Below are 113,489 nucleotides of genomic sequence, written 5' to 3' on the forward strand. Positions count from 1 at the left end.
ACACTCGGTGACGCCCTCATCGACGGCACACACCTCGAACAACACTTCGCCCTGTCGATCGCCGAACACACCAACCGCGTGTGACCGCACTACGGCAACGAGCATCAGCTGGGGATCGAGCCTACGGCCACTCGGGGCGTACGTCGGGGATCAGCTGCTCGACGTCCAGTGCCTGCAAGGGCAGCACGCTCGCCCCCTTGGGGGTGATGGTGCGAACCGAGCCGACGTACGCCGTGGTGCCGCGGACGACGACCGCACGGGCCTCGGCCGGGATCGGCACCGTCGTGGTGGTTCCCGGCGTGAGCCGCACGGTCTCTGGGTCGCGATCCTGCCCCGGGAACTCGACCCGCGCCTGGCCCGCCTTGTCGGTCGGGGTCAGGGTCAGGACGCTGCCGGCGCCGCCGGGCAGCGCCGTGGCACTGTCTCCGGTGAGCTCCTCGACGGCGGGCAGATGGACCAGGTCACCAGAGACGACCGCGCGCAAGGAGCCGCTGACCGGCACGGTCGAGGTGATCCGGAGTGAAGCGTTCTCCTCGGCCAGCTGCTTGACCAGCTTCGGCGGCAGGTCGGCGACGACGACCTCGCCCGATCCGACGCTGATCTCCTTGAGCCCGCTCGGCGTGAACGTGCTCCGTTCGCCGACGACCTGCAGGGTGACCCGGCCGGCATCAGCGCCGGGGTTCGCCAGCACGAGCTTCGGCTCGTCCATCGTCCGCGGAAGGCCGGGCACCAGCTGGGTGGTGGCGGGTGCCGCGGTCGGCGGGAGCCACTCGGAGACCGGGTCTCCCTCGAGCGGGGTGTAGTCGTCGGAGACCGAGGCTGCGACCCGTCCGCGGGAGACGGTGACCTGCACGGCCAGCTCGTCGCGGTTCGGGGCCAGCTCGGCGAGGTCGATGACCGTGCTGCCGTGACCGGGCACCGTCAGCCCGCGGGAGGCCACGTCGATCAGCTCACCGGTCGTGCTCCACAGGCTGAGGTCGGCCACCGCCGGTCCGGTGTCGGGGTTGGCCAGGAGCAGCTTCGACTCGTGCAGCCCCCCGGCGGCGCCCACGCCCACGAACCAACGCTCGCCCGAGGGCTCGGCGCACTGGCCCGCAGCCGGACGGCCGGGCCCGCCGAAGCGGGCACCGAAGAGTCCGGGGGCTCGGGTTCCGGTGCCGGTCACCACGACCGCGTCACGGCTTGCGTCGACGGGTCCGGCTCCACCCGGCGCCAGGTCGAGGTCCTCTGACTTGTCGCCCTCGGCCGCGCGGCTGACCAGGGTGCCGTCATCGGCCGTGCCACCCTCGACGCCCTGACCGATCACGAGGTCGGGACTCCCCTGCACCGCGGCCGGGCACAGGATGCTCAAGCTGGTCAGGGGTCGGGTGGCCGGGGCGACGACGGCGCGCTGCTCGGGGTCCTCGGTCGGCTGCTGGATCGCGAGTGCCCCGGCGGAGGCCAGGATCGCGACGAGGGCAACCACCAGGGTCGGCGGCACCCCTCCCTTGCGTACGGCCTGCTGTGTCGCGACGCGACGGCCCTTGCTCGGTGTGTTGGTCATGACCTGTCCCTCCGAGCCGGGCCGCAGAGCACACCGACCACGAGAATGGCGACGCCTTGCAGGACCAGCACCCACGGATGCCACCAGGGTCCGTCGCCGTCGATGGCATCGGCCTCCGCAGGCTCGTCGAACTGCCAGGCCCGCGTGCTCCGGTCGGAGCTGCTGGCCTGGGTGAGCCCGGTGGCGGCATCGAGCGTCGCGGCCACCTGGCTGTCGGCCGGGGCCGGCATCACGATGTAGTCGACGCCGCGCGCCGGCAGGCCGGCGACCAGGTCGGCATCGGGCTCGGAGACCAGCTGCCGGATCTCGGAGTCGAAGCCGGCGTCGGGGCCGGTGAGGGCAAGGATCTCGTCCTGGCCGAGCGTGACCCCGTCGCCGCGGTGCACGCGCCAGGTGAGACCCGACTCGGCCGACCCGTGCAGCATGAGCACGCCGTGGCCGGCGCCCTCCTGGGCCGCCTGTGCCATGTACGCCGGCACCTCGGACTCCCCCGGTCGCTCGAGCTGGTTGTCGCCGCCGGCGATCCACCACAGGAGCCCACCGAGAGGCACCAGCACGGCGACCACGGCCATCAGGCCGGCCAGCGGCTGCTGCCAGCCGAAGCTGGCCCCGGTGAAGGTCTGGCGCAGCCCGTGGCCGGCCACCATCACCGCAACGATGAGCGCAGCCTGGATGACCAGGAGGAGGAAGCCGGTGCCCGGACGTGCGGAACCGGCGGGCAGCTCGATAGAGACGTGGCTGAGCAGGGCGGCGAGCACCGCCCCGAGGGCGACGAGCACCCAGCAGGCGGCCACCGCGACGCGCGTGCGGGGCCGGAGCACGGCCAGCACCGCGGGAACGAGGAGGGCCAGACCGATCCAGTGAGGTGCCGACACGTCGCCGAAGCGCCCGGCCGCGAGGTCTCCGGCAGCCGGTTGGGCGACGACCCGACCGGCCTCGAGGAACAACGCGGAGACGTCGTGGCCGAGGATCCCGATCGCGCCGGGGAGCAGGAGCACCGGCGGCGTCAGCACCAGGGCCAGCAGCGGGCCCCACACGGAGCGCTCCGTGATCAGGTCGCGGGCGACCACCATGAGCAGGGCCGCGCCGACCACCACGAGCACGACCACGAAGAGCCAGGCCGAGGGCGTGAAGGCGGTGAGCAGGGCGAGCAGGAGGCTCGAGCGCCAGCCTGCGCGCCAGCGGCGGTCGGCCGACGGGTCGGCCAGCCCCAGGGCCGCGTGGGCCAGCCACGGCAGCAGTGCGGCCGAGGCCAGCACGCCGAACCGCCCCTGCCCCCAGGCCCCGCTGGCCACGGGTACGGCGGCGTAGGCCAGCGCGGCCCAGCCGACGATCCAGCGTGAGGCGGGCTGCCCCGAGCCGAGTTCAGCGACGACGGTGCCGAAGCGCCAGGCGCCCCAGGCGGCCATCGGGACGGCAGCAAGGAAGAGCAGCGAGACGGCGGCGGTCGCACTGCCGAGGAGGATGCTCCCGACCAGCGCCATCGGCAGGAGGTACGCCGGGGTCGGCGCATCGGTGCCCTGTCCGATCTGGTGCCAGCCCTCGGTGACCAGACGCCACCAGTCACCGGCGCCTTCCGGGGCCGGGGAGAGTGCTCCACCGCTGATGCCGTGCAGCGCCTCGCGGGCACCCCACAGGCTGAGCAGCAACAGGACGGCGGTGAGGATCGCGACCGGGCTGGTGACGAAACGGACCAACAGCCCGCTGTCGTCGGCGAGCTCGTCCTCACCGTCGTCCGGTCGGCGCATGGGTACGTGGCCCGAGGACTCGAGCCGGGCGGCCCTACGCCGGTCGGCGGCGTCTCGCCCCTGGTTGGCGACGGCCGAGGCCACGTCGCCGGCGAAGTCGATGCCGTGCCTGTAGGGCAGCCACCACGGGGCGAGCAGCCGCTTGAGGCGGTCGCTGCGCGGGTCGCCGAGGCCACGCCGGGCGGCACGTCCGGCGCGGATCCGGCCCGGCCTGCCGAGTACGGCGAACAGCGCGCCGAACTCGTCGCGTGCCATGCCCGGTGACCGGGACAGCAGGAAGCCGAGGGCACGCAGGCACGTGCCGAGGACGAGGCGTACGACCTTGACGGGCACTGCCCTTCCGGCGCAGTTGACCAGCAACGTGTAGAGCGCGGCGATGCGCTCAGCCTGGTGCGGACGTCGTCCGGTGGCCGGCGTGGTGCGCAGTCCCCGGGTGGCGGCCTCGGCGTGGAACACCACGGCCCCGGGCGCGACCACGGTCTTGTGCCCGGCGCGGGCGGCACGCCAGCCGAAGTCGATGTCGTTGCCGAAGACCGGGAGCTCGGGGTCGAAGCCGCGCAGTTCCTCGAGAAGGGAGCGACGGACCAGCATGCCGGCGGTGTTGACCGCGAGCACCTCGCGGACCTTCTCGTGCTGGCCCTGGTCGTACTCACCGCGTTCGAGGCCGGTCTCACGTCGACCGGCACCGGAGATGGTGACGCCGATCTCGAGCAGGCGTCGCAGGGAGGGCCACTCGCGGAGCTTGGGCCCGACGATGTCGGCGCCATGGGCGGAGGCAGCCTCGAGCAGCTCGCCGAGCGCCTCCGGCTCGGGACGCGCGTCGTCGTGCAGCAGCCAGACCCACTCGGTGTCGATGCGGGGCAGTGCCGCCGCAACCGCGTCCGGGAAGGAGCCCGGTTGCACTGTCACCGCGTCGGGGCCGAACGCCGCGGTGATCAGGTCCAGGGAGTCGTCGGTACTTCCGGTGTCGACGGCGAGCACGTGGTCCGGGCGGCGCTGCTGGTCGTCGAGACCAGCCAGCACCGCCGGCAACCAACGCGCGCCGTCATGGCTGACCAGCAGAGCAGTGACCGTCACGGCGGACAACCCTAGTCGCCGCCGCGCAATATCCGGCCATCTGCCCTGCGGGTGGTCAGACCGCCCGCTTCTTGAGCTTGCGGCGCTCGCGCTCGGACAAGCCGCCCCAGATGCCGAAGCGTTCGTCGTTCATGAGCGCGTACTCGAGGCAGTCGCCTCGGACGTCGCAGGTCAGACAGACCTTCTTGGCTTCTCTGGTGGACCCACCCTTTTCAGGAAAGAACGCCTCCGGATCGGTCTGGGCACAGAGTGCCCGTTCCTGCCAACCGAACTCTTCCGCGTCGTCCCCGTCAAGGAGAAAAAGCTCTCGCATTGCATTCCCCTTTCGACCCTGGCTTTGCGTGAAGAACACTACTGGAATTACATGCCTGTCGTACAAGGAAGTCAAGCCCGGATCTGCTATAAACCCCCGGCGGGACGAACTTGTGCCCGATCGGGCAAGGTAGGCACATGTCTTCGATCACTGTGCTCTCCGGCGGCATGGGCGGCGCCCGGTTCCTCCAGGGCCTCCTGCACGGCATCGCCACCGGAAGTGTGCCACTGCCCCCTGAGTCCACCGTCACGGTGGTCGCCAACACCGCCGACGACCTCTGGATCCACGGCCTCAAGGTCTGTCCCGACCTCGACACCGTGATGTACACGCTCGGGGACGGCATCGACCTCGAGCGCGGCTGGGGCCGGCGCGAGGAGACCTGGAGCGTCAAGGAGGAGCTCGCGACGTACGGCGTCGAGCCGACGTGGTTCGGCCTCGGCGACCGCGACATCGCGACCCACCTCGTGCGCACCCAGATGCTCGAGGCCGGCTACCCGCTCTCCGCGGTCACCCGGGCGCTGTGCGAGCGCTGGCAACCGGGTGTGACGTTGATCCCGATGACCGACGACCGTGTCGAGACCCACGTCGCGATCGCCGACGACGAGGCTCCCTCGGGCAAGCGGGTGGTGCACTTCCAGGAGTACTGGGTGCGGTTGCGCGCCGAGGTCCCCGCCGAGCAGCTGGTCTTCGTCGGGCTCGAGGACTCCTCCCCCGCGCCCGGCGTCGTCGAGGCGATCACCGGCGCCGACCTGGTGATCGTGCCGCCGTCGAACCCGGTCGTCTCGGTCGGCACGATCCTCGGCGTGCCCGGCATCCGCGAGGCCCTGCTCGAGACCACCGCGCCGGTCGTGGGTCTCTCCCCCATCGTCGGCGACACGCACGTGCGCGGGATGGCCGAGCAGGTCCTCACCGCGATCGGCGTCGAGGTCAGTGCCGCCGGCGTGGCCGGCCACTACGGGGCACGCAGCCGCGGCGGAGTCCTCGACGGCTGGCTGGTCGACGAACGCGACACAGACCAGGTCGAGCGGATCCGGGCACTCGGCCTCGCCTGCGCCGCCGTACCCCTGATGATGACCTCGCCCGAGGCGACCGCCGCGATGGCCGCGTCCGCGATCGACCTGGTGCGGTGAGCACCCCACTGGTCGTCACCGCACCCGAGGGCGTCGGTGAGGTGGTCGAGGGAGACGACCTGGCCGAGCTGGTCCTCGCATCGTGCGACCTCGTCGACGGCGACGTCGTCACCATCACCAGCAAGGTGGTCAGCAAGGCCGAGGGACGACGACGCACCGGGGACCGGGAGGAGGCCCTGGCCGGCGAGACCGTGCGCGTGGTCGCCCGGCGTACGCCGACCACGATCGTGCGCAACCATCTCGGCCTGACCATGGCCGCCGCCGGGATCGACGCGTCCAACGTCACGGCCGGCGACTACCTGCTGCTCCCCGAGGACCCGGACCGCACCGCCCGCCAGGTGCGCGAGGCGATCGCGGAGCGTCGCGGCGTCAACGTGGCCGTGCTGGTCACCGACACGGCCGGACGGGCCTGGCGCAACGGCCAGAGCGACATCGCCATCGGCGCCGCCGGACTCCTCGTGCTCGAGGACTTCGCCGGGCGGACCGACTCCTACGGCAACCCGCTGGCCGTCACCGCGCCCGCGGTCGCGGACGAGCTCGCCGGCGCCGCGGAGCTCGCCGGCGGCAAGCTCGCGGCCCGTCCCTTCGCAGTGGTCCGCGGACGCGCCGACCTGGTGCTCGCGGCGGGCGACCACGGCACCGGGGCAAGCGCGCTGATCCGCGAGGACGGCACCGACCTCTTCGGTTACGGGTCCCGCGAAGCCGTCGTCCGTGCCCTGGCCGGCACCGGCGCCGAGGTGTTCGGCAGCCCTGCCCCGGCAGTGGACCTGGCCTCCGCGGTTGCCGAGGTGCTCGGCCACACGGTGGACGTCGAGGTCGGCCCCGGCACCGTCTCGACCGGGCTCAGCGCGCCGTACGACGACGAGCTCGCGCGGCTGCAGACCCTGGCGTTCGCGTTCGGCTGGTCGGTCACGACCACGCCCGTCGACGCCGGGGCGACCGTCGACATCACCTTTCAACCGGACTGTCCGTAGACTCTGCCGACGTACTCCCCACACGACCGTGAGAGAAGCCTGATTCGTGGCCAATTCCAAGAAGGTCAGCCGACGCGAAGTCGCCGACCAGCTCCGCAACCAGCAGAAGCGCGCCGACAAGCGCCAGGGCCTGGTGATCGTCGGCGTCTGCGTGCTCATCGCGGTCGTGATCATCGGACTGGCCGCCTACCGGCCGATCAAGAACTGGTGGGACCTGCGGGAGTTCAAGAACGTCGACATCTCCGGCATCGGTGCGCCTGCCAGCTCGTGCCAGGACATCATCACCAAGAAGGCGACCGGTGAGCAGGAGCACGTCCCGGCGGGCACCGACATCGACTACAAGGACGCGCCCCCGGCCTTCGGCAAGCACGAGGAGGTCCCGGACACCCCGGACCGCAAGCTCTACACCAAGGACGACCGTCCCCGGGTCGAGATGCTCGTGCACAACCTCGAGCACGGCTACACGATCATCTGGTACGACGAGACGATCGCCGACGACGACGAGCAGATGACCGAGCTCCAGGCCATCGCGCGCAAGCTCAAGGGCACCAACAACCAGCGGCTGAAGTTCAAGGCGGTGCCCTGGCTGAAGTCCGACGGCAAGGCGTTCCCCGACGGCACGCACGTCTCGATCACGCACTGGTCGAAGGGCGGCGCGGACGCCGACGGGTCCAAGCAGGTCGGCGTCTGGCAGTACTGCCCCAAGGTCTCGGGTGAGGCGCTCTACGACTTCATGACCGAGTACGACTACTTCGACTCCCCGGAGCCGAACGGCATGTGATGCCAGTCGAACGACGAGCCGGGCCCGAACTGATGATCAGTTCGGGCCCGGCTCGTTCGTGGTGTGTGGACCTGTGGTGTGTGGGCCGTGCTCAGCCCTCGCGTGCCTCACCGCAGTCGACGCGTTCCCCGGCGGGCAGGGTGACCGAGGCACCGATGGTGGCGTCGTCGCCGAGGGTGGCCTCCGTGAGCACGGCCTTCTCGCCCACGACCGCCCCCGGGCCGACCACCGAGTCCGTGATGCGCGCACCCGCGCCGATCCTGGCCCCGGTCATGAGCACGCTGCCGCTGATCTCCGCGGCGTCCTCGATGACGACGTCGGCCATCACGACGGAGCCGCCGCCGACGGTCGCCGTGCCCGCGACCGACGCCGACGGGTCGACCCGGGCGCCGGACTCCACGGCGTCGACGGCGGGCGTGGGGGCGGTGCCGAGCACGACGTCGCGCGAGGCCGCGACCAGGGCCGCCGGCGTGCCGACGTCACGCCAGTAGGCGGTCTCGACGAAGCCGACCACCAGGCGACCGTCCGCGACCAGGCCGGGGAAGGTCTCCCTCTCGACCGAGACGACGGTGTCGGGCGCGATGGTGTCGATGATGTCGCGGCGGAAGATGTAGCAGCCGGCGTTGACCTGGTTGGTCACCGGATGGTCGGACTTCTCGACGAAGTCGAGCACCCGGCCCTCCTCGTCGGTCGGCACGCAGCCGAACGCGCGCGCGTCCTCCACCTCGACGAGGTGGAGCGAGACGTCGACCCGGCGACCGTTGCGGCCGGCCCGGAAGTCGGCCAGCTGACCGGCAAGGTCGTGCCCCGAGAGGACGTCGCCGTTGAGGATGATGACCGCGCCGTTCGGGTCGTCGGTGAGCGCGCCGGCGACGTTGCGGATCGCGCCGCCGGTGCCGAGCGGCTCCTCCTCGAGCACGTAGTCGAGCCGCACGCCCCACCGGCTGCCGTCGCCGAGCACCGGCGCGAACATGTCGGCCTGGTACGACGTGGCCAGCACGATGTGCTCGACCCCCGCCTCGGCGAGACGGGCGATCTGGTGCTCGAGGAACGGGACCCCGCCCACGTCGAGCAGGTGCTTGGGGCGCCGTGCGGTGAGAGGCAGCAGCCGGGTGCCGAACCCGCCGGCGACGATCACGGCCTCGGGAGGGGGAAGCTCAGTCATGGGAACAGCCTAAGGTGGCGCCTCCTAGGCTGTGCGCATGGCCGCCACCTTCCCCGCCCTGCTCGCCGACCTGCTCCGGGCCGACCCCGGCCGGCCTCTGGTGACGTTCTACGACGACGCGACCGGCGAGCGGGTGGAGCTGTCGGTGGCGACGTACGCCAACTGGGTGGCGAAGACCTCCAGCCTGTTCGTCGAGGAGTTCGACCTCGAGCGCGGGGACACCGTGCTCGTCGACCTGCCGACGCACTGGCTGGCACCGGTCTTCGTCGGTGCGGCCTGGAACGCGGGCCTGGTCGTGTCGTTCGACCCTGAGCAGCCGGCCGACCTCACGGTCTGCGGACCCGACGGGCTCGAGAGGTACGCCGACTCCGGCACCGTCCTCGCCTCGGCCCTGCTGCCGCTGGGTGTCCGATTCCGCGACCCGTTGCCCGAGGGCGTCCACGACTTCGGCGCCGAGGTGTGGTCGCAGCCGGACTCGTTCATCCCGTGGGACCCGCCCACCCCCGACGACCCGGCCCTGGCCGGACGGACCCAGCAGGACGTGCTGACGCCCGCCGGCGACGAAGTCCCTGACTACGTCGCCGGCGGGCGCCTGCTGACCACGGCGAACCCCGCTTCCCCACGGGGACTCGCCGGTCTCCTGGCGCCACTTGTCAGTGGCGGCTCAGGAATCTGGATCCGCAACCCCGACCCCGACCGGATCGAACGTCGGGTTGCGGACGAACGCGCGACGGCGCGCTGGGTGGTCTGACCCGGTCCTGCCCTCACTCAGCCCGCCAGGTCGAAGCCCTTCATGCCCTCGGCCAGGAACTTCGGCGTTCCGAAGCCACCCGGGCGGCCCGACAGGACCCACAGGGTCGCGTCGGACTTGCGGCGGACCACGAGGTCGGGCCGACCGTCCCGGTCGATGTCACCGGGGCTGATCACCCAGTCGTACGGCGTGAGGCTGACGGTGTTCAGCGTCACCGGCGAACCGGAGAGCCCGCCCGGACCGTTGCCGGTGTACTTGACGATCTTGCTGCCGACCCGGAACAGGTTGTCCGGCGCTCCGTCGGCATCCCAGCGGCCGATGCCGACCTGGCGCAACGCGCTGATCGCCCCGCGGGCGACGTAGCTGCGCCGGAATCCCTTGCCGGCACCCGGGTAGATCCGCATGGCGGCACCCGAGGGCTGGCCCATGAGGTCCGGGAACCCGTCGCCGGTGGTGTCGCCGACTGCCGAGAGCAGGCCCACCCTGGACCAGCCCGTGCCGATCACGACGGGCTCGGCGAACCTGTTGCCACCCAGTCCGCGGATCAGCTCCAGCTTCGCGGTGGAGGCGTTGCGGATCACCATGTCGCCATGGCCGTCACGGTCCCAGTCGCCCACGTTGAGCAAGGCGTTGGCGGCGGCGAAACCCTTGACCGTCGTACGCACCAGGCCGCTGGTGTTCTGGGTGCCGTTGTGGGGGATCACCTTGAGGGTGTCGCCGCTGAGCGCGAGCACGTCGGGCGACTTGGTGCCGATCACGTCCGCGGCTCCGGCCGGCGTCATGGTGCCGATCCGGCCGAACGGGCCGAGCCAGTGGCCGAAGGTGCCGTTGCCCCTGCCCGGGAAGACGTAGGCGAGATGGCTGCTCTTGCTGCGCGCGTAGAGGTCGCCGATGCCGTCGCCGGTGAAGTCGCCGGTGCCGGTGACCAGGTCGAACCCGGCCCAGGCTCCGGCCATCCGCACGGGCGCCTTGAACGACTTCGTGCCGGTGCCGGCGTGGAACCACAGGACACCCGCCTTGTCGATGCTGTAGACATCGGCGAACCCGTCGCGGTTGGTGTCGCCGGCGCCGATCGTCTTGACGTAGTTGCCCCATGACGTGCTCGCCACGACCCGGCTGAAGGTGTGCTTCGAGGTGCCGCGGTAGAGGTGCAGGTAGCCGGTCTTCGGGTCACGGGCCACGAAGTCGTTGAAGCCGTTGCGGTGGACGTCGCCGACCGCGGTGATCTGGTCCATCGAACCGACCGTCGACATCGACCCGGTCGCGGCGCCGAAGCCTCCCTTGCCGTCACCCGGACGGATCGAGGTGACCCTGGTCGTGCCGTTGCGCACGATCACGTCGGACAGGCCGTCACCGGTCACGTCCGGCGTGGCCACCACGGCGTCGTACCGGGACCAGCCGGTGGAGGACGTGACGGCGGCCTTCCAGCGCAGGTAGCCCTGTGTCGGCAGGGCGAATCCCACCTTGTCCGAAGCCCTGCGGAGGAGGATGTCGGGATAGGCCGTGCTCACCACGTTGGTGACCAGGTTCCGGCCGCTCCAGTCGGCCTGGTACTGCGCGGCCTTGGTCCTGATCGCCGGGATCTGGGCGTAGAGGTACCTGCCGGGGCACGCCGTCGAGCCGGCGTCGCGGTGGCCGTTGATCGCCTTGAAAGTGCTCGAGCCGACCCGCTGGCTGGTGCTGGACGCGTCGATGCCGTGCAGCGACAGCTTCCACGCGAAGAGGCGCGCGTAGGCGTCGATCATCACGGCCGGCGGACGGGCGATGTCGAAGTTGCCGATCGCCGACATCGCGAACGAGTAGTCGTTGTAGCCGAGGGTGTGGGCGCCGACGACGGGGCGGTCGACGCCGCCGTACCGGCCTTCCCAGATGCGACCGAACTTGTCGACCAGGAAGTTGTAGCCCACGTCGCTCCAGCCGCGGCTCTGCGTGTGGTACGCGTAGATGCTGCGGATGATGCCCGGCACCTGCTCACGCGTGTAGTTGTTGGCGTTCACCGTGTGGTGGACGAAGCCGGCGTGCACCTCGTAGTAGCGCAGCGAACTGGCGTCACGCATCCGCTCGTTGGCGCCCCACTGGGCCCGGGAGTAGATCTTGGGCTTGCGCGTGTACGTCGTCGCCTGCATGGCGAGCTTGCCCTCGCTCGAGTCGAACTCCGCGCCGTCCCCGCCGTTGCCGGGCTCGCTGGCCTCGGACTCGCCCTGCCCGAGCTTGGCGGTGTCGATCGCGGGCTGCTCCACCTCGGTGGTGCCGGTGCCCGGCGCGATGACGGCGAGCTTCATGTCGGCCGGGGCGGAGACGCCGTCGGCCAGCACGGCCCTGGCCTGGACCTCGTCGACCTCGCCGACCAGCATCGCGTCGGTGCCGGGACGCTCCTTGGTGGCCTCGGGGCTGCTCGCCTCGGGCGCGTGGTCGTCGTGGTAGTCGATGGGGATCCACGCCGACCAGACGCCGTCGGTGCGGGTGCGCACCGAGACAGCGATCTGGTCCTCGTCGACCTGTTCGCCATTGCCCCACGTGACACCGACCGCGCCGTACCCGGTGACCTCCTCGATGTCGCTGAGGATCTCGGTCGGACCAGCGGTGGCCGCCTTGCGGGGGGCCACCGAGCGCTCGGGTGCCTGCGTCTTCGGTGCACCCGCCTCGGGCTGGTCCGCCTCGGGCTGGTCCGCCTCGGGCTGCTCTGCCTCGGGCTGGTCCGCCTCGGGCTCCGTCGTCGCGGCGGCCATCTCGAACTCGTTGACGACGGGCTCGACCGGCGCGGTCTCGACCTCCGCCTCCTCCTCGTCGGCACCGGCCCCGCCCTCGTCGGCGGCCCGGGCCGGCTGGGCGTTGCCACCCGGCAGGGCCGTCGAGGGCGCCTCTGCGGCCACCTCGGGAGCCTCCTGCGCCTGGGTGCCCGGACGGGTCCCGACGACGTCGAGGGAGATGACATTGGCGGCGGGAGCCAGGACGGCGACTACCGCACCGAGAGCCAGGATCTGCTGGCAGGCGGTGACGAAACGAGCCTTGTTGGGGCGCATATTTGGGTACTCCAGTGCGGGGGAAGATTCACACGAGTACCAAGTTTCACACCAGTCACATGGGTCACCGCAAGGGTTTCTGAGTAACTACAAACGTGTAATTTCCAGTCGACACGCCGATGACTTGAAGAAATGTCAAGTCGAGAGGGGCTTCACGCCCTCGAACTCAGACGTCGGAGCCCAGCTCGTCGTCGGTCTGCTCGTCCTCGGGCAGGCCCTCGTCGGAGGAGTCGTACTTCAGGTAGCGGATGCCCTGGACGACGTCGCCGTCGAAGCCGACGCGACCGTTCTCGAGCACGATCACCCGGTCACACATCTTGCGGACCGAGCCGGGCGCGTGGCTCACGTAGAACATCGTGCGGCCCTCGGCGCGGATCTCCTGCATCTTCTCGATGCACTTCTTCTTGAACGGCTTGTCCCCCACCGCGAGCACCTCGTCCACGAGGAAGATGTCGGAGTCGACGTGCACAGCCACCGCGAACCCGAGCCGGGCGAACATGCCCGAGCTGTAGTGGCCCACCTCGGTGTCGAGGAACTTGCCGACCTGGGCGAACTCGACGATGTCGTCGAACTTGCGCTTGGTCTCGGCCTCGCTCATGCCCAGCACCGCTGCGTTGAGGTAGATGTTCTCGCGCCCGGAGAGCTGCGGGTGGAACCCGGCTCCGGTGGCGATCAGGCCGGCGATGCGGCCACGGGTGAGCACCGAGCCCGAGTCGGGTCGCATGATGCCGTTGACCAGCTTGAGCAGCGTGCTCTTGCCCGAGCCGTTGAGGCCCATCAGCCCGATGGACTCTCCCTGCTCGACGGTGAAGGACACCTTGTCGAGCGCGAGGAACTGCTCGCGGAGGTCCTGGCCCTTGGTCATGGCCACGGCCATCTGCTTCATCGTGCGGTGGTACTGCATGGTGAAGGACTTGCTGACCTCGTCGACGACGATGGCTTCGGACATCAGAGGCGCTCCGGGATCTTGTTCTCGAGGCGGGAGAAGACCCACTGGGCGATGGCCAGCAGCACGAGGCAGACGCCCACACTGATGAGCCCCCGGGTGAACAGGTGGTCGGGCATGTGCTCGACGATCGTCTTGTCCGGGTCGTCGGTCGTGCCCACCCAGAACGCGCGCTGCATGAGCAGCACGGCCTGGGCGATGGGGTTGGCCAGGTAGATCTCCGTGTGCCCGTGGAACCGCTCGTGGACCATGCTGTAGGGGTAGATCATCGGCACGCCGAAGCGCACGAAGTTGGTCAGGATGGTGACCAACTGGCCGAAGTCGCGGAAGAACACGTTGGCCGCGCTGAACAGCAGCGCCAGGGCGGTGCCCAGGATGGCGATGACCAGCAGGGCGAGGACCAGTGCGCACATGCCCAGCACGGTCGGCGTCCACCCGTAGAGCAGGCAGACCCCCAGCAGGATCACCAGCTGTGGCAGGACATGGAAGCCGGAGACCAGCATCGAGGCGACCGGGAACATCTCGCGTGGCATGGCCATCTTCTTGACCAAGGCCTTGTTGCGCACGATCGAGCGCGTGCCGGCGTTGAACGTCTCGGTGAAGAAGTGCACCACGATGATGCCGGTGAACATGTGGATCGCGAAGTTCTGGACGTCCTTGTGCAGGCCCATCACCAGGCCGATCACGAACCAGTAGATGAAGAACTGGGACAACGGGTTGATGTAGGACCACAGGAACCCCAGGAACGACCCCTGGTAGCGCGCGCTGATCTCCCGGCGTACGAGGAGCCGCAGCAGGTAGCGGCGCCGGAAGACCTCGCCGAGCCCCTGGCCGCCGGACGGCGGAACGAGTGGGGCGTCGACAGTGCGGGTGGCGCTCACCTGTCGTCCTCGGGAGCGATCCCGAAGGTCTGCTCCCAGGTCTCGGGCGAGGTGATCTCCTTGAGGGCGTCGCGGTACTGCGCCGCCAGCTGGGGCCACTCGTTGTGGAAGCGACGGTGGATCGCGATCGTGCGCTTGAGGAGGTCGCGGTACTTCTCGGGGTCACGCTTGTAGAGCGCCACCGAGGTCCCGTCGTTCATGGAGACCACGGCCGAGTCGTACTTGACGAGGTTGTACCAGGCCGAGTCCATGGCGGTCAGCTCGGTCTCGGGGAAGTCCTTCGACATCTCGCGCACCGGCCGCAGCTGACGGATCGGGGCCAGCCCGGCCGTGATCAGCGTGCTCAACCGGCCGGGGATGTCCATGTCGGACTTCCCCTTCTTCGGCGGCTTCTTGCGTCGCACCGGAGGCAGCGCGTCACGGTCGGCATGCAGCTGTGCGTCGCTGAACTGCTTGCGGAAGGCGTTGACGTCGCCCAGCTTCGTGGCCAGCTCACCGTGCAGCGCATGCGGCCCCGCGAGGACGTCCTCCATGGCCAGGTGGCGCAGCTCGGCGGTGGAGTACTGCAACGACGCGAGGTGCTTGACCTGGTGGTTGAAGCTCTCACGGACCATGCGCCCGCCCCGCTCGTACGGCGAGTGCAGGAGCGCCGCGATGATGCGGTTGCGGTGGTGGAAGTAGGACTGCCAGTCGACGCCGTCGTTCTTGTCGCTCCACGGCACGTGCCACACGGCGGCACCCGGGAACGAGACCGTCGGGAAGCCGGCGTCCTTGGCCCGCAGGCCGAACTCGGAGTCGTCCCACTTGATGAAGATCGGCAGGGACAGCCCGATCTCCTCCAGGACCACCCGCGGGATCAGGCACATGAACCAGCCGTTGAAGTCGACGTCGGCACGCTTGTGCAACCAGCGGGCCGAGCGCAGGTTGCGGGCCCCGAAGTCCCACTGGGCGTAGCCGTCGAGCCGGGTCTGCCACCAGAACCGCCACGGCTGCACGATCTCGCCGAACGAGTGCAGCTGGGTGCGGTTGTAGATGTTGAACATGTGGCCACCGACGATGGTCGGGGTCTTGGCGAGGTCGCCGAACGTGACGGCGCGGATCACGCCCTCGGGCTCGCACACGACGTCGTCGTCCATCATCAGGGCGTACGTCGCGGTGCCCTTGCGCAGGCTCTCGAGCTGGCCGCGAGCGTAGCCGCCGGAGCCGCCCAGGTTGCCCTGGACGATGACCCGGAGCCGCTCCCCCAGCGCCTTCTCGGCGTCGACGAAGAACTCGGACTCGGTGACCGGCTGGGTGCCCTGCTCCATCACCATGACGGTGTCGAGGTAGGGCGCCAGCGCGGGGTCCTCGCCGATCTGGGTGAGCAGCTTGGCGCAGAAGTCGGGCCGGTTCATCGTGGTGATGCAGATGTCGGCGGTGCCGTGGTCGGCGCGGTCGTCGGGGACCTCGGCGGTCCACTCGGCACTGTCGACCGTGCAGCCGTCGTCACCGGCGACGACGTCGTACCAGTACCAGCCGCCGTCGACGAAGGGCTTGAGGGTCAGGTCGAACGTGAACGTGCCGGAATCGCCCTCGACGGTGGCCGTGTCGACCCGCTGCGAGTGACCCTTGGCCATCGACTTGTGGACGATCACCGTTGAGTCCCGGCCGGACACCTTCACGGTGAGCGTGACGTCGGTGACGACCGTGTGGCGGCGCCAGTAGGCAGCCGGGAACGCGTTGAAGTAGGTCCCGAACGAGAGCACCTGGGTCGGCTCGACCCGCAGGGCCGTGCGCGACTCGATCTGGTCGGGGTGCAGCTTGCGCCCGGTGGAGGTCGACTGCCGGATCGCGGCGTTGTTGAGGTCCTTGGCCGCCCGGTTGCCGCCCACGTCGTGGCGGTCTGCGTCGAGGACGGCCTCCTCGAGGTCGACGTACAGGGGGAAGACGTCGGTGTCGCGGTCGATCGGGAGGATCTGGCGTTGCAGCAGGCGGGTGACGGTCATTCGTCGACTCCTCCGCTCGTGAGCGCGACACCCTCGGCGAAGTGCGGCTTGAGCTTGTTCTCGAACATCGACAGCGCGGACCCGATCGCCATGTGCATGTCGAGGTACTTGTAGGTGCCGAGGCGGCCACCGAACAGCACCATCGGCTCCTTCTTCGCGAGCTCGCGGTACTTCAGCAGCTTCTCGCGGTCCTCCGCGGTGTTGATCGGGTAGTACGGCTCGTCGTCGTCCTCAGCGAAGCGGCTGTACTCGTGGACGATCACCGTCTTGCCCGAGATGTAGGTGCGCTCGGGGTGGAAGTGCTTGAACTCGTGGATGCGGGTCCAGGGCACGTCCTGGTCGTTGTAGTTCATCACCGCGCAGCCCTGGAAGTCGTCGACCTCCTTGACCTCGGCCTCGAGGTCGACGGTGCGCCACGAGAGGCGGCCCTCGGAGTTGTCGAAGTACTCGTCGACGGGGCCGGTGTAGACGATCGGCACCTTGCCCTTGAACTCGTCGGCGACCGCGAAGAAGTCCGTCTCGAGCCGGACCTCGATGTTGGGGTGCTCGGCCATCTTGGTCAGCCAGGCGGTGTAGCCGTCGACCGGCAGGCCTTCGTACTTGTCGTTGAACCAGCGGTTGTCGAAGTTGTAGCGCACCGGGAGCCTGGTGATGATGTCCGCGCTCAGCTTGGTGGGGTCGGTCTGCCACTGCTTGGCGGTGTAGCCCTTGATGAACGCCTCGTAGAGCGGGCGCCCGATCAGCGAGATCGCCTTCTCCTCGAAGTTGCCGGCCTCGGCGGTGTCGAACTCGCTGGCCTGCTCGGCGATCAGCGCGCGCGCCTCGTCGGGAGTGTGCATCTTGCCGAAGAACGAGTTGATCAGCGCCAGGTTCATCGGCAGCGAGTAGACCTGGCCGTCGTACTGGCCGAACACGCGGTGCTGGTAGTTCGTGAAGCTGGTGAACCGGTTGACGTACTCCCAGACCTTCTCGTTGGAGGTGTGGAAGAGGTGCGCGCCGTAGACGTGCATCTCGATACCGGTCTCGGGGTCGGCCTCCGAGTAGGCGTTGCCGCCCAGGTGGTGCCGTCGCTCGAGCACGAGCACCTTGAGGCCCAGCTCGTTGGCGCAGCGTTCGGCGATGGTCAGCCCGAAGAATCCGGAACCGACGACGACGAGGTCGGGGTCAGACAAGGGGGTCTCCTCAGCAATTGGTGCGGCGGTCAGTCTAGCGAGCGGGCGGTACGGCCCCGGGTGGCTGCCGCATGTGGCGCGCCGACCGGATGGCCTTGATCACGTTGGCAGCCTCCGCACGGCCACCGCGGAGCGGGCTGAGCAGCAGCACGGCGATCACGATCAGCCACGGCTTGAGTCGCACGAGCGCGTTCTCGCCGTACCGGAAGTGGACGACGAAGAGGTTGCGGAACATGTAGAACCCCTTCCACGTGTCCAGGGCGTGCTGCTGGTTGAAGTCGAGCTGGCGCACGAGCACGGCGTCGCGCAGCGCGAGGATCGTGAACCCGGCCCGCCGGGCGCGGATCGCGAAGTCGGCGTCGTCGTAGAAGATGAAGTACGACGGGTCGGGCAGGCCGATCTCGTCGATCACCCGACGGTGCACCATGAAGCCCTCGAAGGCGACCACCTCGATCGGCACCTCCGCCGGCAGGTCGGCCCGCGAGGCGTAGGCCTGGTCGACGCTGGCCGTCTTCGGCCGGATCCGCAAAGGGTTCCTCAGGTCGAAGTGCATCGCCGACTTCTCGACGAGGTTGCCGGCGAGGTCCTCGCGCACTGCCATCAGGCACGGGCCCTCGTGGGCGGCCAGGACGGCCAGGCAGTCGGGCGCGGGCACGACGTCGTCGTCCATCAGCCAGATGCGGTCGAACCCGGCGTCGTACGCCTGCTTGACGCCGAGGTGGAAGCCGCCGGCTCCGCCGAGGTTGTCGTCGCTGTGGGTGACCTGCAGCGGGAGGTCGTCGCGGTCGAGCACCTGGCGGGTGTGGTCGGCGCTGGCGTTGTCGATCACGAAGACCGCGTCGGGCGCCCGGGTCTGGGCGGCCAGCCCGTCGAGCATGCCGCCCAGCAGGTCGGCCCGGTTGTAGGTGACGATCACGACCGCGATGCGCTCACTCATGCCAGGAACCTCCCGTGGCCGGTGAAGTCGTTGCGCAGCCCGGCGCCGATGCCCCGGGCGCTCAGCGCGAGCCGCTTCGGGGAGGGGCGGGTGAAGGCGTAGAACCACACGGTCTTCACGATGAAGGCGAGCACGTGCGGCAGGCCGCGGTAGGTGCGCAGGTTGACCACGTTGTTGCGGGCCATGCAGTAGTGCTTCAGGTCGGACGGCGAGTGGTTGTACGTCGTGCGGCCGAACATCATCGGCGTACCGAGACTGCCGACCGAGGGGTGACGCACCGTGGCGTCCACGACCGTGGCGATGCGGGCGCCGGCCTTCTCGGCGCGCAGGCGGTACTCGTGGTCGTCGCCCCAGATGAAGAACTCGGCACGCGGCAGGCCGATCCGCTCGGCCAGGTCACGGGTGACCAGCACGCCGTTGAACGGGATGACGATGTCGTCGATGCGCCCGTCAGTGGCCGCGGCGCGTACGTCGGCCAGGTCGTGCACCACCGTGGTGCCCCCGGGCAGGCGGATCGGGAAGACGAGCCGTTCGGCGTCGTCCTGGTCGACCACCACCGGCCCCCAGAAGTCGAGGGTGCCGTCGTGCTCGAGGAGCAGGGCCAGGCAGTCGTCGTCAGGCATGCCGTCGTCGTCCATCAGCCAGAGCAGGTCGGCGTCACGCTCGAGGCCGATCCGCATGCCCTCGTGGAACCCGCCCGCACCGCCGCGGTTGTCGCCCAGCGTGACCGCCCGCAAGGGGACGGCACCGTCGGCGTCCTGGCCGGCCAGCCACTCACCCGTACCGTCGGTCGACGCGTTGTCGACGACGACGATCTCGGTGACGTCCGGCGTACGACGCAGGCGCTCGAGGAGTCCCTGGAGCAGCGACAACCGGTTGAACGTCACGACGACCGCAACGATGCGTCGGGCGTGGGATGGGGTCGGCACGGCGACCACCCTAGAGGGGGAAGTCGGATTAGCAGGCAGCGGCGAGGTCCTCGGAGGCGTTGGCGGCGTAGCCCTCGTCGCGGGTGCCGATCGCGGCGCCGTTGGTGGAGGCGTTCTTCCTGGCCTTGCCCGGCTTGCCGGCCTTGCCCTCGGCCTTGTCGATGCCCTTCTTGACCATCGCCTTGATCTTGGCCAGGTCGGGGTCGGCCGTATTGATCGCCGGCGGGACGATCGAGACCGACGAGATCTTCTGGTCCTTGGCCTTGAGTGCGAGGTCGATGAACGTCGCGAACTCGCTGCGCGGAAGGTTGGTCTCGATCATCGAGCCGCCCGCCTCGGCGATCTCGCCGAAGTTGCTGACCACCTTCTGCGGACTGACCTGGGTGGCCATCGCGTTCATCATGCACTTCTGGCGGGCCATGCGTGAGTAGTCGTCCGAGCCCTCGCGGGAGCGGGCGTACCAGAGCGCGTCGTGGCCGTTGAGCTTGCGGGTGCCGGGCTCGATGTAGCCGGTGACGTCGCTGCCGAGGCCGCCGACCGGGATTCGGTCGCGGACCGTCACGGTCACGCCACCGACCGCGTCGACGAGGTCCTTGAAGCCCTGGAGGTTCACCATCGCCCAGTAGTTGATCTTGAGGTCGGTGATGCCCTCGACCGCCATGATCGTGGCGTCGATGCCCGGAGACTTCGACTTGCCGAACAGGTCGGTGTGGTCGCCGGCCCAGGTGCTGACGCCGTTGAGGTAGCAGCCCTCGCAGTCGAAGCCGTCGGGGAACTGCTCGTCCATCACCGACCCCTTCTTGAACTTGAAGTTCTCGAGGTTGCGCGGAAGACCGATCAGCACGGTGCGGCCGGTCTCCTCGTCGATGCTGGCGATCGTCATGGAGTCGGGGCGCAGGCCCCAGCGCCCGGCGCCGGAGTCGCCACCCATCAGGAGCACGTTGTAGCGGCCGTGCTCGGCGTCGCTGACCTTCCCGTTGGCGAACATCGCCGCGAAGTCCCGCTGGACGGTGACCAGGTGGGCACCGAAGAGCAGGGTGCCGGCGACGGTGAAGCAGAGCACGCCGTTGACGCCGACCACCATGAGCCGCTGGTTCTTGACCAGGGTCAGTGGCTGGCCGAGGCGCCAGGCGTCGACGAACAGGGCGGCCCAGCCGATCGCGATGCCCATCATGAGCAGTCGGACCAGGTCGAGGGCGCCGAGGTTGAAGGCCATCTTGAAGGCGAACTTGTGCCAGACCAGGGTGATCAGGAACAGCAGGACGCTGGTGGCGATGAGGCCCATCCAGATGCGGATCGCGATCCGGCCGATGCGCTTGTTGCCGGCCACGAGCTGCGCGGAGCCGGGCACGACCAGGGTCATCACCATCAAGGTGATGGCGCGCCGGAAGCGCACCTTCGCTGCACGGTCCGCCTCTCTGGCGTTACCGCTCTGGCGATCGTGCAACCCGGGGGAAGATGCGGGTGGCATCGACTGAGCCTCTCTGATCGGGGAAGTAATCAGTGACGTCAGCCAGTATCACCAGTCACACCAGTCACATCGTGGTGCGACGCGCCGAATCGTTCCTTCCGGACTCGATCTCCTGCTTCTTGGCCAGGCGGTGCGCGCGACGGATCTCGGCCTCGCGGAGTCGCCGTACCTCGTCGGGAGTGGTGGGCTCGATGCTCGGAACGGTGCGCGGGTGGCCGGCCTCGTCGATGGCCACGAAGACGAAGTACGCCGAGGCGACGTGCAGCGGGTGTCCGGACGCGTCGGACCACGGCTCCGCCTCGATCCGCACGCCGATCTCCATCGACGAACGGCCCGCCCAGTTGACCTGCGCCGTCGTACGCACGATGTCGCCCACGTGCACGGGCTCGAGGAAGGCCATCTCGTCCAGGGCGGCCGTGACCGCCGGGCCTCCGCTGTGCCGTTGGGCCGCCGCGCCCGCCGTCGAGTCGGCCAGCTTCATGATGTCGCCGCCGTGCACGTTGCCGAGCAGGTTGGCGGAGGTTCCGTGCATCATCTCGGCCAGCGACACCCTGGAATACGTCGGCGGCCGACTGGCTGGCTGGTCGGGCAGGGGAACGGTCATGGCGAGCAGATTAGCGGTGACCGACGCCCTGCCCGGTAGCGTCTGCCTCATGGTTGACCGCCCCCAAGGGCCCGAACCGGGCACCCCTGAGTACGAATGGCTCTACGGCAAGAGCCGTCCGCAGTCAGACGACGACGCCACCCAGATCATCCCGCAAGGACAGGTCCCGCCCACTGCGAACCTTCCCGACCCAGGCCCGGAGCACACGCAGGTCATGCCCTCAGCAGAGCCGTACCGCACACCCCCGCCGCCCGGCCAGCAGCCGAACACGGCGCAGCCCAACCGGCCCCTGGCACCGCCACCGGGCCAGCAGCCGCCCTCGGGAGGCGGTCGCGGGTTCGGCGTACGCCGACCGCGGTTCCGCCCGCTGCGCTGGCTGATGCTGTTGCTGCTGCTGTGGCTGGCCTTCCTGATCGCGACGCCGATCTTCGCGTTCAACAAGATCTCGACCGTCGACGCCTTCCCGAGCGGTGACCGCCCCGACGACCAGGACGGTACGACGTACCTCGTGGTCGGCAGCGACTCCCGCGCGGACCTCTCCAAGGAGGAGCGCAAGAAGCTCGGCACCGGCGGCGACGTCGGCCAGCGCACCGACACGATCATGCTGCTGCACACCGGCAAGGGCCCGAACCTGCTGATGTCGATCCCGCGCGACTCCCTCGTGGAGATCCCCGGCCACGGCACGGCGAAGATCAACGGCACCACGAACCCCGACGCCTACAAGGGCGGCGGACCGAAACTGCTGATCAAGACCATCGAGCACAACACCGGCATCAAGATCGACCACTACGTCGAGATCGGCTTCGGCGGGTTCGTCGACGTGGTCGACGCGGTCGGTGGCATCGAGATCTGTCCCACGAAGGACATGACGGACAAGCAGGCCAACCTCAAGATCGAGAAGGGCTGCCAGGAGGCCGACGGCGTCACCGCCCTCGGCTACGCGCGCTCCCGCAAGACCGACCCGCAGTTCGGCGACATCACCCGTGCCAAGCACCAGCGCGAGGTGGTCTCCGCGGTCGGGTCGAAAGCCGTCTCGCCGTGGTCGGTGATCAACCCGATCCGCTACTGGAAGCTCAACATGGCGGCCGCCCGCACGGTCAAGGTCAGTGAGGGCACCGGCCCCATCGACCTGGGTCGTTTCGCGTGGGCGATGACCCGGGTCGACGGCGACAACGGCCTGACCTGCGGCGTCCCGATCTCCGACCTCGCCGTCCACTGGGACGCCGAGCGCTCGAAGGAGATGTTCGAGCACATCAAGGACGACGACACCGAGGGCATCTCCAACGACCTCTGCACCGAGACCGGCCTCAAGGACTGAGCCCCGTTCAGGACGGGTCCGGCGGCCCCCCACGGACCGCCGGCCCCGAACTGAGCGACCGGGCTGCGTGCACGGCCGAGGTGTAGCGCCACCGATGCCCGGACTCCCCTGTCACCCGGGGTCGTGGCGCCACCGAACGCGCGTCCACCCCGGCGCGCGACGAAGGTGACTCCCCGGCGACCGGACCTACCGGTCGCGACTCGGGGCGAACCACTGCGTAAGTGTCCATCCGAACCACCTGGGCGAGCCGATGCGAGGGCCGCCGGGGTCTGGGACGGTTGCGCCGAGTGACGCAGGTCACATGCAAGCACCAATCCGGGGCGCTCGGCAATAGGAATGGCCCGAATTGGGTACAGGACAAGGGATTGAGAGACCCTCCCAGCCACAGGAGGTATCACGTGCCGCACGACCACACGTCGTTCCTGAACACCCTCACCGAGTTCAGCAGTCGACTGCTGGCGTCGTACGACGTCGACAGCATTCTCGCCGAGCTGGCCGAGCGCCTGACCCAGCTCTTCGGCCTGGCCGGGAGTGGTGTCATGGTCGCCGCGCCTGACGGGCGACTCGAGTTCGTGGCCGCGGTCCCGGAGGAGTTCGCCATCCTGGAGCGCCAGCAGGCGGGCTCGCAGGACGGTCCGTGCGCCACGGCCTACCGCAGCGGACGGACCGTGGTCGTACCCGACCTCGCCGCCGAGCCGCACCGCTGGCCGACGTACGTCGCCCTGGCCGGCACGATCGGCGTGCGTGCGGTTGCCGGCCTGCCGATGTGCCTCGCCGGACGGTCGGTCGGCGCGGTCAACCTCTACTCAGCCGCGCCGAGACAGTGGTCGGAGAGTGACCTGGTCGCCGCCCGCGTGCTGGCCAACCTGGCCACGTCGTTCCTCATCAACGCGTCACTGTTCGACGAGCAGCGCCGCCTCACCGACCAGCTCCAGGCCGCGCTCGAGTCGAGGATCGTGATCGAGCAGGCCAAGGGCGTGCTCTCCGCCGACCACGGCATCTCGGTCGACGAGGCGTTCGAGCGGATCCGCTCCCACGCCCGCTCCCGCGGTCAGCGGATCCGCGACGTCGCGGCGGCAATCGTGGGCGCGGGCAGCCGACTCGGGTGACGGGTCAGAGGTTCGACTGGATGCCGGCGAGCAGCTGGCGGGCCATCACGATGCGCTGCACCTGGTTGGTGCCTTCGTAGATCTGGGTGATCTTGGCGTCGCGCATCATCCGCTCGACCGGGTAGTCGCGGGTGTAGCCGTAGCCGCCGAGCACCTGGACGGCGTCGGTGGTCACCTGCATGGCGACGTCGGAGGCGAAGCACTTGGCCGCGGCACCGAAGAACGTGAGGTCCTTGTCACCGCGCTCGGAGCGGCCGGCGGCGGCGTACGTCATCTGACGGGCGGCCTCGACCTTCATGCCCATGTCGGCGAGCAGGAACTGGAGTCCCTGCTGGTCGGCGATCGGCTTGCCGAACTGGATCCGCTCCTTGGCGTAGTCCAGCGCGTAGTCGAGGGCGCCCTGGGCGACACCGACGGCCTGGGCCGCGATGGTGATGCGGGTGTGGTCGAGCGTCTTCATGGCGATCTCGAAGCCCTGGCCCTCCTCACCGATGATGCGGTCGGCCGGGATGCGCACGTTGTCGAAGTAGACCTCGGTCGTCGGCGAGCCCTTGATGCCGAGCTTCTTCTCCGGCGCGCCGAACGAGACTCCCTCGTCGGACTTCTCGACGACGAACGCCGTGATGCCCTTGGTGCGCTTGTCGGGGTCGGTCACGGCGAGCACCGTGTAGTACTCCGAGACACCGGCGTTGGAGATCCAGCGCTTCACGCCGTTGAGCACCCAGTGGTCGCCGTCGCGCACCGCGCGGGTCTTCTGGTTGGCCGCGTCGGACCCGGCGTCGGGCTCGGAGAGGCAGTAGGAGAAGCCACCCTCCCCGGCGGCCAGCTTGCCGAGGTACTTCGCCTTGAGCTCCTCGGAACCGCCGATCTGCACCGGCAGCGAGCCGAGCTTGTTGACCGCCGGGATCAGCGAGGACGACACGCAGGCGCGGGCCACCTCCTCGATGATCAGGACCGTGGCCAGAGCGTCGGCGCCGGCGCCGCCGTACTGCTCGGGGACGTGCGCGGCGTGGAAGTCGGCGGCCAGCAGCGCGTCGGCCGCCTCCTGCGGGAAGCGGGCGTTCTCGTCGACCTCCGCGGCGTACGGCGCGACCTTGGCGTCACAGACCGCGCGGACGGCCTCGCGGATCGCCTGGTGTTCCTCGGACAGGGCAAACATGGGGTGCTCGGACATCGAAGGGGTCTCCTGAGAACGTTGCGGTACGACGTACCGTACTAATGGTACTACGTACCGCGCAACGTAAGATGGCTCGCATGCCGACCTCCACCCGTGCCCGCCTCGTCGACGCGGCGTTCGCGCTCTTCGAGGAGCGCGGCTTCCACGAGACCACCGTCGAGGAGATCACCGCCCGGGCCGGCACCGGCCGCACCACGTTCTTCCGCCACTTCCGCGGCAAGGAGGACGTCGTCTTCCCCGACCACGAGCAGCTCCTCCCCCGGGTCGCGGCGCGACTCGGCACCGCCACCGGCACCACTCGTGAGGTGGCGCTGCGCGAGGCGGCCCGCATCGTGCTCGACCACTACCTCGACGAAGGGACCACCGCCCGGGCCCGCTACCGGCTGACCCGCACGGTCCCGGCGCTGCGGGACCGCGAGAGCGCCAGCGCCCAGCGCTACCTGCGGCTCTTCCGGGAGCACATCGCCACCTGGACCGCCGACGAGCCCGACGGGGAGCTGCGCGCTGAACTGCTCGCGGCCGCGGTCATCACGGCGCACAACCACGTGCTGCGCCGCTGGCTGCGGGAGGAGACCGACGCTGTCGACGCGGAGTTCGACGCCGCCCTGACCCGCGCGCTGGCCACCGCCGACCCGTCCGCCGGCGCCAGCGCCACGGTCGTCGTGCACACCAGCTCGACCGACGTCGACCAAGTGCTCCGTGACGTGCGCGACGCGCTGACCCGCGGTGGTTAGGCTGACCGGCATGGACACGTGGCAGGACCAGAAGGCGATCGACTTCATGCTCGACGAGTGTGAGACGTGGGCCGTGGTCGGACTCAGTGACAATCCCGAGCGCACCGCCTACCCGATCTCGGCGTTGTTGAAGGCCCGCGGCAAGCGCATCGTGCCGATCCACCCCGACGCGCCCGTGGTCCACGGCGAGCAGGGTTACGCGACGCTGGCGGAGGTGCCGTTCCCGATCGACGTGGTCGACGTCTTCCGTCGTTCCGAGGCTGCCGGACAGTACGCCGACGAAGCGGTCGCGGTCGGCGCGAAGGGCGTCTGGTTCCAGCTCGGCGTGATCGACGAGGCCGCCTTCGAGCGCACCCGCGCCGCCGGCGTACTGATGGTGATGGACACCTGCCCGGCCATCCAGTGGGGCAAGCGCGGCTCATGAACCAGCCCGGCGAGGACCTCGTCGTCGGGGCCGGACCCGGACTGCCCGACGGGCTGGTCGTCCCCGCGGCCGAGCTCACCGAACGCTTCTCGCGCTCCCCCGGTCCCGGCGGTCAGTCGGTCAACACCTCCGACTCACGCGTCGAGCTCGACTACGACGTGGCGCAGTCGACAGTGCTCAGCGACGCACAACGGGCCCGCGCGATGCGGCACCTGGCCGCGCGCCTGGTCGACGGGCGGGTCATCATCGCGGCCTCCGAACACCGCTCCCAGTTCCGCAACCGGGCCGCGGCGCGGGAACGGCTGGCCGTCCTGCTGCGCGAGGCCCTGGCCCCGCCCTCACCGCCCCGCCGACCGACCAAGCCGACGCGCGGGTCCCAGCGCCGACGGCTCGAGGCGAAGAAGCAGCGCGGACAGACGAAGTCGCTGCGCGGTCGCGTCACCGAGTGAACCACCGTGCGTGAGTGTCCCTGCGGTCTGTTCTTGGCGGCACCGGGCACACTGACACGATGGAGAATGAGCCGCCGGGGGACGCGTCCGAACAGGCAGACACCCCACCGCCCTCACGCTGGCGACGGGCCCGTTCCGGGTGGACCGCGTTCCGCCGCAAGCACACCAAGGCGCTGATCGCGTCGGTGGCCGTCCTGGCGCTCGTGGTGGGCGCGTGCGGCTACTACCTCTACTCGCTCAACGCCAAGCTCGACAACATCGACCGCTTCTCCACCGACAAGCTCGACGACGAGAACCGCCCCGACCCCAACAAGGGCGACGCGGTGAACATCCTGCTCCTGGGCTCCGACGCCGGGAAGAAGATCGCCGGCGAGAGCGCCGACACCTCACTCGCCAAGGACGTCGACGCCGAGGAGTGGCCGAACGGCAAGTACCGCAGCGACACGATCATGGTCGTGCACATCTCGGCCAACCGGAAGCACGTGTACGTCGTCTCGATCCCCCGTGACACCTTCACGATGATCTACGACGACAACGGCGAGCCCACCCACAAGAACAAGATCAACGCGGCCTTCTCGGCGTACGGCCCGGTCGGCACCCTGTCCACGGTCGAGCACCTCACCGACGTACGCCTCGACCACGTCGCGATCATCGACTGGGCCGGGTTCAAGGACCTGTCGACCGCCGTGGGCGGCGTGCCGGTGACCATCCCCGAGACGTTCTACGACGAGAAGCAGGACGTCACGTGGAAGGCCGGCAAGTACAACCTCAAGGGCGAGAAGGCGCTGCAGTACGTCCGCACCCGGCACGGCCTGCTGCGTGGCGACTTCGACCGCATCGACCGGCAGCAGAACTTCCTCCGGTCGCTGATGACGAAGGTGCTCGAGGCCGGCACCCTCACCAAGCCGCGCCAGTTCTCCGACACCCTGTCGGCGATCACCGACCACCTCACGGTCGACATGGACTGGGAGAACGGCGACCTCCGTGGTCTGGCCCTGTCCCTGCGCGGCACCAAGGCCGAGGACGTGAAGTTCATGACCGTGCCGATCGCGGCGACTCCGACGATCGACAAGTACGGCTCCATCGTCGAGCTCAAGGAGGACCAGACCGCCGAGCTGTTCGGCCTGCTCCGCAAGGGGCAGATGGAGACCTACGTGAAGAAGTACCCCGACGAGCTGCTCGGCGACGAGGACGACATCGACTGATCCGGGTCCGGCAGTGACTCAGAAGCCGGTCTTGCGAGGCTTCTGTGCGTCGCGGACGACCTTGCCCTTGGCGCGGGCCATCTCGGAGAGCGACTCCTGGTAGGCGACCAGCTTCTGCTGCAGGTCGTCGTCGGCGGTGGCCAGGATGCGCGCGGCCAGGATGCCGGCGTTCTTGGCGTTGCCGATCGCCACTGTTGCCACCGGGATGCCGCCCGGCATCTGCACGATCGAGAGCAGCGAGTCCATGCCGTCGAGGTACTTCAGCGGCACGGGTACGCCGATCACCGGGAGCGGCGTGACCGAGGCGAGCATGCCCGGCAGGTGTGCCGCGCCGCCGGCACCGGCGACGATCACCTTGATGCCGCGGCCGGCCGCCTCCTTGCCCCAGGCGATCATCTCCTCGGGCATCCGGTGTGCGGAGACGACGTCGGCCTCCCAGGCCACCCCGAACTCGTCCAGGATCTCCCCGGCGGCGCGCATCACCGGCCAGTCGGAGTCGGAGCCCATCACGATGCCCACGCGGGCAGCAGAGTCGGTCATGTCACTCACTCTCCCTGAAGTTCATTCGGACTCGTTGCCCAGGTCGCCACGGAACCATGCCGCGGCGTGCCGGGCCCGTTCGAGGCAGTCGTCGAGGTCGGCGCCGTACGCGTTCACGTGGCCGACCTTGCGGCCCGGGCGCCACTCCTTGCCGTAGAGGTGCACGCGCAGGAAGGGGTCACGCGCCATCGCGTGCGGGAACCCGTCGTACAGGCGTCCGGCGGCGACGTCGCCGCCGAGGATGTTGACCATCACGGTCCACTTCGCTCGGGTCGCCGGCGACCCGAGCGGCAGGTCCATCACTGCGCGCAGGTGGTTCTCGAACTGGCTGGTCACCGCGCCGTCCTGGCTCCAGTGGCCCGTGTTGTGCGGGCGCATGGCGAGCTCGTTGACCAGCACCCGACCGTCGGTGGTCTCGAAGAGCTCGACCGCCAGGACACCGGTGACCTCGAGCTCCTTGGCGATGGTGAGGGCGATCTGCTGCGCCTGCGCGGACAGCTCGGGAGACAGGTCGGGTGCCGGGGCGATCACCTCGAGGCAGATGCCGTCCTTCTGGGTCGAGGCCACGACCGGGTAGGCCGCGGCCTGGCCGCTGGGCGACCGGGCGACCAGGGCCGAGAGCTCACGGCGGAAGTCGACCAGCTCCTCGGCCAGCAGCCGTACGCCGGAGGCGGCCGCGGTCTCGAACGCATCGGCGCAGTCGGCTGCCGAACGCACCACCCACACGCCCTTGCCGTCGTACCCGCCGCGCGTGGTCTTGAGCACCGCCGGGAAGCCGAACGCCTCGACCTCGGAGAGCTCCGAGACCAGTGCGTGGCGCGGGCACGGGATGCCCAGCGCGGTCAGGCGCCATCGCATCACGCCCTTGTCCTGGGCGTGCACGAGGGCCCCGGGTCCGGGGCGTACGGCGACGCCGGCCTCCTCGAGCGCGTGAAGGTGGTCGGTCGGGACGTGCTCGTGGTCGAACGTGACGACCGCGCAGCCGTCGGTCACCGCGCGCAGGGTGTCGAGGTCGCGGTAGTCGCCGACGGTGTGGTCGACGATCACCTGGGCCGCGGAGACGCCCTCGGCCTCGGCGAGCAGGCGGAGCGGTAGGCCCAGCGCGATGGCCGGCTGGGCCATCATGCGGGCGAGCTGTCCGCCGCCGATCACGGCAAGCGTCGGGGCCAGTTCAGGAGCGTGGGACACGCCCGAACCCTAACGCTGTCAGCGCTGGCGGACCGAGATGGGTTCGACCAGGCCGAAGCCACGCAGCGGGCGTGCCGGGAGGCGGCGGGTCTCGAACCTGTCGGCGGGCAGCCTGGCCGCCGTGGCCTCGTCGATGATCATGCGGTTGCGCCGGGCCACCGCGGTCAGTCGTGCGGCGAGGTTGACCGGCGGGCCGAAGACGTCGCCCATGCGCATCACCACGCCGCCACTGGCCAGTCCCACGCGTACGTCGGGCATGCGGCTGTCGCGGCCGATCACGGTGATGATGCCGTCGGCGATGTCCAGCGCCTTGACCGGGTCGTCACAGATGAAGAGCACCGAGTCGCCGAGGCTCTTGATCACGCGGCCGTGGTTCGTGGAGACGACGTCGTGGCAGCGCGTCTCGAAGACCTCCACGAGGTCGCCGACGCGCTCCTCGCCGATCTCGTTGGACAGTGCGCTGAACGCGACGATGTCGGCGAAGCCCACCGTGACGTCGGAGGTCTTGAGCTCTTCGTCGTCGGGGCCCAGCGACTCGATGCGGGACGCCGCGGCCGCGAGGTGCCGGCGCCAGGCGTAGACGAGCAGCTGCTCGAAGGGTTCGCCGACCTTCTCCAGCATGTGCAGGGCCGCGGCCATCCTGTTGTCGCGAGCCCCCTCCCCGGTGGGCAGCTGGGGCACCAGGGTGGCGACCTCCCAGTCGGCCAGCCTGGCCATCGTCGTACCGACGGCGCGGGTGAGGTTCAGGGCGGTGTCGAAGTCGATGAGCCCGGAGTCGACGGTCTGCTGGAGCAGGGTCAGGGCGGCCATGTCGTGGGAGGTGAAGGCGACCTCGTCCTCGGCGTACTCCGGGAAGCCGAGGGCGCGCCACAGGCGACGGGTGACCTCGACCTCGACGGAGGCCTCGACCGCGATCTGCTCGGCGGTGAATTCGGCGCTGGTGCCGAGGATGCCCGCTACCAGGTCATCGCGGCTCAGCGGCTGGTCGGGCTCAGGTGCCATCGTCGTTGCGCTGCTCCGACAGGCGGTGCAGCTCGTCGGCCACCCGGAGCTGGATCTGCTCGACCCGCGGGATGTCGTGGAGCTCGACCCGGCCCTGCTCGCTGGCGTCGGAGACCACGAGGGTGCCGCAGCCGAAGATGCGGTCGATCACGCCGATCTCGAAGTCGACGCCGCTGATCCGGTTGAGCGGGATCGTGCGGCCCTCCTTGGCGATGAAGCCGGAGCGGGCGAGGAAGCGCCGGTTCGTGAACGTGTAGGACGTGGTCAGCCAGGTGAGGAACGGCCGCACCACCCACCACACGAAGACGATTGCGGCGACGACCCAGACGACGATGTCGATCACCTTGCCGGTCGTGCCGTCACCCAGCCCGCTGAGGTAGACAGCGGCAGCCAGGGTCACCAGCAGCACGAGGATCGGCAGGAACAGCGCCTTGACGTGCGTGCGGGTGGTGACGACGACGTGTTCCCCGTCGTTGAGGAGGTTCTTTGAGATGGCCACCCTCAGATCATGTCAAACAATCGGTCACCGCACATGGATGACGTCGCCGGCGCCCACGGATACCTGCCCGGAGGACGACTCCACCACCAGCTGGCCGCCCGGGTCGATGCCGGTCGCGCGTCCGGTCAGCGGCTCCCCGGCAGGCACCTCGACCCGCACGTCCTTGCCCACAGTCACGCACGCGGCGGCGTACGACGTACGCACCGACTCGAGGTCCGTGGACAGTGCGGCAAGGGTGGACTCAAGAGAGGAGAGCAGGCCGTTCAGCAAGTCCGTGCGGTCGGGAGCCTCCCCCGACTCGAGGGCCAGTGAGGTGGCCGTCTCGACCGGCAGCTCGTCGCGCGTGGTGGAGACGTTGAGCCCGATGCCGATCACGGCCGCCGGGCCGTCCGGTGTCTCGATGCGCTCGACGAGGATGCCCGCCAGCTTGCGGCCGTCGACCAGCACGTCGTTGGGCCACTTCAGGCCGAGGCCGGGCACCGTGCCGGAGAGCGCGGTGTGGATGGCGAGTCCGGTGGCCAGCGGGATCCACGGCCACACGACTGGTGGGAGGTCGGGCCGCTTGAGCAGCGAGAAGGTCAGCGCGGAACGGGCCGGCGTCTCCCACACCCGGTCGAGACGACCGCGGCCCGCGGTCTGGTGCTCGGTGACCACCACCGTGCCGTCAGCGGCACCGTCGCGGGCCCGACTTCCCAGCTCGGCATTGGTGGAGCCGACGGCAGGGAGGATCTCGACGCTGGCGGGCAGGCGGTCGCGGTCAAGGGGTGGGCGCGGGTCGGTTGCGGAAGTCATGGGCACTACATTGGCCCACGGACATCCGAGGAGGCCAGCACCAACATGACCACAGCCGAGAACGAGCCGCAGCTCGACATCCACACGACCGCCGGAAAGCTCCAGGAGCTCGAACGGCGCCTCGACGAGGCCGTGCACGCCGGTAGCGAGAAGGCGATCGAGAAGCAGCACGCCAAGGGACGCAAGACCGCTCGCGAGCGGATCGCGCTGCTGTTCGACGAGGGTTCCTTCGTCGAGCTCGACGAGCTTGCCCGTCACCGCTCCGTGGCCTTCGGGCTGGAGAAGAACCGTCCCTACGGCGACGGCGTCGTCACCGGCTACGGCACGGTCGACGGTCGTCAGGTCTGCGTCTTCTCGCAGGACTTCACCGTCTTCGGCGGCTCGCTGGGCGAGGTCTACGGCGAGAAGATCACCAAGGTGATGGACCTCGCGATCAAGACCGGCTCGCCGATCATCGGCATCAACGAAGGTGCCGGTGCCCGCATCCAGGAGGGCGTCGTCTCGCTCGGCCTCTACGGCGAGATCTTCAAGCGCAACGTGCACGCCTCCGGTGTGATCCCGCAGATCTCGATGATCATGGGCAACTGCGCCGGCGGGCACGTCTACTCCCCCGCGGTCACCGACTTCACGGTCATGGTCGACGGCACCTCGGCGATGTTCATCACCGGTCCCGACGTGATCAAGACCGTCACCGGCGAGGAGGTGACCATGGAAGAGCTCGGCGGCGCGCGCACCCACAACACCAAGTCGGGCAACGCGCACTACATGGCCTCCGACGAGGAGGACGCGTTCGAGTACGTCAAGGCGCTGCTGTCCTACCTGCCGCAGAACAACCTCGACGAGGCCCCGTCGTACGACGAGGAGGCCGACCTCGAGATCAGCGACCTCGACCGGACCCTCGACACGCTGATCCCGGACTCCCCGAACCAGCCCTACGACATGCACACCGTGATCGAGAGCGTGCTCGACGACGAGGAGTTCCTCGAGGTCCAGTCGATGTTCGCGCCGAACATCATCATCGGCTACGGCCGCATGGAGGGCCGCCCGGTCGGCGTGGTCGCGAACCAGCCGATGCAGTTCGCCGGCTGCCTCGACATCGACGCGTCCGAGAAGGCCGCTCGCTTCGTGCGCACCTGCGACGCGTTCAACATCCCGGTCCTCACGTTCGTCGACGTACCCGGCTTCCTGCCCGGCACCGACCAGGAGTGGAACGGCATCATCCGCCGCGGCGCGAAGCTGATCTACGCCTACGCCGAGGCCACCGTTCCGCTGATCACGGTGATCACCCGCAAGGCCTACGGCGGTGCGTACGACGTGATGGGCTCCAAGCACCTCGGTGCCGACCTCAACGTCGCCTGGCCGACCGCGCAGATCGCCGTCATGGGCGCCCAGGGTGCGGCCAACATCGTGCACCGCAAGACTCTCGCCGCCGTCGAGGCCGAGGGCGGCGACGTCGAGTCGCGTCGTGCCGAGCTGGTCGACGAGTACGAGACCACGCTGGCGAACCCCTACATCGCCGCCGAGCGTGGCTACGTCGACACGGTGATCATGCCGCACGAGACGCGCACCGAGATCGTCCGCGGCCTTCGCCTCCTCCGCTCCAAGCGCGAGATTCTGCCGGCCAAGAAGCACGGCAATATTCCTCTGTAAGGGCCGCCAGGCCCGTCAGGGGGATGTTGCCTGCTTCTTTCCGCAGGAGTCGAAGAAGCGAACGCGGCGGCCGAAGGAACACCCGGAACTCACGACAGGTCAGCCAGAACAGGCGACAGGTCGATCAGAACTCACGACAGGTCGACGACCGAAGGAGATGACATGACAGCCGAAGACAAGCCAGCACAGCAGCCGATCCTCAAGGTCGTCAGCCCCGACGCGACCCCGGAGGAGATCGCCGCCCTGGTCGCGGTGTTCTCCTCGCTCGGCACGACCGAGGCCCCGCCGAAGAAGCGGCAGTCGGAGTGGTCGGCCAACCACCGTCGGGTGCGGGTCAACTACTCCCACGGGCCGGGCGGCTGGCGCTCGAGCGGCCTGCCCCGCTGACGGCACGCGACTGATTCCACTCAACGTGGTGGATCGCAGGCATCTGGTGCCTGTGATCCACCACGTTGTCTCATTTCAGTGGCTTCATCGCGGCACGCGGCGGAACCACGTGCCTCTGTCCAGCGGGTCGAAGCCCGTCCGTCGCCTTCGAGGCGGACACGTGTCGGTGACCGGTGCGTGGTGATCGAGCCGCGTGACCAGCACGCCCTCCCCACTGGTGAGGTCGGGCAGTCGTGACGTGAGGTCGCGAACCGCGGCCGAGGGCACGTGCCCGACGAGCCGGGTGTACCCGGCGACTGCCGACGTGTCCAGGGTGACCGCGCCGATGCGCCCGAGCAGTGCGGCGATGGCACCGAATGCCTCGTCGGGAAGCTCCAGGTCGAACCGCTCGATCGGCTGGCAGACGCGGGTTCCGGCCCGCTGCAACGCGGCCATCACGACCACCTGGGCCAGGTGCCGGAAGTCGGCGGCCACACTGGAGATCGACTTGTCGAACTTCTGGTGCGGCCGGCTCTGGCGCGGCCAGTAGCCGGACTCCGTCATCGACACCTGGCAGTCGGTGACCGCCCAACCACACAGGCCCTGAATCAACGCGGCGCGCACCCCTTCCTCGGTGGCAGCGATGAACGCCGGAGGCAGGTTGCCACGTTCGATGCCGGGCGAGAACGTGATGCCGGACCCCACCTCGCCGGGCTCCACGCGCAGGCCGATGCCTGCCAGGTAGGGGTTGTCGCCCACGTTGATCCGGTCGACCGATGCGCCGGTGCCGACGACGCGTTCGATGCAGACGACGGAGGTCTCGAGGAACCTCGCGACGACGCCGTACCGCTGCTCCAGCAGCGCTGCGATCACCTCCTTCTGCACCTCGCCGTGCAGGCGTACCGCGGCCTCACCGTCGACCTCGTTGAGGTGCAGGTCGATGAGCGGATCCTCGTCGGCAAGCTCGGTCAGGCCGGCGTACAACGCCGTGCGGGCGGTGGGGTCCTCGGGCTCGACCAACGCCTGCAGGGTGGCGGGCGCGAAGTGGTGGGCACGACGACGCGGTGGCCTGCCGAGCACGTCACCTATGCGGGCGGCCGGTCCGCGAATGACCGCGATCTGTCCCGCCCGGGCGACGGAGGCGACGGTCACTCCGCCCGGTTCGCTCGCTGCAACCTCCGTCACGAGCTCCGGTTTCCGGCCGGTGATCGCCACCCGGTCACGGACCCGCAGCTCGCCCGACCACAGGCGGATCCAGGCGCGTCGACCGCGCTCGTCGCGGTCGACGGCGAAGACGGTGCCGGCCACCGGACCGTCGGAGTGCCGTGCGGCCGGAAGGAGACCGGTGAGCGTCCGGTGCAGTTCATCGATGCCGGCACCGGTGATCGCCGACCCGCACAGCACCGGCGTCAGCGCACCACGTCGTACTCCACTGCGCAGCGCGCGCACGAGGTCACGGTGACGCGGTGTCGCCCCCGCCACCCAACCCGCCAGCACCCGGTCGTCGACCTCCGCGACTCCGGCGACGACCGACTCGTCTGTCAGTGGCACCCCGGTGACAGTGGCGGCACGGTCGCCCTGCCCATCGGCGCGCGCGAGCTGCACGGCGTACGGCGTCAGGCGGCGGCGCACCTGCGCGAGCACGCGCTCGACGTCGGCGCCGGCTCGGTCGATCTTGTTGACGAACAGCACGGTGGGCACGCCGATCCGCTGGAGGGCGCGCCAGATCACGACAGTCTGCGGCTGCACGCCCTCCACCGCCGACAGCACCAGCACCGCGGCGTCGAGAACGCCCAGTGACCGCTCGACCTCGGCGATGAAGTCGGGGTGCCCGGGGGTGTCGACGAGGTTGACGGCCAGGTCGCCGAGACCGAACGAGGTCACGGCCGCCCGGATGGTGATGCCGCGGCGCCGCTCGAGGTCGAGCGAGTCAGTGCGGGTGGTGCCGGCGTCGACGCTCCCGGGTGCGTCGATGACACCGGCCTCGAACAGAAGGCGTTCGGTCAGGCTGGTCTTGCCGGCATCAACATGCGCGACGATTCCGAGATTGAGTGAGGGTGACACGGGGCAGCTCCACGGCGAGACGAATGAGGACTCGGGGCGTGGTGGCTGCTCGCATGGGGGTTCTCCTCGATCTGGTCGGGCTGACTCCTCGACGGTCGCACATCGTCAGTGCTCGGTGCGACTGGTTTTCCAGGCATGGTGCCGGCCGGTCAGCTCGTGCGGAGCAGCTCCATGGCGGCGTCGACGAGGCTGACCCGCTTGAGTGAGGCGACCTCGTCGAGCGGGATCCACCGGCACTCGTCGGTGGTGCCGTCGACCTCGTGGGTCAGCTCACCGCCGGTGATGTGCCCGCGGTAGATCACCCGCAGTCCGCGCAGGTCGCCGGCGCCCTTCGAGAATCGGGCGGCGGCCGGCACGTAGTTCGTGTCGACACCGAGCAGTCCGTCGAGCGCGACGTCGAAGCCGGTCTCCTCCCGGAACTCGCGGACCGCAGTCTCCTCGGTGGACTCGTAGTCCTCCATGCCTCCGCCGGGCAGGGTCCACCCGGTCTTGCCGTTCTCGTTCCAGTGGGCGAGCAGCACCGCGCCGTCCTCGACCACCACCACATAACTTGCTGGTCTGGTGTCCATGGTGCGTGACCATACTGGTGGGGTGACCTCCAACAGCATCACGGACGTGCCGGGCATCCGGGTGGGCCAGGCCGAGCGCATCGGCGACGGCTGGTTGAGCGGGACGACGGTCGTGCTGGCGCCGCCGGGCGGTGCCGTCGGTGGCGTCGACGTACGCGGTGGCGGGCCCGGCACGCGCGAGACCGACCTGCTCGATCCGCGCAACCTGGTCGAGCTCGTGCACGCGGTCGTGCTCAGCGGCGGCTCGGCCCTGGGCCTGGCCAGCGTCGACGGGGTCGCGCAGCGGCTGTTGCACGACGGCGTCGGCTTCCCGATGGGCGGGCCCGGTGAGGTGGTGCCGATCGTGCCGGCGGCGGTGCTCTTCGACCTCGGTCGGGGCGGCACGTTCGCCAACCACCCCGATGCGGCGCTCGGCGCTGCGGCCTACGACGCGGCCTCGACCGACGTGCGCGAGGGAACGGTCGGCGCCGGCACCGGCGCACGGGTCGGTGGCCTCAAGGGCGGCATCGGCTCCGCATCGGTCCGGCTCGAGGACGGCACGACGATCGGCGTGCTCGTCGCGGTGAACGCGGTCGGCTCGGCGGTCGACCCACGCACCGGCGAGCTGTACGCCGAACGCCACTGCGTGCCCGGCGACCTGCCGCCCCTGCGTCGTCCGACCGAGGACGACCTGGTGGCCGCACGCGCTGCCGCGGCGGCCGACCCCTCGCTGGTCAAGCCACCGTTCGCCACCACGATCGGGGTCATCGCCACCGACGCGACGCTGACCAAGGCCCAGTGCGCGAAGGTGTCCGGTGTCGGCCACGACGGCCTGGCCCGGGCGATCAACCCGGTGCACACGATGTTCGACGGCGACACCCTCTTCACGCTGGCGACCGGCGCCCGCGAGCCCGTGGACGTGTTCGCGTTCCAGGACCTGCTGACCGCCGCCGGTGACTGCGTCACGCGTGCGGTCGGCCGCGCCGTACTCGCCGCGGAGTCGGCCGGCGGCATGCGCAGCTACCGCGAGGCCTTCCCCTCGGCTCTGATCTAGGTCGGTCGCACCAGTCGGCTGCCGAGGTCGGAGAGGCCATAGAGCACCGAGCGGCCGTCGCGGGTGGTGTCGAGCAGCCCGGCCGCGGTCAAGGACCGCAGCTGCTGGTTGACCGCCGAGGAGGTCTTGCCCAGAAGCAGTGCGAGCTCCTTGGTCGTGCGCGGCTCCGACAGGGTGGACAGGAGCTGTGCGCGCACGTCGCCGACCAAGGCTGTCAGGTGGTCGTCGGCCCGGGCGGTCAGGGTGTGGAGGTTGCCGTGCCCGCGCGCCGGATAGATCAGCGTGGGACTGCTCCGTGCCACTGCGGGATACGAGATGTTCAGCGTGAACAGGGACGGCACCAGCACCAGGCCGCGCCCCGCGATCGCCGCTTCGTAGGACGTACCGACCCGGTTGTCACACGCCAGGCGGGTGCCGTCGAAGGTCAGGCTCGGCGTCAGCGCATCGAGCATGTGCCGCAGGCCGTGGTCGGCGATCTGGGTCGAGCGGTGGCGGATGTCGGCCCGCAACACCGAGCGGAAGGCGGGCCAGAACGGCGAGAAGCAACGGTCCCAGTAGGCCTGCACCTGGGCCAGGATCCGCCCCCTCAGCGCGGGCGTCGGCCCCCTGAGCACCTCCGGCCGGTTCTCCGGCCACAGGTCCTCGAGGTCCAGCTCGATCGCGTCGGCCGGGAGCGTGGCGACCGTCTGCAGCTCGTCGCACAGCCGGGGCAACGGCAGCTCCGGTCGCGGGTTGAGGAAGTCGGGTGTGCCCAGCCGTTGGTTGACCAACGCCGTCAACAGCTCGAGGTCGAGGTCGCCGACCTGTCGGGCCACGTGCGCGTGCCAGCCTGCCGGCACGGGGTAGGTCGTCGGGGCCCGCAGCACCCGCAGGGAGAGGCACAGCTCGCTGAGCGGCGACACCCCGAACCGGAGTGCACTGAGGTCACTGTCCCGGGCCTCGTAGACCATCACCCGCGTCAGTCTGGCACGCCCGACCGGTGCGGCTCACCAGTTGTAGAAGTGGCCCTCCATCAGCCAGACGAGGTCATCGAGGGTGATCCAGTACTGCGAGTTCCCGTTGAAGTAGGCCGGGTCGGAGATGCGCACCGTCCCGTAGTTGGTGTCATACCCGTCGACCACGAAGAGGTGGTGGATCATTGTCGGGTTGTCGTAGTACGGGTAGGTGTGCGGCGGTGCACCGATACCGGTCACCACGGCGAAGCCGCCGTCGATGTCCTCCTGGATGCGACTCCAGATCGTGGCCTTCGCGGCCTGCCCGCCGCCGTCCGGCACGTAGACCGCCTCGTAGGGCGCACCCGAGAAGTGCCGCAGCGCGGTGACTGCGGCGTCGGCGGTCGTGCCGTAGTCGGGACTCGTGCCCATGAAGGCCGCGAGGGTCTCCTGCGACACGTCGATGCCACGGATGCCGAGCGCCATGCTGATCGCCGTCGGGCCGCACCAGTACGACGTCCGCTGCCACTGGTACGGCGTGTTGAGGTAGTGCTCGCCGACGCCGAGCGTGACCCGCGACGGTGCGCCCTGCTGCGACGTCGTGGGTGTCGGTGGTGTGTCGGCAACCGCCGGTGGGGCGAGCGTGGCCGAGAGCGCGAGACCGACGATGGCCGAGATCAGCCGCGGTCGAAGGGTGAAGCCCATGAGGTGGTCCTCCCGAGAGTGAAGATTCCTGGTCACCCATCCCGCCACGGTCCGGCAGGTCGCGGTATCGATGTAGTGATCGACTTGATCCACTACGAGCGCACGCCAGCAGGCAGGATGAGCCTCGTGATGATTCCGCGCGCCGTCCTCGACGGCATCGTCTCGGGTGAGCTCGACCTCGCGTTCCGCCGCTGGACCCGGCGCATGCACGTGCCCGGCGGTTCACAACGTACGGCGGTCGGTGTGATCCGATTCGACGAGGTGGACGTGGTCGACCCCGACGCGATCACCGAGGACGAGGCTCGACGCAGCGGCCTTGACCTGGCCCGGCTCCGTGAGGTCCTGGACCGCAAGCCCGGAGACGTCTACCGGATCCGGATGAGCTTCGCCGGCGACGACGAGCGGGTGACGCTGCGCGAGAAGGCACGCCTCGGGCCGAAGCAGCGTGCAGAGATCGTGGCCCGACTGGCCGGCATGGACGCGCGCAGCAAGCACGGTCCGTGGACCCGCTCGCACCTCGAGCTGATCGACGGCCGGCCCGGCGAGCTGGCCGAGACCATCGCGGCCGATGTCGGCCGCACGAAGCTGCCGTTCAAGGCCGACATCCGACGGCTCAAGGAGCTCGGCCTGACCGTGAGCCTGCGGCCCGGCTATCGACTCTCCCCGCGCGGGCGTGCCGTGCTGCGGCACCTGCGCTCCCTCGACGAGTGAGGCCCGCCAAACCGACTACCTGACCACGAGGGGTTGCCACGTGGCGCCGGCGTCAGTGGAGCGATGGACCGCTCCGTCGGCGGTCACGGCATCGATGGTGAGGACACCGTGGTGGGCCTGGATCCCCAGCACCTGTGCGGGTTCCCGGTCGAACGGCGCACCGAGGCGCACCGGGGTGAACCGCGTCCAGTCGTCGCCGGCCGAGACGTGCAGGCCCGTCGGAGCGTCGCCGTCCGACCAGTCCTCGACGTCGATCAGCAGCCGCCCGTCAGGCAGCACCGCCTGGTGCGCGATGTAGGCCTGCGGGCTGCTCGACTGGTCGAACCGCTGCACCGCACCGTCGCCGTCCCAACGGTGCACGACGTTGAACGGGAACAGCGTGGCTCCGTCGCCGCCGGCCACCACGGCGTGCCGGTCGGGATCCGCCGAGGGCACCAACTGGGTCAGCAGGTTCTCCGCGTCGAGCGGGTGGCTCGACCACGTGGCTCCCCCGTCGTCGGTCCATCGCGCGGTGGGGCCGTTGTAGTCGAGGAACGAGATCCGCTCGCCGTCCTGCTGCCAGGTGGCCACGCCGCTCGGGAGCGGGATCGGGTGGGCGGCCCCGGTCCCGGGATCGACGGCCAACAGGCCGATGATCGGCACGCCGGAGCCGTGCACGGCCGCGACGACTTCGCCTGCCGACAAAGGGGCCTCCGTGTCGTCCGCGACCAACGCCGTGCCGGTGCCGTCGGCATCGAGCAGGAACGGGGTGGCGCCCGGGTCCCAGCGCTCGGCCAGGAATCGCCCGGAGCCCGCCGACCGGACCTCGACCGGGTTGGCCAGCCGGAACGCGGCGTACGTCGTGTAGCCGTCGTCGGTGATCGCCACGGCGTACTTCGGGTTGTCGCACTGCGCCGGGCACAGCTGCCAGACCGAGGCCCGGCTGTCCGGGTCGTCCGGGTCGACGGTGAGAGAGAAGAGGGTCGCTGCCGGGTTGCTGACGATCGCCTCGGCCCGGGCGTCGGAGATCGGGCCGGTCCCGTGGTCGGTCTTCGGCTCGGCCGGCGCGCTCGGAGTCGAGGTGGGCGGCGCGACCGGGCCCGGCTCGCTCGACGGGTCACCGCCGCCGAGCCACTGGGTCGCACCGATGACGGTCACCACGGCCAGGGCAGCCGCCCCGGCCGCCGCCGTACGGCGAACCGTGGTGCGGCGTCGTCCGCGGGCGGCCAGTGCGTCGAAGTCGGGAATGCGGGCAACGTCGGCCGCGGCGTCACCGATCCGGCCGGTCAGGAGCTCGTCGAGGTCACGCACGGGACTGTCCTTCCTGGACTGAGCGGCCCTCCGGGGCCGTGGCTTCGGTCATCAGTGCGGCGAGTGCGGTGCGGCCGCGACTGAGCCGCGCCTTCACCGTGCCGAGAGGCGCACCGACAGTCCTGGCCACCTCGTCCACCGGGAGGTCGGCGAGGTAGTGCAGCGCCAGCGCCTCGCGTTGGGCCTGCGGCAGTCGACCCATCGCGGCGACCAGGGCCAGCCGGTCCTCGGCGAGGTCGGGGCTGCGGCCGGAGCCGACGGAGGGCGCCTTCCGGGTCAGCTTCTCGCCCAGCTGTCGGCGCCGGAACCTCGTGCGGGCGATGTTCACCGCGACGGTGCGCAACCAGGCCTCGGGATTCTCCGCTGCCTCGAACGTACGCCGATGGCTGACCGCCCTGACGAAGGCCTCGGAGACCACGTCCTCGGCCTCGGACAGGTCGCCGCACACGCCGTACAGCTGGCCGACGAGACGCCGGTAGGAACCGGCGAAGCTCTGCTGCACCGCGTCCATGTCGTCCCCTGTCCGCCCGGCGGTTGCCGGGCCCTTGAACCAGTCTCATTCCACACGACCAACGACCCCGGTAAAAGGTTGCCGCGTCTTCGACACTCACCACTACTGTGGGCGCGTGACCGAACAGCGCCCCGTGGATGCCATTGCCGATGCCTACGTCGAGGCGTACGCCGCCCTCGACCCGCTCACCGCGACGTACCTCGGCATCGCCGGGCACGACGACAAGCTGACCGACCTCTCCCCCGACGGGTTCGCCGCACGCGAGGAGCTGACCCGCAAGGCCCTCGCCGACGCCACGGCGGCGACGCCCAGCGACGAGCGGGAGCAGGTCGCCCGCGACGCGTTCCTCGAGCGGCTCGGCCTCGACGTCGAGACCTCCGAGGCCGGCCTGCAGCGCAGCGACTTCTCGGTGATCAGCAGCGGCCTGCACGAGATGCGCCAGGTCTTCGACCTCATGTCGACCGAGGGCGAGGAGGCCTGGTCCCTGATCGGCGCCCGCATCGCCGCCGTACCGCAGACCCTTCAGGACTACCGCATCACGCTGTCCGAGGAGGCCAACAAGGGCAACGTCGCCGCGGCGCGGCAGTACGCCGAGGTGGCCACCCAGGTACGCCACTGGACGGGACAGGAGGGCAACGGCGGCGACTTCTTCGCCGACCTCGTCAAGGGCAGCGACGCCGGCGAGGCCCTGCAGGGCGACCTGGCCCAGCACGCCCGGGCAGCGACCCGCGCGTTCGCCGACTTCGGCATGTTCCTCGAGGACGAGATGGAGCCGCGCGGGCGCACCAACGAGGCGGTGGGGCGCGACCACTACGCACTGGCCTCGCGGCAGTTCCTCGGCGCCACCGTCGACCTCGAGCAGACCTACGCGTGGGGCTGGGAGGAGCTCAAGCGCATCGAGGACGACATGGCCGCCACCTCCGACCTGATCCTCCCGGGCAGCAGTGTCGACGAGGCCGTGGCCCACCTCGAGGGCGACCCGGCCCGCCGCATCGCCGGGCGCGAGGAGTTCCGCCAGTGGATGCAGGAGCTGGCCGACCGGACCCTCGCCGACATGGCCGGCACTCACTTCGACATCCCGGAGCCGATACGCCGCATCGAGTGCAGGCTGGCCCCCACCAACGACGGCGGCATCTACTACACCGGCCCGTCGGAGGACTTCACCCGCCCCGGCCGCATGTGGTGGTCGGTGCCTGACGGCATCGAGGAGTTCTCCCCCTGGCGCGAGGTCACGACCGTCTTCCACGAGGGCGTGCCGGGCCACCACCTGCAGGTCGGGCAGACCGCCTACCGCAAGGACAAGCTCAACCGCTGGCAACGCCTGATGTGCTGGGTCAGCGGTCACGGCGAGGGTTGGGCGTTGTACGCCGAGCGCCTGATGGACGACCTCGGCTACCTCGCGGACCCGGCCGACAAGCTGGGCATGCTCGACGGCCAGGGCTTCCGCGCGGCCCGGGTGATCATCGACATCGGCATGCACCTCGAGCTCGAGATCCCCAAGGACAACCCGTTCGGCTTCCACCCCGGCGAGACATGGACGCCCGCCCTGGGCCTGGAGTTCATGCGCCAGCACTGCCGCATGGACGACCCGACCATCGTGTTCGAGGTCAACCGCTACCTCGGCTGGCCGGGCCAGGCGCCGTCGTACAAGGTCGGCGAGCGCATCTGGCTCGAGGCCCGCGACGACGCGAAGGCGCGCAAGGGCGCCGACTTCGACCTCAAGGAGTTCCACCGCGCGGCCCTCGACCTCGGCTCCCTCGGGCTGGACCCGCTGAAGGCCGCGCTGGCCCGGATCTGAGCGGCCGGCAATGACGACACGACTGGTCCTGGCCTCGGCCTCCCCCGCACGTCTGGCCACCCTGCGCAGCGCCGGCGTCGAGCCCGAGGTGATCGTCTCGGGCGTCGACGAGTCGCAGGTGGTCGGCATCCCGCCGGGCGAGCTCGCACTGCAGCTCGCCGAGCTGAAGGCGGCTGCCGTCGCAGCCCGCGTGACGGGTGAGGGCCTCGTCCTGGGCTGCGACTCGGTGCTCGAGATCGACGGTGAGGCCTACGGCAAGCCGGCCTCGCCCGAGGAGGCCACCACGCGCTGGCAGCTGATGCGCGGCCGCAGCGGCGTGCTCCACAGCGGGCACTCGCTGCACGACGTCGCCAACGGCAGGGTCGCCGCGGCCACCGCGTCGACGACCGTGCACTTCGCCGATCTCGGCGACGACGAGATCGCGGCGTACGTCGCGACCGGCGAACCCCTCCATGTCGCGGGGGCGTTCACCATCGACGGACTCGGCGGTGCCTTCGTGACCGGCATCGAGGGCGACCACCACACCGTCGTGGGCGTCAGCCTGCCCCTGCTGCGCGACCTGATGGCCGAGCTAGGGCATGCGTGGATCGACCTCTGGGTCCGTTGAGGTTTCGTCGGTGACACCGAGGACGCGTCGCGGGTTGCCGCGCGCCACCACGCAGTTGCCCGGCAGCGGCAGTGCGTTGGTGCCTGCGAGGGTGGCCGGCGCGTAGTTCTTCTGGCTGAAGATCACCTGGCGGAACAGGTAGAACCGGGCCATCATGCCCAGGCCGAGCCCGACCACGTTGGCGGCGATGTTGTCGGCGAAGGCCGAGTCCTGGTCGAGCAGGTTGCGGCTGATCCACAGGCACCCGATGGGCAGGGCCATGGTGACCACGTTGATCAGGACGTACGCCGACCGGCCGCCGTCCGCGTGTGCGGTCTGCCGGTTCTTGAACGCCCAGTTGCGCGTGCCGCGGTAGCTGATCGCCATGCCGACCGTGTTGGCCACGACGTAGGCGAGCGTCGGATGGGTGTGCAGCCACGGCTTCTCGGTGACGTAGACGCCGTGCACCAGGAAGTTGAAGAGCACGAACGCCACCAGCGTCGCTGCCCCGCCGACGGCAAGGAAGCGCAATGTCTCGTCAATGAGACGCCTGGCGCGAGGACCCATGAAAAGCGAGGCTACTCGACCGAAGCCGGGAAGCCCCGCCCATTTCTTCTACGTGGTCACTCCACCGGCAGGCCGAGGCCACGGGCGATCAGCATGCGCTGCACCTCGGAGGTGCCCTCGCCGATCTCGAGGATCTTCGCGTCGCGGTAGAACCGGGCCACCGGGTACTCCTCCATGAAGCCGTAGCCGCCGAAGACCTGGGTGGCGATGCGGGTCGCGGTGACCGCCGACTCGGAGGTGTAGAGCTTGGCGATCGAGGCCGCCTGCTTGAACTCCTTGACCGGGGCGCCGGCGTCCTTCATGGCCGCGGCCTTGTAGGTCAGCAGGCGACCGGCCTGGAGCATGACGTCGAGGTCGGCGATCTGGAAGGCCACGCCCTGCTTGCGACCGATCGGGCCTCCCATGGTCTGGCGCTCCAGTGCGTATTCCACGCACAGGTCGCGGCAGGCCTGGATCAGGCCGACGGCGAGGGCGGCGATGGCGACCCGGCCGTCGTCGAGGGTGGCCAGGAACTGCGCGAAGCCGCGGCCCTTCTCGCCGAGCAGGTTGGCTGCCGGCACGTGCGCGTCCTCGAAGGAGAGCGGGTGGGTGTCGGAGATGTGCCAGCCGAGCTTGTCGTAGGCCTTCTCGGCGGTGAAGCCGGGCGTGCCGGACGGCACGATGATCGTGCTGATCTCGGCGTTTCCGTTGTCGCGCGTACCGGTGCGAGCGGTGACGGTGACCAGCGAGGTGATCTCGGAGCCGGAGTTGGTGATGAACTGCTTGCTGCCGTTGACCACCCACTCGTCGCCGACCAGCTCGGCCTTCGTCTTGGTCGCGCCCGCGTCGGAGCCGGCGCCCGGCTCGGTGAGGCCGAAGCCGGCGAGCTTCTCGCCGGCCACCAGCGGCGGGAGGAACTCCTCCTTCTGGGCGTCGGTGCCGTAGGTCAGGATCGGGTTGATGCCGAGGCCGACGCCGGCCTCGAGCGTGATGCCCATCGACTGGTCGACCCGGCCGAGCTCCTCGATGGCCAGGCACAGCGAGGTGAACGGGCCGTCCTCGGGGGCCAGCCCGGCGCCGCCGTACTCCTCGGGCGCGGTCAGGCCGAAGAGGCCGAGCGCGCCCATCTTGTGCACGACGTCGACCGGGAAGTGGTGGTCGCGGTCCCACTGCGCGACGTGCGGGGCGATCTCGGCCTCCGCGAAGTCGCGGACGGACCGGCGGAACTCTTCGTGCTCACGGGACAACTCGAACGACATGACTACCTCTTCATTGTGGTCGACGTACGACACCATGGTCCTACGCTTACGTTGACGTAAAGCAAGGTCTCGATACACCGCCTCGTACCTCGGCGGCACTCGACCACCGAAAACACCCACACCGCCTCGTACCTCGGCGGCACTCGACCACCGAAAACACCCACACCGACAGGACCACCGTGACGACCTGGACGATCCGGCAGCTGGCCGACGAGTACGCCGTCACGTTGCGCACGCTGCGCCACTACGAGGACCTCGGCCTGCTGCATCCGGTGCGCGCCGGCACCGTGCGGGAGTACCACCAACGCGACCGGATCCGGCTCGAGCTGATCCTGCGCGGCAAGCGGGTCGGGTTCTCGCTCGACGAGATCGCCGTGATCGTGAACATGTACGACGAGCCCCCGGGCGAGGCCGGGCAGCTGGAGTACCTCATCGAGCAGTGCGACGTACGACGCCAGCACCTGGAGGCTCAGCGCCGCGACATCGACGCCACCCTCGACGACCTCGCCGCGATCGAGGCCAGGTGCCGCGAAGACCTGGTTGGCCTGTGAGCCCGGTGGGCATGGTGCCGGCATGAACGCATCCGGCTGGCAGCAGCCCCCACCGTGGCGGGTGGCCTACGACGACGCCCGCATCACCCTCGTGCTCATCCGGCCCGACGGCGCGGTCGCCGGCGAGATCGCGCCGTACGACGTGCCCGAGCAGCGTCGCGGGAGTGGCTTCTTCGCCACGATGCGCTCGTCACTCAGTGATGGCGTCGACGCCGCCCTGTGGATGCAGGGACGGGGCCGGATCCGCGGCGGTGCCCCCGCGGTGCACTTCACGATGGCCGACGGAACTCCGGTCGAGTTGTGGAACGGCAGGGACGGCGGTTGGCGGAGAGCCCGTCGGCACGGCACGTTGACCATTGCCGGCCGCAAGTACGAGGTGCGGCACCTCGGCCGGCGCCGTACCGCCCTGGTGCACGACGGCGTACGGCGGACCACGCTGCGGCGGAAGGGTTTCGGCTGGGGCGCGACCGCCGACGCAGCGCCCAGCTACGTCGTGCGCCACGGCGTGCCCGCACCCGATGCCCACGACGAACTGGCCATCGTGCTCGCCGGCTCGACTCTCGGGCCCGTGGGCCGACCGGGCTGGTGGGCCGAGTTCTTCAACGAGTTCTCGCCCTGAGCCGTGCACCCGACAACGGGAGTGGCGTTCTCCACAGACCAGAGACCGGAACCCCGGAACTGAGTACCACCGGAGGGCCTTAGACTCCACGACGGGTGCACGATCGGTGCGCCCTCGCAATTCATCACCAGAGGAGTGTCCGTGCCCGAGGTCAAGCCGTTGCAGAAGGTCCTCATCGCCAACCGTGGCGAGATCGCCGTGCGCGTGATCCGCGCCTGCAAGGACGCCGGAATCGGCTCGGTCGCCGTCTACGCCGACCCCGACCGTGACGCCCAGTTCGTCCGCCTGGCCGACGAGGCCCACGCCCTCGGTGGCGCCACTCCCGCCGAGACCTACCTCGACATCGCCAAGATCATCAAGGTCGCGGCCGAGACCGGCGCCGACTCCGTGCACCCGGGCTACGGCTTCCTCGCCGAGAACGCCGAGTTCGCACAGGCCGTGATCGACGCCGGCCTGATCTGGATCGGCCCCTCCCCCGAGGCGATCGAGGGCCTCGGCGACAAGGCCAAGGCCAAGCAGATCGCCCTCGCCGCCGGTGCTCCGCTCGCCCCGGGCCTCAAGGACGCCGTCAAGGACGCCGACGAGATCGTCGGGTTCGCCAAGGAGCACGGCCTGCCGGTCGCCATCAAGGCGGTCTTCGGCGGCGGTGGCCGCGGCCTGAAGGTGGCCCGCACGCTCGAGGAGATCCCCGAGCTCTACGAATCCGCCGTGCGCGAGGCGATCAGCGCCTTCGGCCGGGGTGAGTGCCTGGTCGAGAAGTTCCTCGACAAGCCGCGCCACGTCGAGACCCAGTGCCTGGCCGACCAGCACGGCAACGTCGTGGTCGTGTCGACCCGCGACTGCTCCCTGCAGCGTCGTCACCAGAAGCTCGTCGAGGAGGCCCCCGCGCCGTTCCTGACCGACGAGCAGGTCAAGCGCCTCTACGACTCCTCCAAGGCGATCCTCAAGGAGGCCGGCTACGTCGGTGCCGGCACCTGCGAGTTCCTCGTCGCCGCCGACGGCACCATCTCGTTCCTCGAGGTCAACACCCGCCTGCAGGTCGAGCACTGTGTCTCCGAAGAGGTCACCGGCATCGACCTGGTGCGCGAGATGTTCCGCATCGCCGCCGGTGAGGAGCTCGGCTACGACGACCCCGAGATCCGCGGCCACTCGATCGAGTTCCGCATCAACGCCGAGGACGGCGGCAACAACTTCATGCCGGCCCCCGGCACCCTGACCGCCTGGCTGCCGCCCGCGGGCCCCGGTGTCCGCCTCGACTCCGGCTACATCAACGGTGAGACGATCCCGGGCAACTTCGACTCGCTCGTGGCCAAGCTGATCGTGACGGGGAAGGACCGCACGCAGGCGATCGAGCGCTCGCGCCGCGCGCTCTCCGAGTTCGAGGTCGACGGCATGCCGACCGCGATCACCTTCCACGAGGTGATCGTGAACGACCCGGCCTGGGTCGGCGCCTCGACCCCGTCCGGCGAGGGCGAGTTCACGGTCTACACCACCTGGATCGAGACCGACTTCGACAACCAGATCACGCCGTACGCCGGCGGCACCGCCGAGGCCGAAGAGGCCGGCGAGCGCCAGAGGGTGACCGTCGAGGTCGGCGGGAAGCGCCTCGAGGTCGTGCTCCCGGCCGGTCTCGGTGGCCTCAGCACCGGCGGCGCGGGCGCAGCCAAGAAGCCGAAGCGAGCCGCCAAGAAGTCCGGCTCCGCGGTCTCCGGTGACGCGGTCGCCTCCCCGATGCAGGGCACCATCGTCAAGGTCGCCGTCGAGGAAGGCGCCACCGTCGCCGAGGGCGACGTCGTCGTCGTGCTCGAGGCGATGAAGATGGAGCAGCCACTCAAGGCACACAAGGCCGGCACGGTCACCGGCCTGACCGCCGAGGTCGGCGCCACGGTCACCAACGGCGAAGTGATCTGCGAGCTCAAGGACTGACTCGTGGCCGTCTCGGGCGTCGATGACGACTTCGCCGGCACCGTCGGCGAGATCGTCGCCCACCTCGAGCACGACCCCGTCCTGGTCGAGGAAGTCATGGGCAACGGCCACACCGAGGCCGTCCTGGATGCGCTGACCGCGAAGGCCGCCAAGAGCTCGGTCCCGGTGCACATCGTGCTGACCAAGGCCCCACCCGGGCTGACCACGGACAACACCGCCGAGGAGTTGCTGACCCTCCTCCACGCCCGTTCGGGCGAGGACGGCGTCTGGTTCGTCTCGACCTCGGAGGTCGGACACACTGCGCTGGCGGTCTACGGCGACATCGCACCTTCTGTCGACAACGATGAGTTGATGCTGGCCGGCGCCGTCAGGGAGGCCCGAGAGGCTGCCACCGACGCGATCCGGGACTCGTGCGGCGACTGCTTCGCGACGCCGGTGGTCGAGGCCGGCCTGGTGCTCGACGTGGTCAACGCCGGACTGCCCGGGACCTACATGGAGAATCCCCTGACCGACCAGCAGATCGAGGCCTATGCGACCTCCACCTGGCAGGGGCAGGGCACCCGGAGCCCCGTGGGCGAGAACGCCGAGATGCCGACCCCCGGGCTCTACGCGGTGGTCGCCACGGTGACGGCGCTCTGTGTCGCGGTGGTCGGGTACCGACTGGTCCAGGCCGTCGGCGGAGTCGCCCACCGACCGGGTTCGGGCAAGGGCACCAGCGCCTCGTCGCGGAAGCCACGACCTGCGCCCGACCCGGCCAAGGAACTCGATCGCGCCCGGGCCCGGGCCTCCTCGGCGACCAAGAAGCTTTCCGCAGCACTCGGACGGGCCGACGACCTCGTCGACTGGCGGCGCAGGGACACCGCCGCTGCATGCCTGGAGCGTGCCGAGACCCGCACCAGCTCCGACGGCCTGCTCGAGGTGGTCGGATCGCTCGTGCTCGCACAGACCGGCCTGCATGCCCTCGAGACGTCCGAGGGCCAGTACCGCTGCTGCTACGTCGACCCGCGCCACGGAGCCGCCGACACCGAGTCCCCGCTGGGTGGCGGTGCCAGCGTGCCGGTCTGCCGGGCCTGCGCCGGGGCGCTGGAGAAGGGCGCCGAGCTGGCGCCACTCCACGAGAAGGGCCGGCTGGGCAACCGACGGCCCTACTACGAGGGATCCACGGTGTGGGCAAGGACCGGCTTCGGCGCCCTCGGCGGCGACTGGTGGCAGCAGGTGCCCCGATGAACCGCGTGACTCGTGGCCTCGTGTCGCTGGGTGTGGCCGCCGGGCTCGCCGCGGGCTCCGCCGTACTGGCCACCCAGGTGCTGCACGACCGGAGGGCCGACGCCGTGGCCGCGCAGGGCGAGCCACTCAAGGCGGAGGCGCGCACTGACCGTGTGGTGAACGCCCTGGCCGGGCTGGCCGACGACGGTGTGTACGTCGCACCCGACGCCCGCGACATGTTGGACAGGGCCGGCGAGAAGAGGGTGGCCCGGGCGGTCGCGGCCGCGCAGACCCCGGTGAAGGTGGTGGTGTGGACCGACACCCGCCACGCCGGTGCCTCCGGCTTCGACACGGTCCAGCAGCTCGAAGCCGGGTTGGCCGAGTCCGGTGAGCGCGGCGTCTACCTGATCTGGCAGGGCCCCGAGAACGGCGACATCAACACGTTCGGTCCCTACGGCTACCTGACCATGTCGCCACACGACGAGTTCGCCGGCGATCCCTCGGTCACCCTTCCGCGCCTGGTCAAGCGGGTCGACGGCGAGGTGCGGTGGCCCGAGCGGGACACGGAGTCCGACTACTGGGGTGGTGTCAGTGGCGGGATCATGGCGGGCGCACTGATCGGTGTCGGCGTCCTGCTCGGGATCGGCACTCTCTACGGTCTGTTCGTGGGCACGACCAAGCGACGACTGCCCGGCACCTGGCGCTGGTGAGGAGACCACGATGGCCGACGACCTGACCCGCATCCACGAGGAGCTGGCCTCCGACGGGGTCTACGTGCACCCGTCGCTGCGCGGCCTGGTGAGCAAGGCCGACGAGGCCGACCTGGAGCACCAGGTGACCGCGGCCGAGCACACGACGTACGTCGTGGTGTGGCCGCTGCGCGACAACGACACGTACGGCGGCAAGGCCTCGGACCTGCTGACCCGGCTGCACGACAAGTTCCCCGACCCCGGGATCTACCTCTCCACCACCACCCGCCTCGAGCCGACGGACTATTCGAGCGTCGAGGTCGACGGTCGCCAGTGGGGCGTTCCCGGCCAACCCGATGGCGAGCTGAACGACTACTCCATCGAGATGGTGGTCGACCTGGAGGAGCACCAGGACGTGCCGTCGGCGATGAGTCGCTCCATCGAGCTGCTCTCGATGGACCCCGCGCGGGTCGAGAAGCTGCAGGACAAGCTGCTGGCCGAGCACTCGGCGGACTACCGGGAGGAGAATCCGCGCGAGGACGACGACGGGTGGCTGCCCGGCGGCCTGACCACCGTGGTGGTCGCGCTGGTCGCCGTGTTCCTGGCGTGGCGGGTCGCGGTCTCGTTCCGGAAGCAGGCGAAGCCGGCACCGCTGCCGAAGTCCGCCCTGAAACAGATCCGCGCGGCCCGGGCCCGCGAGACGCTCTCCCTCGCCCACGACGAGTCGCAGGCGCTGGGTGAGCAGCTCGACGAGCTGGAGATCGCACCCGGCGACGACCAGCAGGCCTGGCAGGCAGCACTGGACCACTATGCCGCCGTACGCCGCCTGCTGACCCCCGAAGAACCCGACGAGCTCGATGCGGTCGGTGCCCTCGTGCTGACCCGGCGCGGAAGGGACGCACTCGAGACCGCCCGGGCAGGGAAGGCCTGGGCGCCGAGCCCCACCTGCTACCTCAACCCGCTGCACGGGCGAGCCGGCAAGGAGCGCCGCGTCGAGTGGCAGGGCCGCACCCTCGAGGTGCCGCTGTGCCCCGACTGCCTCACCGCGCTGCGCCGGAAGAAGGCCCCCGACATCCTCGACGTCGTACGCCGGGGCAAGCCGGTGCACTACTTCGAGACCGACGCCGAGCCGTGGGCGTCGACCGGCTACGGCTCGCTCGAGCCCGACCTGGTCACGCGACTGCAGGCCGGCTTGCAATAGGGCCGCCCGGCAAGCCGAGCGGCCCTACCCTCCGCTCCCTCCCAGGAGAGAGGCTCCTCACCGCCGCTCAACGTCTCCGGAGCAGCGGCCACGTCGGGCCGTTGCCGACTGTAGTCAGTTCGCGGCGTCCGCGTGGCGCGAACCCGGCAACTGAGACCGGACCGTTGCGCGCGGCCGGTCAGGCGGTGCTGTGCGCCCCGGTCATCATGGCGGCGAGGTCGTCGGGCTTGAGGAACGACGGGGGCGGCGGCGGGCCCCAGTTGAACAGGCCCTTCGCGCCCTCGAGCACCTCGGGCTCCCAGATCTCGTCCTCGGGGATGCAGTCCATGTCGGAGAAGTACTCCGAGAAGTTGCCGGCCGGATCCTTGAGGTACCAGAAGAAGTTGGAGCCGGCGTGGTGCCGGCCCAGGCCCCAGACGTGGCGCTCCGGGTTGTCCTCCAGCATCGCGAAGGCACCGCGGCCCACGTCGTCGATGTCGTCGACCTGCCAGCTCGTGTGGTGCAGGTAGTTCACCGGAGCCTGCAGGGCCAGGAAGTTGTGGTGGTCGTTGGAGCACCGCAGGAAGGCACCCTTGTCGCCGATGTGGTCGGAGACCTTGAAACCGAGCCCGTCGATGAAGAACCGCATCGTGGCGGCCAGGTCCGTCGTACCGCCGACCGCGTGGCCGAGCCGGCGCGGGCGGACCCGGTCGGTGCGGACCAGGCCGGGAGCCCGGCCGTGGCGCTCGATGCGCCCCGGCCCGTTGTACGGCGTGGCCGGGAGCCGCTCCTGGGTGATGCGTGGCCGCACCGCGATCCTCACCCCGAACCCGCTCACGGGCTCGTGGGTGAGCAGCTCGTCGCCGTCGAGGTCGGCCGGCACCCCGAGCCGCAGCAGGTTCGCTGAGATGCGGGCCAGGTCATCGACGTCGTCGGCGGCCACGCCGAGCTCGACGAGACGACGTACCGGCGACGGCACCAGCGCCAGCTGGCGTCCGCCGTCACGCGTGCTGAGCCCGTCGGGCCCCTTGGTCAGACCGAACTCGGTGTAGTACGCCTCGGTCGACGCGACGTCGGGGACGCCGATGACGACATGGCTGAGTCCGTGCAGACTCATGGCGTCTCCTCGGGAACGAAGGTCTGCCGCAGCTCACCGATGCCCTCGATGCTGGACACCAGGGTCTGCCCGGCGGCGACGAAGAGCTGGGGTTCGCGGCCGACGCCGACACCGGCCGGCGTACCGGTGAAGATCAGGTCGCCGGGGTAGAGGGTGACCACCTTGGTGAGCTCGGCGATCAGGCGGGGCACCGACATGATCAGCTCGGAGGTGCGCCCGTCCTGGACCACTTCGTCGTCCAGGGTGCAGGTCAGGGTGAGGTTGTCGCGGTCGTCGAGCTCGTCGGTGGTGACCAGCCACGGTCCGGTCGGCGAGAACCCGGGGAACGACTTGCCCAGTCCGAACTGCGGGGCCGGCCCGCGCAGCTGGACGACGCGCTCGGAGATGTCGTTGCCGACGGTCAGTCCGGCCACGACGTCCCAGGCGTCGGCCTCGGCGACGCGGGTGACCTCGCGCCCGATCACCGCGACCAGCTCGACCTCCCAGTCGGTGTTGCCGCCGGCCGGCAGCACGACCTCGGTGACCGGGCCGCTCAGGCTGCTCTGGAACTTCGGGAAGACCGGCGGCAGGTCGGTGGGCGCCTCGAAGCCCGACTCCGCGGCGTGGGCGGAGTAGTTGAGCCCGATCGCGAAGATCTGGCGGGGCTCGGGCGAGGGGGCACCGAGGTCGGCCACGTCGAACGGCTCGGCGCCGTCGAGCCCGGCCTGCCCGGCCCACCCCACGAAGTCGGTCCAGTTGTCGTAGATGCCGCGCAGCTCGGGGCCGAAGCGGCCGTCGCTGGCCTTGTGGACGTCGAGGGCCTCGGCGTCTCCGGCGACCAGCACGGCACGGCCTGAAAGGTTGGCGAGTCTCATGTGTTTTCTCCTCCTGGGAATGATGGTGGCTCAGACGAGCCGGGGATGGCGAGCGGTGTCGGCCGTGGTCATGCCGTCACGGAACGACTGAGGGTCTTGCGGGCGTAGGTGATGAAACAGGCCGCGGCGACCAGGCCCACTCCGATGGCGAGCAGGCCGGTGGCCTCGCCGTACTGGTTGGTGAGGTCGAGCGCGCGGTCGAGCGAGAGCCGCCCCGGTCCGGTGAGGGCGAGTACGGCGGCCGCGGCGGCGTACAACAGCGGGAGCTCGTAGCCACCCTTGACCGCCCAGAGGCCGTTGCCCCAGGTGACGGACGAGGCGACCACCAGCGTGCCGAGCACCATCGCCGCGCCGAGCGGCGTGAAGAGGCCGAGCAGCACGAGCAGGCTCCCGGTGATCTCGGTGACCGCGGCCAGCAGCACCAGGGTGCGCCCCGGACGGAGGCCCCACTGCTCGAACAGCGGGGCGGTGCCGCCGGGGCCCATGCCGCCGAACGCACCGAACGCCTTCTGGGCGCCGTGCGCCAGGATCAGCCCGCCCACGACCAGGCGCAGCAGCAGTAGTCCGTATTCCATGTCTGTCTCCTCGAAGTCAGCGGTTGACGATCGACCCGAGCGCAGCCCGCAGGCTGGCCGTGGGGTCGGGGGTGAGAGTGGGAGCCCGCCACCCGATGTAGCGGTCGGGCCGGACCAGCAGGGCGCCGTTCTCCTCGATCTCCGAGGCCGTACGCCACGAACCGTAGGGGTCGTCGATCTCCTGCCCGCGACCGACGACCGCGGTGCGGATCTCGATGCCGAGCTCGGCGGAGACGGCGACGGCGGCCTTGGCCCAGGCCTCTCCCCCGATACCGGTGAGCAGGGTGAACACTCCGCCACCGGCCAGGTCCAGAGTGGAGACCCGGCGGCCCTCCCGGGCCAGCCACTGGTGCGGCAGGTAGCCGCCGGGCCACGTGGTCTGGTGGTAGAACAGCTCCGCGTCCCTGTCGTACGCCGGCTGCTGCTGGCCGTCGGTGACCGCGGCCGCAGACATGTAGCGCTGGCCGAGCTCCACGCCGTTGGCGTTGAAGTGGTGGTCGTTGGCAGCGATCGCCTGGTCGAGGGCGGCTCGGCGCTCGCGGCCCTCGTCGGAGTCACTGAAGAAGGTGTCGAGCGCGGCGTGGCCCTCCTCGTCGGACTGCCCGGCACCCACACCGAACACGGGTGGGATCGAGGCCGACGCTGGCCAGTGCCCGGTCGACGACCTGGCGGCCGACCGGCTGGCGCTCGTCGTGGTAGCTGTCGAGCAGGGTGTCGTCGGCCAGGCCGCGCACCACCAGCGACAGCTTCCACGCCAGGTTGTAGCCGTCCTGCACCGAGGTGTTGCTGCCCAGCCCGTTGGCCGGCGGGTGACGGTGTGCGGCGTCGCCGATGACGAACGCGCGACCCTTGCGGTATTCCAGCGCGACCACGTGGTTGAGCTGCCACTCGCTGACGTCCTTGATGGTCACCTCGACCGAGTCGTCACCGATCACCTTGTGGGCCCGCTCGACCAGGGCGTCGTGGCTCAGGTCGATCTGCTCGGTGGCCGGGTCGTAGACCACGATCAGCACGAACTCGGTCCAGGGCCGCACGGTGACGAAGGTGCCGGCGCCGAGCCAGAAGTCGCGCCCGGGCTGGATGGTGAAGAAGAGCGCCCCGGGCCGGTGCGCCCGGTGCTCGGTCAGGTCGGCCTCGATCCAGACGTTGACCGCGGAGCCGAGTCCGGTCTCGCCCTCGAAGGGGAAGCCGAGCTGGCTGGCGACGACACTGCGCCCACCGTCGGCGCCCACGGCGTACGCCGCCCGGATCAGGTAGTGCTCGCCGGTGGTGTGGTCGACGACCTCGGCCTCGACCCGGTCGGCGTCCTGGCTGATCGAGACCAGCTCGGTGTTGAAGCGCAGATCGGCGCCGAGCTCGAGGGCGCGGTCGCGCAGGATCGGTTCGAGGTCGTGCTGGCCGATGTTGGTCATCGAGCACGGGCTGGACTTCGCGTAGTCGCCGGCCCGGTCGGGACCGGTGCCCCAGGCGTGGCTGCGGGCCAGCTCGCGCCCGGCGACGCTGGTGGCCCAGACGTTGTTGCCCATCTGGTCGGCCGGGAGCGCGCGGGCCAGCACCTTCTCCTCGATGCCGAGGTCGCGGAAGACCTCCATCGCGCGCTGGTTGGTGATGTGCGCACGCGGGGTGTGCGCCGTACCGGGGTAGCGGTTGACGGCGATCATCGAGATGCCGTCCCTGGCGAGCAGTGCGGTGGTGGTCAGGCCGGACGGCCCCGCCCCCACCACGAGGACGTCGGTTTCTTCGATACGCATTGATTGCCTGCTTTCGTGGGGGTGTCAGATGAGGTGCATACCCGCGTCGACCACGAGATTCGCCGCGTTGATTCCGGGGTTGTCGATGAGTGCGAAGGCCGCGGCCACGATGTGCGCGGGCTCGGGCAGCCTCTTGCCGGGTGTGCGCTGACGCAGCCGCTCGTAGGTCTCGGCGCGCACCGGGTCGGCCTCGTCGACGGCCTCGGTGCCCATCACGACGCCGGGCGTGATGACGTTGACCCGCACGGGAGCGATCTCGACGGCCAGGGAGTTGCCGAGGCCGACGACGCCGGCGTTGGCCATCGAGATGGTGGTCGAGCCGGGCATCGGCCGCCACATCGACAGGCCGCTGAACAGCAGGACCGAGCCTTCGGGCGACAGGTGCGGGAGGGCGTAGTGCACGCTGGCCGCGTAGCCGACGTTCTTCATCAACGAGGTGCGGGCTGCGTCGTCGGGCCGGAAGTCCTTGATGGTGTTCTGGTCGCGGTCGAGCGCGGCCAGGACCAGGTGGTCGATCGGGCCCACGCTGTCGAAGAAGGACTCCAGGGAGGCCCAGTCGGTCAGGTCGCAGACGCCGGCGAGCGCGTTCTCCCCCAACTTCTTCGCTTCCACCTCGGCGACCTCACGGGTGCGACCGACCACGGTGACCCGGTCTCCGCGGGCGACGGCCGCACGGGCGATCTCGAGCCCGAGGCCCTTCGTGCCGCCGACGATGACGAGGTGCCTTGGAGATTGAGTCATGGAGAAGCCTCCTGGATCTGAGAGTGGTCTGCTTCACACAGTTTTACTCGCGATTCTCGAACAAGCAAGAGATTTTCGAATATTTTTAGAATGTGCGCTTGCTGCTACGCTGTTCCCATGACCCAGGAGAAGACCCGTGCCAACACCGAGGCCGTGCACGCATTGCTGCGTGCCGACGTGCTCGGTGGCGTGCACCAGCCCGGAGAACGCCTCAAGTTCGCCTCGCTCTGCGAGCGGTACGGCGCCAGCGTCAGCGTGATCCGCGAGGCACTGACCCGGCTGGTCGAACAGGGCCTGGTCGAGTCCGAGCCGAAGATCGGCTTCAAGGTGCGCTCGGTCTCCATCGATGACCTGCGTGATCTCACCGCGACCCGCATCGACATCGAGACGATCGCGCTGGCCTATGCCATCGAGCGCGGCGGGGTCGACTGGGAGGCCGACATGGTCGGCGCCCACCACAAGCTCGAGCGGACGCCGATGCTGACCACCGACGGCCCGCCCCGCATCTCCGACGAGTGGGAAGACGCCCACGGCCGGTTCCACATCGCCCTGCTCGACGGATGCGGCAGCCCGCGGCTCCTCGACATCGCCTGCAGCCTGCGCGACGCCGCCGAGTTCTACCGCCGCTGGTCACAGACCCGCGAGACCGGTCGCGACGTGGCCTGCGAGCACCGCGAGATCCTCGAGGCCACGCTGGCCCGTGACAGCGAGACCGCGGTCGAGCGCCTGCGCCAGCACTACCAGCGGACCGCCGAGATCCTTGAGACGGCTCTCACCGCATGAGCGACGCTGGCTACCGTGGGCACATGTTCTCCAAGGTTCTCGTCGCCAACCGTGGCGAGATCGCGATCCGGGCCTTCCGGGCGGCCTATGAGATCGGTGCGCGCACGGTCGCGGTGTTCCCCCACGAGGACAGGTGGTCAGAGCACCGACTGAAGGCCGACGAGGCCTACGAGATCGGCGAGCGCGGCCACCCGGTGCGGGCCTACCTCGACCCCGAGGCGATCGTCGAGGTCGCCCTGCGCTCCGGCGCCGACGCGATCTATCCGGGCTACGGCTTCCTCTCCGAGAACCCCGCACTGGCCGAGGCCTGTGCGGCCGCGGGCATCACGTTCATCGGGCCCACGGCCGACGTACTCACCCTGGCCGGCAACAAGGCCCGCGCGATCGCCGCCGCGAAGGCGGCCGGGGTGCCGACCCTGGCCGGCGTCGCCCCGTCGACCGACGTCGACGAGCTGGTCACCGCCGCCGAGGCGCTGCCCTATCCCTTGTTCGTCAAGGCGGTCGCCGGTGGCGGTGGCCGTGGCATGCGTCGCGTCGATGACCCGGCCGACCTGCGCGACGCGGTCGCCACCTGCATGCGCGAGGGCGAGGCCGCGTTCGGGGACCCGACCGTCTTCATCGAGCAGGCCGTGGTCGACCCGCGCCACATCGAGGTGCAGGTGCTGGCCGACGCCACCGGCGAGGCCATCCACCTCTTCGAGCGCGACTGCTCGGTGCAGCGTCGGCACCAGAAGGTCATCGAGATCGCCCCGGCGCCCAACCTCGACCCGGCCCTGCGCGATCGCATGTGCGACGACGCCCTGCGCTTCGCGCGCGAGATCGGCTACCGCAACGCCGGCACCGTCGAGTTCCTCGTCGACGCGTCGGGCAACCACGTCTTCATCGAGATGAACCCGCGCATCCAGGTCGAGCACACGGTCACCGAAGAGGTCACCGACGTCGACCTGGTGCAGTCCCAGATGCGCATCGCCGCGGGTGCGACGCTCGCCGACCTCGGCCTCTCCCAGGAGTCGATCACGTTGCGCGGGGCGGCGCTGCAGTGCCGCATCACCACCGAGGACCCCGCCAACGGGTTCCGTCCCGACACCGGCAAGATCACGACGTACCGCTCCCCCGGCGGGCCGGGCGTGCGCCTCGACGGCGGTACGACCTACACCGGCGCCGAGGTCTCCGCGCACTTCGACTCGATGCTCGCGAAGCTGACCTGCCGCGGCCGCGACTTCGGCAAGGCCGTCGAGAAGGCGCGTCGCGCGATCGCGGAGTTCCGCATCCGTGGCGTCGAGACCAACATCGCGTTCCTCCAGGCCGTCCTCGACGACCCCGACTTCGTGGCCGGCCGGGTGACCACCGCCTTCATCGAGGAGCACCCGCAGCTCCTCTCGGTCCGGGCCAGCGGCGACCGCGGCACCAAGCTGTTGAACTACCTGGCCGACGTGACGGTCAACCAGCCCCACGGCCCGGCCCCGACCCGGCTCGACCCGGCCACCAAGCTGCCAACGCTCGACCTCGACGTGCCCGCGCCCGACGGCTCGCGGCAGCGCCTGCTGGCCCTGGGGCCCGAGGAGTTCGCGCGGAGCCTGCGCGCCCAGACCACCGTCGGGGTCACCGACACCACGTTCCGCGACGCCCACCAGTCGCTGTTGGCCACCCGGGTGCGCACCCGTGACCTGGTCGGCGTGGCCGGCCACGTAGCCCGGATGACACCGGAACTGCTCTCGATCGAGGCGTGGGGCGGGGCGACGTACGACGTGGCGCTGCGCTTCCTCGCCGAGGACCCGTGGGAACGCCTGGCCGCCCTGCGCGAGGCAGTGCCCAACATCTGTGTCCAGATGCTGCTTCGCGGACGCAACACGGTCGGCTACACGCCGTACCCGACGGAGATCACCGACGCGTTCGTGCACGAGGCCGCGGCGACCGGCATCGACGTCTTCCGCATCTTCGACGCACTCAACGACGTCTCCCAGATGGCGCCCGCGATCGCGGCGGTGCGCGACACCGGTACGACCATCGCCGAGGTGGCGCTGTGCTACACCGGCGACCTGTCCGATCCTGCGGAGAAGATCTACACGCTCGACTACTACCTGAAGCTGGCCGGGCGCATCGTCGACGCGGGCGCCCACGTGCTGGCGATCAAGGACATGGCCGGCCTGCTCCGCGCCCCGGCGGCCCGCACCCTGGTCACCGCACTCCGCGACGAGTTCGACCTGCCGGTGCACCTGCACACCCACGACACCCCCGGCGGACAGCTCGGCACGCTCCTTGCCGCCATCGACGCCGGTGTCGACGCGGTCGACGCCTGCTCCGCAGCCCTGGCCGGGACGACGTCGCAGCCGCCGCTCTCCGCACTGGTGTCGGCCACCGACCACTCGGCCCGCGAGACCGGGCTCTCCCTCGACGCGGTCTGCGCCCTGGAGCCCTACTGGGAGGCCACCCGTCGGGTCTACGCGCCCTTCGAGTCGGGCCTGCCCTCGCCGACCGGCCGGGTCTACACCCACGAGATCCCCGGCGGACAGCTCTCCAACCTGCGCCAGCAGGCGATCGCGCTCGGCCTCGGCGAGAAGTTCGAGCAGATCGAGGACATGTACGCCGCGGCCAACGACATCCTCGGCAACATCGTGAAGGTGACCCCGTCGTCCAAGGTGGTCGGCGACCTCGCCCTGCACCTGGTCGCGGTCGGCGCCGACCCGGCCGAGTTCGCGGAGAACCCCGCGAAGTTCGACATCCCCGACTCGGTGATCGGCTTCCTCGGCGGTGAGCTGGGCGACCCGCCCGGTGGCTGGCCCGAGCCGTTCCGCACCAAGGCACTCGAGGGCCGCACGGCCCGCAAGCCCGCACCGGCGTTGACCCCCGAGCAGGTCGCCGGGCTCGACAGCGACCGCCGGCGCACGCTCAACGAGCTGCTGTTCCCCGGCCCGGCCCGCGAGTTCGCCGAGGCCCGGGCACAGTACGGCGACACCTCGATCCTGCCGACCATCGACTACCTCTACGGCCTCAACGCCGGCGAGGAGCACGAGGTCGACCTCGAGCCGGGCAAGAAGATGCTGCTCGGGCTGCAGGCGATCGGCGAGCCCGACGAGCGCGGCTACCGCTCGGTGATGTGCACGATCAACGGCCAGCTCCGCCCGATCAGCGTGCGCGACCGCGGCGTCGCGGCCGAGGTCGCCGCAACCGAGAAGGCCGAGCCGGGCAAGCCCGGTCAGGTCGCGGCGCCGTTCCAGGGCGTGGTCACGGTGACCGTTGCCGAGGGCGACAAGGTCGAGGCCGGCGAGGCCGTCGCCACCATCGAGGCGATGAAGATGGAGGCCTCGATCACCGCACCGATGGCGGGCACCGTCGAGCGCGTCGCCGTACCGGACACGCGTTCCGTCGAGGGCGGAGACCTGATCATCGTCGTGGGCTGATCTCTTCTGCATCCGGGTCGGCCTAGGTGCGTCTGGTGAAGCGGATGGATCCGTCGGGGTGTCGTTCGTGGAGGTAGGCAGGGTCGTGGACCCGGTGGTGATGGTGGCAGCAGAGCAGCACACCGTCTTTCACCGAGGTCTTGCCGCCCTCGGCCCAGGGGGTGAGGTGGTGGATGTCGCACCACTGGGCTGGTACGTCGCAGCCGGCAGCACGGCAGGTCTTGTCGCGTAGTCGGATCACCTTGCGCATCGCCGGGGTGTGGAAGCGTGAGGCCCGGCCGGCGTCGAGGACCTGGGAGGCGCCACCGAGGACCATCGGCATGATCATCGCCTGGCAGGAGAGCCGGCGGGCGGTGGCCGCGGTCAGCCCGGTGTCGTCGTCGTAGCCCAGGCCGGCGGAGGCGAGGTCGGTGCGCAACTGGTCGAGGGTGATCGTCACGATCACCGTGGTCGCATCACCGCCGTGGTCGGGGAGCCGGGCGGGGTCGACGCGTTCGAGGAAGTCACCGAACGCGCGGGCCATCAACGTCTTGTAGGGCACCCGGCGTCCGTCGGCGGCCGCGGCCTGCTTGCGGGGCTGGGCGAATGCCTCCAGGTAGGTCCGCAGCCGGTGCGCGACCGCGTCGGGCAGCAGGCCACTGATCCGGGTGGTGCCGTCACCTTGGGGGCGCAAGGAGAGCTTCGCCTTCTCCGCCGCGTGCTTGTCGTGCTCGGCCAGCTTCTTGGCCTCACGCTCCTCCGCGGAGGCGGGGTCGACCACGTCGGCCAGGTGGCGCCCCAGCTTGCGCAGACCCTTGGGGTCCAGACTCTTGGCCTCGACCAGCATCTGGGCCTCGGCCTCGACCAGCTGGTCGGCGGTGAGGTCGTCACGGACCTCCTCCAACGCGTTCACGATGGCGCGGGCCTGCTCCAGGTGGATCTCCCCGGCCGCCAACGCCGCCGCCACGCCCGCCCAGCGCTCCTCCAGGATGCCCGCCAACGCGAGGTCGGCCCGGGCTGCCGCGTGATCCAGGTTGCGGTCGGCGGCCAACCAGACCCCGGCGTCACGGGCACCGGTGGTCTCGGCCACGTCACCGGCGACCGCCAGCACCCGCAACCGCACCGCCGCCAACCGCGCCTCGGCCCGGACCAGCTCACGCATCAGCCCGGACTTCTGCTCGGCCGGCACGTAGAGCGGCTCGAACGCCGCCACCGTATCGATCGCAGCATGCACACCGGCGACACCGTCGGTCATCGGGTGCAACGTCATGATCGGCCTCCTACGCAGGAAAAAGTCACTGCGACACCGGAGGCCCCGACCCGGGGCTATCACTCACCGTGATGCGTCTGATCCGACCGGCTTCGACGGGGACACCGCCACCTCACCGGAGGATTGTGACCAATGTACACCCGTTCGGTTAGAGGCACAAGAGAAATGGACACCTCGTTGGTCACTGCTCCCCGAAGTGCTCCCTGACCAGGAACTTGGGCACCACCATGGCCCAGGCATCGGTGACCAGCTCGGTCATCTCCTCGAGGTCGAGCGCATCCATGCGGGCCACCACCCAGTGGAAGCGCAGGTCCGACTCGCGCGGCAGCTGGAACTTGTCGGGCTCGCTCTCGACCAGGGCGGTCCGCTCATCCTTCGGGAACCCGAAGCCCATCAGGCTTCCGTCCCGGGAGAACGAGACGTAGACGATCTGCTTGACCCGGAACTTCACCCGCCCGTGGATGAAGTGCTCCGTGGTGCGCGGCAGGGTCAGCGCCAGCTGACGCACGTCCTCGACCGTGACCATGAGCCGATCCTGCCCAACGGTCCGGTCCACCGCAATGGACTTTCCGTCGCCTTCGATCAGTCGAGAACAGAGGTGTCCGCCGCGTCTTCGGGAAGAGCCGACCTCGAGGTGGCCGTCTTTCGCGGAGCGGCTGCGGCGGCGAAGCTGACCCAGGTGGACTTCAGGCCGAGCCTCGAGCGGAACTCGTCACCGCCGATCGTCACGCTCCTAGTGCCGCCGACCAGGGTCATCCGCTCGATGCGACCCTGCCACTGGCCGTGCCCGTCGCGACTGGTCACCCGGATCTGGCGCAGGTTGCCGATCGTCGGCCAGGCCTTCTCGATGCGCGACACGTCGAGCTCGATTCGCCAATCATGGTTGGCGTTTCCGGACCAGTCGTCGTACGGGTCGGCCTTGGCGGGCAGGTAGGGGAACTGGTTCGCCGAGGTCCAACCGCCGCTGCTCGAGCCGAACTGGGTGAACGCCGGAGCCCCGGCGTAGGTCAGGATCCGTCCCCGGGTCGCGTCGACCGCGGCGTTCGAGGCGGGGTGCTCGCGCGAGTAGCCGCCGTACACCTGGCACGCGGTGGTGTCGCAGATCTGGTAGTGCTTAGCGCGCGGGTGCTGCTTCTCGTACGACGCGTAGGTGCGGGCCGCAACCGCCTGGGCCTGTACAGCGGCAGGGGTCCAGGTGGCCGGCATCTCCGCGGGGATCACGCCCTTGATGTACGCGTCGATGTCCAGCGCGTTGACCGTGTCGACGTCCGTCGACCCGGCGCGCGGGAACGCCGCGATGAGACGACCGCGATAGAGCACCGACGTCGACCCGTAGCGGAGCCGGATCGGCAGGCCGGAGGCGTAGAAGCTGCCGGTGCCCGCGAAGATCCGCCACACCGTCCAGGTGTCGCCGCTCCGGAACTCCACGCGGGTGCGGGTCCGCGTCGTTCCGCGCAGCCGCCACTGGCCGGTGCCCTTGGCCGGCAGTGTCCAGCCCTTGTGCTGCGCGTGGCTGCCCACGCGCAGGCCGGCTCGAGCGTCGACCACGACGTCCGGGCTGGTGTCGGCGCTGACCAGCACCGTGACCAGCCCGCTGCCGTTGGCGACCTTCGTGCCCGGGTAGTAGAAGGAGGTGATCTGCTGCCAGGTGAGGCCCTGTCGAGCGGCACCCTCGGCGCCGTACTGCGACATGCCGTGGCCATGTCCGTAGCCGTGCCCCACGATCGCGATCTTGCCGGTGCTGGGCATGGGGTAGCGCTGGTCGACGGTGACCGTGCGCGCGCTGCTCGGCGCGATCGCCGTGGTGAGGACGAGCGCTCCGATGGCCAGTGCGCCGGCGACCAGGGCGGGGAACGTGCGCCGCATGGGGTGCTCCGAGATCATTGGGACAGGTGGAAACGGGAGTGACCATTGATCCCAACACGGACGATTGCGGCCTGTCCACGGAACCCTGTGAATTACAGACCCGTAGTTTCGACGGCGTTGCTAGCGTGGGTGCATGGTGTGGATCATGCTCCTCCTGGCGGTCCTGGCGGTGGCCGCGCTCGTGGCGACCCAGCAACGCAACCGCAAGGAACTCGTGCGCACCAAGGAAGACGCGGTGACCAAGGTCAAGCGGGTCGCCGAGGAAGACGTCACCCGCTTCGGGGAAGAGCTCCAGGAGCTCCACATCGACACCCTCGCCACCGAGCTCGACGTCCCCATGCGGCAGGACTACCAGCGCGCGCTCGACTGCTACGAGGACGCCAAGTCCCTGCTCGACGACGTGCGCACCCCCGAAGACATCACCGCTGTCACCCGCACCCTCGAGGACGGCCGCTATGCGCAGGCCTGCGTGCTGGCTCGCCAGGACAACCAGCCGCTCCCCCAGCGCCGACCCCCGTGCTTCTTCAACCCGAGGCACGGGCCCGCGCAGGCCGACGTGTCCTGGGCGCCGCCGGGCGGCATCCCGCGCGAGGTGCCGGTCTGTCTCGCCGACGCCGAGCGTGTCGAGGCCGGCGCCGAGCCCGACGTACGCCGCGTGCGCGACGGGTCCCGCATGGTGCCGTGGTACCAAGGCGGCCCGGTCTACAGCCAGTACGCCAACGGCTACTACGGCTCCTACGCGATGAACGGACTGTTCCCCGGCTTCCTGATCGGGTCGATGATGGCCGGTGTGTGGAGCCCCGACGTCACCAGCGGTGACGGTGACCTCTCCGGCGCCGACGGCGGCGGAGGCGAGGACTGGTCCGCCGGGGGTGGCGACGGCGGTGGCGACGGCGGTGGCGACGGTGGCGGTGACGGCGGCGGCTTCGACGGTGGCTGGGGCGGCGACTCCGGTGGTGGAGACGGCGGAGGCGACGGTGGCGGTGGCTTCGACGGTGGCTGGGGCGGCGACGGCGGCGGCTTCGACTTCGGCGGTGGAGACTTCGGCGGCTTCTGACCCACCTGCCAAGGTGGCACCGTGAAGTTCGACCAGCCGCCCGTGGTGCGGATCAGCCGCGACCCCGACGACGACCTGCCACCGACCGAGTGGCCCGCCACGATTCCGGCCGTGGCACAACTGCTGGAGCAAGGGCTCGACCTCCCGCCGGGCGTGACCTTCCTCGTCGGCGAGAACGGCTCCGGCAAGTCCACCCTGGTCGAGGCGGTCGCTGTTGCCTACGGGCTCTCACCCGAGGGCGGCAGCGCCCATGGCCGGCACGAGACCCGCACCACCGAGTCACCGCTGCATGCCAGTCTCCGGATCCAGCGCGGCATCGGCAGCGGACGCTGGGGATTCTTCCTGCGCGCCGAGACCATGCACGGGTGGTACACCTACATGGACGAGCACCGCAACGTGAAGCAAGCCGAGCCCGACTACCATGCGATGAGCCACGGAGAGTCGTTCCTCGAGGTGCTCAGGCGCAAGTTCTCCTCACCCAGCTTCTACTGTCTCGACGAGCCGGAGGCGGCATTGTCCTTCGGGTCGACGCTGACGTTGATCCGGGCGCTGCACGACATCGCGGCCGCGGGCGGCCAGGTGCTGTGCGCGACGCACTCCCCCGTCCTTGCGGCGATGCCGGGGGCGCGCATCATCGAGGTCGGCGACTGGGGGCTGCGCGAGACGACGTGGGACGAGCTGGAGCTGGTCCATCACTGGAAGGCCTACCTCGACGCCCCGATGCGCTACCTGCGGCACACCCTGGCCGACGACTGACGCCCGCCCGGCACCACGCTCAGACGTTGTGCAGGCGGCGCGCGGCTTCCGCGATGGAGCCCGACATCGACGGGTAGACCGTGAACACCTGGGCCACCTGGTCGGCGGTGAGCGCCTCGGCCACCGCGATCGAGACCGGGTGGATCAGCTCGGACGCGCGCGGACCGACCACGACGCCACCGACGACAGTGCCTGTTCCGGGACGGCAGAACAGCTTCACGAAGCCGTCACGCACACCCTGCATCTTCGCCCGCGGGTTGCCCGAGAGCTTGAGCATCACGACCTCGGCGATGATCTCGCCGTCGTCGACCGCCTTCTGCGAGCAGCCGACGGTGGCGATCTCGGGCGCGGTGAAGACGTTGGAGGAGACCTTGCGCAGGTCGAGCGGCGCGACCGCGTCGCCGAGGAAGTGCCACATCGCGATGCGACCTTGCATGGCGGCGACCGAGGCCAGCATCAGGACGCCGGTGCAGTCGCCCGCGGCGTACACCCCGCGCGCCGACGTGCGCGAGACCTTGTCGACCTTGATGAACCCGCCGTCGTCGACCCGGACGCCGGCCTCCTCGAGTCCGAGGTCCGCGGTGTTCGGGATCGACCCGAGGGCGAGGATGCAGTGCGAGCCGGTGACGCTACGACCGTCCGTCAACGTGACGGTGACGGTGTCGCCGTCACGGGTCACCGACTCCATGCGCGACTTCGAGAGCACGTTCATGCCGCGCCGCTTGGAGACGTCCTCGAGGACGGCGGAGGCGTCGGCGTCCTCGCCGGGCAGCACCCGGTCGCGCGAGGAGACGAGGGTGACGTCGATGCCCAGGGCGAGGTACGCCGAGGCGAACTCGGCGCCGGTGACACCCGAGCCGACCACGATCAGCTTCTCCGGTTCCTCGGTGAGGTCGTAGACCTGCTCCCAGGTGAGGATGCGCTCGCCGTCAGGCTGAGCCGAGGGCAGGGTGCGCGGTGCGGCACCGGTGGCCACGAGCACGGCGTCGGCCTCGACGGTCTGCTCGCTGCCGTCGGCGGCGGTCACCGCAACCGTGTGGCTGCCCGCGTGTGACGCGACGAGGCGCCCGCGGCCACTGACCACCTTGACGCCCTCGCGCTCGAGGCGCCTGGCGATGTCGGCGGACTGGTCGGCGGCGAGGCGCAGCACCCGGGCGTTGACCTTGGCCAGGTCGACCTTCACCTTGCTGGCCACGTCGCCCTCGGAGTCGAGGAACGTGACCCCCAGCTCCGCGGCGTCGGCCACCTCGGTCATCACCTCGGCGGTGGCGATCAGGGTCTTGCTGGGCACGCAGTCGGTGAGTACGGCGCTGCCGCCGATGCCGTCGGAGTCGACCACGGTCACGTCGGCGCCGAGCTGCGCGGCCACCAGGGCCGACTCGTAGCCGCCGGGTCCGCCGCCGATGATGACGACTCGTTCGGGCGAGGACTGGTGCTCGGAGCTGGCCATGGCTTCATTGTCGCAGCCAGAGTTGCCGCGCCGCGTGCCGGACCGTCAGGCGCGGGCGCCGGGCGCGATCCTCAGACGTGGGCCGAGGACCAGAACACCGCGACGGCCACGTTGACCACCGACAGCGCGAGCAGTCCGTAGAACAGGCCGTCGGGAATCCTCGGCTTGCGAAGGTTGGCCATCACCAGCCCGAGGATGACCAGGCCGATCACCAGCTTCACGCCGATCTTGGCGTGGTTGACGTCGCCGTCGCCTGCCTCGAGTACGCCGACCAGGGCCAGGCCGGCGAGGAACGCCGTACCGGCGCCGTCGCGCATCGGCCCGTTGACCACCTTGTCGACGGCGCCCATCTGGGAGAGCAGGCCACCGATCAGCGCGGCGAAACCGAGGATGTGGATGAAGAGAAGCACCAGCCGCAGGGTTTCCATGGCCGGGATCCTACGTGGCCCTGGAGCCGGCGCGGTCGGGTGCTACTTCTTCGGAGCGGTCTTCTTCGCGGCGGTCTTCTTGGCCGGCGCCTTCGCGGCGCTCTTCGCCGGCGCCGTCTTGGCGGGTGTCGTCTTGGCTGGCGCTGCCTTGGCAGGCGTCTTCTTGGCAGGCGTCTTCTTCGCCGGCGTGGCGGGCTTCGCGTGCACCGCCTTGCGGGCCGCGTTCTTCGCCGCCTCGCGCCTGCTGCCACGCGGCTTCTTGGCCGGACGCACCACCAGCACAGGGCACGGGGCGTAGTGCTGCACCCGTTGCGCCGTACTGCCCATCAGCACGGTGTCGCTGAGCCCGCGCCCTCCGGCTGCGATGACGACCAGGCCGGCGCCGTACGTCGTGGCGGCCTTGATGATCTCGTTGGCCGGCGAACCGCTGCGGACCCGCTTGTGCACCTTGGCGCCCCATCCGTCGAAGACGGCCGCGATCGTGTCGACCGCGTCGATGGCAGCCTGGCGCGACGAGGTGTCCTCGCCCGGGTCCTTGGCTCGCTTCGACGTGGACAGGTCGTTGGCGAACGCCACCGCGGCCAGGGGGCGGATCACCGCCACGACCGAGACCTCGGTGACCTTGGCGGGATCGGCGAACGACTTGAACTGCTTGGCCGCAGTCAGGGACTGACGCGAACCATCTGTGGCGATGACGACGTGCATGGTCACTCTCCCGGTGCTGGAATCGATGGACGTCAGCAATTGCGCGTCCTTCATCGGACCGTGACACCGCGCGAATGTCAATGATGCGCCACCGGACAGGCGTGTCGTCGTACGCCGAGTCGGCGCCGAGTCGGCGCCCGACCTAGAGGAGCCTGCGGTCGTTCGCCCATCGGGTCAGCTCGTGGCGCGAGGAGAGCTGGAGCTTGCGCAGCACCGAGGACATGTGGGTCTCGACGGTCTTCACGGAGATGAACAGCTCCTTGGCGACCTCCTTGTAGGCGTAGCCCCGGGCGATCAGGCGCATCACCTCGCGCTCGCGTTCGGTGAGCCGGTCGAGGTCCTCGTCGACGGCGGCGACCTCGATGGAGCCGGCGAAGGCGTCGAGCACGAAACCCGCCAGCCGTGGGGAGAACACGGCATCACCCTCGGCCACGCGCTTGATCGCGGCGACCAGCTCGGGACCGGTGATGGTCTTGGTGACGTAGCCGCGGGCGCCGCCCCGGATGGTGCCGATGACGTCCTCGGCGGCGTCGCTGACGCTGAGCGCCAGGAAGCGGGTCTCGGTGGTGCCCAGCTGGCGCATCACCTCGACGCCGCCGCCTCCGGGCAGGTGCACGTCGAGGAGCACGACGTCGGGCCGGTGCTCACGGATCGCGGCGACCGCGGTCGGCACGTCCTCGGCGTCCGCGACGATCTCGAGCGCTCCGGGGGCTGCGGCGCCGGTCAGCTCGGCGCGCACTCCGGCGCGGAACATGGCGTGGTCATCGACGATCACGACTCGGGTCACGACTTCTCCTCCTGCAGGGGCATGCCCAGCACCACTTCGGTGCCGGCACCCGGCGTACTACGGATCTCGGCGCTGCCACCGTGGCGTTCCATGCGCGCCACGATGCTGCCACGGACACCCTGCCTGTCCTCGGCCACGGACGACGGGTCGAAGCCGACACCGCGGTCCTTGACGTAGATCTCGACGCGCGAGGGCGACACCTCGGCGTACACGTCGATCTTGCCGGTGCCGGCGTGCTTGGCCGCGTTGGTCATCGCCTCGCGGGTGGCGTGGACGATCGGCGCGACGTGTTCGTTGACCGGCACGTCGCCGACCACGACGGTCTCGACGGTGGCGCCGTAGGTGTCCTCGACCTCGGCGGTCAGGGCCCGCAGCGCGGCGGCGATGGAGGCGCCTTCGTCCTTCTGCTCGGCGAACAGCCAGGTCCGCAGGTCGCGTTCCTGGGCGCGGGCGAGACGAGCCACGGTGGCCGGGTCGTGGGCGTTGTTCTGGATCAGGGCGAGGGTCTGCAGCACCGAGTCGTGCAGGTGCGCTGCCACGTCGGCGCGTTCCTGGCTGCGCACCCGCTCGGCGCGTTCCTGGCCGAGGTCGGAGGAGAGCCGGAAGACCCACGGCCCCACCACGAGCGCCAGACCGACCACACCGAGGAAGCCTGCGACGACGATCTCGCGGGCCACGTCGAGACGGCCACCGGTCAGGGCGAAGACACCGAGCCCGGAGAGGATCAGGGCACCGCCGGCGAAGATGCGGGCGTACGACGCCCAGGTGCGACTGCCGAACATGGCCTTGACCGGGTCGAGCCGTTCGGAGGAGTCGAGCCAGCGCTCGCGTTGTGCCTCGTCGGCCTGGCGCCAGATCAGCGCGACGCCGACGATGCCGAGCACGACCGGCCAGAAGAGGGCTCCCCTCCCGAAGACCGACTCGACCATGATCACGATGCCGAAGGCCAGTGCGCCCAGGGCGATCGTGGGTCCCATGTCGGCCATCCGGCGAACCCGGCCGGGACGCTTGCCCGAGCGACTGGCCGAGGCCAGGCCCGGCGCCTCGTCGCTGAACCGCTCGTCGGTGGGCAGCACCATCCAGAGGCCGGCATACATCGCGATGCCCATGCCGCCGAGCGCCGCAGTGAGGATGAACGCCACGCGCACCCAGATCACGGGCAGGCCGAGGTGACGCGCCAACCCGGCGGCCACTCCACCGAGGTAGTTGTCGGTCGAGTCGCGGGTGGCCCGTCGTACCTCGTGGTGGGGGGCAGTGCTCGTCATCGTGCAGCAATCGTCACACAGTGCGGGCGCGCGGACCATGAGGCGAACCCCTGACCCGACCCTGAGCCGAATTGCCCTGCAACGGCAAGAGATCAGGGTTGTTCCCGATGGTGCCGGGCGTGAGCAGGCCTCAGGCTGGAGACATGAACGAGAACCCGACCAACGACGGCGCCGACACCGAAGCGCCCCACGCCGGCCAGCAGGCCGGTCCGCAACCCGGCTCCTCCCACGAGGGCCCGCGGGTCAGCGGCGAGCAGATGCGTGACCTCGCCAACCTGCGGCGCAGCAGCTACGACCGGCACGTCGCCGGCGTCGCCGGAGGCCTGGGTCGTCACCTCGACGTCGACCCGGTGATCCTGCGCGTCGCGTTCGTGGTGCTCACGTTCTTCGGTGGGGCAGGGTTGATCATCTACGTCGCCTGCTGGCTGCTCGTTCCCGAGGACACCGGTCGCAGCGCCACCATCCAGCTCGACGCCCGCTCCCGCAACGTCGCCCTGATCGGCGTCGGCATCCTCGCCGGCCTCGCACTGGTCGGTGACGCCTGGGGCCCGGGCTGGTTCCCCTGGCCGTTGTTCGCGATCGGGCTCATCGCCTGGGTGATCCTGTCCCGACGCGACCGTCGCGAGCGGCGCAGGAACGAACGCACCTACGGTCCGAACGCCGGTTGGGTGGGCCCGGGCACGCAGACGGGTTGGACCGGCACCGGCGCCCAGCCCGGCTGGGTGGGCGCGGACGCCACCGCGACGATGCCCCTGACCGGCGGCCTGACTGACGGCCCTACCGGCGGCGCGACCGGCGGGCCGATGGCGCCGCCTCCTCCGCCGCGGCTTCCCCGCAACCCGCGCAAGCGCGGTCCCATCCTCTTCTGGTTCACCCTGGCCCTGACCGCGCTAGCCGCCGGCGTGCTCGGCATCTTCGACCTGGCCGGGGCCGACGTCACCGACTCGGCGTACCCGGCCCTCGCGCTCGGCGTGATCGGCGTGATGCTGGTGGTCGGCGCGTTCTACGGCCGGGCCGGCGGGCTGATCTTCCTCGGCCTGGTGGCCGCGGTGGTGCTCAGCCTGAGCACGATCGCCGATCGCTGGGACGGGACGACGGTCAAGGAGAGCCCGACGTCGGCCAGCCAGCTGAAGTCGTCGTACGACATGGAGGCCGGCGAGATCAGGCTCGACCTCACCCAGGTCCGCGACCTCCGGGCGCTCGACGGACGGACGCTCGAGATCGACGGCGAGGTCGGAACCATCGAGGTGATCGTGCCCCGCGGGCTCCACGTCTCCGCCGACGCCACGGTCGAGATCGGTGAGATCGAGGTTTTCGGCCGCTCCACCGGCGGCCTCGACCTGGACCTGAGCGGCAGCAACCTCGGCGACGCGGACCAGCCGCACCTGCGCATCGACGCGGACCTCGAAGTCGGCGACGTCAGCGTGGTCGCGCGATGAGACTCCCCGGATCAGATTCAGGCCACGACTCCCCCGGCACCGAAGGACCCGACATGGACACCTCGTTCGACACCGCACCGGACAGCACGACGGACCCCCGCGCCGACACCGGTCGACACCCGGTCAACACCGGACACCTGGTGATGGGCCTGGTCTTCCTGGGCCTGGTCGGCATCTGGGCGCTGGTCGCCGGGGAGGCCGTCGACGACGACGACATCCGCTGGCTGCTGCCGATTCCCTGGGTGGCCGGCGGTGCCATCGGCCTCGCTGCCGCCACCTGGGCCAACATCCGATCCCGTCGTACGACGGGCGAACCGAACCACCACTTCATGGAGGAGAACCGATGAACGACTACGCACGCAAGCGCCTGACCCGCAGCCGGCAGGACAACATGCTCGGAGGTGTCTGCGCGGGTGTGGCGGACTACTTCAACATCGACCTGGCCCTGGTCCGGGTGCTGACCGTGGTCGCCGCGCTGTTCAGCTTCGGCACCGTGGCCCTCGCCTACGTCGCCGCCTGGGTCCTGATGCCCGAGTCCTGACCCACCAGCCGGCAATTCTTGCTGCGCGAGCCGGCGATTCTTGATGGCCGAACCGGCAGTTCTTGCGCTCCTGACGAGCGCAGGAACTGCCGGTTCGAGGCGCAGCAACTGCAGGTTCGTGGATCAGTTCCAGATCGCGTTGGCCCACTCGGGGTGATCGATGAACGGGTTCCGGTTGTGCTGGAACTGGTCGAAGATGACGTCGTTGCGGTGCTTCTCGAACGCGCTGGGCGGGTCCGCCGCGTTCCACTGGAGCAGGACCGAGAGGCGGCCCATGTAGGGGTTCGCCCCGTTGTTGACCAGGTCGTTGGGCTCGAGGTTCGCGAAGCCGTCGCCGCCTTCGTACCGGATCGACATGTAGAGGATCATCCGGGCCACGTCGCCCTTGACCGCGTCGGACGGCTCGAACGAGTCGGCATCGGTGGCGCAGTCGGAGCACTCGCTGACCGCACCCCCGCCGTTGTCGAAGTCCTTGTTGCCACGGATCGAGTTCACCGAAACGTCGGTGGGCCGCAAGTGATGGATGTCGGTGCCGGGACCGGTCGCCGTACCGAAGTCGCCGTGCGACTTTGCCCAGACGTGCTCGCGGTTCCAGTCGTTCTCGCCGCCGCCGTTGAGCGACTTGCTGCGCGAGATGCCGGAGTAGAACAGGATCACGTTGCTGGGGTTGTTCGGGTCCTCGTCGGTCGCCTTCAGCGCGTTCCAGACCTGGTCGTAGCTCAGCTTCGTCTGCGTCGAGATGATCGTGTGCAGCGCGCTGCGCAGCTGCGGACCGGTCTTGCCGAGGGCGTCGGCGTAGTAGTCGTCGTGCTCACCGTCGCCGGGCGGCGGGTCGGTCGGGTCAGGGTCAGGGTCGGAGCCGACGAGGCTGAACGCCGATGCGGACTTCAGCCCGGGGTGGGTGAAGTACGCCGACAGCAAGCCGGTCACGTCGACCTGCTGGCCCTCGAGCGACGGGTTCGACTGGAGCCCCCACTGTGCGCGGAACTCCGCGGGGATCTGCACGTAGAGCATCCGAGAGGTGCTGGTCTCCGACGCGCTGTCCGCGAGGGCGAGCGCGTAGTCGTTCGGATAGTTGCTGGTGACCACGGTGTTCGTGGCCGTGGGTTGCCCGACCACGTAGCCACGCACGGTGGCCGACGAGCCGTTCTGGGTGGAGATGCCCTGCGCCACGGTGAGCGGAGTCGCCGCGGTCACCGGTGCCTGGACGAGTGCCACCACGAAGGCGATCACGATGAGGACTGTGCTGATGCGGATTGGGCGGCGCTGGACTGTGGTCCTTCGTGTCCCGAGAGTGAATGTCATTCCAGCACCCTGCACCTTTTTTGCGTCGGCGTCACGCATTGCTGCTGCTTTCACTGCTCGGCCAGCCAGTCCTCGCGGGCCGCGACGATGGTGTCCGTGTAGTCGGTGAAGACGCCGTCGACCCCCGCGTCGAAGAACGCGAACGCCTCTGCCCGCGAGTCGCCCTTGGCGTTCGGGTCGGTGCCGATCCTGAAGTTCGTCGCCATGAACTGGTTCTCGTCGCGCAGGGTCCAGACGTGCACGGTCAGCCCGGCGTCGTGCGCGTCGTCGACCAGTGCGGAGGGCTCTCCGGTCGCGCCGGACGCGTCACGCGGCAGCACCAGGTCCTTGTGTGCGCCCAGCCCGTCGGCGTACGACGCGATGTCGGCGAGGTTCTCCGGCTTCGTCAGGTCCTTGTAGGTGCGCGGGTCACCGGCCGCGACGAGGTCGTACGGCGCCCCCGAGCCGTCGATCAGCTGGGCGATCGGCAGGTCGGTCCGGGCATCGAGGTCGCGCAGGTTGGCGGTCTCGAAGGACTGCAGGATCACCGGCGCGTTGCGGCGGTCCAGGTGATGCCGGCGCAGCGTGCGCAGCAGCGGCTCCTCCAGCGAGAGGCCGATCGAGTCGAAGTAGGTCGGGTGCTTGGTCTCGGGATAGACGCCGATGCGGCGGTGCGTGCGCTTGGACTCCTCACGCACCATGGCGAGCACCTCGTCGAGGGTCGGGATCTCGAACTGCCCGTCGTACCGCGTGTTGTCGGGTCGCACCTGTGGGAGCCGCTCCTTGGCGCGGAGGGTCTTGAGCTCGTCGAGCGTGAAGTCCTCGGTGAACCATCCGGTGATCGGCTTGCCGTCGATGGTCTTCGTGGTCCTGCGGTCGGCGAACTCGGGGTGGTCCGCGACGTCGGTGGTGCCGCCGATCTCGTTCTCGTGGCGGGCGACGAGCACACCGTCACTGGTGGAGACCAGGTCCGGCTCGACGTAGTCGGCGCCCATCCGGATGGCCAGGCGGTACGACGCCAGCGTGTGCTCGGGGCGATATCCGGAGGCACCGCGGTGGCCGATCACGATCGGCTCGGTGGTGCGCTCCTTCGCGGCCGCGGCTGCGGCCGGTGCCGCACCGGCAGAGGCGCCGCCCGGCGCGAGGAGGACGGAAGCCACGAGTGCAGCGACGACGGAAGTACCGAGAGTTCGTTTCATGATCGCGAGCGTCGTGGCCGCAGATGACACCGAGTCCGGAACCCGGTGAACGCGACGTGACCGAAGGCAGGACGTCCTGCGACGCGGCGGCTGGGACGACCTCGGTGCAGGACGTCCCGAACAACGTCAGGCAGTTCGGCTGCCCTGGCCACCGGACCGCAGGACGTCCGCCTCGCGGAGCACGTCGAGCACGATGTCGGGATGGTCGGTGATCAACCCGTCGACCCCGGCGTCGAGGAAGGCCTTGGCCTCGGCGGCCAGGTCACCGGCCGCACCGGGGCCAGCACCGCGGCGCAGGTTGAGCGGAAGGAAGCGGTTCTCCCGGCGCAGGGTCCACACGTGGACGGTCAACCACATCCGGTGGGCCTCGCGGACCAGGGCCGACGGCGTCGAGATCGCACCGCTGTCGTCGCGAGGGAGCACCAGCGACTTGTGCGCCCCGATGCCGTCGGCGTACTCGTCGATCCAGGCCAGGCCCTCGCGCGTGCACAGGTCGGCGTACGTGCGGGGGTCGCCCACTGCGATCAGGTCCGCGGGGCGCTTGTCGGCGGCCTCGAGCAACTGAACGACGGCCACCCGCGTGCGATGGGCGAGCCGGCGCAGGACGGTCGGCTCGAACGACATCACGGTGACCCGTGAGCGTGGGTGGTCCAGGTCGTGGCGCCTCAGGTCCGAGAGCAGCATCTCGTCGAGCGGCAGTCCGATCGAGTCGAAGTACGCCGCATGCTTGAGCTCGGCCATCACGCCGATGCTGCGGCCGCCCAGCACGGACTCGGCCCCGACCATCGCCAGCACCTCGTTGAACGACGGGATCCCGCAGGCGCCGTCGTACGCCGCACTGTCCGGACGCAGGGTCGCCAGTCGCTCGCGAGCGGCCAGGGTCTTCAGCTCGGCGAGGGTGAAGTCCTCCACGAACCAGCCGTGCAGCACGACTCCGTCGATGGTCCTGGTGGTCAGCCGGTGAGCGAACTCGGGGTGGTCCGCCACGTCGGTGGTGGTGCCGATCTCGCTCTCGTGCCGGGCCACCAGCACACCGTCCTTGGTGGCCACCAGGTCGAGCTCGATGTCGTCGGCGCCCATGCGGATCGCCATGCGGTAGCCCTCGAGGGTGTGTTCGGGTCGGTAGCCACTGGCCCCGCGGTGCGCCACCACGGCGGGCGTCACCACCAGGCTCTGCGTCTTGCGCGAGACGGCAAGTTGGGTCACACCATCAGTGAGACATGGGCAGGGGTCCGGGTGGTGAAGGCGCGGTGAATGGCGCGCGAGCACTTTGACACCATGTCAGGCATGTCCCTCGACCTCCTGCCCGCCCTGGACCGCCTCGACCTCGTCGCCGACCCCGTCGCGAAGGCGCTGCGCGACTGGGCGCACGCCGGTGAGGTGCTGGTCGCCGAGATCGACCCGGAGCTCGCGGACACCGCCGTGATGAGCGAGGCCTACGGCACCTCCATGGAGGACTCCGCCAACTGTGTGGTGATCAGCGGCAAGCGATCTGGCGAGGAGCGGCTCGCGGCGTGCGTCGTCCGCGCGGACACCCGGGCCGACGTGAACGGCCTCGTCAAGCGCACCCTCGACGTCCGCAAGTGCTCCTTCCACCCGATGGAGCGCGCGGTCGAGGAGACCGGCATGGAGTACGGCGGCATCACCCCGATCGGCCTGCCCGCCGAATGGCGACTGCTGGTCGACACGCGGGTGCTGGAGATCGAGCGCACCATCATCGGCAGCGGCGTACGCCACTCGAAGCTGTTCTTCCCCGGCCGGCTGCTCGGTGAGCTGCCCGGCGCCGAGGTGGTTCCCGACCTGGCCCGCTGAGCCGCCCGGCCCGCGAAAACCAGTGGCTCCGACACAGGCGGCAAACGTAGCGTTGGCGGGTGCGCAACCTTCCCCTGGCCGACCCCGGCGTCGCCGATCACCGCTCGCCGGGGCGATTCCTGTGGTGGATGGCCAAGGGCCAGTGGCACACGCTCGCGCTGGGCATGGTCTTCGGCATCATCTGGATGAGCTCGCAGGCCGTGATGCCCGCCGTGATCGGGCGCGCGATCGACCTCGGCGTGGCAGACCGCGACCGTGGCGAGCTGGTCAAGTGGGCCTCGGTGATGTTCGCGATCGGCCTCCTGCAGGCGGCCTCCGGCATCGTCAGGCACCGGTTCGCGGTGACGAACTGGTTGACCGCGGCTTACCGCACCGTGCAGCTGGTTGGCCGCCAGGTGGCACGCCTGGGCGGCACCCTGCCCCGCAAGGTCTCGACCGGCGAGGTCGTCGCGATCGGCAACAGCGACATCTCCAACCTCGGCCAGGTGATGGACGTGACGGCACGGTTCGCCGGCGCCATCGTGTCGTTCGTCCTGGTCTCGGTGATCCTGCTGCAGACCAGTGTCACGCTCGGACTGGTGGTGCTGATCGGCGTGCCCGCCCTCATGCTGCTGATCGGCCCATTGCTCTCCCCGCTCCAGAAGCGCTCCGCCCGTCAACGACACCTGATGGGCGAGCTGTCCAACACCGCCAGCGACATCGTCGGTGGCCTGCGGGTGTTGCGTGGTGTCGGCGGCGAGTCGGTCTTCCTCGACCGCTACCGTCGCGAGTCGCAACGCACCCGCCGGGCCGGCGTACAGGTGGCGCGCCTGCAGTCGATCCTCGACGCGCTGCAGGTGCTGCTGCCCGGGATCTTCGTGGTGCTGGTGGTCTGGCTGGGCGCGCGGTACGCCGTCCGCGGACAGATCAGCCCGGGTGAGCTCGTCGCGTTCTACGGCTACGCCGCGTTCCTGATGATTCCCTTGCGCACCGCCACCGAGTACGCCAACAAGGTCATCCGCGCCCGCGTCTCGGCCGCCCGCGTCTGCCGGGTCCTGGCCCTGGAGCCCGACGTCGCGGCGGTGCCCGACCCGATGCCCTCGCCACCCACCGGCTCCGGCCTGTACGACGTCCGCACCGGACTGTCGATCACCCCCGGTCGCATCACGGCCATCGTCTCGGACCAGCCCGACGACTCCGCGCACCTGGCCGACCGCCTGGGCCTGCAGGCGCCTGACCCGGACGACGACGTGCGTCTGGGCGGGGTGCCGTTGACCGGCCTCGACCCGGCCGAGGTGCGGCACCGCATCGTGGTCTCCGACACCGGCAGTGCCCTGTTCTCCGGACGGCTCGGCGACCGGCTCAACGTGCTCGGCCGACCCGGGTCCGACGTGGAGGCGGCCCTGCACACCTCCAGCGCCGAGGACGTGCTCGACGCGCTCGAGGGCGGGCTCGACGGCGAGGTCGCCGAGCGCGGACGCTCCTTCTCGGGTGGCCAGCGTCAGCGCCTGGTGCTCGCCCGGGCCCTGCTCGTCGACCCCGAGATCCTGGTCCTGGTCGAGCCGACGAGTGCCGTCGACGCCCACACCGAGTCCCGCATCGCCACCCGGTTGCGCGGCCACAGGCAGGGCCGCACCACGGTGGTGACCACGTCGAGCCCGTTGATGCTCGACGCGGTCGACGAGGTCGCGTTCCTCGACGGCGGGCGCATCGTCGCCTCCGGCACGCACCGCGACCTGCTCGACACCTGCCCGGCGTACCGCCGCACGGTGACCCGCGAGACCGAGATGGACGACGACGTGGAGGTGGCCCGATGAACCAGGTGCTTCCGGTCGCGGGCACTCGTGAGGTGCGGGCCTATGCGGTGTCGATCGCGCGCAACCACCCGCGCATGCTCTGGCTGGCAGTCGGCCTGCACGCACTGGCGGCCCTGGCCGCACTGGCCGCGCCGCGACTGCTCGGCCAGCTGGTCGAGGCGGTCGAGAAGGGCACGTCGATCAGCCACGTCGACCACGTCGCGATGCTGCTGGCCGGCTTCCTCGTGGTGCAGACGATCCTGACCCGCCAGGCGCGCTATGTCTCGCAGTCGCTGGGCGAGGAGGTGCTCGCCGAGCTGCGCGAGGACTTCGTCGAGAACACGTTGGCGCTGCCGGTCGGCGTGGTCGAGTCGGCCGGCTCCGGCGACCTGCTCACCCGCACCTCCCGTGACGTCGACCAGCTCGGCTGGTCGGTGCGCTGGGCGATGCCGGAGTGGACGATTGCGGTCGTCACCGCGATCCTCACCTTCGCCGCGGCACTGGCGGTCGGCTGGTGGGTGGCGCTCCCGGCGCTGATCGGCGTACCCATCCTGGTGATCGGGCTGCGTTGGTATCTCGCCCGGGCCAAGGACGGCTACCTGCGCGAGAACGCGTCGTACTCCCAGATCTCGGCGACGTTGACCGAGAACACGGAGGGCGCGCGCACCATCGAGGCACTCGGCCTCGGCCCGGAGCGGGTGGCCGCGCTCGACGCCGACTGCAAGGGCTCCTACGCCGCCGAGAAGTACACGCTGCACCTGCGCACGGTGTTCTTCCCGAGCATGGAGCTCGCCTACCTGTTGCCGACCGTCGCGACGCTGCTGTTCGGCGGCTGGCTCTACACGCAGGGCCACGCCTCGCTGGGCGAGGTCACCACGGCCACGCTCTACGTGCAGATGCTGATCGACCCCGTCGACCGGATCGTGTCGATCCTCGACGAGCTCCAGGTCGGCGGCGCGTCACTGGCGCGACTGCTCGGCGTCGCGCAGGTGCCCGACGACCGTGTGGCCACCGGAGCGCAGCCCGAGAACGAGAAGCTCGACGCGCGCGACGTGCACTTCGCGTACGTCGAGGGGCGCGACGTGCTGCACGGCATCGACCTGTCGGTCGGCGTCGGCGAGCGGATCGCGATGGTCGGGCCGTCGGGTGCCGGCAAGTCGACCCTGGGCCGGCTCCTGGCCGGGATCCATCCGCCCCGTGCCGGTTCGGTGACGGTGGGCGGCGTCGGCCTGACCGAGCTGCCGCTCGACGACCTGCGCGGGCACGTGGCCCTGGTGACCCAGGAGCACCACGTCTTCGTCGGCACGATCCGGGAGAACCTGGCGTTGGCCGCCCCGCACGAGGCCAGCGATGCGGAGATCTGGTCGGCCCTTGCCGCCGTCGACGCCGACGCCTGGGTGCGCGCCTTCCCCGACGGACTGAGGGAGGTCGTGGGGTCGGGTGGACGCACGCTGACCGCCGCCCAGGCCCAGCAGGTGGCGCTGGCGCGACTGGTGCTGGCCGACCCGCACACGCTCGTGCTCGACGAGGCCACCTCGCTGATCGACCCCCGGGCCGCGCGTCACCTGGAGCGGTCGCTGGCCGCAGTCCTGCACGGCCGCACGGTGATCGCGATCGCGCACCGCCTCTTCTCCGCCCACGACGCCGACCGGGTCGCGGTGTGCGAGGACGGCACGATCATCGAGTTCGGCTCGCACGACGAACTCGTCGCCGCCGGGGGTTCGTACGCCGCGCTCTGGGACTCCTGGAACGGCACGCCCCGCTGAAACCCCCGCTACCGAACAGTCAGCAGGAAATCTCGCGCGAATTCATGCGGACTCTTCGGTAGCGGAAGGGTCAGAGGCCGGAGATGCTGATGCCCGAGCGCACCTTGTACTTCTTGTTGATCGAGATCAGCACCGCGGTCAGCGGCTCGAGCTGACGAGCCAGGCGCAGCTTGCCGGCGTCGATGCCGATCCGCGAGGTGACGGTGCGCGCCAGCTCCTGGGCGGTCTCCTTCGACTCGGCGGAGTCACCGCAGACGAGGACGTCCTCGTGGTCGAGGTACTCGTCCTCGGACCACAGCGAGGCGGCCGCCACGTGGTGGAACGCGCCGACCACCGACGCCGTCGGCACGATCGCGGCCGCAGCCTCGGCGGCCGAGCGTTCGACGTCGAGTCCGTAGGGTCCGCCCTTGTCGAAGCCGAGCGGGTTCACGCACGAGATGATCGTCTTGCCGGCCAGCTCGGCGGCGAGGGACTCCACCAGCTCGTCGTGGCCGTTGAACGGAATCGCCAGCAGCACCACGTCGGCGGCGGACACGGCGTCCGCGTTGGCGGCCCCTGAGACGACCGGCGCGCCGCCCTCGGCGGTGATCCGCTCGGCGATCTCCTTCGCCGTGACCTCGGCCTTGTCGGCAGCCCGCGAGCCGATGACGACCTCGTTCCCGTGCTTGGCGAAGCGGTAGGCGAGCCCCTTGCCCTGCGGGCCGGTGCCGCCGATCACGGCGATGCGGAAGGTCGTCATGTGGTGTGTCTCCTGGTTCGGCGAAGTCATGGTGTGCGGCAACCCCTTGCGATCGTGACAGTGTTACTGTCACTGTTGTTGCGCGCAGTTCACAGAGTATCCAGATGCCAAGGTCGTGAAGGATCGTGTCCATGAAGCTCTCCATGCCCCTGATGTACGCCGGGAACCCGCGCGAGGCCGCCGACCAGGTGACCGAGCTCGAGAAGGCCGGTCTTGACACCGTCTGGGTCGCCGAGGCCTACGGCTTCGACTCCCCCACGCTGATGGGCTACCTCGCCGCCCGGACCGAGACGATCGAGATCGGCGCTGCGATCCTCAACATCTACTCGCGCACGCCGGGCACGCTGATCCAGACCGCAGCCGGCCTCGACAACGTCTCCGGCGGCCGGGCCATCATCGGCCTGGGCGCCTCCGGCCCGCAGGTGATCGAGGGTTGGCACGGACTTCCCTACTCCAAGCCCCTGGGCCGCACCCGTGAGGTCATCGATCTGATGCGCGCCGGCCTGCGCCGCGAGAAGCTCGCCGCCGACGGCATCTTCAAGCTGCCGCTCAGCAAGGAGGACGGCGCGGTCACCGGGCTGGGCAAGGCGCTGAAGATCCTCACCCACCCCGAGCGCGACGCCGTCCCGATCTACATCGCCGGACTCGGCCAGAAGAGCGTCGAGCAGGCCGCGGAGATCGCTGACGGCTGGCTGCCGTTTCTCTACATTCCCGAGAAGGCGGAGTCGGTCTGGGGCGACGCGCTCGCGGCCGGCAGGGCCAAGCGGTCGGCCGACCTGGCGCCCCTCGAGATCGCGGCCGGCGGCATGTGCGCCATCGGCGACGACGTCAAGGGGCTGCTCGACTTCGCGCGTCCGCTGACCGCCCTCTACATCGGCGGCATGGGCGCGCGCGGCAAGAACTTCTACAACGAGCTCGCTGTCCAGTACGGCTACGAGGCCGAGGCCAAGCTGGTCCAGGACCTCTACCTCGACGGCAAGAAGAAGGAAGCCGAGGCAGCCATTCCGCTCGAGATGCTCGAGCTCGGCAACCTCGTCGGCCCCGCGGCGTACGTCAAGGAGCGCATCGAGGCGTTCCGGGCCGCCGGCGTCACCAACCTGCAGATCACCCCGGCCGCCGACGACCCGGCCGCACTGGTCCGCGAGATGAAGGAGCTGATCGGATGACCCGCGACATCTTCGAGGCCGAGCACGAGGACTTCCGCGCGAGCTGCCGCACCTTCTTCGAGAAGGAGGTCGTGCCGCACCACGACCAGTGGGAGAAGGACGGCATCGTCCCCCGCGACCTGTGGCTCAAGGCCGGCGAGGCCGGCCTGTTGTGCTTCGACGTCGACGAGGCGTACGGCGGCGCCGGGGTCAAGGACTTCCGCTACAACGTGGTGCTCTCGGAGGAGCAGAGCCGGGCCGGCGTGAGCGGCCCCGGCTTCTCGGTGCACACCGACATCATCGTTCCCTACCTCTCCAGCCTGGCCACCGACGAGCAGAAGCAGCGTTGGCTGCCCGGCTGCGTCAGCGGCGAGATCATCACCGCGATCGCGATGACCGAGCCCGGCGCCGGCAGCGACCTCCAGGGCATCCGCACGACCGCGGTCGACAAGGGCGACCACTACGTGCTGAACGGCTCGAAGACGTTCATCTCCAACGGCATCAATGCCGACATCGTCATCGTGGTGGCCCGCACGAACCCGGACGCGGGACACCAGGGCATCAGCCTGCTCGTGGTCGAGCGCGGCATGCCCGGCTTCGAGCGCGGCCGCAACCTCGACAAGATCGGCCTGCACGCCCAGGACACCGCCGAGCTGTCGTTCACCGACGTCGAGGTGCCCAAGGCGAACCTTCTCGGCGAGGAGGGCAGCGGCTTCATCTCGCTGATGATGAACCTCCAGCAGGAGCGGCTGATCATCGCGGCGCAGGCCGCCGCCGTGTGCGACCTGATGGTCGACCTCTGCCTCGAATACGCCAAGACCCGCGAGGCGTTCGGCAAGCCGATCGGCAAGTTCCAGCACAACCGCTTCCTGGTCGCCGAGATGGCCACCGAGGCGCGCATCACCCGCGTCTTCATCGACGACTGCATCACCAAGCACAACGCAGGCGAGCTCGACGCGATGGGCGCCTCGATGGCGAAGTACTGGGCCACCGAGCTGCAGAACAAGCTGGTCAACCAGGCCGTGCAGCTCCACGGCGGCTACGGCTACATGATGGAGTACCCGGTCGCCAGGGCCTACCTCGACAGCCGCATCTCCACGATCTACGGCGGCACGACCGAGATCCAGAAGGAGATCATCGGCCGGTCCCTCGGCCTGTGACTCCGAGCGCGTGGGCTGAGCCCCCGGGTGGTGGTTCCTCCAGCGCGTGAGTGGGACTGGCCGCACCGATGTTCACGCTGGGAAGTAGCCTCGACCCCGTGAGCGTCACACCACAGCAGATCCGCCGCGCGCTGGCCCGTGCCGAGCGCGGAGCCGCCCTCGACGAGGCCGAGGCCGCCGCGTTGCTGGCCGCGACCGGCGAACAGCTCGACGCGTTGTGTACGGCGGCCGCCCGGGTCCGCGACGCCGGACTGGTGGCGGCCGGACGTCCGGGGGTGGTGACGTACTCGCCGAAGGTGTTCATCCCGATCACCCGGTTGTGCCGCGACCGGTGCCACTACTGCACGTTCGTGGAGACCCCGGGGCAGGCCGCCCGTGAGGGCCGGGAGCCCTACCTGTCCCCGGATGAGATCCTCGACATCGCGGCCCAGGGCGCGAAGCTGGGCTGCCTCGAGGCGTTGTTCACGTTGGGTGACCGGCCCGAGGACCGGTGGCCCGAGGCCCGCGAGTGGCTCGACTCCCGTGGCTACGACTCGACGATCGCCTACATCCGGGCGATGGCGGTGCGGGTGCTGGAGGAGACCGGTCTGCTGCCGCACCTCAATCCCGGCGTGATGTCGTGGGAGGAGCTGAACCGGCTCAAGCCGGTCTCCCCGTCGATGGGGATGATGCTCGAGACCACCTCGCGTCGGCTCTTCGAGACCAAGGGCGAGGCTCACCACGGCTCCCCCGACAAGGACCCGGCGGTCCGGTTGCGGGTGCTCGAGGACGCCGGGCGCCTCTCGGTCCCGTTCACCTCGGGCCTGCTGGTCGGCATCGGCGAGACCCTGGAGGAGCGTGCGGAGACGATCTTCGCGCTGCGGGCCAACGCCCGACGCTACGGCGCCTTGCAGGAAGTCATCGTGCAGAACTTCCGGGCCAAGCCGGACACCGCGATGCGGCACACCGACGACCTCGACCTCGACGAGTACCGTGCGGCGATCGCGGTCACCCGCATCGTGCTCGGCCCGAAGATGCGGATCCAGGCACCACCGAACCTTGTCTCCCTCGAGGAATGCACCGCACTGTTGGGTGCCGGTGTCGATGACTGGGGTGGCGTCTCGCCGCTGACGCCCGACCATGTGAACCCCGAGCGCCCGTGGCCCTCGCTGGAGCGGTTGCGTGCGTTGACCGCCGCGTCCGGTCTGGAGCTGCGACCGCGGCTGACCGTGCACCCCGAGTACGTCGTCCAGGGTGAGCCGTGGCTGGACCCCCGTGTCTCGGGCCACGTGGCCGCCCTCGCGGACGAGGACGGTCTCGCGAAGGTCGGCGTACGACCCGAGGGACTGCCGTGGCAGGAACCCGACGGTGGCTTCGCCAGCGTGGGCCGCACCGATCTCCACGAGAGCATCGACACCGAGGGCCGAACGAACGATCGTCGCGACGACTTCGACACCGTCTACGGCTCCTGGGACGAGGTCAGCTCCGCAGCCGCCGAGGTGGCGGATCAGGACCGGCCCTCCGGGCCTGCGGCAGAACCTCAGTCGCTGCGTCGCGACCAAACCCCTCTACGCTCCCGAGGCTCCGCCTCCGGCCCCGTGGGCCGGGATGAATCCGCCGCCCTGGCGGCGGCGGAGGCGGATCCGGGGAACCTGACCGACGAGCACGCGCTGACGTTGATGACCGCCGAGGGCGACCTGCTCGATGAGGTCATCAGGCTGGCCGACGCGCTCCGCAAGGAGGTCGTCGGCGACGAGGTCACCTACGTCGTCAACCGCAACATCAACTTCACCAACGTCTGCTACGTCGGCTGCCGGTTCTGCGCGTTCGCCCAACGCCGTACCGACGCCGACGCCTACTCCCTGTCCCTGGACCAGGTCGCCGACCGGGCCGAGGAGGCCTGGCACCTCGGTGCCTCCGAGGTCTGCATGCAGGGCGGCATCGACCCCGAGCTGCCCGGCACCGCCTACTTCGATCTCGCCGCGGCGGTCAAGACCCGGGTGCCCGAGATGCACGTGCACGCCTTCTCACCCATGGAGATCGTCAACGGGTCCTCACGCACCGGGTTGAGCTTCGAGGACTTCCTGATCAAGGCCCGCGAGTCCGGCCTCGACACGATCCCGGGCACGGCCGCGGAGATCCTCGACGACGAGGTCCGCTGGATCCTGACCAAGGGCAAGCTGCCCACCGCCACCTGGATCGAGATCGTCTCCACCGCACACAAGGTGGGCATCCGGTCCAGCTCGACGATGATGTACGGCCACGTCGACAACCCGCGCCACTGGGTGCAGCACCTGCGCGTGCTCTCCCGCATCCAGGACGAGACGGGTGGCTTCACCGAGTTCGTCCCCCTGCCGTTCGTGCACACCTCCTCACCGATCTACCTCGCCGGGGTGGCCCGCCCGGGACCGACCCTGCGCGACAACCTCGCCGTGCACGCGATGGCCCGGATCATGCTCCACGGACGCATCGACAACATCCAGACCTCCTGGGTCAAGCTCGGCACCGAAGGCACCCGCGCCATGCTCAACGCGGGCGCCAACGACCTCGGCGGCACCCTGATGGAGGAGACCATCTCCCGGATGGCCGGCTCCGAGCACGGCTCGGCCAAGACCGTCGAGGAACTGGTAGAGATCGGCGCCGGAATCGACCGCCCCGTCCGCGAACGCACCACCCTGTACGGCGTACCCATCAAGCGCACCTAGTCAGGAGCAGGCGCCAGGTCCACCCGGATGGTCAGCAGGTCGGTGCCGACGAGTCGCACCAGCGCACTGTTGATCCTGGGCAACTGCTTGAGCCGGGCGCGAGGATCGTCGTCATCGAGAATGACCGCCACCCCGGTTCGCCAGACGCCTGCGAGCTGGACACGGACCTGCGGATTCACCGCGAGGTTGCGCACGTAGTGGGAGCGGCGGCCGAACTCCGAGACGATCCAGAACGTGTTGCCGTCGAGCCTGCCACCGACCGGGGTCGGGCGTGGCAGGCCACTGGTCCGACCGATCGTCTCCAGCACAGCTTCACCGCGCAGGTGGGGCGCCAGGCGACGGGCGATCGGATTCGCCAGCCGACGTTGCACCGGCAGGATGATCGACTCCCACGTTCGAGATGCGTTGGCCATGCCGCCCACCGTAGGGCGGTGCACGCCCCGACGCATCCGCCCATGGTCGGAGAATCCGCGCCTCGCTGACCACGGTCGCGACGCCGGGCTCAGCGGCGTACGTCGACCCAGACCAGGCGGTGGTCGGACGTCGGGAACGGGTAGGCGCCGGTGAGCCGGTGGAGCGGGTCGGTGGTGGTCGGCCAGAAGACCGCGGAGTCGAGGATCCGCAGTCCCTTCGACGGCAGCACGTAGTCGGCGCGGATGTTGCCGGGGGTGTTGTCGGCGAAGTCGGCCGTGTCGTACGCCGGGTCGGAAACGTGCGACTCGTTGGCGCCGCCCTGCAGCTCGGACGCCTCGACCGCGCCCTCGGAGGTCGGCGTGGAGGACGTGTTCACCCGGCGGTTGTCGAGCAGCTGGTCGGTGGCACCCGCCAGCGAGTCGCCGTCGCGCGGATCGGAGTTGAGGTCACCGGCGATCACGAACTGGGCGCGCCGGTCGAGGCCACCGCGGCGGCCCTCGTCGTCGCGGACGTACGCCGCGGAGCGGCCGCCGCTGACGTAGTCGGCCCAGAACCGGATCTCGTCGGCATTGCGCAGCCCGTTGCGGTCCTCGGGACCGTCGAAGACCGGCGGAGTCGGGTGCGCGACCAGGAAGTGCACCGTGCGGCCGCGCACCGTGATCGGGAGGTCCCAGTGCGACTTCGACGAGAGCGGCAGGACGGCCAGCTCGTCGGCCGAGTAGAAGTCACCCGGCGCCGGTGTCGCGGCGTCGTCGGGGAGCCGCGCACCCGGCATGTCCTTCCAGAGGAAGTGTTGGAACGTGCGCGCGCGACCGGCGTCGATGGGGTACTTCGAGTAGACGACCATGCCGTACTGCCCCTCGAACTCGCCGAAGCCGAGGGCGTCGTTGCCGCCGCCGACGGTGCCGTTGTTGTCGAGGTCGAAGCCACTGGGCACACCGGTGTTCGACGGCGCCACCCAGGCATAGGGGTAGTGCGCCGGGCTGGCACCGTTCTGCCCGACCTCCAGGTAGTTGTCGCGGAACAGGTCCACGGCCTCGGGGTCGTAGTCGAACTCGTTGACCAGCACGACGTCCGGCGCCGCCCGCTGGATGGTCTCCGCGACGTTGCGGGCCTGCTGGTTGTCGGGTGTCGACAGGTCGGCAACCAGCTGGCCGGGCGCTGTGCGGTTGAGCGAGGCGTTGAAGGTGGCGAACCGGACCGACCGATCGTGGCCACGCTCGGACCCGGCCTGCGTCGGGCCGGCCTGTGCCGAACCTCCGGTCAGCGCCGGGGCGATCGCCATCGCGGCAATCAGGGCAAGGGCGGGCAGACGTCGCACGGGAACCTCCGGGTGGGTGGGCGGGCTCCTCACGTTAGAGCGCCGCGGCGACCCTGCCCATCCCCGGGAGTGAATCCTCGGTGAACCCGTCAGGCGGGTGCGGTCGCGGCGACGTACTGCGCGACGCCGTGGATCTCCTGGGTGATCTCGGTGAACCCGGCCGCGCGCAGCCGGCCCGTGAACGCGTCGGCGTCGAACATCCGCAGCCCGGTCACCCCGAGCACCCGGGACTGCACCGGCCGGACCAGGCGGTACGGCGACTCGCGGCTGGTCATCAACGAGATCCGTCCGCCGGGTCTCAGGACGCGCAGCATCTCGTCGAACGCCGCGAACGGGTCCGGGATCAGGTAGAGCGCGGCGTAGCAGTTCACCGCGTCGAACGCGTCGTCCGGGAAGGGCTGGTCGGTCGCGTCGCCGAAGACGTACGTCGCCCGCTCGTGCGCGTTCGTCGTACGGGCCCTCTCGAGCATCGGACCTGACATGTCCATGCCGACCGCCAGTCCGGCAGGAGCCACCGCACGCGCGAAGGCACGAGTGAAGAGTCCCGGGCCGCAGGCCACGTCCAGCACGAGGTGGCCCGGCTTCAACCGCAGCGCCCGGACGGTGAGGGCGCGCTCGTTGCGCAGGTGGTCGAGGTCGAACCCCATGAAGGCCCAGCCCAGCAGCGGCCGGTAGGCCTTCTCGTAGACCGGCGCGAGGAGCGGGTTGCGCATGAGGCGTTGCGCCCAGCGGTCGCCCACGCTCAGGGCTCCCACACGACTTCGACCTCGAAGCCCTCGGAGTTCTCCAGGTAGAGCGCGACGTGCTCCTCCCCGCCAGCGTGCGGGTAGCGGTCGGCGTACAGCTCGTGCCAGTCGTGGGCGCTGGACTCGGCCCGCATGCGGTCGAGCAGGTGGCGTTCGTCGGTGAGCAGGGCGAGGTGGTTCAGGCCGGGTCGCAGCCGGTCGTGCGGCTCGTCGAGCTGGTCGGGAGAGCGCTCCATGAAGAAGTACGTGCCGTCGGGATGCGCCCAGGAACGGCTGCTGCCCGACGTCATGTCGACCTCCCAGCCGAGCTCGCCGAGCAGCCAGCCCCACTCCCCCTCGGCGACGGCCAGATCGGCGACCCACAGGTCCAGGTGGTGCACGGCGCGTGACATGCACCGACCCTAGCGAGTTCTCATCGGGCGACGGAACGTGAAACACTGTCCGCGTTCAGGAGGGGAGTATTCCTTCGCAGTGGTGTCGTCACCACGACAGAGCAATCTGTCCGGTGCCACTGGTCCGACTCACATCGGGCGGAAGAGACCTCCGGAGTCCATGTCCGGCTGTCGCATCCCCAAGTGCCGCAGCGTCACGCCACTCCGGAGGAGATTTCCTTGGGTGCAATCATCGGCGATTCCGTCGCCAGCCCGCTGATCTGGGCCATCACCATCTTCGTCGCCGTCGCCGTCTTCACCGTCGACCTGGCCATCATCGGCCGTCGACCGCACGAGCCCTCCATGAAGGAGGTCAGCACCCACCTCGCGATCTTCGTGAGCATGGCGATCGTCTTCGGCGTCTGCCTGTTCATCTTCGCGGAACCGCACGAGCTGTCCCCGAGCCCGGGACTCGAGTTCTTCTCGGGCTGGTTGCTGGAGTACTCACTCTCCATCGACAACCTGTTCATCTTCATCATCATCATGGCCAACTTCAACGTGCCGCGTGAGTACCAGCAGAAGGTGCTGATGATCGGCATCGTGCTGGCGCTGGTCATGCGCGCGATCTTCATCGTGCTCGGCGCGGCGGCCATCAACCAGTACAGCTGGGTCTTCTACATCTTCGGCCTGTTCCTGGTCTGGACGGCGTACAAGCTGGCCAAGGAAGGCGCCGAGGACGAGGACGACGAATACGAGGAGAACCGCCTCGTGAAGTTCGCCGAGAACCACCTGCCGGCGACCAGCGAGTGGCACGGCACCAAGTTCTTCTCGATCGAGAACGGCAAGCGCCTCATCACGCCGATGTTCCTCGTCGTGCTGACCCTCGGTACGACGGACCTGTTGTTCGCGCTGGACTCGATCCCTGCGATCTACGGCGTCACCAAGGACCCGTACCTCGTGTTCACCGCGAACGTCTTCGCGCTGATGGGCCTGCGCCAGCTCTACTTCCTCATCGGCGGCCTGCTGCAGCGCCTGATCTACCTGTCCTACGGGCTGGCGTTCCTGCTGCTGTTCATCGGCGTGAAGCTGGTGCTGCACGCGATGCACGAGAACGAGCTGCCGTTCATCAACGGCGGCGAGCACATCAAGTGGGCGCCCGACGTGCCGATCTGGCTCTCGCTCGTGGTGATCATCGGCACCCTGGCCATCACCGCGATCGCCAGCCTGGCCGTCTCCCGCAAGATGTCCGACGAGGAGACCGATGCCCGCACCGGTCCGCGTCGCGACTGGGAGAACGACTGACCTGACGAGGTTGAGGGCTCAGGTGGCTGCCATGGCAACCACCTGAGCCCTCAACTCATTTCAAGAGTCGAACCAGGTCGGGTCGGTGACCAGCTGCACGAGCTCCTGGCGGCTGAGCACCGGGTCCTCCCGGGTCACCGGCCCGCCCATTTGCGGATCGGTGCCGTTGTAGGCCACCAGGTCGACCGACCTGCCGTCACGGCCGAGGTAGAACCCCCGGGCGCCTTCGAGGTCGGGGTTGACGCCCAGCACATCGGGGCTGCTGGGCTCGACCAGCACCCAACCGCCGGCCGTCTCGGAGCAGCCCTCCAACTGCGCGCACCTGCCTGCCCACGTGGACAGGAGCGGGTCATCGGGGTCCTCGGTCACGATCGCCTGGACGGTTCCCAGACCTGTGCCGTCGCGCGGATCGAACTCGATCGTGCCGACGTAGGTGCCGTCCGCGACCAGTCGCGCTGGCACTGGAGCCATCACCTGCTGTTGCAAGCGCTCGAGCTTGGGTGGCAGTGCAGGCCCTGCCTCCGCGGGCTTCGGCTTGACGTCGGTCGCGGCCACCCGCTCGTCCGGGTTCGGCGCCTTCTCCCCGAACGGGCCCAGCATCGCGGTGGTGGCCACCAGTGCGACCACCGCCGCTGCGCCCGCCAGCGCCGTCGCACGCTGCCGACGTACCCGACGCTGCCCTCGGCGTACGCCGCCGGCCACGAGCGCCTCGGTGCCGTGAACGCCCTGAGTCGCTCGTTCCAGCAGTGCCGTCATCTCGTGCTCATTCATGGAGCCCGCTCCTGCTCGTGATCAGAAAATCGGGCCCGAGAATCTCTCGCACCCTCGCGAGAGCCCGCGAGCTGCGGCTGCGAACGGCCTGCTCGGACAGGTCCAGGTCGCGTGCGACGGACCGGCAGTCGAGGCCGACCAGGTAGCGCTGCACCACGATCACGCGGTCGGTCGCAGACAGTTGGCGCAGCGCCGCGACCAACGTGTGTCGCAGCGCGACGTCCGCGTCGAGGCATGCCTGATCCGGGATGTCGGCGGTGGGCCGCTCGGTCGACGACCGCTTGCGGGTCGTGCTGATGAACAGCCGGACCAGGATGGTGCGGGCATAGGCCACCGGGTTCTCAGCGTCGCGGACCTTCGGCCAGCGGCCGTAGACGCGGGCCAGGGTGTCCTGCACGAGGTCCTCGGCGAGGAACCGGTCTCCACACATCAGGTAGGCCGCCCGGAGCAGTTCGCCCGAGGTCGCTTGCGCGAAGTCCTCGAACTGCGCCCGATCGCCCTGCCGCATGAAGTCCCCACCTTGTTTCGGCTGCTACGTCACTCTCTCACTCACTACGACGAGGCGACCGTGGGGAATGTGGCAACCAACTTCGCACGACCTGCGGTTGACTGCTGTGGTGGTTGCTCCGGCGACCACCTCAGCACTCAACCTCGGAGGGGCCAGTCAGCCGCGGCCGCTGGACTCCCTGGCCTGGCGCGCCTTGGAGTCAACCGCAACGGCGAGCAGGAGCACCCCGCCGGTGACGATGAGTCGCACCGACGACGAGTCGACGCCAACCATGTTGAGTCCGCTCTGGATCGCCTTGAGCACCAGGATGCCGAGCAGCGCCGACCACGCCGAGCCCCGGCCGCCGAACAGGCTGGTGCCGCCGATGACAGCGGCCGCAATCGCCGTGAGGTTCGTGTCGCCGGTGCCGCTGCTCTGCGACACTGACGTCACCTGCGCCGCCGCCAGCAGCCCGCCGAGGGCAGCGAGGGTGGAACACATCACGAAGACGGACACATAGGTGCGTCCCACCTTGATGCCGGCGCGACGCGCGGCGTCCTCGCTGCCACCGATTGCGAACACGTGACGGCCCCACGTCGTACGACGCAGAGCGAAGTCGACAATCATGACGAGCAGGACGAAGAACACCCAGAGGTAGCCCCAGCCGCGGTCGATGTACAGGTAGTAGGTCGCGAACAGCAGACCGACGAGCATCAGGCCTGCCTTGATCAGCACGCCCGGCATCCACAGCGAACTCAGCCCGGCTCTTTCTCGACTCCTGGAGGCGAGCGAGCGGCTGGTCAGGTACCCGACACTCAGCAACACGACCAAGGCATATGCCGCACCTTGCGGGAGGTATTCGTAGCGCACATATTGCACGAAGTTGCTGCCCTCGGGCAGGTTGATCGACCCTTCCTTGCCGAGCACCAGATAGAGCACGCCCTCGAAGCCGAGCAGGCCAGCCAGCGAGAAGACGAAGCTCGGAATGCCGAACGCGTTGTAGAGGATCGCGTAGAACAGGCCCACGGCAAGCCCCGACAGGATTCCGGCCACGAGGCCGAGCGCCATGTCGTGACCCTGGCGAACGACGACGACCGCCATCACCGCCGCCGCCATGCCACTGACCGAGCCCACGGAGAGGTCGATCTCCCCGAGCAGCAGCACCAGCACGATGCCGAGCGCGATGATGCCCACAGGTGCGGCGAACTGGGTGATGGAGACAAGGTTGCGCGAGGAGAGGAAGATCGGCTCCATCGCATAGAAGACCAGGCTGATGACGATCAGCCCGATGATCACCGGCAGCATGCCGAGGTCGCCGCCCCGGATCCGGTTCCAGAGGCTGCGGGCACCCCCCGTGACCCCGCCGCGTCCGATCAGTCGCTCGTCGACGAGATCTGCGGCGATCGGCGATTCGGCGGTCTCACTCGTCATGGGCCAGTCCCCTGCGTTGCGCTCGTGAAGCGACGACGTTGTCCGACGCCCCGGTGATCGCCGCGACCAACTCTTCGGTGGACGTGTCTGCGGCGCGGAACTCGGCGGCGTTGCGGCCCAGCCGCATCACCACGATCCGATCGGCCACGGCCTGGACGTCGGCCATGTTGTGGCTGACCAGGATGACACCGAGGCCGTTCTCGCGGAGTCGCTCGACGAGGTTGAGCACCTCGGCCGTCTGCGCGACACCGAGCGCCGCGGTGGGCTCGTCGAGGATCACGACCTTGGGTGATCCGACCAGTGCCCGGGCGATCGCCACCGTCTGGCGTTGACCGCCCGAGAGCGCGGCGATCGGAATGCGCACCGAGGGGATCTTGGCCGACAGGCTGCGCAGCAGTCGCCAGGCCTCCTTCTCCATCGCGACCTCGTCGATGCGCGACCACCTTCTCAGCTCCTGACCGAGGAACAGGTTGGCCACGACGTCGAGGTTGTCGCACAAGGAGAGGTCCTGGAAGACGGTGGAGACACCCAGCGCCTTGGCCTGCGAGGGGCCGTCCGGACTCGTCGTCGTACCTGCGTAGGTCATCGCTCCGCTGTCGGCCTGATAGACGCCGGCGATGATCTTGACGAGCGTTGACTTGCCCGCGCCGTTGTCGCCCACGAGCGCGACCACCTCACCGGCGTGAACTTCGAGCGCCACGTCGCTGAGCGCCTGAACGGCCCCGAACCTCTTGGTCACCCCGGTGAGGGAGAGCACGTTCTCCCCGGCCGATGCGACCTCCACGTCGTGCGTCACTTCACACCGGCCGCCGCACAAGCGTCCGCATAGTCCGCCGTACAGATGTCGTCAACGGACCAGAAGCCATCCGCGACCACCGTGTCCATGATGTTGTCCTGCGTCACTACGACCGGGTCGAAGATGAAGGACGGAACGCCTTCATAGTCAGAGGCACCGGTGACCTCGTCACCTCGGGCAATCGCCACTGCTACCTCGGCCGCCTTCTCGGCCTGCTCCTTGATCGACTTGTAGATCGTCATCCGTTGCTCACCCGCCACGATGCGCTGAATGGCAGTGACCTCGGCGTCCTGTCCGGTCACCGGCGGCAACTCCTTGACATCGGCGCCTTTGAGCGCGCTGATCGCACCGCCGGCCTGGCCATCGTTCGCGGCGTATATGCCCTGGATCCTGTCGTTGCCGAACCTGGTCAACTGGTCCGTGGTGAATTGGTTGGCGTTCTCGGGACTCCAGTCAGGGTTGTCGTACTCCGCGATCACCTTGAGGTTCGACTTGTCGATCGCCGAGTGCGCACCCTTCTTGAAGACCGGCGCGTTCGGGTCGCGCGGGTCGCCGTTCAGCATGATGATGCTTCCCTTGTCGCCCATGGCCTCGATCAGGGCTTCACCCTGCATCCGGCCGACGGTCTCATTGTCGAACGACATGTAGTAGTCGGCACCCTCGATGAATCGGTCATAGGCCACGGTCGGCACGTCGGACTCTCGCGCCGTCTTGATCAGCGACGTCGCAGTGTTCGCATCCACGGGGTCGAGGACGACCACGTCGGCGCCTTGGGTGATGGCGGAGTCGACCTGCTCGGACTGGGCGTTCACGTCACCGTCGGCGTTGAAGTACTTGACCTCGCACTCCTCGCAGAGCTCCTTGACCTTGGCCTCGAAGAGAGGCTTGTCGAAGGTCTCGTAGCGCGTCGTCTTCGTCTCGGGGAGCAGCAGGGCGATGACGGGGTCGTCGCCACCCTCGGCCGCGTCGTTGGCGCCGCACGCCACCAGGGTGCCGGCGCTGATCAGTACGGCGACACCGATGGCGGCGACGCGATGGAACTTTGTGGTCACGACTTCCTCCTGATTCCCGGTCCGCCACCGTGAGGACGGCGTCCGGCGCTGGTGAGGTCGAGTGTTGTGGCTCACACCGTTTGTCGTCAAGAGTTGAACGCAAAATCGTTCCAAGTCGCAACATTGAGCAATTTGGACGCTTCTCTTGACGACAAGCGTTGCGATGTCAGAAGGTTCACCCATGCCGCCCGAGACACCTGCCGCGCACCATCCCGGCTCGACGTCGTCGCTGCGTACGGCGAACCAGCTGCGCGTGGTCGACGTACTCCGTGGCCGCATCGGCGGCGTCCCGGCGGACGGCGCGCCCCTGACCCAGGCCGAGCTGGCCCGGATCACCGGGCTCGCCCCCGCGACCGTGTCCAACATCGTCCGCGACCTCGCCGGCGCCGGGCTCGTGTCCACCGAACCCGGCAGCGGCCGGCGGGGCACGACGATCCGCATCGCCCGGGCCGCCGGCGTGGTGGCCGGGGTCGACTTCGGGCACAGTCACCTCTCGGTGGGGCTGGGCGACCTGGCCGGCAACGTCATCGCCGAGCGCCGCCAGCCCCTCGACCCGGCCCACACCCATGACGAGGGCCTCACCCTGGCCCGGAGCCTGATGACCGAGCTGTGTGAGGAGGCCGGCATCGACGAGCCTGTCCGCAACATCGGGATGGGCCTGCCTGCACCGATCGTCGCCGGGCTCGTCCGCTCGTCGGCGATCCTGCCCGGCTGGGTCGGCGTGAACGCCCGCGAGGTGGCGACCGCCGTCTTCGACAGGCCGGTGCACATCGAGAACGACGCCAACCTCGCGGCGTTGGCCGAGCACCGCCAGGGCGCGGCGCGCGACCACGCCACCTCGGTGCTGATCAAGATCTCGTCAGGCGTCGGCGCCGGCGTGATCCTCGAGGACCGACTGTTCCGTGGGTCCTCCGGCAGCGCGGGCGAGATCGGCCACCTCACCCTCGACGCCCAGGGCCCGGTCTGCCGGTGCGGCAGCCGCGGCTGCCTCGAGGCCTACGCGTCCGTCGGCGCCGTGCAGGATCTCCTGGTCGGCCAGTTCCCCGACGCGTCGATCGACGACATCATCGCCGCGGCCCGCGAGGGCAACGTCTCCGCGCTGCGCACCTTCGAGGACGCCGGTCTGCACGTGGGCTGGGGCGTCGCGTCCGTGGTGAACCTGCTCAATCCCGACATCGTGCTGATCGGCGGCGACATGGCCCGCGCCGGCGACCTGCTGCTCGACTCGGTGCGGGTCGGCCTGCGCCGGCACGCGCTCGACACCGCCGCGAGCACTCCGGTCGAGGCCGGCGTGCTCGGCGAGCGGGCCTCACTGGTCGGCGCCGTACTCCTGGCCTCCGACCGAACCGAGCTCCACGTCTGACGCGAACCGTGGATTCTTGATGCGCGAACCGTGGATCATTGACGTCCGGTCACCAAGAATCCACGGTTCGAAGCGCAAGAATCCCCGGTTGGTCACTCCCACTCGATGGTGCCCGGGGGCTTCGAGGTCACGTCGAGGGTGACCCGGTTGATCTCGGCCACCTCGTTGGTGATGCGGGTCGAGATCGTCTCGAGCACCTCGTAGGGGATGCGCGCCCAGTCGGCGGTCATCGCATCCTCGGAGGTCACCGGCCGCAGCACGATCGGGTGGCCGTAGGTGCGGCCGTCGCCCTGCACGCCCACGGAGCGTACGTCGGCCAGCAGCACCACCGGCATCTGCCAGACCTGACGGTCGAGGCCGGCACGGGTGAGCTCCTCGCGGGCGATCGCGTCGGCCTCACGCAGGATGTCGAGGCGCTCGCGGGTGACCTCGCCGATGATGCGGATGCCCAGGCCTGGTCCGGGGAACGGCTGGCGCCACACCATCGTGGAAGGCAGACCGAGCTGCTCCCCCACTGACCGGACCTCGTCCTTGAACAGCGTGCGCAGCGGTTCGACCAGCTCGAACTGGAGGTCCTCCGGCAGCCCGCCGACGTTGTGGTGCGACTTGATCGTGGAGGTGCCGGCACCGCCGCCGGACTCGACGACGTCGGGGTAGAGCGTGCCCTGCACGAGGTACGCCGTGTCGCCGCGCTCGTCGTCGGACAGCGAGCCGAAGACCCGCACCTCTGCGTCCTCGAAGGTGCGGATGAACTCGCGCCCGATGATCTTGCGCTTCTCCTCGGGGTCGCGCACACCGGCCAGCGCACCGAGGAACTGGTCTTCGGCGTCGACCACGTCGAGGGTGTCGAAGACCTCCTCGAAGTCGCGACGCACCTGCGCTGTCTCGCCCTTGCGCATCATGCCGTGGTCGACGTACACGCAGGTCAGGCGGTCGCCGATGGCGCGCTGGACCAGGGCCGCGGCCACCGCGGAGTCGACGCCTCCGGAGAGGGCGCAGATCGCGCGGGCGTCACCGACCTGGTTGCGGATCCGCTCGACCTGCTCCTCGACGACGTTGACCATCGTCCAGGTCTGGCGGCAGCCGGCGATGTCGTGCAGGAAGTGCTCGAGGGTCTGCTGGCCGTGCTCGCTGTGCAGCACCTCGGGGTGCCACTGCACGCCGGCGAGGCGCTTCTCCAGGTTCTCGAAGGCGGCCACCGGGGTGACGTCGGTCGAGGCGAGCACGTCGAACCCGGCCGGCGCGGCGGTCACGGAGTCTCCGTGGGACATCCACACCTTGTGCTCGGCGGGGATGTCGGACAGGAGGGTGCCCGGAGCGGTGACGCGGACCGGCGTACGGCCGTATTCGCGGGCCCCGGTGTGCGAGACCTCGCCGCCCAGGCTCTTGGCCATCAGTTGGAAGCCGTAGCACATGCCGAAGACGGGTACGCCGGACGCGAAGAGGTCGGCGTCGATGCCGGGAGCGCCCTCGGCGTACACCGAGGAGGGGCCGCCGGACAGGATGATCGCCTTCGGCTTGCGGGCCAGGATCTCCGCGACCGGCAGCGTGTGCGGCACGATCTCGGAGTAGACCCGGGCCTCACGCACACGACGGGCGATCAGTTGGGCGTACTGCGCCCCGAAATCGACGACGAGGACGAGATCGTGCTCGTGCGGGCTGTGCGCGGGACCGGTCATGGCGGGATCCTATCGATCATCCGCGGCCGCTCCGAAATGGTGCGCCGTTCTGAAATGGTCCGGGAACGCATCAGGGCCCGACCGGGGAGGGAGGGTGGTCGGGCCCTGATCGTCCATGCATCTGCTGGACAGAGCTTGGACATGGGGCCCGACGTGGGAGGGAGCATGACTGTCGGACCCACACACCTCAACGAGAGCCGTGGGGGCGGGTTACGCCCGAACCACGCAATTCTTCAAAACTTTCCAGCCCGTCGGTCGGGCGCGCCCGTTTTGACGGTTTGCACCCCGTCTGGGGGTGCAAACCGTCAGATCCGGCAGTGGAGTCAGCTGACGCCGACGATCGGCAGTCGCAGCGCGCCGGGGGCGGACTCGGGAACGACCGGGTGCGCCGGCTGCACCGGGGCGATCCGCGAGTAGGCCGCACCCATCGCGGGGCGGGTGTCGGCCTCGCCCTTGTTCGGCCAGAACGACATCGCCCGCTCGGCCTGCGCCGTGATCGTCAGCGACGGGTTCACGCCCAGGTTCGCCGAGATCGCGGAGCCGTCGGCGATGTGCAGGCCCTCGTAGTTGTAGATGCGCTGGTAGGGGTCGACGACCCCGCTCTCCGGCGAGTCGCCGATGGTGCAGCCACCGATGAAGTGCGCGGTCAGCGGCGCGTTGAACGGCTCCCCCACGTTGCCTCCCGGCGTACCGCCCATCACGTCGGCCATCCGGCGTACGGCGTCATAGGCGACGGGGATGTACGTCGGGTTAGGCTCGCCGTGACCCTGCTTGGAGCTCATCCGCCAGCCGAACGGCGTCTTCTTGCCGATGGTGGTGATCGAGTTGTCGAGGGTCTGCATGACCAGGGCGATGACGGTGCGCTCGGACCAGTGCTTCATGTCGTAGAGGTCGAGGGCCTGCTTGCGCTGCTTCCAGAGCTCCTTGAGCCAGGTGCGCCAGCGCGGCTCGGTGCCGGTGTCGTCGGCCAGTACGGTCTGCATCATCGCCATCGCGTTGCTGCCCTTGCCGTAGCGGACCGGCTCGATGTGGGTGTGCTCGTCGGGGTGCCACGACGACGTGATCGCCACGCCGTGGGTGAAGTCGGTCGAGCGGTCGGGCGCCAGGGCACCCAGGATCGCCTCGGAGTTGGTGCGGGTCAGCACACCGAGGCGGTCGGAGATGTAGGGCAGGTCGCCCTCGCCCTTGAGCTGGTGCAGCAGCTTCTGCGTGCCGAGGGCTGCGGCGGCGAAGATCACCTGGTCGGCGGTGAAGGTCTTCACGGCAGACTTGCGGGAGAGCTTGGCCTTGGTCCAGCGGGCCTGGATCTCGTAGCCGCCGAGGCGACGCGGGCGGACCCGGGTCACCGTGGTCAGCGGGTGTACGACGGCACCGTTCTGCTCGGCCAGGTAGAGGTAGTTCTTGACCAGCGTGTTCTTCGCGTTGTGGCGGCAGCCGGTCATGCACTCACCGCAGTTCTTGCACGGGTTGCGGTCGGGGCCGGCACCACCGAAGAACGGGTCGGCCACGGCCTTGTGGCTCGGCTGGCCCGGGCCACCGAAGAAGACGCCGACGGGGGTCGGGTGGAACGTGTCGCCCACGCCCATGTCGTCGGCGACCTGCTTCATCACCCGGTCGGAGGCGGTCATCAGCGGGTTCTCGACGACGCCGAGCATGCGCTTGGCCTGGTCGTAGTACGGCGCCAGCTCGGCCTTCCAGTCGGTGATGTGCGACCACGACTTGTCGCGGTAGAACGCGTCGAGGGGTTCGTAGAGGGTGTTCGCGTAGACCAGGGACCCACCGCCGACACCCGCGCCGGCCAGGATCAGGCAGTCCTTGACCATGTCGATGCGCTGGATGCCGTACATGCCGGCGGCCGGCATGTAGAGGTACTTCTTCAGGTCGAAGGAGGTGTTCGGCAGGTCGTCGTCCTCGAAGCGGGCACCGGCCTCGAGCACACCGACCTTGTAGCCCTTCTCGGTCAGCCGGAGCGCCGAGACCGAGCCACCGAAACCGGATCCGATGATGAGTACGTCGTAGTGGGTCATGCGCGGCCCGTCTTCTTCATGAGACGCGCACTGGCCGTGAGCGTCTTGGCGAACAGTTCGTTGGACATGCCCTTGACCGGGCGGAACCCCCAGACCCGCTGGGTCCCGACCGACTGGGGCTCGGTGTAGCGGTGGATGCCCTCGGCACCCTGACGACGGCCCATGCCCGACTGGCGCATGCCGCCCATCGGCGCGTCGACGCTGGCGAACGTGGCGCCGTACGCCTCGTTGACGTTGACCGTGCCGCACTTGATCTCGCGGGCGATCGCGCGGGCCCGCTTGCCGTCCTGGCTGTAGATCGCGGCGTTGAGGCCGTAGTCGCCCTCGTTGGCCTTCGCGATCGCCTCGGTCTCGTCGTGGAAGCGGTAGACCGAGATGACCGGGCCGAAGGTCTCGTTGCCGAAACAGGTCATGTCGGGCGTGACGCCCTCGAGGATCGTCGGCTCATAGAAGTAGGGGCCGAGGTCGGGCCGTGCCTTGCCACCGGTGAGCACCGTGGCGCCCTTGGCGACGGCGTCGTCGACGTGGGCGATGACCGTGTCGAGCTGGGCCTGCGAGATCAGCGAGCCCATGTCGGTGGCCCACTCGTGGCCCGGGCCGAGCACCATCGCCTTCGTGCGCGCCACGAAGCGCTCGACGAACCGGTCGTAGACCTGGTCGGCGACCAGCAGGCGCTCGGTGGAGACGCAGAGCTGCCCGGCGTTGGAGAAGGTCGCGCGGACGGCGCCCTCGGCGGCCTTCTCGATCGAGGCGTCGCGCAGGATCAGGATCGGGTTCTTGCCGCCGAGCTCGAGCGAGCAGCCGATCAGGCGCTCCGCGCACCCTGCGGCGACCCGCTTGCCGGTGGCCGTCGAGCCGGTGAAGCAGACGTAGTCGGACTTCGCGATCAACGAGGTGCCGACCCGCGAACCCGGACCGGCGACGACGGTCCACAGGTCCTTCGGGAAGCCGGCCTCCTCGAGAAGCTGGGCGCCGAGCAGTGCGGTCAGCATGGTCTGGCTGTCGGGCTTGGTGACCACCGCGTTGCCCGCTGCGAGCGCCGGCAACCCGTCGCACAGCGCCATCGTGAACGGGTAGTTCCACGGCGCGATGATGCCGACGACACCCTTGGGCACGCGGTTCAGGTCGATGCGCGTGGCACCGGGTACGACGCCCGCGCGCCGCTGGGTGTCGAGGTACTGGTGGATCGTGCGCGCGTAGTAACGCGCGGTCAGGGCCACGTGGTAGACCTCGAGGTAGGCGTCCTTGCGGGCCTTGCCCGACTCCCAGACGGCCAGGTCGATGATCTCCGCCTCGCGGTCGAGCACGAGGTCGTGCAGGCGCAACAGGATCTCCGCGCGGTGGTCGAGCGACGTACGTGCCCAGGCGGCCTGCGCGCGGCGGGCACGGGCGAAGGCCTCGACGATGTCGTCCTCGCTCGACTGCGGGACGTGGCCCAGGGGCTGGCCGTTGACCGGGCTGACCGACAGCACCGAGTCACCCGAGGTGGACACGATGCGCCGGGTCAGCGCGGCCGTGTAGTCGGGTTCGAGTGCGTAGGCGGCACTCGGGTCGTGCTCGGGGTCGTGAGGCCCACCCACGAGGGGCTCTGGCTGCGGGGTCTGCTGGCTCATGGTCTCGAGCCTAGGTGACCGGGAACGCCTTCACTACCCTTCGGTAGCAATTGGACGGCTTGACACTCTGATTCTTTTTGTAAATCCCGAATGTCGGACGTCCCGCACCCCATTTCGGCGACCTGTCGCCAGTTCATGCTGACCTGTCGCCAGTTCCGGGCGCGCTCCAGAACTGGCGACAGGTCGATCGGTCAGCCGAGGACGTCACGAATCGCGGCGGCGGTCAGCGCGGCCAGCTCCTCGGTCTGCCCGGGCGTGATCACCAGCGGAGGTCCGAGCAGGATCAGGTCGCCGTCGATGCCGTCGGCACAGCCGGTCGAGGGATAGAGCAGCACCCCTTGCTCCTTGCCGGCCGCGACGACGCGTTCGACGACGCGTTCGGACCTGGCGAACGGCTGCGACGTACGGCGGTCGGCCACGAGCTCGATGCCACGCAGCAGCCCGAGTCCGCGGATGTCACCGACGGCCGGGTGGTCCCCGAGCTCGGTGCGCAGGGCGGCGTCGAGCTGGTCACCACGTTCGGCCGAGGCGCGGACCAGGTCGTGGTCGCGCAGCCGGCGGAGGACGGCGAGTCCGGCCGCGGCCCCCACCGCGTGGTGGGAGTAGGTGAACCCGTGCGTGAACCCACCGTCGGCGAGGGCGTCGTACACCCGGCCGGAGGCCACCGCGAGGCCGAGCGGCCAGTATCCCGACGCAGCACCCTTGGCCAGCACCATCAGGTCGGGGCGCAGCCCGAAGTGGTCGCAGCCGTTCCAGGCGCCGGTGCGGCCGAACCCGGTCATCACCTCGTCCGCGATCAACAGCACGCCGTGCCGACGGCACACCTCCGCGATGGCCGGCCAGTAGTCCGGCGGCGGCACGCAGGCGCCGAGTGCCGCGCCCGAGACCGGTTCGGCGATGAACGCGGCCACTCGTTCGGGGCCGGTCTGCTCGATCAGCGTGTCGAGTGCCTGGGCGTGCCGGGTCCCGCAACCGTCGGGGTGGCTGTCGGGGAACGGGCAGCGGAACTCGTAGGGCGTCGTGGTGTGCTCGGCCGCCCCCAGCCACGGGAGGTACGGCGCCCGCAGGCCGGGTCGGCCGGAGACGTCGAGGGCTCCGCGGGTGTTGCCGTGGTAGGCACCGGCCCGTCCGATGACGACGTGCCGGTCCTCGCCGCGCGCCAGGTGGAAGGCCCGAGCCATCTTCAGTGCGGTCTCGACCGCCTCGCTCCCGCCGGAGACGGGGTAGATCCGCGGGTCGTCCATCGGGAGCAGCGGTGCCAGCTCCTCGGCGTACGCCTCGAGGGAGTCGGAGGTGAAGGCGGTGCCGTGTGCGTAGGCGATGGCCCGGGCCTGCTCGGCGATCGCGTCGGCGACCTCGGTGACTCCGTGGCCGATGCCGACCACGATCGCGCCCCCGGAGCCGTCGAGGTAGCGGCGGCCGTCGGTGTCGAAGATCTCCGCGCCGCTCCCGCGGGCGGCGACCGGGAGCCGGTCACCGCCGCGCGAGAAGACGTGCTTGCTCACTCCGCGACCGCGGCCACCGAGTCGCCGAAGATCCGCAGCGCGGTCTGCGCCTGCTCGGGCGTGACCACCAGCGGGGGCGACATCCGGATCGTGCTCTCGCCGCACTCCAGGACCAGCAGGCCCTGCTCGAAGGCGCGCTGCTGCACGTCGGCGGCCTGCTCGGGCGTGCGGAACTCGACGCCGAGCATGAGCCCGACACCGCGGACGTCGGTGATGATCTTCGGGAACCGGGACTGCAGGTCCTTGAGCCCGGGGACCAGCTCCTCGCCGATCTTCGTGGCGTTCTCGACCAGTCCCTCGGACTGGATCGTCTCCAGGGTGGCCAGGCCTGCCGCGCAGGCGACCGGGCTGCCGCCGTACGTCGACCCGTGCGCACCGGCGCCCCACTTCTCCATCAGCTCCGCCTTCGCCGCGAACGCGCCCAGAGGCAGGCCGGAGGCGATGCCCTTGGCGCTGATGATGACGTCGGGCTCGACGTCGGCCAGCTCGATCGCCCACATCTTGCCGGTGCGGCCCATGCCGGACTGCACCTCGTCGGCGACCAGCAGGATGCCGTGGCGGTCGCAGAGCTCACGAAGCCGCTGCACCCACGCCGCGGGCGGCACGATGTAGCCGCCCTCGCCCTGCACCGGCTCGAGGAAGATCGCGGCCACCTCGGTCGGCGACACCTCGTAGCGGAACAGCGTGTTCTCGAGGTAGTCGAAGGTGGCGTCCTCGTCGTGCACGCGGGCACCGGTCTCGGGGTCACGCTCGCTGAAGGCGTACGGCGCGTGCAGCACGCCGGGCAGCAGCGGCCCGAAGCCCGTGTGGTACTTCGCCTTCGAGGCGGTCAGGCTGACCGCGCCGTAGGTGCGGCCGTGGAACGCGCCGTAGAAGCTGATCACGTAGGGGCGACCGGTGGCATAGCGCGCGAGCTTGATCGAGCCCTCGACGGCCTCGGCACCGGAGTTGGTCAGGAAGACCCGCTTGGGTCCCGAGATCGGCAGCGTGCGGGCCAGCGCCTCGCACATCTGGGAGTAGATCGGCAGGTAGAAGTCGCTGGCCGAGTAGTGCAGCAGCTGGGCGGCCTGGGCCTGCACCGCCTCCACCACCTTGGGGTGGCAGTGGCCCGTGGAGTTCACCGCGATGCCGGCGTTGAAGTCGAGGAAGAGGTTGCCGTCGGGGTCCTCGATGACCGCGCCGTGTCCGCGGGCGGGCACCAACGGGTAGGCCCGCGGCAGCGACGGGCTGGTCACGCTGCCGTCGCGGTCGAGCACCTTCTGCCCCTCGGGCCCGGGCAGCGCCGTGCGGATGTCGGGCACCGGCCGGTCGGCCAGCCACGTCGGGTTCATCTCCACCTGCGTCATCACGACACCACCGTCCTGGACTGTTCACGAAGGAATTGCTGCACGTAGTAGAGGCCGCCACCGGCCTTGCCGGCGGTGCCGGAGCCCTTCCAGCCGCCGAACGGCTGGACCCCGGGCCACGCCCCGGTCGTGGCGCCCGCGGCGCGGTTCACGTAGACCACACCCGCCTCGATCGTGTCGAGGAACTGCTGGACCTCCGCGTCGTCGGCCGAGAAGAACCCGGCGGTCAGGCCGAGGTCCGTGTCGTTGGCCAGCGCCAGGCCCTCGTCGATGGAGTCGATCGGGGCCACCGCCACGAACGGCACGAACAGCTCGTCGCGGAACAGCTTGTCGTCGGTGGGCAGGTCGGTCACGACGGTGGGCGCCAGGTAGTGGCCCAGCGCTCCGGCCGGGCTCTTGCCGACCACGTCGCCGCCGGCCACCACACGCCCGTTCGAGCGGGCGTGGTCGACGGCCTCGGTGAAGCGAGCCACCGCCGCCTCGTCGATGACCGGGCCGAGGAACACGTCCCGGTCGGTCGGGTTGCCGAGTGCCAGGCCGGTGGCCTTCTCGGCCAGGGCAGCCATCAAGGGCTCGTAGGCGTCCCGCTCGACATACACCCGTGAGCAGGCAGAGCACTTCTGGCCGGAGAAGCCGAACGCAGAGCGGGCGATGCCGGCCGCCGCCAGCTCGATGTCGGCCTTGCGGGACACGATGGTCGGGTTCTTGCCACCCATCTCGCAGACCACCGGCTTCGGGAAGGCGGTGGCGAACTGCTTGTAGATCGACATGCCGACCTCGTAGGAGCCGGTGAACGAGAGGCCCGCGACGTCAGGGTGGGCGACCACGGCCTTGCCGATCTCGTCACCGCCCGGGACGACGTGGAAGGCACCGGCGGGCAGGCCGGCGTCGCGCAGGCACTCGTAGAGCTTGATCGCCGAGAACGTGCCCTGGGGGCTGGGCTTGAGCACGACCGTGTTGCCGGCGACCAGGGCACCGGCGGTCGGTCCGGCGGCCAGCGCCATCGGGAAGTTGAACGGGCTGATCACGCCCCACACGCCGTACGGGCGCATCACGCTGCGGTTGGACTCGGCATCGACGATGGAGTCCATCGCGACGTCGAAGCCGTCGTGCTTCTCCATCATGTCGGAGTAGTAGCGGAAGAACACCGCGGACTCCTCGACGTCGCCGAGCGCCTCGAGGCGGTTCTTGCCGACCTCCATGCTCATCAGGGCGGCCAGCTCGTTGGAGCGCTCGCTGATCAGGTCGCCGGCGCGGCGCAGGATGGCCACGCGCTCCCGCCACGGGGTCCTGGCCCATTCGGCGCCGTAGGCCCTGGCCGCGGCCACCGCGTCGTCGACGTCGGCGGTCGTCGCCGCATGGACGTGGCAGAGCACGACCGAGGTGTCCACCGGACTGGGCACGTCGAAGAGCTCGCCGCTGGTGCGCGCCTCCCCGTCGACGTACGTCGGCAGGGTGCTGCCGAACCAGGACCTCGCGGTCTCCAGTCCCTGCTCGTAGGCGGCGTGCAGGTCGTCGTTGTCGGCAGAGAGAGTGGCATAAGTGACGCGGAAACGCGACGCCATTGTCGTTCCTCCAAGGGGTGTCCGGGCAGGGCCCGTCGTCCCACCCTGGGCGCGACGACGAACCAAGTCTCCTTTCGGAGAATTCTTGTTCATTCAGGCTAGCAACGAAAGATTTTCCGTGCCAGAGGTCACGTGAAAGGATTTATTCGTTCGTGACGTGGAGTCTGCCCCACCCGTCCAAGCCGTCGAAGCCGGGGTCAGACGATGTCGCGGACCTGCACCCGCGCCTCGTCGGCCTCCTGGTCGGTGAGCTTGGCCTGGCTCTGCCGCTCGGCCTCGACCCGGCGCAGGTAGTGGTCGACCTCGTCGGCCCGGCGTCCGTCGTCCCAGCCGAGCTCGCCGGCCATCAACGACGCCACCTTCGGCGCGGCGGCCACACCCCGATCGAACATCTCGATGGAGATGCGGGTCCGGCGGGTGAGCACGTCGTCGAGGTGCTGGGCTCCCTCGTGGGTCACGGCGTAGACGACCTCGCCGGCCAGGTAGTCCTCGGCGCCCTCGAGCGGTACCCGCAGCTCGGGGCGCTCGGCGAGCAGGGCGAGCACCTCGTCGACGAGGTCGCCGTACCGGCCGAGCAGGTGGTCGATACGAGCCACGTGGAGCCCACTGCGCCGAGCCAGCAGCACCCGCTGGTTGGAGCGCGTCTCGAACCCGTCGGCACCGACCAGCGGCACCCGGTCGGTGATCGAGTCGCGCACGGTCAGGTTCACCGTCGTCTTCAGTGAGTGCGAGGCGGCCTCGATCGCGTCGCGGGCCATCACGCGGTACGTCGTGAGCTTTCCGCCGGCGATCATGACCAGCCCTGGCACCGGTGTCACGACGGTGTGCTCGCGGGAGATCCTCGACGTCGGCTCGGACTCGCCCTTCAACAGTGGTCGCAGTCCGGCATACACGCCCTCGACGTCGTCGTGGTCGAGCGGCTCGCGGAGGATCCTGTTGACGTGGGTGAGCAGGTAGTCGATGTCGGCCTTCGACGCCGCGGGGTGCGCCTTGTCGAGGTCCCACGGGGTGTCGGTGGTGCCGATGATCCAGTGCCGTCCCCACGGAATGACGAACAGCACCGACTTCTCGGTCTTGGTGATGAAGCCGGCCTCGGAGCGAATTCGGTCGCGGGGTACGACGAGGTGAATCCCCTTGCTGGCCTGGACATTGAGGGATCCGCGGCCGCCGACCATCTCCTGGATCTCGTCGGTCCACACGCCCGCGGCGTTGACCACGACCCTGGCGCGCACCTCGAACTCGCGGTCGGTCTCGAGGTCGATCGCGCGGACGCCGATCACCCGCTCGCCCTCGCGCACGAAGCCGATCACCTTGGTGCGGGTGGCCACGTGGGCGCCGTGCGTGGCCGCCGTGCGGGCGATCGTCATCACCAGTCGGGCGTCGTCGACCTGGCAGTCGTAGTAGCGGATCGCACCGGTCAGCTCCTCGGTCTTGAGGTCGGGCGCGATGCGGGCGACCTGACGGCGGAAGAGGTGCTTGTGCTTCGGCACGCCCATGTCGTACTTGCCGGCCATCGCCATCGCGTCGTAGAGCACCAGCCCGGCGCCGACGTACGGCCGCTCGATGGTCTTGTGCAGCGGGTAGAGGAACGGCACCGGCCGGACCAGGTGCGGGGCCAGCCGGGTGAGCAGGAGGCCACGCTCCTCCAGCGCCTCGCGGACCAGCCCGAAGTCGAACATCTCCAGGTAGCGCAGGCCGCCGTGGATCAGCTTGCTGCTGCGACTCGACGTGCCCGAGGCGAAGTCGCGCTGCTCGATCAGTCCGGTCGAGAGGCCTCGAGTGACCGCGTCGAGTGCCGTGCCGGCGCCGACGACTCCCCCGCCGACCACGAGCACGTCGAGCTCACCACCGTTGTCGGCGGTGGCGACCAGGGCCCGGAGGGCGTCGTTGCGGGAGTGGGGACTGAGGGCACTCGGCTGGCTCATGCGGTCAGTCTGTCAGGCGGTTCCAGGTGTGGCGGCCAAAGAGCATCGTGGGCACAGGGACAACACGGAACATCGCAGTCACCAGGTGCCTGGGATGTTCCGCGCTGTCGTGGTCATGCCCGGAGACGCGGGCCCAGGGTCGACCGACGGTCAGCGTGCATCGGGTGCGCCGACCGGGTCTCCCACACCAGCGCGGGATCGATCTCGGCAAGGGCCACCCCGGGCTCGGTGCCCAGGCGCGACAACGGCCGGCCTTCGGGGTCGTAGACCGCCGATCCGCCGATGAACTCGCCCGGGCCGCAGCGTCCGGTGAGGCCGGCGAGGACGACGTACATGCCGTTGTCCAGGGCGCGGGCTGGATAGTAGAGGTCGCGTCGGTGCTCGCCACCCGTGAAGTAGGCCGCGGAGTTGAGGTAGCCGATCGCTCCGTCGTCGGCGGCAGCCCTGGCGTGCTCGGGGAAGCAGCCGTCGTAGCAGACGCTCAGGCCCAGCTCGATGCCGTCGACGACGATCGAGGCGCCGTGGTCACCGGCGACGAAGTGGTCGTTCTCGTAGCCGGACAGGTGCTGCTTGTCGTAGGGCGCCGACACCTCGCCGCTCGGTCGAATCACCAACAGGGACAGGGTCCTTGCGCTCGCACGCCGCAGCGGCGTACCCACGACGACGACACAGTCACCCTCGCGCGAGGCCGCCCTGAGCGGCTCCAGCCAGTCGCCGTCGAGCGAGTCCTCCGACGGAACGTCGCCGGCGAAGGCCGCTTCGGAGTAGCCGGTCAGGAACGCTTCGGGGAGTACGACGAGTCGCGCGCCCTGCGACGTGGCCAGCTCGACCAGGTGGGCGGCCTTCGCCCCGTTGGCCGTGACGTCGCCCGCAACGGACTCCGCCTGGGCCGCAGCGACGAGCAACGTCACTCGACGACGACCTCGACCCGCTGGAACTCCTTGAGCTCGGTGTAGCCGGTGGTGGCCATCGAGCGCTTCAGCGCGCCGATCAGGTTCATCGTGCCGTCGGCGACCCGCGAGGGGCCGAACAGGATCTCCTCGAGCGAGCCGACCGTGCCGAACTCGACCCGCTCGCCGCGGGGCAGCTTGCCGTGCCAGGCCTCGGCGCCCCAGTGGAAGCCGCGACCGGGTGCGTCGTCGGCGCGGGCGAACGGCGAACCGACCATCACAGCGTCGGCACCGCAGGCGATCGCCTTCGCGATGTCTCCCGAGCGACCGATGGATCCGTCGGCGATGACGTGGACGTAGCGGCCACCGGACTCGTCCATGTAGTCACGGCGTGCGGCCGCGACGTCGGCGACCGCGGAGGCCATCGGCACAGCCACACCGAGCACCGTGCGCGTGGTGTGTGCGGCTCCGCCGCCGAACCCGACGAGTACGCCGGCCGCGCCGGTGCGCATCAGGTGCAGCGCGGCCTGGTAGGTCGCACAGCCACCCACGATCACCGGCACGTCGAGCTCGTAGATGAACTCCTTGAGGTTCAGCGGCTCCGCCTGCGAGGAGACGTGCTCGGCCGAGACCGTCGTACCGCGGATGACGAACATGTCGACGCCGGCGTCGACCACGGCCTTGGCGAACTCCTTGGTGCGCTGCGGGGAGAGCGACCCGGCCACGGTCACCCCGGCCTCGCGCACCTGCTTGAGGCGCGCGGTGATCAGCTCGGCCTTGACCGGCTCGGCGTAGATCTCCTGCATGCGCCGGGTGGCCTCGATGCCGCGCAGGGCGGCCACCTCGTCGAGCAGCGGCATCGGGTCGTCGTAGCGCGTCCAGAGGCCCTCGAGGTCGAGCACGCCCAGGCCGCCGTGCTTGCCGAACGCGATCGCGGTCTCGGGGGACATCACGGAGTCCATCGGCGCGGCCAGCACCGGCAGCTCGAAACGGTAGGCGTCGATCTGCCAGGCCACGCTGACCTCTTCGGGGTCGCGCGTGCGCCGCGAGGGCACGATGGCGATGTCATCGAAGGAGTACGCCCGTCGGGCGCGCTTGGCCTTGCCGATCTCGATCTCAGTCACCGGCACAGCCTATCGGCAGGTCGCGGCAACAAGAATTGCCGGTTCGCGCATCAAAAACCCACGGCTCGCGCAACAAGAATCCACGGTTCGCGGCAGAAGGGACGGTCAGCGGTTGTAGTTGGGCGACTCGACCGTCATCTGGATGTCGTGGGGGTGGCTCTCCTTGAGGGAGGCCGAGGTGATCCGCACGAACTTCCCCTTCTCGTGGAGCTCGGGGATGCTGCGCGCCCCGATGTAGAACATCGACTGGTTGAGCCCGCCGACCAACTGGTGCGCGACCGCGGAGAGCGGGCCGCGGTAGGCGACCTGACCCTCGACGCCCTCGGGCACGATCTTGTCGTCGCTGGTGACCTCGGCCTGGAAGTAGCGGTCCTTGGAGTAGGACTTCTTGCCACGGCTGCTCATCGCACCCAGCGAGCCCATGCCGCGGTAGGCCTTGAACTGCTTGCCGTTGACGAAGACCAGCTCGCCCGGCGACTCCTCGCACCCGGCCAGCAGCGAGCCGAGCATCACCGTCTCGGCGCCGGCCACGATCGCCTTGGCGATGTCGCCGGACTGCTGGAGCCCGCCGTCGGCGATCACGGGCACACCGGCCGGGGCACAGGCCAGTGAGGCCTCGTAGACGGCGGTGACCTGCGGTACGCCGCATCCGGTGACCACACGTGTCGTGCAGATCGAGCCGGGGCCGAAGCCGACCTTGACCGCGTCGGCACCGGCGTCGACGAACGCCTGGGCGCCCGCCCGGGTGGCGACGTTGCCGCCGATGACCTGGACGTGCTTCGTGGCCGGGTCGGTCTTGAGCCGACGCACCATGTCGAGCAGGAGCTGCACGTGACCGTGGGCGGTGTCTGCGACGAGCACGTCGACCCCGGCGTCGATCAGCGTGGTGGCCCGCTCCCAGGCGTCGCCGAAGTAGCCGATCGCGGCACCGACCATGAGGCGGCCGTCGGCGTCCTTGGAGGCGTTGGGGAACTGCTCCGACTTCACGAAGTCCTTGACCGTGATCAGACCGCCGAGGCGGCCGTCCTCGTCGACCAGCGGCAGCCGCTCGCGCTTGTTCTGGCGCAGCAGGGCGGTGGCGTCCTCGCGGGAGATGCCCACCGGGCCGGTGAACAGCGGGCTGGTGGTCATCACCTCGTCGACCTTGGTGGTGGCCCACTCCGCGACCGGGGTGAAGCGCAGGTCGCGGTTGGTGATGATGCCCAGCAGCTTGTTGTCGGTGTCGACCACGGGCAGCCCGGAGACGCGGTACTCGCCACAGATGCGGTCGAGCTCCTCGAGCGTCGCGTCGGGGCCGATCGTCACCGGGTTGGAGATGATGCCGGTCTGGGTCCGCTTGACGAGGTCGACCTGGTAGGCCTGGTCCTGCAGCGACAGGTTGCGGTGCAGCACGCCGATGCCGCCCTCGCGGGCCATCGCGATCGCCATGCGGGACTCCGTGACGGTGTCCATGGCCGCGGAGACCAGCGGCACCTTCAGGGAGATCTCGCGGGTCAGGCGCGAGGTGGTGTCGATGTCGGAGGGAGCCATGTCGGACTCCCCCGGCAGCAACAGCACGTCGTCGTAGGTCAGGCCAAGGGCTGCGAACTTGTCAGGGAGCTCCACTTGCACATCGTATCGACACGCCGAAGCAACCACCTAAGCCGGGAGCGGCTTGAGATCGTGCACCGGGATCCGGACGGTCAACACGTCGGCCGACATCCGGATCCGGCCCTTGAGCCCGGCCGCCAGGACCATCGGCAGCACGGCCTGGTTGTCCACCCGCGTGGTCAGCACGACATCGTGGATGCCATTGGCGTTGGCGAGGCGACCGACGTCGATGAGCAGCCGGGTGCCGATCCCCCGACGCTGCCATGCAGGGTCCACCCGCAGGCTCACCGGAACCGCGCCATCGGGTCCGGCGACCCCGAGACTGGCCACGGCGACGACAGTGCCCTCCACCCGGGCGGTGACCACACCCTCCTCGACGACGTACGCCGGGTTGGCGCCGCCGCCGAGACGCCGACTCGGGTTCGGCCGCAGCGGCGAGACCTCGAGCCGGCCGCGGGCCAGCACGTCACTGACCAGGTCGGCCATCGCAGAACCGCGGGCGTGCTCGGTCGCGGTGAACGGCGCCGTACGCCGTACCTGCACCTGGACCTCGCCGACCTGCATCTCCATCACGTCCTGCACCACGGCGAGTGCGTCCTCCGCCGGGTCGGACTCGGCGTCGAACAACCGCGCGACCACCTCGGGGAAGGCCGCGGGCTGGGCCAGGATCGTGCGGGCCGCCTGCACGTACCGGGCCGGCTGGTCGACCAGGGCCTGTTCGGTGCACGGCGCACCCGAGACCGACTCGCCCCCGGAGCTCTCGACGAGCTCCGCGATGTCGGGCAGGCCCCAGTGGTCGGGGCAGCGCAGCACCAGCTCGTCGGTCACCGACTCGATGCCGGGGAAGATCTGGAGGCCCATGATGTTGACGCCCTGGTCGCCGCAGTTGGCGGCCAGGACGGCCAGGGCTCCGGGGCGGTCGGGCAGGGTCATGCGAACGCGCCACAACATGACGGTCCCCCTCTCGTTCAGATGTCTGGTCCCGGGGCGCCACGCCGTCGGGGCGCCCCGGGAGGACCCAGCATGACCCGGCGATGTTGCCCGGTTGATGCGCGCTTGTTTCGCCGAGGAAAACGCCACCCGACGCCATTCCCCGGGCCGTGAGGGGATATCATTCTGCCTGGCTTTTCCGGGGGGACACACATGCCGATCATTCGCGTCGCCGTTGCAGGCGCGCTCGCCGTACTGCTCACCGTGCCGGCGCTCTTCTCGGCCCTGTTCTCGAGCGAGGCGGCCCGCGGCCACGCCGAGCTCGGCCACCCCATGACCGTGATGACGCGCAACCTGTTCCTCGGGACCGACGTGTTCCCGATCTTCGCGGCAGCCCAGGCAGCAGGATCGCCAAGGGCGAGGATCGATGCCACCGCCCGCGCGATGCACGAGGTGCGGAGCCTCGTCGCGACGACCCGGTTCCGGACCCGGGCCCGTCTCATCGCCGCCGAGATCGCCCGCCACGACCCCGACCTGGTCGGACTCCAGGAGGTGGCCCTGTGGCGCAGCGGGCCACGGGAGCCCGACCTCGTGGGCGTGCCGAACGCAGTCTCGGTCGATCTCGACTTCCTGCGGATCCTGATGGCGGAGCTCGATTCCCTCGACCACGACTACCTCGTGGTCAGCTCCCTGGGCGAGCTGGACCTGGAGTTTCCTGGCTACCGCACGAGGTCGGAACCCGGTCGTGACGTCCGGCTGACCCTGCGGGACGTCGTGCTCGTGCGCGTACGCGACGGGCTCACCGTCGTCGACCGGGGCAGGGAGCACTTCACCTCCCGCGTCCGGATGCGGCT

The 113,489-nt window shown here is 69.7% G+C and carries 103 protein-coding genes (1 of these 103 running past the window's edge); 38 read left to right on the plus strand and 65 right to left on the minus strand.

The genetic code is table 11. The features are described 5' to 3' along the window. Positions 1-121: 121 nt before the first annotated feature. The 3 genes from ASD66_RS02340 to ASD66_RS02350 are packed head-to-tail and all read right to left on the minus strand — an operon-like array spanning position 122 to position 4,681. On the minus strand, positions 122-1,543 hold the full coding sequence (locus ASD66_RS02340; RefSeq protein ID WP_056889924.1) for a DUF5719 family protein: 1,422 nt from the start codon (positions 1,541-1,543) through the stop codon (positions 122-124). Then, positions 1,540-4,368 (minus strand): glycosyltransferase family 2 protein, encoded by a 2,829-nt coding sequence (locus ASD66_RS02345; protein WP_056889925.1) that lies wholly within the window; start codon positions 4,366-4,368, stop codon positions 1,540-1,542. Before ASD66_RS02345 ends, ASD66_RS02340 begins: the two co-directional genes overlap by 4 nt. A gap of 55 nt (positions 4,369-4,423) precedes the next feature. Next, positions 4,424-4,681: a WhiB family transcriptional regulator gene (locus tag ASD66_RS02350; protein WP_056681540.1), complete on the minus strand. Its 258-nt coding sequence runs from the start codon at positions 4,679-4,681 to the stop codon at positions 4,424-4,426. Between the two features lie 137 nt (positions 4,682-4,818). Between ASD66_RS02350 and cofD the strand changes: the two genes are divergently transcribed. The 3 genes from cofD to ASD66_RS02365 are packed head-to-tail and all read left to right on the plus strand — an operon-like array spanning position 4,819 to position 7,566. Then, positions 4,819-5,811 (plus strand): 2-phospho-L-lactate transferase, encoded by a 993-nt coding sequence (gene cofD / locus ASD66_RS02355; protein ID WP_056889926.1) that lies wholly within the window; start codon positions 4,819-4,821, stop codon positions 5,809-5,811. Next, positions 5,808-6,785 carry a coenzyme F420-0:L-glutamate ligase gene (gene cofE, locus ASD66_RS02360; protein ID WP_056889927.1) on the plus strand — a complete coding sequence of 326 codons (978 nt, stop codon included), beginning with the start codon at positions 5,808-5,810 and terminating at the stop codon, positions 6,783-6,785. The genes cofD and cofE overlap by 4 nt, the downstream gene beginning before the upstream one ends. Positions 6,786-6,831: 46 nt before the next feature. Continuing rightward, positions 6,832-7,566 (plus strand): DUF3105 domain-containing protein, encoded by a 735-nt coding sequence (locus ASD66_RS02365; protein WP_056681543.1) that lies wholly within the window; start codon positions 6,832-6,834, stop codon positions 7,564-7,566. 91 nt (positions 7,567-7,657) lie between these two features. Here the strand turns inward: ASD66_RS02365 and ASD66_RS02370 are convergent, their stop codons facing one another. Further along, positions 7,658-8,731 carry a sugar phosphate nucleotidyltransferase gene (locus tag ASD66_RS02370; protein WP_056889928.1) on the minus strand — a complete coding sequence of 358 codons (1,074 nt, stop codon included), beginning with the start codon at positions 8,729-8,731 and terminating at the stop codon, positions 7,658-7,660. Positions 8,732-8,768: 37 nt separating this feature from the next. Here ASD66_RS02370 and ASD66_RS02375 point away from each other — a divergent pair, with 37 nt between their 5' ends. Further along, the gene (locus ASD66_RS02375; RefSeq protein ID WP_056889929.1) at positions 8,769-9,482 is read left to right on the plus strand and encodes a TIGR03089 family protein; all 714 of its coding nucleotides are present in this window, start codon (positions 8,769-8,771) and stop codon (positions 9,480-9,482) included. Positions 9,483-9,499: 17 nt separating this feature from the next. Here the strand turns inward: ASD66_RS02375 and ASD66_RS02380 are convergent, their stop codons facing one another. From ASD66_RS02380 to ASD66_RS02420, 9 genes are all read right to left on the minus strand, one after another. Then, positions 9,500-12,505 (minus strand): FG-GAP-like repeat-containing protein, encoded by a 3,006-nt coding sequence (locus ASD66_RS02380; RefSeq protein ID WP_056889930.1) that lies wholly within the window; start codon positions 12,503-12,505, stop codon positions 9,500-9,502. Between the two features lie 166 nt (positions 12,506-12,671). After that, positions 12,672-13,454: an ABC transporter ATP-binding protein gene (locus ASD66_RS02385; RefSeq protein ID WP_056889931.1), complete on the minus strand. Its 783-nt coding sequence runs from the start codon at positions 13,452-13,454 to the stop codon at positions 12,672-12,674. Continuing rightward, on the minus strand, positions 13,454-14,332 hold the full coding sequence (locus tag ASD66_RS02390; protein ID WP_056681548.1) for an ABC transporter permease: 879 nt from the start codon (positions 14,330-14,332) through the stop codon (positions 13,454-13,456). The genes ASD66_RS02385 and ASD66_RS02390 overlap by 1 nt, the downstream gene beginning before the upstream one ends. Further along, positions 14,329-16,317 carry a glycosyltransferase gene (locus tag ASD66_RS02395; RefSeq protein ID WP_056889932.1) on the minus strand — a complete coding sequence of 663 codons (1,989 nt, stop codon included), beginning with the start codon at positions 16,315-16,317 and terminating at the stop codon, positions 14,329-14,331. Before ASD66_RS02395 ends, ASD66_RS02390 begins: the two co-directional genes overlap by 4 nt. After that, positions 16,314-17,489: a UDP-galactopyranose mutase gene (glf, locus tag ASD66_RS02400; protein WP_200949835.1), complete on the minus strand. Its 1,176-nt coding sequence runs from the start codon at positions 17,487-17,489 to the stop codon at positions 16,314-16,316. Before glf ends, ASD66_RS02395 begins: the two co-directional genes overlap by 4 nt. A gap of 34 nt (positions 17,490-17,523) precedes the next feature. Beyond that, on the minus strand, positions 17,524-18,426 hold the full coding sequence (locus ASD66_RS02405) for a glycosyltransferase family 2 protein (protein WP_056889934.1): 903 nt from the start codon (positions 18,424-18,426) through the stop codon (positions 17,524-17,526). Further along, entirely contained in the window at positions 18,423-19,355 is a 933-nt protein-coding gene (locus ASD66_RS02410) for a glycosyltransferase (RefSeq protein WP_056890542.1), read from the minus strand. Before ASD66_RS02410 ends, ASD66_RS02405 begins: the two co-directional genes overlap by 4 nt. 28 nt (positions 19,356-19,383) lie before the next feature. Then, positions 19,384-20,718 carry an LCP family protein gene (locus tag ASD66_RS02415; RefSeq protein ID WP_235529936.1) on the minus strand — a complete coding sequence of 445 codons (1,335 nt, stop codon included), beginning with the start codon at positions 20,716-20,718 and terminating at the stop codon, positions 19,384-19,386. A gap of 172 nt (positions 20,719-20,890) precedes the next feature. Beyond that, positions 20,891-21,430, minus strand: a complete 540-nt coding sequence (locus ASD66_RS02420; RefSeq protein ID WP_056681553.1) for an acyl-CoA thioesterase — start codon at positions 21,428-21,430, stop codon at positions 20,891-20,893. Between the two features lie 49 nt (positions 21,431-21,479). On the opposite strand from ASD66_RS02420, the gene ASD66_RS02425 reads away from it, so the two are divergent. Together ASD66_RS02425 and ASD66_RS02430 are read left to right on the plus strand one after the other, a co-directional pair. Further along, positions 21,480-22,748 carry an LCP family protein gene (locus tag ASD66_RS02425; protein WP_056890543.1) on the plus strand — a complete coding sequence of 423 codons (1,269 nt, stop codon included), beginning with the start codon at positions 21,480-21,482 and terminating at the stop codon, positions 22,746-22,748. A 398-nt stretch (positions 22,749-23,146) separates the two neighbouring features. Then, a complete protein-coding gene (locus tag ASD66_RS02430) occupies positions 23,147-23,857 on the plus strand; it encodes a GAF and ANTAR domain-containing protein (protein ID WP_056889936.1) in 711 nt (236 codons plus the stop codon). 4 nt (positions 23,858-23,861) lie between these two features. Here ASD66_RS02430 and ASD66_RS02435 read toward each other — a convergent pair whose 3' ends face one another. After that, positions 23,862-25,031: an acyl-CoA dehydrogenase family protein gene (locus ASD66_RS02435; RefSeq protein ID WP_056681555.1), complete on the minus strand. Its 1,170-nt coding sequence runs from the start codon at positions 25,029-25,031 to the stop codon at positions 23,862-23,864. Positions 25,032-25,111: 80 nt separating this feature from the next. On the opposite strand from ASD66_RS02435, the gene ASD66_RS02440 reads away from it, so the two are divergent. Genes ASD66_RS02440 through ASD66_RS02455 form a run of 4 tightly spaced genes read left to right on the plus strand, consistent with a single transcriptional unit; the run spans position 25,112 to position 27,846 of the window. Then, entirely contained in the window at positions 25,112-25,768 is a 657-nt protein-coding gene (locus tag ASD66_RS02440) for a TetR/AcrR family transcriptional regulator (RefSeq protein WP_200949836.1), read from the plus strand. A gap of 10 nt (positions 25,769-25,778) precedes the next feature. Then, positions 25,779-26,192, plus strand: a complete 414-nt coding sequence (locus ASD66_RS02445; RefSeq protein WP_056889938.1) for a CoA-binding protein — start codon at positions 25,779-25,781, stop codon at positions 26,190-26,192. Beyond that, positions 26,189-26,641, plus strand: coding sequence for an alternative ribosome rescue aminoacyl-tRNA hydrolase ArfB (arfB, locus tag ASD66_RS02450; RefSeq protein ID WP_056889939.1), 453 nt, complete (start codon positions 26,189-26,191; stop codon positions 26,639-26,641). The genes ASD66_RS02445 and arfB overlap by 4 nt, the downstream gene beginning before the upstream one ends. Positions 26,642-26,700: 59 nt before the next feature. Beyond that, positions 26,701-27,846 carry an LCP family protein gene (locus tag ASD66_RS02455; RefSeq protein WP_056889940.1) on the plus strand — a complete coding sequence of 382 codons (1,146 nt, stop codon included), beginning with the start codon at positions 26,701-26,703 and terminating at the stop codon, positions 27,844-27,846. Between the two features lie 18 nt (positions 27,847-27,864). On the opposite strand, the gene purE is transcribed toward ASD66_RS02455, so the two are convergent. From purE to ASD66_RS02480, 5 genes are read right to left on the minus strand one after another with little or no spacing between them, the layout of a single operon-like run. Continuing rightward, the gene (purE, locus tag ASD66_RS02460) at positions 27,865-28,386 is read right to left on the minus strand and encodes a 5-(carboxyamino)imidazole ribonucleotide mutase (protein WP_056889941.1); all 522 of its coding nucleotides are present in this window, start codon (positions 28,384-28,386) and stop codon (positions 27,865-27,867) included. A gap of 21 nt (positions 28,387-28,407) precedes the next feature. Beyond that, positions 28,408-29,574, minus strand: coding sequence for a 5-(carboxyamino)imidazole ribonucleotide synthase (locus ASD66_RS02465; RefSeq protein WP_200949837.1), 1,167 nt, complete (start codon positions 29,572-29,574; stop codon positions 28,408-28,410). 18 nt (positions 29,575-29,592) lie between these two features. Further along, complete coding sequence (locus ASD66_RS02470; RefSeq protein WP_082563795.1) at positions 29,593-30,576, minus strand: adenylate/guanylate cyclase domain-containing protein; 984 nt, start codon at positions 30,574-30,576, stop codon at positions 29,593-29,595. Continuing rightward, on the minus strand, positions 30,566-31,075 hold the full coding sequence (locus ASD66_RS02475; RefSeq protein WP_056681561.1) for a PH domain-containing protein: 510 nt from the start codon (positions 31,073-31,075) through the stop codon (positions 30,566-30,568). Before ASD66_RS02475 ends, ASD66_RS02470 begins: the two co-directional genes overlap by 11 nt. Before the next feature lie 24 nt (positions 31,076-31,099). Beyond that, complete coding sequence (locus ASD66_RS02480; protein ID WP_056889942.1) at positions 31,100-31,867, minus strand: biotin--[acetyl-CoA-carboxylase] ligase; 768 nt, start codon at positions 31,865-31,867, stop codon at positions 31,100-31,102. 45 nt (positions 31,868-31,912) lie between these two features. On the opposite strand from ASD66_RS02480, the gene ASD66_RS02485 reads away from it, so the two are divergent. Both ASD66_RS02485 and ASD66_RS02490 read left to right on the plus strand, forming a co-directional pair. Then, positions 31,913-33,517, plus strand: a complete 1,605-nt coding sequence (locus tag ASD66_RS02485; RefSeq protein ID WP_056681563.1) for an acyl-CoA carboxylase subunit beta — start codon at positions 31,913-31,915, stop codon at positions 33,515-33,517. Between the two features lie 162 nt (positions 33,518-33,679). Further along, a complete protein-coding gene (locus ASD66_RS02490) occupies positions 33,680-33,904 on the plus strand; it encodes an acyl-CoA carboxylase subunit epsilon (protein ID WP_056889943.1) in 225 nt (74 codons plus the stop codon). An 84-nt stretch (positions 33,905-33,988) separates the two neighbouring features. Here ASD66_RS02490 and ASD66_RS02495 read toward each other — a convergent pair whose 3' ends face one another. Next, positions 33,989-35,947: an elongation factor G gene (locus ASD66_RS02495; protein WP_056889944.1), complete on the minus strand. Its 1,959-nt coding sequence runs from the start codon at positions 35,945-35,947 to the stop codon at positions 33,989-33,991. A 149-nt stretch (positions 35,948-36,096) separates the two neighbouring features. Continuing rightward, complete coding sequence (locus ASD66_RS02500; protein WP_056889945.1) at positions 36,097-36,516, minus strand: NUDIX hydrolase; 420 nt, start codon at positions 36,514-36,516, stop codon at positions 36,097-36,099. A 22-nt stretch (positions 36,517-36,538) separates the two neighbouring features. Between ASD66_RS02500 and ASD66_RS02505 the strand changes: the two genes are divergently transcribed. Further along, positions 36,539-37,549, plus strand: a complete 1,011-nt coding sequence (locus ASD66_RS02505) for a P1 family peptidase (protein ID WP_235529937.1) — start codon at positions 36,539-36,541, stop codon at positions 37,547-37,549. Here the strand turns inward: ASD66_RS02505 and ASD66_RS02510 are convergent. Continuing rightward, positions 37,546-38,502, minus strand: a complete 957-nt coding sequence (locus ASD66_RS02510) for an ArsR/SmtB family transcription factor (RefSeq protein ID WP_056889947.1) — start codon at positions 38,500-38,502, stop codon at positions 37,546-37,548. The genes ASD66_RS02505 and ASD66_RS02510 overlap by 4 nt on opposite strands. Positions 38,503-38,535: 33 nt before the next feature. Further along, a complete protein-coding gene (locus ASD66_RS02515; protein ID WP_056681568.1) occupies positions 38,536-39,186 on the minus strand; it encodes a C39 family peptidase in 651 nt (216 codons plus the stop codon). 129 nt (positions 39,187-39,315) lie between these two features. Here ASD66_RS02515 and ASD66_RS02520 point away from each other — a divergent pair, with 129 nt between their 5' ends. Then, a complete protein-coding gene (locus ASD66_RS02520) occupies positions 39,316-39,897 on the plus strand; it encodes a hypothetical protein (protein WP_235529996.1) in 582 nt (193 codons plus the stop codon). Between the two features lie 15 nt (positions 39,898-39,912). On the opposite strand, the gene ASD66_RS02525 is transcribed toward ASD66_RS02520, so the two are convergent. Beyond that, on the minus strand, positions 39,913-41,187 hold the full coding sequence (locus ASD66_RS02525; RefSeq protein WP_056889948.1) for a hypothetical protein: 1,275 nt from the start codon (positions 41,185-41,187) through the stop codon (positions 39,913-39,915). Continuing rightward, positions 41,180-41,698, minus strand: coding sequence for an RNA polymerase sigma factor (locus ASD66_RS02530; RefSeq protein WP_056681570.1), 519 nt, complete (start codon positions 41,696-41,698; stop codon positions 41,180-41,182). The genes ASD66_RS02525 and ASD66_RS02530 overlap by 8 nt, the downstream gene beginning before the upstream one ends. 115 nt (positions 41,699-41,813) lie before the next feature. Between ASD66_RS02530 and ASD66_RS02535 the strand changes: the two genes are divergently transcribed. Both ASD66_RS02535 and ASD66_RS02540 read left to right on the plus strand, forming a co-directional pair. Further along, positions 41,814-43,496, plus strand: coding sequence for a DUF885 domain-containing protein (locus ASD66_RS02535; RefSeq protein ID WP_056889949.1), 1,683 nt, complete (start codon positions 41,814-41,816; stop codon positions 43,494-43,496). Between the two features lie 10 nt (positions 43,497-43,506). Beyond that, positions 43,507-44,103 carry a Maf family protein gene (locus tag ASD66_RS02540; RefSeq protein WP_056681572.1) on the plus strand — a complete coding sequence of 199 codons (597 nt, stop codon included), beginning with the start codon at positions 43,507-43,509 and terminating at the stop codon, positions 44,101-44,103. Here the strand turns inward: ASD66_RS02540 and ASD66_RS02545 are convergent. Next, positions 44,068-44,649, minus strand: coding sequence for a GtrA family protein (locus ASD66_RS02545; RefSeq protein WP_082563797.1), 582 nt, complete (start codon positions 44,647-44,649; stop codon positions 44,068-44,070). The genes ASD66_RS02540 and ASD66_RS02545 overlap by 36 nt on opposite strands. A gap of 56 nt (positions 44,650-44,705) precedes the next feature. Beyond that, positions 44,706-45,887 carry an acyl-CoA dehydrogenase family protein gene (locus ASD66_RS02550; RefSeq protein ID WP_056890545.1) on the minus strand — a complete coding sequence of 394 codons (1,182 nt, stop codon included), beginning with the start codon at positions 45,885-45,887 and terminating at the stop codon, positions 44,706-44,708. A 179-nt stretch (positions 45,888-46,066) separates the two neighbouring features. Here ASD66_RS02550 and ASD66_RS02555 point away from each other — a divergent pair, with 179 nt between their 5' ends. The 6 genes from ASD66_RS02555 (at position 46,067) to ASD66_RS02580 (ending at position 52,079) form a co-directional block, all read left to right on the plus strand. Continuing rightward, positions 46,067-46,438 (plus strand): MerR family transcriptional regulator, encoded by a 372-nt coding sequence (locus ASD66_RS02555; protein ID WP_056681574.1) that lies wholly within the window; start codon positions 46,067-46,069, stop codon positions 46,436-46,438. A 22-nt stretch (positions 46,439-46,460) separates the two neighbouring features. Next, entirely contained in the window at positions 46,461-47,057 is a 597-nt protein-coding gene (locus ASD66_RS02560; protein ID WP_156388511.1) for a hypothetical protein, read from the plus strand. Positions 47,058-47,216: 159 nt separating this feature from the next. Further along, positions 47,217-48,983: a biotin carboxylase N-terminal domain-containing protein gene (locus ASD66_RS02565; RefSeq protein WP_200949918.1), complete on the plus strand. Its 1,767-nt coding sequence runs from the start codon at positions 47,217-47,219 to the stop codon at positions 48,981-48,983. Positions 48,984-48,986: 3 nt separating this feature from the next. After that, on the plus strand, positions 48,987-50,210 hold the full coding sequence (locus ASD66_RS02570; protein ID WP_056681577.1) for a hypothetical protein: 1,224 nt from the start codon (positions 48,987-48,989) through the stop codon (positions 50,208-50,210). After that, positions 50,207-50,899 (plus strand): hypothetical protein, encoded by a 693-nt coding sequence (locus tag ASD66_RS02575; protein ID WP_056681578.1) that lies wholly within the window; start codon positions 50,207-50,209, stop codon positions 50,897-50,899. Before ASD66_RS02570 ends, ASD66_RS02575 begins: the two co-directional genes overlap by 4 nt. A gap of 10 nt (positions 50,900-50,909) precedes the next feature. Then, positions 50,910-52,079: a hypothetical protein gene (locus ASD66_RS02580; protein ID WP_056681579.1), complete on the plus strand. Its 1,170-nt coding sequence runs from the start codon at positions 50,910-50,912 to the stop codon at positions 52,077-52,079. A 178-nt stretch (positions 52,080-52,257) separates the two neighbouring features. Here the strand turns inward: ASD66_RS02580 and ASD66_RS02585 are convergent, their stop codons facing one another. The 6 genes from ASD66_RS02585 to ASD66_RS02605 all read right to left on the minus strand — a co-directional run bounded on the left by ASD66_RS02585 (position 52,258) and on the right by ASD66_RS02605 (position 57,096). Beyond that, positions 52,258-53,175, minus strand: coding sequence for a VOC family protein (locus ASD66_RS02585; RefSeq protein ID WP_056681580.1), 918 nt, complete (start codon positions 53,173-53,175; stop codon positions 52,258-52,260). Further along, positions 53,172-54,029 carry a fumarylacetoacetate hydrolase family protein gene (locus tag ASD66_RS02590; RefSeq protein WP_056681581.1) on the minus strand — a complete coding sequence of 286 codons (858 nt, stop codon included), beginning with the start codon at positions 54,027-54,029 and terminating at the stop codon, positions 53,172-53,174. Before ASD66_RS02590 ends, ASD66_RS02585 begins: the two co-directional genes overlap by 4 nt. A gap of 68 nt (positions 54,030-54,097) precedes the next feature. Next, positions 54,098-54,604 (minus strand): DoxX family protein, encoded by a 507-nt coding sequence (locus ASD66_RS02595; RefSeq protein WP_056681582.1) that lies wholly within the window; start codon positions 54,602-54,604, stop codon positions 54,098-54,100. A gap of 16 nt (positions 54,605-54,620) precedes the next feature. Then, positions 54,621-55,217 carry a hypothetical protein gene (locus ASD66_RS24865; RefSeq protein WP_235529938.1) on the minus strand — a complete coding sequence of 199 codons (597 nt, stop codon included), beginning with the start codon at positions 55,215-55,217 and terminating at the stop codon, positions 54,621-54,623. Further along, the gene (locus ASD66_RS02600) at positions 55,159-56,355 is read right to left on the minus strand and encodes an FAD-dependent monooxygenase (protein ID WP_200949839.1); all 1,197 of its coding nucleotides are present in this window, start codon (positions 56,353-56,355) and stop codon (positions 55,159-55,161) included. Before ASD66_RS02600 ends, ASD66_RS24865 begins: the two co-directional genes overlap by 59 nt. 24 nt (positions 56,356-56,379) lie before the next feature. Beyond that, a complete protein-coding gene (locus tag ASD66_RS02605; RefSeq protein ID WP_056681584.1) occupies positions 56,380-57,096 on the minus strand; it encodes an SDR family oxidoreductase in 717 nt (238 codons plus the stop codon). 117 nt (positions 57,097-57,213) lie between these two features. Here ASD66_RS02605 and ASD66_RS02610 point away from each other — a divergent pair, with 117 nt between their 5' ends. Together ASD66_RS02610 and ASD66_RS02615 are read left to right on the plus strand one after the other, a co-directional pair. Beyond that, on the plus strand, positions 57,214-57,879 hold the full coding sequence (locus ASD66_RS02610) for a GntR family transcriptional regulator (protein ID WP_056889950.1): 666 nt from the start codon (positions 57,214-57,216) through the stop codon (positions 57,877-57,879). 23 nt (positions 57,880-57,902) lie between these two features. Continuing rightward, positions 57,903-61,280, plus strand: coding sequence for a pyruvate carboxylase (locus ASD66_RS02615; protein WP_056890546.1), 3,378 nt, complete (start codon positions 57,903-57,905; stop codon positions 61,278-61,280). Positions 61,281-61,302: 22 nt separating this feature from the next. Here the strand turns inward: ASD66_RS02615 and ASD66_RS02620 are convergent, their stop codons facing one another. From ASD66_RS02620 to ASD66_RS02630, 3 genes are all read right to left on the minus strand, one after another. Next, positions 61,303-62,529 (minus strand): HNH endonuclease signature motif containing protein, encoded by a 1,227-nt coding sequence (locus tag ASD66_RS02620; RefSeq protein WP_056889951.1) that lies wholly within the window; start codon positions 62,527-62,529, stop codon positions 61,303-61,305. Between the two features lie 181 nt (positions 62,530-62,710). Continuing rightward, positions 62,711-63,055 (minus strand): MmcQ/YjbR family DNA-binding protein, encoded by a 345-nt coding sequence (locus ASD66_RS02625; protein ID WP_056889952.1) that lies wholly within the window; start codon positions 63,053-63,055, stop codon positions 62,711-62,713. A gap of 56 nt (positions 63,056-63,111) precedes the next feature. After that, on the minus strand, positions 63,112-64,395 hold the full coding sequence (locus ASD66_RS02630; RefSeq protein ID WP_162254241.1) for a SpoIID/LytB domain-containing protein: 1,284 nt from the start codon (positions 64,393-64,395) through the stop codon (positions 63,112-63,114). A gap of 133 nt (positions 64,396-64,528) precedes the next feature. Here ASD66_RS02630 and ASD66_RS02635 point away from each other — a divergent pair, with 133 nt between their 5' ends. Together ASD66_RS02635 and ASD66_RS02640 are read left to right on the plus strand one after the other, a co-directional pair. Next, complete coding sequence (locus tag ASD66_RS02635; protein WP_056889954.1) at positions 64,529-65,452, plus strand: hypothetical protein; 924 nt, start codon at positions 64,529-64,531, stop codon at positions 65,450-65,452. Between the two features lie 21 nt (positions 65,453-65,473). After that, the gene (locus ASD66_RS02640) at positions 65,474-66,208 is read left to right on the plus strand and encodes an AAA family ATPase (protein ID WP_056889955.1); all 735 of its coding nucleotides are present in this window, start codon (positions 65,474-65,476) and stop codon (positions 66,206-66,208) included. Positions 66,209-66,227: 19 nt separating this feature from the next. Here the strand turns inward: ASD66_RS02640 and ASD66_RS02645 are convergent, their stop codons facing one another. The 5 genes from ASD66_RS02645 to ASD66_RS02665 all read right to left on the minus strand — a co-directional run bounded on the left by ASD66_RS02645 (position 66,228) and on the right by ASD66_RS02665 (position 70,843). Further along, positions 66,228-67,658 carry an NAD(P)H-quinone dehydrogenase gene (locus tag ASD66_RS02645; RefSeq protein ID WP_056889956.1) on the minus strand — a complete coding sequence of 477 codons (1,431 nt, stop codon included), beginning with the start codon at positions 67,656-67,658 and terminating at the stop codon, positions 66,228-66,230. Between the two features lie 71 nt (positions 67,659-67,729). After that, positions 67,730-68,086 (minus strand): hypothetical protein, encoded by a 357-nt coding sequence (locus ASD66_RS02650; RefSeq protein WP_056681593.1) that lies wholly within the window; start codon positions 68,084-68,086, stop codon positions 67,730-67,732. A 42-nt stretch (positions 68,087-68,128) separates the two neighbouring features. Further along, positions 68,129-68,791, minus strand: coding sequence for a universal stress protein (locus ASD66_RS02655; RefSeq protein WP_082563800.1), 663 nt, complete (start codon positions 68,789-68,791; stop codon positions 68,129-68,131). Positions 68,792-68,933: 142 nt separating this feature from the next. Further along, positions 68,934-69,578: a LuxR C-terminal-related transcriptional regulator gene (locus ASD66_RS02660; RefSeq protein WP_082563801.1), complete on the minus strand. Its 645-nt coding sequence runs from the start codon at positions 69,576-69,578 to the stop codon at positions 68,934-68,936. Next, the gene (locus tag ASD66_RS02665; RefSeq protein WP_082599294.1) at positions 69,575-70,843 is read right to left on the minus strand and encodes an ATP-binding protein; all 1,269 of its coding nucleotides are present in this window, start codon (positions 70,841-70,843) and stop codon (positions 69,575-69,577) included. Before ASD66_RS02665 ends, ASD66_RS02660 begins: the two co-directional genes overlap by 4 nt. Before the next feature lie 143 nt (positions 70,844-70,986). Between ASD66_RS02665 and ASD66_RS02670 the strand changes: the two genes are divergently transcribed. From ASD66_RS02670 to ASD66_RS02680, 3 genes are read left to right on the plus strand one after another with little or no spacing between them, the layout of a single operon-like run. Beyond that, positions 70,987-72,282, plus strand: a complete 1,296-nt coding sequence (locus tag ASD66_RS02670; RefSeq protein ID WP_056889957.1) for a PspC domain-containing protein — start codon at positions 70,987-70,989, stop codon at positions 72,280-72,282. A gap of 53 nt (positions 72,283-72,335) precedes the next feature. Continuing rightward, entirely contained in the window at positions 72,336-72,629 is a 294-nt protein-coding gene (locus ASD66_RS02675; RefSeq protein ID WP_056681595.1) for a hypothetical protein, read from the plus strand. Continuing rightward, positions 72,626-72,823, plus strand: a complete 198-nt coding sequence (locus ASD66_RS02680; protein WP_056889958.1) for a PspC domain-containing protein — start codon at positions 72,626-72,628, stop codon at positions 72,821-72,823. The genes ASD66_RS02675 and ASD66_RS02680 overlap by 4 nt, the downstream gene beginning before the upstream one ends. Positions 72,824-72,946: 123 nt before the next feature. On the opposite strand, the gene ASD66_RS02685 is transcribed toward ASD66_RS02680, so the two are convergent. The 3 genes from ASD66_RS02685 to ASD66_RS02695 form a co-directional block, all read right to left on the minus strand. Continuing rightward, positions 72,947-74,056 (minus strand): endonuclease, encoded by a 1,110-nt coding sequence (locus ASD66_RS02685; RefSeq protein WP_235529939.1) that lies wholly within the window; start codon positions 74,054-74,056, stop codon positions 72,947-72,949. A 122-nt stretch (positions 74,057-74,178) separates the two neighbouring features. Beyond that, positions 74,179-75,267, minus strand: coding sequence for a glycerophosphodiester phosphodiesterase (locus ASD66_RS02690; protein WP_235529940.1), 1,089 nt, complete (start codon positions 75,265-75,267; stop codon positions 74,179-74,181). Between the two features lie 165 nt (positions 75,268-75,432). After that, a complete protein-coding gene (locus ASD66_RS02695) occupies positions 75,433-76,512 on the minus strand; it encodes a glycerophosphodiester phosphodiesterase family protein (RefSeq protein ID WP_056889961.1) in 1,080 nt (359 codons plus the stop codon). A gap of 81 nt (positions 76,513-76,593) precedes the next feature. On the opposite strand from ASD66_RS02695, the gene ASD66_RS02700 reads away from it, so the two are divergent. From ASD66_RS02700 to ASD66_RS02710, 3 genes are read left to right on the plus strand one after another with little or no spacing between them, the layout of a single operon-like run. Beyond that, positions 76,594-77,118, plus strand: coding sequence for a YbaK/EbsC family protein (locus ASD66_RS02700; RefSeq protein WP_414858560.1), 525 nt, complete (start codon positions 76,594-76,596; stop codon positions 77,116-77,118). A 59-nt stretch (positions 77,119-77,177) separates the two neighbouring features. Continuing rightward, complete coding sequence (locus ASD66_RS02705; RefSeq protein WP_056889963.1) at positions 77,178-78,914, plus strand: ABC transporter ATP-binding protein; 1,737 nt, start codon at positions 77,178-77,180, stop codon at positions 78,912-78,914. After that, positions 78,911-80,659, plus strand: coding sequence for an ABC transporter ATP-binding protein (locus ASD66_RS02710; protein WP_056889964.1), 1,749 nt, complete (start codon positions 78,911-78,913; stop codon positions 80,657-80,659). Before ASD66_RS02705 ends, ASD66_RS02710 begins: the two co-directional genes overlap by 4 nt. A gap of 70 nt (positions 80,660-80,729) precedes the next feature. Here the strand turns inward: ASD66_RS02710 and npdG are convergent, their stop codons facing one another. Continuing rightward, complete coding sequence (gene npdG / locus ASD66_RS02715) at positions 80,730-81,398, minus strand: NADPH-dependent F420 reductase (RefSeq protein ID WP_056681603.1); 669 nt, start codon at positions 81,396-81,398, stop codon at positions 80,730-80,732. Positions 81,399-81,529: 131 nt separating this feature from the next. Between npdG and ASD66_RS02720 the strand changes: the two genes are divergently transcribed. The 3 genes from ASD66_RS02720 (at position 81,530) to ASD66_RS02730 (ending at position 86,387) form a co-directional block, all read left to right on the plus strand. After that, the gene (locus ASD66_RS02720; protein WP_056681604.1) at positions 81,530-82,564 is read left to right on the plus strand and encodes an LLM class F420-dependent oxidoreductase; all 1,035 of its coding nucleotides are present in this window, start codon (positions 81,530-81,532) and stop codon (positions 82,562-82,564) included. Continuing rightward, complete coding sequence (locus ASD66_RS02725; protein WP_056889965.1) at positions 82,561-83,703, plus strand: acyl-CoA dehydrogenase family protein; 1,143 nt, start codon at positions 82,561-82,563, stop codon at positions 83,701-83,703. Before ASD66_RS02720 ends, ASD66_RS02725 begins: the two co-directional genes overlap by 4 nt. A 98-nt stretch (positions 83,704-83,801) precedes the next feature. Continuing rightward, on the plus strand, positions 83,802-86,387 hold the full coding sequence (locus ASD66_RS02730) for a bifunctional FO biosynthesis protein CofGH (RefSeq protein WP_235529941.1): 2,586 nt from the start codon (positions 83,802-83,804) through the stop codon (positions 86,385-86,387). Here ASD66_RS02730 and ASD66_RS02735 read toward each other — a convergent pair. The 4 genes from ASD66_RS02735 to ASD66_RS02750 all read right to left on the minus strand — a co-directional run bounded on the left by ASD66_RS02735 (position 86,384) and on the right by ASD66_RS02750 (position 89,260). Then, positions 86,384-86,800: a nitroreductase/quinone reductase family protein gene (locus ASD66_RS02735; RefSeq protein WP_056889967.1), complete on the minus strand. Its 417-nt coding sequence runs from the start codon at positions 86,798-86,800 to the stop codon at positions 86,384-86,386. The genes ASD66_RS02730 and ASD66_RS02735 overlap by 4 nt on opposite strands. Before the next feature lie 89 nt (positions 86,801-86,889). After that, positions 86,890-88,122 carry an endonuclease/exonuclease/phosphatase family protein gene (locus ASD66_RS02740; protein ID WP_200949841.1) on the minus strand — a complete coding sequence of 411 codons (1,233 nt, stop codon included), beginning with the start codon at positions 88,120-88,122 and terminating at the stop codon, positions 86,890-86,892. An 89-nt stretch (positions 88,123-88,211) separates the two neighbouring features. Next, positions 88,212-88,862 carry a methyltransferase domain-containing protein gene (locus ASD66_RS02745; protein WP_156388512.1) on the minus strand — a complete coding sequence of 217 codons (651 nt, stop codon included), beginning with the start codon at positions 88,860-88,862 and terminating at the stop codon, positions 88,212-88,214. A 2-nt stretch (positions 88,863-88,864) separates the two neighbouring features. Then, the gene (locus ASD66_RS02750; RefSeq protein ID WP_056681609.1) at positions 88,865-89,260 is read right to left on the minus strand and encodes a VOC family protein; all 396 of its coding nucleotides are present in this window, start codon (positions 89,258-89,260) and stop codon (positions 88,865-88,867) included. 219 nt (positions 89,261-89,479) lie between these two features. On the opposite strand from ASD66_RS02750, the gene ASD66_RS02755 reads away from it, so the two are divergent. Beyond that, a complete protein-coding gene (locus ASD66_RS02755) occupies positions 89,480-90,541 on the plus strand; it encodes a TerC family protein (protein WP_235529942.1) in 1,062 nt (353 codons plus the stop codon). Between the two features lie 60 nt (positions 90,542-90,601). Here ASD66_RS02755 and ASD66_RS02760 read toward each other — a convergent pair whose 3' ends face one another. The 5 genes from ASD66_RS02760 to ASD66_RS02780 all read right to left on the minus strand — a co-directional run bounded on the left by ASD66_RS02760 (position 90,602) and on the right by ASD66_RS02780 (position 95,261). Continuing rightward, positions 90,602-91,312 carry a hypothetical protein gene (locus tag ASD66_RS02760; RefSeq protein WP_056889969.1) on the minus strand — a complete coding sequence of 237 codons (711 nt, stop codon included), beginning with the start codon at positions 91,310-91,312 and terminating at the stop codon, positions 90,602-90,604. Further along, positions 91,305-91,820: a SigE family RNA polymerase sigma factor gene (locus ASD66_RS02765; protein WP_056889970.1), complete on the minus strand. Its 516-nt coding sequence runs from the start codon at positions 91,818-91,820 to the stop codon at positions 91,305-91,307. Before ASD66_RS02765 ends, ASD66_RS02760 begins: the two co-directional genes overlap by 8 nt. Positions 91,821-91,976: 156 nt before the next feature. Further along, the gene (locus tag ASD66_RS02770) at positions 91,977-93,230 is read right to left on the minus strand and encodes a sugar ABC transporter permease (protein WP_056681612.1); all 1,254 of its coding nucleotides are present in this window, start codon (positions 93,228-93,230) and stop codon (positions 91,977-91,979) included. Next, the gene (locus ASD66_RS02775; protein ID WP_056684890.1) at positions 93,220-94,014 is read right to left on the minus strand and encodes an ATP-binding cassette domain-containing protein; all 795 of its coding nucleotides are present in this window, start codon (positions 94,012-94,014) and stop codon (positions 93,220-93,222) included. Before ASD66_RS02775 ends, ASD66_RS02770 begins: the two co-directional genes overlap by 11 nt. An 8-nt stretch (positions 94,015-94,022) precedes the next feature. Then, positions 94,023-95,261, minus strand: a complete 1,239-nt coding sequence (locus ASD66_RS02780; protein WP_082599382.1) for a sugar ABC transporter substrate-binding protein — start codon at positions 95,259-95,261, stop codon at positions 94,023-94,025. On the opposite strand from ASD66_RS02780, the gene ASD66_RS02785 reads away from it, so the two are divergent. Next, the gene (locus tag ASD66_RS02785; RefSeq protein WP_056889971.1) at positions 95,260-96,441 is read left to right on the plus strand and encodes an ROK family transcriptional regulator; all 1,182 of its coding nucleotides are present in this window, start codon (positions 95,260-95,262) and stop codon (positions 96,439-96,441) included. The two genes, ASD66_RS02780 and ASD66_RS02785, sit on opposite strands and share 2 nt — an antisense overlap. A gap of 92 nt (positions 96,442-96,533) precedes the next feature. Here the strand turns inward: ASD66_RS02785 and guaA are convergent, their stop codons facing one another. The 11 genes from guaA to ASD66_RS02840 all read right to left on the minus strand — a co-directional run bounded on the left by guaA (position 96,534) and on the right by ASD66_RS02840 (position 112,638). Further along, positions 96,534-98,120, minus strand: a complete 1,587-nt coding sequence (guaA, locus tag ASD66_RS02790; protein ID WP_056681615.1) for a glutamine-hydrolyzing GMP synthase — start codon at positions 98,118-98,120, stop codon at positions 96,534-96,536. Between the two features lie 323 nt (positions 98,121-98,443). Further along, positions 98,444-100,147 (minus strand): GMC oxidoreductase, encoded by a 1,704-nt coding sequence (locus ASD66_RS02795; protein ID WP_056889972.1) that lies wholly within the window; start codon positions 100,145-100,147, stop codon positions 98,444-98,446. Continuing rightward, positions 100,144-101,760: a succinic semialdehyde dehydrogenase gene (locus ASD66_RS02800; RefSeq protein ID WP_056889973.1), complete on the minus strand. Its 1,617-nt coding sequence runs from the start codon at positions 101,758-101,760 to the stop codon at positions 100,144-100,146. Before ASD66_RS02800 ends, ASD66_RS02795 begins: the two co-directional genes overlap by 4 nt. Before the next feature lie 191 nt (positions 101,761-101,951). Then, on the minus strand, positions 101,952-103,265 hold the full coding sequence (locus ASD66_RS02805) for an aspartate aminotransferase family protein (protein ID WP_056889974.1): 1,314 nt from the start codon (positions 103,263-103,265) through the stop codon (positions 101,952-101,954). Then, entirely contained in the window at positions 103,262-104,611 is a 1,350-nt protein-coding gene (locus tag ASD66_RS02810; RefSeq protein WP_056889975.1) for an acetyl ornithine aminotransferase family protein, read from the minus strand. Before ASD66_RS02810 ends, ASD66_RS02805 begins: the two co-directional genes overlap by 4 nt. Next, positions 104,611-106,176 (minus strand): aldehyde dehydrogenase family protein, encoded by a 1,566-nt coding sequence (locus ASD66_RS02815; RefSeq protein WP_056889976.1) that lies wholly within the window; start codon positions 106,174-106,176, stop codon positions 104,611-104,613. The genes ASD66_RS02810 and ASD66_RS02815 overlap by 1 nt, the downstream gene beginning before the upstream one ends. A gap of 197 nt (positions 106,177-106,373) precedes the next feature. Further along, entirely contained in the window at positions 106,374-108,101 is a 1,728-nt protein-coding gene (locus ASD66_RS02820) for a glycerol-3-phosphate dehydrogenase/oxidase (protein WP_056681621.1), read from the minus strand. 113 nt (positions 108,102-108,214) lie between these two features. Beyond that, positions 108,215-109,012, minus strand: coding sequence for a carbon-nitrogen hydrolase family protein (locus ASD66_RS02825; protein WP_056889977.1), 798 nt, complete (start codon positions 109,010-109,012; stop codon positions 108,215-108,217). Further along, positions 109,009-110,115, minus strand: coding sequence for a GuaB3 family IMP dehydrogenase-related protein (locus tag ASD66_RS02830; RefSeq protein ID WP_056684893.1), 1,107 nt, complete (start codon positions 110,113-110,115; stop codon positions 109,009-109,011). Before ASD66_RS02830 ends, ASD66_RS02825 begins: the two co-directional genes overlap by 4 nt. A 105-nt stretch (positions 110,116-110,220) precedes the next feature. Continuing rightward, complete coding sequence (gene guaB / locus ASD66_RS02835; protein ID WP_056889978.1) at positions 110,221-111,720, minus strand: IMP dehydrogenase; 1,500 nt, start codon at positions 111,718-111,720, stop codon at positions 110,221-110,223. Between the two features lie 33 nt (positions 111,721-111,753). Then, entirely contained in the window at positions 111,754-112,638 is an 885-nt protein-coding gene (locus ASD66_RS02840; protein ID WP_235529943.1) for a GNAT family N-acetyltransferase, read from the minus strand. A gap of 210 nt (positions 112,639-112,848) precedes the next feature. Here ASD66_RS02840 and ASD66_RS02845 point away from each other — a divergent pair, with 210 nt between their 5' ends. Next, positions 112,849-113,489, plus strand: the 5' portion of a protein-coding gene (locus tag ASD66_RS02845; protein WP_056889980.1) for an endonuclease/exonuclease/phosphatase family protein. The gene runs 496 nt beyond the window's last position; only the first 641 of its 1,137 coding nucleotides appear in the window; its start codon is at positions 112,849-112,851; its stop codon lies beyond the right edge, outside the window.

Origin of the sequence: Nocardioides sp. Root151 (assembly GCF_001427925.1) — a bacterium.
Lineage (GTDB): Bacteria > Actinomycetota > Actinomycetes > Propionibacteriales > Nocardioidaceae > Nocardioides.

What these genes read in the sequence shown, in the direction of transcription:
- ASD66_RS02590 (WP_056681581.1), bottom strand. Translation starts at nt 54,029, where the DNA reads ATGAGACTCGCCAACCTTTCAGGCCGTGCCGTGCTGGTCGCCGGAGAC.
- purE (WP_056889941.1), bottom strand. Translation starts at nt 28,386, where the DNA reads ATGACCGACTCTGCTGCCCGCGTGGGCATCGTGATGGGCTCCGACTCC.
- ASD66_RS02760 (WP_056889969.1), bottom strand. Translation starts at nt 91,312, where the DNA reads ATGAATGAGCACGAGATGACGGCACTGCTGGAACGAGCGACTCAGGGC.
- ASD66_RS02680 (WP_056889958.1), top strand. Translation starts at nt 72,626, where the DNA reads ATGAACGACTACGCACGCAAGCGCCTGACCCGCAGCCGGCAGGACAAC.
- ASD66_RS02840 (WP_235529943.1), bottom strand. Translation starts at nt 112,638, where the DNA reads ATGACCCTGCCCGACCGCCCCGGAGCCCTGGCCGTCCTGGCCGCCAAC.
- ASD66_RS02625 (WP_056889952.1), bottom strand. Translation starts at nt 63,055, where the DNA reads ATGGTCACGGTCGAGGACGTGCGTCAGCTGGCGCTGACCCTGCCGCGC.
- ASD66_RS02605 (WP_056681584.1), bottom strand. Translation starts at nt 57,096, where the DNA reads ATGACTCAATCTCCAAGGCACCTCGTCATCGTCGGCGGCACGAAGGGC.
- ASD66_RS02350 (WP_056681540.1), bottom strand. Translation starts at nt 4,681, where the DNA reads ATGCGAGAGCTTTTTCTCCTTGACGGGGACGACGCGGAAGAGTTCGGT.
- cofD (WP_056889926.1), top strand. Translation starts at nt 4,819, where the DNA reads ATGTCTTCGATCACTGTGCTCTCCGGCGGCATGGGCGGCGCCCGGTTC.
- ASD66_RS02485 (WP_056681563.1), top strand. Translation starts at nt 31,913, where the DNA reads ATGACCACAGCCGAGAACGAGCCGCAGCTCGACATCCACACGACCGCC.
- ASD66_RS02655 (WP_082563800.1), bottom strand. Translation starts at nt 68,791, where the DNA reads ATGCACGTCGTCATCGCCACAGATGGTTCGCGTCAGTCCCTGACTGCG.
- ASD66_RS02770 (WP_056681612.1), bottom strand. Translation starts at nt 93,230, where the DNA reads ATGACGAGTGAGACCGCCGAATCGCCGATCGCCGCAGATCTCGTCGAC.
- ASD66_RS02800 (WP_056889973.1), bottom strand. Translation starts at nt 101,760, where the DNA reads ATGAGCCAGCAGACCCCGCAGCCAGAGCCCCTCGTGGGTGGGCCTCAC.
- ASD66_RS02550 (WP_056890545.1), bottom strand. Translation starts at nt 45,887, where the DNA reads ATGTCGTTCGAGTTGTCCCGTGAGCACGAAGAGTTCCGCCGGTCCGTC.
- ASD66_RS02580 (WP_056681579.1), top strand. Translation starts at nt 50,910, where the DNA reads ATGGCCGACGACCTGACCCGCATCCACGAGGAGCTGGCCTCCGACGGG.
- ASD66_RS02750 (WP_056681609.1), bottom strand. Translation starts at nt 89,260, where the DNA reads ATGTCACGCGCCGTGCACCACCTGGACCTGTGGGTCGCCGATCTGGCC.
- ASD66_RS02575 (WP_056681578.1), top strand. Translation starts at nt 50,207, where the DNA reads ATGAACCGCGTGACTCGTGGCCTCGTGTCGCTGGGTGTGGCCGCCGGG.
- ASD66_RS02395 (WP_056889932.1), bottom strand. Translation starts at nt 16,317, where the DNA reads ATGACCGTCACCCGCCTGCTGCAACGCCAGATCCTCCCGATCGACCGC.
- ASD66_RS02515 (WP_056681568.1), bottom strand. Translation starts at nt 39,186, where the DNA reads ATGGGCTTCACCCTTCGACCGCGGCTGATCTCGGCCATCGTCGGTCTC.
- ASD66_RS02780 (WP_082599382.1), bottom strand. Translation starts at nt 95,261, where the DNA reads ATGGGTGAACCTTCTGACATCGCAACGCTTGTCGTCAAGAGAAGCGTC.
- ASD66_RS02520 (WP_235529996.1), top strand. Translation starts at nt 39,316, where the DNA reads ATGATTCCGCGCGCCGTCCTCGACGGCATCGTCTCGGGTGAGCTCGAC.
- ASD66_RS02375 (WP_056889929.1), top strand. Translation starts at nt 8,769, where the DNA reads ATGGCCGCCACCTTCCCCGCCCTGCTCGCCGACCTGCTCCGGGCCGAC.
- ASD66_RS02455 (WP_056889940.1), top strand. Translation starts at nt 26,701, where the DNA reads ATGGAGAATGAGCCGCCGGGGGACGCGTCCGAACAGGCAGACACCCCA.
- ASD66_RS02600 (WP_200949839.1), bottom strand. Translation starts at nt 56,355, where the DNA reads ATGCGTATCGAAGAAACCGACGTCCTCGTGGTGGGGGCGGGGCCGTCC.
- ASD66_RS02440 (WP_200949836.1), top strand. Translation starts at nt 25,112, where the DNA reads ATGCCGACCTCCACCCGTGCCCGCCTCGTCGACGCGGCGTTCGCGCTC.
- guaA (WP_056681615.1), bottom strand. Translation starts at nt 98,120, where the DNA reads ATGACCGGTCCCGCGCACAGCCCGCACGAGCACGATCTCGTCCTCGTC.
- ASD66_RS02720 (WP_056681604.1), top strand. Translation starts at nt 81,530, where the DNA reads ATGAAGCTCTCCATGCCCCTGATGTACGCCGGGAACCCGCGCGAGGCC.
- npdG (WP_056681603.1), bottom strand. Translation starts at nt 81,398, where the DNA reads ATGACGACCTTCCGCATCGCCGTGATCGGCGGCACCGGCCCGCAGGGC.
- ASD66_RS02815 (WP_056889976.1), bottom strand. Translation starts at nt 106,176, where the DNA reads ATGGCGTCGCGTTTCCGCGTCACTTATGCCACTCTCTCTGCCGACAAC.
- ASD66_RS02595 (WP_056681582.1), bottom strand. Translation starts at nt 54,604, where the DNA reads ATGGAATACGGACTACTGCTGCTGCGCCTGGTCGTGGGCGGGCTGATC.
- ASD66_RS02415 (WP_235529936.1), bottom strand. Translation starts at nt 20,718, where the DNA reads ATGACCCTGGTCGTGCCCGGCTCCGCGCAGCTCGTGGCCGGCAACAAG.
- ASD66_RS02650 (WP_056681593.1), bottom strand. Translation starts at nt 68,086, where the DNA reads ATGGAAACCCTGCGGCTGGTGCTTCTCTTCATCCACATCCTCGGTTTC.
- ASD66_RS02620 (WP_056889951.1), bottom strand. Translation starts at nt 62,529, where the DNA reads ATGACGTTGCACCCGATGACCGACGGTGTCGCCGGTGTGCATGCTGCG.
- ASD66_RS02470 (WP_082563795.1), bottom strand. Translation starts at nt 30,576, where the DNA reads ATGGCACCTGAGCCCGACCAGCCGCTGAGCCGCGATGACCTGGTAGCG.
- ASD66_RS02675 (WP_056681595.1), top strand. Translation starts at nt 72,336, where the DNA reads ATGGACACCTCGTTCGACACCGCACCGGACAGCACGACGGACCCCCGC.
- ASD66_RS02385 (WP_056889931.1), bottom strand. Translation starts at nt 13,454, where the DNA reads ATGTCCGAAGCCATCGTCGTCGACGAGGTCAGCAAGTCCTTCACCATG.
- ASD66_RS02480 (WP_056889942.1), bottom strand. Translation starts at nt 31,867, where the DNA reads ATGACTTCCGCAACCGACCCGCGCCCACCCCTTGACCGCGACCGCCTG.
- ASD66_RS02435 (WP_056681555.1), bottom strand. Translation starts at nt 25,031, where the DNA reads ATGTCCGAGCACCCCATGTTTGCCCTGTCCGAGGAACACCAGGCGATC.
- ASD66_RS02700 (WP_414858560.1), top strand. Translation starts at nt 76,594, where the DNA reads ATGTCCCTCGACCTCCTGCCCGCCCTGGACCGCCTCGACCTCGTCGCC.
- ASD66_RS02340 (WP_056889924.1), bottom strand. Translation starts at nt 1,543, where the DNA reads ATGACCAACACACCGAGCAAGGGCCGTCGCGTCGCGACACAGCAGGCC.
- ASD66_RS02545 (WP_082563797.1), bottom strand. Translation starts at nt 44,649, where the DNA reads ATGGGTCCTCGCGCCAGGCGTCTCATTGACGAGACATTGCGCTTCCTT.
- ASD66_RS02370 (WP_056889928.1), bottom strand. Translation starts at nt 8,731, where the DNA reads ATGACTGAGCTTCCCCCTCCCGAGGCCGTGATCGTCGCCGGCGGGTTC.
- ASD66_RS02670 (WP_056889957.1), top strand. Translation starts at nt 70,987, where the DNA reads ATGAACGAGAACCCGACCAACGACGGCGCCGACACCGAAGCGCCCCAC.
- ASD66_RS02645 (WP_056889956.1), bottom strand. Translation starts at nt 67,658, where the DNA reads ATGGCCAGCTCCGAGCACCAGTCCTCGCCCGAACGAGTCGTCATCATC.
- ASD66_RS02405 (WP_056889934.1), bottom strand. Translation starts at nt 18,426, where the DNA reads ATGAGTGAGCGCATCGCGGTCGTGATCGTCACCTACAACCGGGCCGAC.
- ASD66_RS02420 (WP_056681553.1), bottom strand. Translation starts at nt 21,430, where the DNA reads ATGACCGTTCCCCTGCCCGACCAGCCAGCCAGTCGGCCGCCGACGTAT.
- ASD66_RS02610 (WP_056889950.1), top strand. Translation starts at nt 57,214, where the DNA reads ATGACCCAGGAGAAGACCCGTGCCAACACCGAGGCCGTGCACGCATTG.
- ASD66_RS02820 (WP_056681621.1), bottom strand. Translation starts at nt 108,101, where the DNA reads ATGAGCCAGCCGAGTGCCCTCAGTCCCCACTCCCGCAACGACGCCCTC.
- ASD66_RS02665 (WP_082599294.1), bottom strand. Translation starts at nt 70,843, where the DNA reads ATGACGAGCACTGCCCCCCACCACGAGGTACGACGGGCCACCCGCGAC.
- ASD66_RS02445 (WP_056889938.1), top strand. Translation starts at nt 25,779, where the DNA reads ATGGACACGTGGCAGGACCAGAAGGCGATCGACTTCATGCTCGACGAG.
- ASD66_RS02785 (WP_056889971.1), top strand. Translation starts at nt 95,260, where the DNA reads ATGCCGCCCGAGACACCTGCCGCGCACCATCCCGGCTCGACGTCGTCG.
- ASD66_RS02795 (WP_056889972.1), bottom strand. Translation starts at nt 100,147, where the DNA reads ATGACCCACTACGACGTACTCATCATCGGATCCGGTTTCGGTGGCTCG.
- ASD66_RS02635 (WP_056889954.1), top strand. Translation starts at nt 64,529, where the DNA reads ATGGTGTGGATCATGCTCCTCCTGGCGGTCCTGGCGGTGGCCGCGCTC.
- ASD66_RS02810 (WP_056889975.1), bottom strand. Translation starts at nt 104,611, where the DNA reads ATGACGCAGGTGGAGATGAACCCGACGTGGCTGGCCGACCGGCCGGTG.
- ASD66_RS02710 (WP_056889964.1), top strand. Translation starts at nt 78,911, where the DNA reads ATGAACCAGGTGCTTCCGGTCGCGGGCACTCGTGAGGTGCGGGCCTAT.
- ASD66_RS02735 (WP_056889967.1), bottom strand. Translation starts at nt 86,800, where the DNA reads ATGGCCAACGCATCTCGAACGTGGGAGTCGATCATCCTGCCGGTGCAA.
- ASD66_RS02560 (WP_156388511.1), top strand. Translation starts at nt 46,461, where the DNA reads ATGAACGCATCCGGCTGGCAGCAGCCCCCACCGTGGCGGGTGGCCTAC.
- arfB (WP_056889939.1), top strand. Translation starts at nt 26,189, where the DNA reads ATGAACCAGCCCGGCGAGGACCTCGTCGTCGGGGCCGGACCCGGACTG.
- ASD66_RS02500 (WP_056889945.1), bottom strand. Translation starts at nt 36,516, where the DNA reads ATGGACACCAGACCAGCAAGTTATGTGGTGGTGGTCGAGGACGGCGCG.
- ASD66_RS02725 (WP_056889965.1), top strand. Translation starts at nt 82,561, where the DNA reads ATGACCCGCGACATCTTCGAGGCCGAGCACGAGGACTTCCGCGCGAGC.
- ASD66_RS02530 (WP_056681570.1), bottom strand. Translation starts at nt 41,698, where the DNA reads ATGGACGCGGTGCAGCAGAGCTTCGCCGGTTCCTACCGGCGTCTCGTC.
- ASD66_RS02425 (WP_056890543.1), top strand. Translation starts at nt 21,480, where the DNA reads ATGGTTGACCGCCCCCAAGGGCCCGAACCGGGCACCCCTGAGTACGAA.
- ASD66_RS02585 (WP_056681580.1), bottom strand. Translation starts at nt 53,175, where the DNA reads ATGAGTCTGCACGGACTCAGCCATGTCGTCATCGGCGTCCCCGACGTC.
- ASD66_RS02490 (WP_056889943.1), top strand. Translation starts at nt 33,680, where the DNA reads ATGACAGCCGAAGACAAGCCAGCACAGCAGCCGATCCTCAAGGTCGTC.
- ASD66_RS02380 (WP_056889930.1), bottom strand. Translation starts at nt 12,505, where the DNA reads ATGCGCCCCAACAAGGCTCGTTTCGTCACCGCCTGCCAGCAGATCCTG.
- ASD66_RS02615 (WP_056890546.1), top strand. Translation starts at nt 57,903, where the DNA reads ATGTTCTCCAAGGTTCTCGTCGCCAACCGTGGCGAGATCGCGATCCGG.
- ASD66_RS02765 (WP_056889970.1), bottom strand. Translation starts at nt 91,820, where the DNA reads ATGCGGCAGGGCGATCGGGCGCAGTTCGAGGACTTCGCGCAAGCGACC.
- ASD66_RS02630 (WP_162254241.1), bottom strand. Translation starts at nt 64,395, where the DNA reads ATGCGGCGCACGTTCCCCGCCCTGGTCGCCGGCGCACTGGCCATCGGA.
- ASD66_RS02540 (WP_056681572.1), top strand. Translation starts at nt 43,507, where the DNA reads ATGACGACACGACTGGTCCTGGCCTCGGCCTCCCCCGCACGTCTGGCC.